The sequence below is a fragment of the Bartonella sp. AP1QHHD genome, from assembly GCF_042196265.1.
Taxonomy (GTDB): domain Bacteria; phylum Pseudomonadota; class Alphaproteobacteria; order Rhizobiales; family Rhizobiaceae; genus Bartonella.
In genome coordinates this window covers 1-115,343 of the sequence record NZ_JBHIPW010000016.1, presented here as the reverse complement: position 1 = coordinate 115,343, position 115,343 = coordinate 1, and the positions used below count along the sequence as shown (strand labels likewise).

Below are 115,343 nucleotides of genomic sequence, written 5' to 3'. Positions count from 1 at the left end.
TCTTCTAGCGCTTTGCCAGACCAAAATGTGCGTTCAAACTGCTTTATTTCACGCCGTATTCTCCGATACGTAAAAATTTTATCAAAAATAATTGCCCAACTCCAGATAGAAGCGAGCAGCAACCCAATCATAACACCTTTCACGATCCAACTCGCTTGCATAAACAAATGCAACATTCCAATTGTTTCTGGATTCGTTAGTTCTACATGCGGCATAATTTTTGTCCCTCTAAATGAAAGATGCATTTTTTTTAATTTTATAAAACAGATTATTTTATAGTTTCTAAATTTAAGTAAAGACTCTAGTTTCACATAAATCCATGCGCTAAAACAAGACTTGTTTCTTAAATTTCCTTAAAAAGTGATGACGAGAGACATCCCTCAATGCACGCCCCCCTCATTTCACAACAGCATTTATGAAAAATATAACGATAAGGACTTATCCATAAATACTATAAAAATAAAAGATATAAAAATGCATAATATTAAATCTATTATGCACCACCATCTTTACGTTTATAAAAAGAACGCTAAATCATCATACGCGTTTCTAGCTTAAAATGCTGCAATAAGTCTTAGCACTTGAAAAGATTCGTAAGAGGTATTTTATTCCTTTCTTAAGTGTTTTTGTATCCACTCACCAACTCCGCTTGTGACATGTAAGAAAATGTTTTTGATTAATTCGCGGCAATAGAGCTTGAAAAGAAAAAGTTTTACAAGTTTCAGAATTATCTGAAAGTGACAACGCAATGAATTATCATTGTAAATAAATATGTTATCATCATAAAAGATGACGCTTTGCCTCAGGCTATTATTTCTCTCATTTTCCATCGAATTGAATACGGGGTACACCATCGGGCACAAAAAACGACAATAAACCACCATAAAATGCCTCACAACAATGTGCCTCACCCATACACCCCTATTATAAGTCCTATATAATCTAGTGTAAGTCTCATGTAATCTCATTGTGTTGTGAATTTACCCCTTTCAATCCCTATCATCTCTCTGGCATCATGGTGTAACGTACAAGCTTCTGTGATATGAAAAAAGCCTTTTCACATCTTTACTTTATGAAAACCGGCTTCTTCGCTCTCTTTGCTCACTTGCGATATTTGATCGTTATTGCATTGAGAATGATCCATAAGGAACATTTTTACAATTTTTTTCAATAATTTATATTGCTCTCTTATGATGTGTAAGCAAATGATTTTAATTGTTTCAACATGAACAGATTTGAAATGAAAGTATTTTATTCTATTCCTCTATTAGGGTTTGTGCCCGTAAGAAGTGATAATTTATCTTTCTAAGTCAATATATTATATAGAATAATATGCTTTTGAAACTTTAAATGCAAGAATGCATTTCTGCTTTGCATACATTGATCTCTCACTCATTCACTACGTTTAGAAGCGCACATAAATCGCGCATTATAGCACATAAAGTCATGCATGATGGATAGAAATGGATGAAACACGCGCTTTTGTGATGCCAAATGATAATCCAGTAAAAAAACAAATCAAATTGCTTAAAAACACCCTTTAGGTGTTTTGAGACAATTTTCGACCTAATAGCTTATTATCACTTTATTGCAATATTGTGCTGAGTATGTGCATTTTTATAAAAATAAATCTTAATCCATTTTTATTTTTTTATATTTTGTACTTTTTCGCTGCTTTCTGATGCCAACAAACCTTTCTTCAAAAGAAAGAAAATATCTTGAGTTTATAGCAGAAAATGGATGAGGCGACATTGATTTTGAATCATAACATGGATGAGGTATGTTTAATTTTGTGGGATATCATCTTCAATTTATTGTAGTTATTGTAGCAGAGGTGCTTTCTTTTGCTGTATCGTGTAACCTTATTGGAAAACATTTAGGCTATGATAAATATGTATAATCTTAGATTGTAGATTACTTTATATCTGCTGATCTTTCCTGAAACTGCTAATTCAATGAAGAACACTTTTAACCAAGCATTTTTGCAAAAAGTTCTTTGGGTAAACGTCGCGGTTTTGCCTCCTCATTAATCAGAGCAATTTCAACTTTGGCTGTTACCAACGTGGTCATCTCATGCAAAATAGATTGCTCCATAAAAAAGCGGGCCCCTTGGATATGAGTAACACGTGTTTTAACGACTAAAAGATGATCAATTTTAGCTGGTCTTGAAAAATTAATTTCCATATGACGAACAACAAAAAACAGTTTTTCCCCCTCACCCCCTGCTGCTAACATCTTATTATTAAAACCGGTATCCCGTAAAAACTCTGAACGTCCTCGTTCAAAAAACTCAAGATAACGCGCATGATAAACTACACCGGAAAAATCTGTATCCGCAACATAAACGCGGACCTGAAAATTATGAAAAGCGTTTGTATGATTGCTCTTAAAAGGTGTTATTTCTGTCATCGACTTCATATCCCATAAAATCATCTAATATAGCAAATTATCTATCAATCAAAAGATTGAACACATTTTTGTGTTGAAGTTGTGAAAAGCAAAAGCAAAAAATCTTTAATAGTGCCAAACCTTTTTAGCCAGAATATGCTAAAAGAAGGCACGTCTCTTGTATTTTATGAACTTGCTATAAAATATTCACATAGTTTCTTTTAATAAAGAGAATGTCTTAGTCATCTTCCCCATCCCATAAAGATGTCTGAAGTGATGAATTCTCTTGAGCATCAGAAAGTTGAGAACGCCTTTGTATAGACGTTGTAGAGGCTGGAGCAGAAAGCCCTAAATGGCTCCAAGCCTTTTCAGTTAGAATACGTCCACGAGCAGTTCTTTGAATAAACCCTTGTTGGAGCAAATACGGTTCAACAATATCTTCAATGGCATCGCGTGGTTCTGATAAAGCAGCAGCAATTGTTTCAATCCCCACCGGTCCCCCTAAAAAAGTTTCCGCAATCAGGAGCAAGTAGCGACGATCAAGCGGATCAAGACCAAGATAATCGACCTCGAGGCGCGAAAGCGCTTCATCGGCGATTTTTTGGTCAATTTGTTTTGCTTGTTTAACCAAAGCAAAATCACAAACGCGCCGTAAAAGCCGTCCGGCAATACGAGGGGTTCCCCGTGCTCGGCGTGCAATTTCATGAGCTCCATCATCACTGATCTTGACGGAAAAAAGTCGTGCATTACGCTGCACAATATATTCCAATTCTTCTATAGTATAAAAATTGAGACGAATTGGGATGCCAAAACGGTCTCTCAGCGGCGTGGTCAAAAGCCCCAAACGTGTGGTTGCCGCTACCAAAGTAAATTTAGCCAGATCAATTTTCACCGAGCGTGCGGCCGGCCCCTCCCCAATGATCAAATCAAGTTGATAATCTTCCATGGCTGGATAAAGAATTTCCTCAATCGCCGGATTTAAGCGATGAATTTCATCAATAAACAAGACATCACGTTCTTCAAGATTGGTCAAAAGAGCGGCTAAATCCCCTGCTTTAGCGATGACCGGCCCTGAAGTAGAGCGAAAATTAACGCCTAATTCTTTTGCCATAATCTGTGAAAGCGTTGTTTTTCCTAACCCCGGTGGTCCTACAAACAAAACGTGATCCAGCGCTTCTTGCCGTGTTTTTGCTGCTTCAATAAATATTTTTAAATTAGCCCGTGCCGCTTCTTGACCAATAAAGTCATCGAGAACTTGTGGCCTCAAGGAACGATCTGGATCGTTAGGAAGGGGGGCGGAACCCAGAAGGCGTTTATCTTCATCTTTATGCATTGTTACCTTGATTTTAAGTAGGAGAAGAAAGCAATTTGAGACTATGGCGGATCAGCAGGGCAGAAGAAACAGTTTCCCCCTCAAGAGCATTCATCGCAAGAGCAAGAGCACGGGATGCATGTTCCCGTTCAAACCCTAGCTTCATCAACGCGGAAAGCGCATCATGCGCAGGTTGATTGGTCATCTCACGCTGAGGCACCGAAACAGTCTTGACCACTTGTTCAAAGGGGAGTGTTTTACTTTTCAGTTCACCCACAATTCTTTCACTGACTTTTTTACCAACGCCTGGCGCTCGACTAATCATCGCAACATCATTTAAAGCAATAGCCTGTGCAAGTTCATCTGGCGATAAAGTACCCAAGATTGCCAAAGCAACCTTTGCCCCTACTCCAGGAACATTTTGTAGAAGACAAAACCACTCCTGTTCAGCTCTTGTAGCAAAACCAAAAAGGCGGATTGCATCTTCCCGAACATGCGTTTCAATAAAAAGGCTTAACGCCTCCCCAACCGAGGGTAAAGAAGGACGCAGACGATTTGACACAAAAACAACATACCCCACACCGTGAACATCAAGAAGGATATGATCATCAAAGATATGTTCAAGGGTGCCCTTTAATTTGCCAATCATGCTTTCACCCCAATCATATCGCCATCCTTGCCTGATAAGATCGGTCAACACTCTTACGATGCATACTATGACAAAGAGCAAGAGCAAGAGCATCAGCTGCATCACTGCTATCAAATTCAGCCCGTGGGAGGAGAACTTTGACCATCATATGGATTTGTTCTTTAGCCCCATGTCCAACACCAATAACCGATTTTTTCACTTTGTTGGGCGCATATTCAAAAACAGGAAGAGTTGCTTGCGCAGGAACCAGCAATGCAATTGCACGCGCTTGCCCAAGTTTTAAAGTTGCTGTAGCATCTTTGTTGACAAACACATGTTCTACAGCAGCTTCATGGGGCATAAATTGATGCACAACCTCTGAAAGACCTTTGTGGATCTGACATAGCCTGGAAGCCAGCTCACACTGTACATCAGAAGAAACCGTCCCTGCTGCAATAAACTGAAGACGATTACCCACAACATCGATAACGCCCCACCCTGTACGCCGTAATCCGGGATCAATGCCTATAATACGAATCGTCTCTGCCATAAACTACAGTCTATACACTTTTCCCCCTTGTGAATAAAGACAAGACCACAAAGAAAACAGCAACCCAAGACAAAACCAGTAAAAAGATAATCATACCCCCAAATTTATACAATTATAACACGCAACGAACAGCATCTTTATAGAACACACTTTATGAAGCATAACTGAAATCAATCAAAACCATTCACACATTACAAGCAAGCACCCTCTAAAGCATAAAAATTCCCTTTCTATATCATATCTAATGCCATAACGGTTAAACATCGCAAGCGAGCAAATAGAGAGTGCTGGATTGTACATTCATTAAGTGTAAAGAGGCTATGCAATGGATGGTACACACTTTGCGAAAACTTTTTACATTATAGCATGACGCTACCATTATAAATCAACGCATTGATTTATAATGATAATTAATTATTTTGTATGTTGCATAAGAATCCCGAATATCCTAAGATTTTCTCATTACAAATCTGTTTATATTGAATCAATCAAAACCATTCGCTTACATATGAAACGTGGGATTGCCGTATAGAGTGAAACTGTACAAGAAAGGACTAAAAATGCCTCTAATGAATTGTCTCAAGAGCCAAGGGCTGTCACAACATTGAGGACTGGCAAATATTTTGCAAGCGTAAAAATGAGAGAGGCTCAACGGATGTGAATAAGAACTGAGAAGTGTTTTTGAATATACCCATCACACCACAATGACATTACGTAAAGAGGAACATTGCATAGAGAGGGACATTGCATGGGACACAGAGAATCCCTGAGGCATTCATTATATAGCACTTTATATGGCACTTTGATTTTGGATATTTTATTTTACGCGAGGGAAATAACTTCCATTCAAAACAAAAGAAGCCCCAAAACTGCAACAATGTGTATTATCCTCATTAACACACACTTTACAGCAGCTTTATAGGCATAAATTATAGAGCATAAATAAATTAATGTACAAGCCCCTGCTCTATCTAGCGTCTAATCATTATCATAGCCAAAACAAAATCACACGATAGATCAACAGAAAGTGTTCTAGCTGCAATCAACCAAAGTCGATTTCCCACAAAGACCAACCATACCCTATTCCATGCCATAATTCGAAATCAATACCTATCCCTCTCTCAGCTATAAACTCAAGATATTTCCTACGCTCAAATAGAAATTAGGCAGAAAAAAGCACTCTAAATTGGTTTTAGTTGTGACATTTTGGTCGTAAAAAATGGGTAGATTGCTCTAAATATCGCAAGAAAGAAGCAAGGAGCTATTTTTCTCAGAACGCCCAAAAGCTGTTTTCAGTAATTCGATTTATTTTCCCACTGGATTATCATCGTTCAAAATATAGCCGCCGCTTATTGACCAAAGCGCTTAAACTACAGCAGCATCTCTAAATGAAACAAAATGCACGCTTCTAAACGTAATGAATGAGAACAAATTGACGGAAAATTTCTGGCAATTCATGCCAATGAGGGGGTTCAAGTTCCAATGTCGGTGTATGAAGTGACACTTTTACAATTGCTTTTTTATTTGTTCTGATGACATTTCCCCTTCGCGCAAAGCAAGGGAATACCTCTAAGAACGCCCAAAGGCTGTTTTGAGCAATTCGATTTGTTTTCCTACAGGGTTATCATCTTCTAGAGCACAGGAGTCCGCAGTTTCCCACCCAGCACGCATATACTGTATCCGCGCTTCTAAACGCAATGAATGAGAAACAAATTGGCGAAAAATTTCTGGCAATTCATGCCAATGAGGGGTTTCAAGTTCCAATGTCGGTGTATGAAGTGACACTTTTACAATTTCTTTTTTTATTTGTTCTGATGACATTTCCCCTTCACGCTCTGCGCGAAGAAGAAGGAGTTGAGAAGCGATTTGCATAAGTCGTGTACTTAAATACATAGCCTCTTTCGCATAGACTGCAGAAACCTCTGCCGAAAGAGAGCGTGCCACTAATTTCCCTTCTGAGTCAATATACGCTGCGGTTTTTTCAATCAGCGCCATTGTTTCTTCGTAGAGACGATTAAAAGCATTTTCAAAAGCATTATGCTCAATCATGATAATAGGTTCATCATATGGACGTTTATGTACACTCACGCTTTTATACTCCAAGTATCAGCACAAAATCATACCCCTCAACGAACAGAGTATTAAAAAGTTTCTTTTGTTGCTGTATAGAACGCGTTTTTTTTAAAACTGCTACCTCTTTTAATTTTTTTGCGCAACGCACTTTTTATACTAAGGTTAACGTGCCCAACAAACACTATAGGAATGTTTTTTATAAACGGATCATTTTCCTTGAAAAGGACCACTGCCAAGATTGCCGTTTTTCACAATAATAAGCGACTCCAAATTGCAAAGCAATACCCGTTATTATTAAGAAGGTATCGGAAAAAACCGTTTCTGTCATCACTGTTTTTATAATTTGTCCAAACATCGCAAAAATGGTTCCCGTTACAAAGACCGGTAAACTATGTTTTCCTAAAATTGCTAAAGGATGTTTTGGAGAAACATAAAACCATTTATTGATGCGTGGCAAAGAAAGAATGAGAAAGGCTAATGCAAGAACATGGAGTAAACGTGGCAAGCTTAAAAAGGTTTTATTAAAGTTCACCAACGGGGAAGACCAGCCAAGCCACCCCAAAATGCCCCACCAGTTTAAGCGAACCCATAACAGCGCCAACAAGAGATACGCTGCCGCACAAACAATCCAAAAAGACTGAAAAGCGATTGTTTTTCCTTGTTTAAGCGCTAAAGTACTGGTCAATCCTATGACGAATAAGAATTGCCAAGACAAAGGGTTTAAAAACCACTTTCCTTCTAAAGGATAAGAAGGAGGAGCAATTTTATAAAATCCGCAGATAAGATACAGCGTAAACGAACCCAAAAGCAGCCACTTTGTCTGTTTACAACTCAAATAAAGGATAAAAGGCGCAAAAAACATCAAAACGATATAAAGAGGAAGAATATTATTATATCCCAATTGATGCCCAAAGCTTAAGGTACTCAAAAATGCGATACCAGGCTCTTTAAAAAAGAGTCTCATATTGTTCATTGATAAAAGTTTTTCTGTTCGCCATAATAAAAAGGCAGCAAAAAAAAGGCTTAACGTGACAAAAGTAGTAAAAAGATATGCGCCATAGAGCTGCAGAGCTCTGTACCACAGTTTTCGGATGATAAAAGCAAAGGATTTTTGCTGTAACCGTCCATGAAAGCTTAACCCAAGAGCAATCCCTGAAAGCAAAACAAACACTTCTGCACAATCAGAAAAACCGAAATTTCTATGAGTAAAAGACTCATAGATCGTTCTGGGAATATGGTTGATGAAAATCGTCAATAAGGCTAAAGAACGAAAAACATCAATACGTGTATCACGATGAGAAGGTTGAGTATTATGCTCAAGAATACCTTGGTATTTCATCAGTGGACTCCCACACGTTGCAACCCCCTTGAAGTCCCATAAAATGGTGCTTACCCTTATTGCCAACAAGCATGAACAGGATGAAATTTTAATTTTTAAGTATCAAGTTTCATTTTAAGCGTTTATTTTTTAAAAGGCAAAAGTTTTTTAAAGGCAAAAGAACGAAAAGCATCCATACGTGTATCACAGCAAAAAGGCGACATATTATGCTTAAAAACACTTTCATTTCTCATAAGCAGGCTCCCACACACCCACAAATCCTTTAAATTACGTGAAAATGGTAGTCACTTTCATCGCAAATAAGCATAATAGAATGAAACTTTAATTTTAAGTATTATTTTTCTCTAAGAAACAGGGATTTGACATGACAGAACAAAAAAATAAACCAATTGATCCACCTCTTTTCCCTCAGTTGATTTTAACACTCGATGTTCGGCGCAACACCCCACAAACATTTTTGCAGCAAATTTTGCAAACAAAGTCTTTTGCATGCGTCATCCTCTATGATTCTGAAAAGTTGAAAGATGATGGCTCTTTTTTACAACAACAAGCGCAAACTTACGCAGAAGATATTCAACATCATGACGCAGCCCTTCTCATCGCTGATGAAAGCCGCATTGCTGGGCGCATAAAGGCTGATGGATTGCACATAGAAGATGATCTTAACGCTCTTGAAAGCTTCAAAAATCAGCAAAAGGAACAAAAAATCATAGGCTTTGGCAATTTACGCAATCGCCATAGTGCTATGCTTGCAGCGGAAACAGGTGTTGATTACCTGTTCTTTGGAAAACTCGGGGCTGATAAAAAACCCCATGCGCACCCCCGCAATCTACAGTTAGCAACATGGTGGGCAGAAATTATGCAAACCCCCGCCATTATCCAAGCAGGAAGCGATTTTTCAACCTTTGATGAAGTCTTAAAGACTGGATGTGAATTCATTGCTGTAGAAGAAGTCATTTTGGGGAACGACAACCCCTTAATACTGCTTAAAACAATGCAAGAAAAATGTGAGAAAACCCCCTTGTAATATAGGAGGAGAATTTATAAATAAAACGTTAATAAAAATCCAAACACTCACCACTATATTACTTATATAGAACACACAATAACAGATAAAGAGGATACCTCGAAACTCAATAAAATTGCTTAATAATTCAATCAAATTGATGAAAAACCTATCGTCTTGTTTTCATATAATATATAGAAAAAAGGATCATAAAAACTTTCTCGTTCGATGTCTTATAAAGACAAAGCATTATGATTGGGGAAAATGGTCATTTTCAATATTGGTACTGAATACCAATAGCTGACGATACAAATATGCAGGGGACATAAAAATGCAATATAGCGGAACACTTGAAGATCTTACAAACATAATTTGCAAAGCTGGATATCAAATCATAGAAAGTAAATTACTAAAACATGATTCCCCTGAAATATATCAGATCAAAACCTCCGAAGGAGGCATTATTAATTGGTATAAAAGCACAGGAAAACTTCAAGTTCAAGGCAAAGAAAACATAAAACAAAAGTTAATAGAAGATTTAGCAAAGCATCTAGAAGAAACATCAACAATTCCTTCCTCAAAAACGGCCTCCAATACCTCAAATAAAAAAATCTTTATCGTTCATGGTCATGATTGTTATGCCTTAACGGAACTTGAAAATGCTCTTCTCAAGCTTGATCTCGAACCATACATTTTACAAAATACGAGTGGTAATGGTTTAACCATCATTCAAACTTTGAAAAAAGAAATTTGTAACGGTTCTATAAAATTTGGTATTGTACTCCTCACGCATGATGACATGGGTTATGCTATATCTCAAGATGAAGAAAAAATTCAACCCCGTGCACGACAAAAGGTTGAAGAAAAAATTCAACCCCGTGCACGACAAAACGTTATTTTCGAAATGGGTATGTTAGCTGCCGCGCTTCCTCTTGAGAGGATTGCTATTCTACAAAAAGAAGGCATTGAAATGCCTTCAGATGTTGGTGGAGTTTACTACCTTTCTTTTAAAGAGCAGGTAAAAGAAACATTTCCCAAACTTATTAAGCGCTTACAAGAAGCTGATTTCTCTTTTAATATAAATGAAATTACTCATGCATTAAATTAAATTTGAATAATGCTTCCCTTTAACTTTTAAAGCGCACGCCCAAAACCAAAAGACACCCCACCACATTCCACAGACACACACATCCTATAGGCTCAAAGAAACGATCCACCCCCCACCCTTCTTCAAACAGCAAGCGATTGTGCAAATTTTAGTGAAGAGACCGCGTGTGAATTCATTACCGTGGAAGAAATCATTTTAGTCTCTTTGATAAACGCGGGGCTGTTGTCATGATTTTGGTAATTGTTCCAGAAAGATTTAAGAGACAGATAGCCTCTGATTAGATTAAAGAAAAATAGGAAATTCACGTCAGGCATGTACTACAGCTACAATTTCGATTTGATGTGCAGCTACTCGATACAATATAAGGTAATTTGGATGCGCTACAATTTCTCGTAATCCTAATACCTTCTCACTCTGTCTGTATAAATATGGATGTTCAGCCAATGGCAGTAAGGATGCTTCCAAAAACCTTTTCATTCGGCGCGCAGCAGATGGATTTTCGCGAGCAATATAAGTTAAAATCTGACGCAAATTGTCGCGCGCCGAAGACAACCAAAACCGGAAGCATCACTTTTTCTGTTCAGCTTCAAGCTGACTGATTATAACTTCCATTTCAGCCATAACCTCATCATGCGGAATAGGAGGATATGGATTTGCAAGACTTCTCGCTACCTTATCGCGCAGCCATGCAGTGTAGCTGCTTTCCTGTTCAACGGTTTCGAACTCTGAAATTAGCGGAGAAAGGGTGGTCTTCATAATATATGTCCTTTCTATTCCTGAGTATTGAAGATAATTACTCTTGGCTATGTTGTCAATATTAGCGAATTGAAAATGTTTAACTTTTAAGCGTCCAAAGTTCTTTTGATCTTAAAACTTAAGGCTTTTTAACCCTCTCAAAAAACACGGGGGCTGATGTCATGATTTTGACAATCATTCCAGAGAGATTTAAGAAGCAGATAACCTCTCATAAAAAAACAAATTTTGTAAGTAAAAAACTATTTTTATTGTAAATTTTCTGAAATTACTTTATGAATTAAAAGATGTTTTGGTCGCATACGCAACGACCAAAAGGGGCCTTGAAAACCCTAAGTTCTAGCGTAAAGATGAATCCACTTTGTGGGTATCCCGGAATTCCGGGAGTTTTTGCTATGTCCAGGTGCTTTAAGCACTAAAAGCAAAAAAAGCTGATTAGATTTCAGTACTTTCAAGCTCCCGGAATACTCATGCGAGGGCGCTCGCAACCGGCGGGGAAAAATGCAATCTCAAAATCTTAATATTGATCTTTTTATTGGCAAAAAAATTCGTTTGAGACGAAAAATGCTAAAAATGTCTCAAACAACTTTAGGGCACGCTTTAGGCGTCAGCTTCCAACAAATTCAAAAATATGAAAAAGGCTTAAATCGTGTCAGCGCAGGGCGTTTAATGGAAACTTCTGATATTTTGAATGTTCCCATTGCCTTTTTTTATGCCGATATCATTACAAAACACCAGCCCCCGTATCATCATGATGAAATCGCATCAAGCACAGAGGAATACCTGCTGCTCAAAAGATTTAGAGTTCTAACAACGGTAAAAAAGAAAGCCTTTTTACAGCTGATCTCTGATGAGAATGCAAGCTAACATCACGCGATAGTGTGTGCTATTCAAAGTCCCCTTTGTGAACACTTTATTGCTTGAATGCAAAACATGCCACCCCTCCATTTTAAGAAACGACACGTTAAGAGACACTATTTTAATTTTTATTGTAAATTTCCTAAAATTACTTTATGAATTAGAAGATGTTTTGGTCGCATACGCAACGATCAATAGGGCCTTGAAAACCCGAAAACTCAAACATGAATTTATCCCACTTTGTGGGTATCCCGGAATTCCGGGAGTTTTTGCTATGTCCAGGTGCTTTAAGCACTAAAAGCAAAAAGGCTGATTTGAGTTCAGTATTTTCAAGCTCCCGGAATACTCATGCGAGGGCGCTCGCAACCGGCGGGGAAAAATGCAATCTCAAAATCTTAATATTGATCTTTTTATTGGCAAAAAAATTCGTTTGAGACGAAAAATGCTAAAAATGTCTCAAACAACTTTAGGGCACGCTTTAGGCGTAAGCTTCCAACAAATTCAAAAATATGAAAACGGCTTAAATCGTGTCAGCGCAGGGCGTTTAATGGAAATTTCTGATATTTTGAATGTTCCCATTGCCTTTTTTTATGCCGATATCATTACAAAACACCAGCCCCCATACCACCATGAAGAAATTGCATCAAGCACAGAGGAATACCTGCTGCTCAAAAGATTTAGAGTTCTAACAACGGTAAAAAAGAAAGCCTTTTTACAGCTGATCTCTGATGAGAATGCAAGCTAACATCACACGGATAGCGTGCGCTATTCATAAGCATTCATACGTATTTTAAAAAGCAACCTCCATTGTAAGCATTTTTTCATTTTATGGGGATAAGCCATTGATATAATAGAAGATAAGCATCTTTACATACGATAACCCCTCATCATTATTATTTTTAACAGGACTGTATTATTTTTAACAGAACTGTTTTAAACAGTCTGTCTCTCGTCGACATTTATGCTACTTTTTTAACTTACCCAATCCTACCTTGAACCAAGACGAAAAACTGAGAGATAAAAAGTAATATAGAAATGAAATTCTTATACGGCTTGTAATGATGAAAAAAAAATGTGAAAATTCTGATCGGTAATGAGGAGAAAACACCATGATCAAGAGAAGCGTGAAGCTGCTCATCTTAGGCGTGATTGGGCTTGCAAGTTCTGCTGTAAGTTCAGCGGGAAACACTGAAGAAATCTCAAATTCTGAAAGCTCTTTCAATACGATTCAAGAAGCTTCAAACACTCAAGAACCCTTTCAGCCCTTAAAAGCTGGAGACTATGACCAAGCCTATGACTATTACATCCAAGGTTATTATTTAAAAGCTTTTCGTGAAGCACTCCGACGTGCTGAAAAAAATGATCCTTTTGCACAAACTCTTCTTGCCCGAATTTATATGGAAGGATGTGCTGTTCCTATTGACGGTGCGCGTGCTGCTTTATGGTTTGAACGCGCTGCAAAACAGGGGGAACCCCAAGCACAACTACGCTATGGACTTATGTTGTTCGATGGTAACTTTATAAAACAAAATCAAGAACTTGGTGCGCAATTCATTCAAAAAGCTGTCAAAGCAGGCGTCAAGGAAGCCTATTTTTATTATGGACAACTGCTTCTTTATAAAGCCTCACAGGAAAAACAAGCTCTCCCCGGTGTTTCTTCCCAAAGTCGTGAAAATGAAGCAATAGAGCAAGCCTTAAAATGGTACTTAAAAGGTGCTGCTCTTGGGGATGCTGAAGCGGCTTTTTCTGCTGCAAAAATTCTTTCCTTAGGCACATTAAAGCGACCAAAGGATGATCGCAATGCCCGCAAGCTCATGGAGGTAGCGGCTCAAAACAACCACTTAAAAGCTCAACTTCATTTAGCACAATGGCTTGTACAGGGGCGTGGAGGAGAAACAGATTTTCAGCGTGCTTTTCATTTACTTCAAAGAAATGCTATCAACATGGTAGCACCAGCACAGATTTCCCTTGCAAGGCTTTATCGAGATGGCACAGGAACAAAAGGCGATATAATAATGGCAGCGGCATGGTATATGCTCGCAAAGGAGGCAAAAATGCAAGCTCCTGATCTTGAAATAATGCTCCAAGGCATGGATAAGGCACAACTAGAAAAAGCGCACAAAGAAGCAATAAAGCTCCTTCCTGTTTTTTAAAATACTCCTCTCTGCATCAAAAAGATAAAATTTATAGAAATTCCGGGAGATTTTGCTCTGTCTAGGTGCTTTAAGCACTAAAAGCAAAAAGGCTGATTCGGATTCAGTATTTTCAAACTCTCGGAATACCAACGCGAGGGCGCTCGCAACCGGCGGGGGCTTTAAAATGCGAGCCAAAAATCTTGATAACGACATTTTCATTGGCAAAAAAATTCGTTTGAGACGAAAAATGCTAAAAATGTCTCAAAAAACATTAGGTCAACATTTAGGTGTTACTTTCCAACAAATCCAGAAATATGAAAACGGCTTAAATCGTGTCAGCGCAGGGCGTTTAAAAGAAATTGCCGATATCTTAAATGTTCCACTTGTCTTTTTCTATGCGGATATCTTAACAAAACAACAGCCCCCGTACTCTCATGATGAAATCGCATCAAGTACAGAGGAATACCTACTGCTCAAAAGATTTAGAGTTCTAACCTCGATAAAACAAAGAGCCATTTTACAATTACTCTCTGATCAAAATGAAAGCTTTTAACATCATAATATAGGGCGCTACACTCTCTGTTCTTGACTTGCCTCCCACCCCTCAAAGGACAGAAGCCCCTTCCCTATCCGGTTGGGAAACAATCCGTCTTCTCAGAACAGAACTCTTTTAGCTTCCCATTTTATGTGGTTCATTTCACAAAATTATCCGGACAAGCTCCCCCCTCAAATATTCACCACACACTCTCATAAAAACATCACATGTGCAAAGTTTTATGTCTTATAGCACCACACCTCAAACGACAGTATTTTACAGCAAACAGAATAAGCATTCATACGTATTAAAAAAAAGATAGCCCTCAAAAAGCAATGCTTGAAAATTTTTTTGATCGATCTGGAACAGAACCTAACGCATCATTTTATAGATAGAGGACATGATCTTAACATGCAAACGCAAAAAATTGCTTTTTTATCATAATCACTAAAAGCAGCAGTTTATTAAAATATACGCCACCAGAAGCACTTCAAGCAGCCTTTACAGCTGAAACCATTATTCATTGATTAATTAACCGATTGATTAGATACCGATATGTTGTTAATGTGCTATAAGTAAAGTTGCTCTTATTTCTGGAAGAGGAGCTTCGCAAATAAAGAGCAACAATAAGTAAGGGGAATTAAAGATGTTAAAATATTTATTGCTGTCACCGGTTGTGTTGGTGGCTGGTTGCGCATCTGTAGGCAATTATTCATCAAATTATGTTGATCAAAGTCTTACAAAGCGTCAGGCACAATTAGTTGCTAACAAATTTATTAGCGGTAACAAAGGGTTTTTACCACCAGCTACAACCACACTTCTTATAAAGAAAAATAATACAGCAGACAGCTTTACTCCTTTATTTATCAATCTGTTGCGACGGAATGGATATAATGTGATCTATACAGATCAACCTCAAAAGCAACAAAACATGGGTGTGAATTTGAGTTATAGAATAAGATTAAATAGTAGCACTATAGTGTCTCTTTTTCAGTATAACGTGAACGGAGAGCCGCGTTCTTATATAAATACTCAGCCCAGATGAACCCGCTATTTAATGTAAACATACTCTATATTTTACACGTAAAGACTTAAAAGCTCTTGCGAAAGGCAAAGAGATTTGCACCTCAATAAAAAACCTCATTTTTAGCCAGAGTGGATAAATTTTATTATAGATTGTGACAATACAAAATAGTGTAAATTATAGCTTTGAGATTTAAGAAAAGAAGAATACTAAAAATAATGAAAATGCCCCACACCCTAGTGAATTGTTACGCGAAGATGTAAATGCAAAACTTGGACTATCTGTGATTGAAGCAGCTGAAGAGTTTTCTATATCCCGTGTAGCATTTTCTAGGGTTTTGGTAAAAATCCTTATAACGACATTTTCAGCGGCAAATTCATTGGCAAAAAAATTCGTTTGAGACGAAAAATGTTGAAGATGTCTCAAAAAACATTAGGTCAACATTTAGGTGTTACTTTCCAACAAATCCAGAAATATGAAAACGGCTTAAATCGTGTCAGCGCAGAGCGTTTAAAAGAAATAGCCGATATCCTAAATGCTCCACTTGTCTTTTTCTATGCTGATATCTTAACAAAACAACAGCCCCCGTACTCTCATGATGAAATCGCATCAAGTACAGAAAAATACCTGCTTTTAAAAAAATTTAGAGTCCTGACCTCGATAAAACAGAAAGCCTTTTTACAGCTGATCTCTGATAAGAATACAAACGAACACCCCGCGATAACACACACCACGCTCTATCCCATGAGACACTCATAATAAACTCCGTATTCACATATTCTTAATTAAAAACACCTCATGGTTTTAGGGAACTTATATCATTACCATCAATTATATCATTGCCATCAATGATGATATTTTACGACACAACGGGATAAATTTCCCCAAAAATTCTAAAAAATTTTTGTGCAAATTTTTAAAAAGCTTGCGTCTGAGCGCTTTTTATGGTCTTGCAAAGAACTGAAAAGCAAAAATACATAAAGGTCCTTTTTTACTTAAGCTTTTCTCTTTGCAAAAAGCAGGAGAAAGCCCATAAAGAGCACACAGGACCATGAGAGAGCCGCAAGGTTAATAAAAGGGATTTTAGCCCGAAAATAACAAAAGAGCTTGACTGTTAAAGGCAGCAAAGAAAAGCGCCATAAAAACAACAAGAGAGTTCTTTTTGCAAGAATAGAATTGGATAGAAACGATGAAAATTAATGGCAATGAAATTCGCCCTGGTAATGTGATCGAACATCAAGGAAGCTTATGGGTTGCTGTTAAATGCAACGCTGTAAAACCAGGAAAAGGTGGTGCATTTAACCAAGTTGAAATGAAAAATTTGATTGATGGTACAAAACTTAATGAGCGATTTCGCGCTGCTGAGACAGTCGAACGCGTGCGCCTTGAACAAAAAGATTTCACCTTTCTTTATCAACAAGGGGATGCTTTGGTCTTTATGGATTCAGAATCTTATGAACAACTAGAACTTCAAAAGGATTTTGTTGGTGAACGTGCTGCTTTTCTCCAAGATGGGATGACAGTTACAGTTGAACTTTATCAAGAAAAGCCTATTGGCATCTCACTTCCTGATCAAGTTGCTGTCACGATTGCAGAAGCCGACCCTGCCATCAAAGGACAAACGGTTACCTCCTCTTATAAACCCGCCATTCTTGAAAACGGGATTCGTATTCTTGTTCCCCCCTTTATGAATGCTGGTGAACGTATCATTGTAGACACCAATGAGTTGATTTATTTGCGTCGTGCAAATGAAAAAGATAAATAAAGGAATAAACAATGGCCCATTCTGCAGTCATGAATGTCATGGTGCAAGCTGCAATGAAAGCAGGACGCTCGTTGGTACGTGATTACGGTGAAGTGCAAAATTTGCAAGTGTCTTTGAAAGGACCTGCAGATTATGTCAGCCAAGCAGATCGCAAAGCGGAAAAAATTATTTTCAATGAACTAAGCAAGGCGCGCCCCAAATTTGGTTTTCTGATGGAAGAGTCTGAAGAAATCATTGGAGAAGATTCACAACACCGTTTTATTGTTGACCCTTTAGATGGCACTACAAATTTTCTCCATGGCATTCCTTTTTTTGCTGTTTCCATTGCCTTAGAAAGCCAAGGAAAAATCGTTGGTGGTGTCATTTACAATCCCGTGAGTGATGAACTCTTCACCGCAGAACGCGGGTGTGGTGCTTTTTTTAATGACCGCCGCTGTCGCGTTTCTGCTCGACGCAGACTAGAAGATTGTGTCATTGCCACAGGAATGCCTCATTTTGGTCGCCCAAATCATGGAACCTACCTTATTGAATTACGTAATGTGATGGCAGAGGTTGCCGGACTTCGCCGTTTTGGTGCTGCTGCTCTTGATTTAGCTTATGTGGCTGCTGGAAGAACCGATGGCTTTTGGGAAGATAACCTGCAAATTTGGGATATGGCTGCTGGAATACTGATTGTTCGTGAAGCCGGTGGTTTTGTCACCGATAAAGAAGGCGGCAACAATATATTTCGCAAAAAAAATATCATTGCCGGCAATGAACACATTCGCCTAAAATTAGAAAGAGTTCTCAAAAAAGGCATTTAGACCTCATAGTAAGCTCTCAAAAGGACATCTTTTTAAAAGACAATACGAGTCCCTCTGAATACTCCTCATCACGCAACCTATCTCATCAAATTACACAATATGATGAAAAAATTCAGAAAATTGTGATGAGAGAGCTTATAAAACTTCGCTTATCTTAGCGCTGCCACTCTTGATTTAGCTTATCCGTTAGTCGAGCCGAGAGCTTTTGGAAAAACAATCTAAAAATTTGCAACAGAACACCCCGTATACAAAGGTTCACAAAACCATCACCAACGATCAAGCCCCCAAAAAAACCTAAAAATACAATTACAGTCTAGCCAATATTATTGACACTGTTGTTTCCTCAATTCCTCTGCAAACAAACCAGAAAACAAAAAGAACCATAAAAACAAAACGCTCTCAAAAACAACAAATACACCTGCTGCAAAAACCTCCCCTACTCTTCTTAAGAAATCACCCTTACACAACGCAAAAAGATTGGCTCCCAAAGCCTGCCCTCTCCTCTCCCATAAGAACTGTCACTATGCCTCTCAAGAGTTTTTACCACTGCATAGCAACAGAAATTTCAGCAAATCCACTGCACTCCACCCTCCCCCTTCATTTAATCGTTATCCAAAATGCCGATGAAATTCGCACGAAATTTGTAGTAACAAAAATCCTTTTTCTCAAAAATCGCCGCCTGCATTTCCCTCTTTAACTGTTCTTGATTATCTTTAACTACCTCTTCTAGGGCATTTACCTTCTCCTCATCAAAGATAATCTTTAATTTTTTTGTGAATCTCCTATTCCAACGAGCTGCTCCCCAAAAATCAACCGGTTATCACATTTCTCATTTGATGATTTCAACCATCTTCTAGCACCTGATGCGTAAGCCTTTTTAAACGTTAGAGTCCCTTCAACAATGGAAGAATCTGGTCCCATACTTGCATCATTATCTTTACACGTATTGATTGTATCTTTAACTATGGTATAAGAGCACCCCTTATCAAAAGCCATATAGCCCTTTTTTACTGTTTTAATGAGCTTCTTATAGTAAATAAAAGTCTCTCTCACCTTTTTATAACCATCGGAAATATCACACAATAACAACAGCACATCCTTTTTACAACATAGTAACGGTGCACATTGATCAGACAAAAAATTCCTGTGCTCTAACATTTTCTCTATCTCTTTATGTCTGGAATTATAGATATGTTGTCCCACAAAGTATCTGCAAATTTTTGCTTTTCATTCTTCTTTTTAGATAGTTTTTCTTTTTGCTGTTTGCATTCAGCTATAATCACATCATCAAGAACGTACAACAACCAATGAAGCAATAACATTGTAGGTTTATAATATTCTTTATTTGTATGAGTATTAACAAATCCTTTCAGAGAAATTCCATTCTCTTCCATGAATTTTCCTGCTTTTACATAATATTGCTCAAAAAGTGTTGTATTCAAAAGATTATATATTTTTTCAATCTGCTCATCAGTCAGTTCTGTTTCGAGTGCCTCCTTATACAATAAAGACAATTCTCTCTCCCCTTGCGCACAAATATTCTTTACCAATGAAGGTCTGTTCCCATGAGCTTTCATGCCTGCTCTAGGATTTTTTATCTCTAGTATATCCCTTTCCCATTGCCTTACTCCCTCATCCCATTGCTCAACCCACTCCTTTGATATTTTTTGCGTTTTTTCAAAAAGCCTTTGTTCCCCTTCTGCAATAATCTTTTCATATATCTCGCACCCTCGAACTTTCTGTTCAAATTGTTCAGTTAATTGCTTGTTACGATAATTTACAAATGCCAGCATTACAGCCACCCCACAAAGCACTATTACCATTGCTACAATTAAAAAAGCCTCCTTTGAAAATCCCCAAAAAACCACAGCTGCTTCAAGGTGTATACAAGCATAAAGATGAATCCTACAATCTTCACCGCCCATTTAAAAATGAACTTGATGGTGACTATCATTCGGGAGTTATTAGTTTCTTCCTTTATCGGATTATCAATTACCTCTTTTATTTCTTCATCCATTATTTCCCTCTTTTTGTTTGTGTAACCTTCCCATCGACTTCTCGGTATTGTGTCATTATGTGTATATGCGATTCACGGGATACCACATATTATGTTTTAACAAAATTAGTATACAAAATATAGATAGTTGTATTGATAAATGCAAACGATTTGTATTTTATTATACTGCTATTGTGTTTTATACGCTTTAAAGAAAAGCCTTTTAAAACCTCACAATGCATGATCTATGAAATATGGGAAAAAATACTAAAAATCTTAACACAGCAAAACATAGCTGCGTGCCCTCTTAGCTCTGTTTTGTAAAATCGATAAAAAACATCTCTCAGCCCATTTATCGGCTCTTTTTCCATAAGCCGGCACCATCACACATTTTGCCACCCTCTAATATTGCTACAGCCCTTAAAACTTGAGAGGATTCATAAGAAGCATTGTTCTTTCTCAAGTGTTTTACACCATACAGACTTCCCCGCTTGATATATGTAAGAGACATGATTTTATTGGTTCATCATACATAGGTTTGAAATAAGAAAATTTATAATTTTAGAAGCTCTCATCCAACGTGCAAAACAATGAATTATCCTTATAAATCAACGTGACAGTGCTGTTATGAAGAGAACTCCTTGCTCATCTTAATAGTCCATAGCGATTTAACTGGATATCGTTTTATATTTTGTACACAGATGAAGTATTTTTATAAAAATGCTTCATCTTGCGCAGAAAAAAGAACAGCCCGTTAAAAAAGAAAAGCATCTCAATGCTTGCCTTTCTTTCTTCCATGAGAGTTTCAAATTGATAAGCCTGTCTGAAAAGAGTGCTGTTTACGCCCTTAAAGATACTGCTCTTGTATCAAGATTACTTACTCAGATGAGAATTGCAGTTTAGCCAAATGCGCATAAACATTATTTTTTATAATGAATTGTGTGTTCCTTCTTCCACAAAAGCGCCTTTATCCATCACGAGAATACGATCAGCTTTTAAAATTGTTGCCAAACGATGTGCAATGACCAGGATTTAGGATTTTGTATCAATCCTTCTAAGATATCTTGCACCAACTTTTCACTGTTTGCATCTAAAGCAAATGTTATTTCATCAAGTAGCAACATTTTGATTTATAATAATAATTCATTGTTTTATATGTTGAATGAGAATCCCGAATACCGTAGGATTCTCTCATTTCAAACCATGTTTCATGGTGAACCAATCAAAACCATGCCTTTTGCACTTTACAAGTGGGGAGAGCCCGCGTGCATAAAAAACTATTAAGAAAGAACTTAAAATGCCTATAATAAATTATCTCAAGTGCCAAGGGCTGTAGCAACATCCACGAGTTGGCAAATATAATGATGGTGCCGGCTTGCAACAAGAGGGCTGCATTCCTTAAAATCGCCAGTGCAATACCAATGCGTTGTTTTTGCCCCCCAGAAAGCATGGTACCACGTTCTTCTACTTGCGTATTCAAGCCATCTGGTAAAGCTTGAATAAATTCAAATGCATTGGCAGCTTTAGAAGCGGCCAAAATTTCCTCTCCATGGGTATGTTCAGTTCCAAAAAAAGAAGAAAAGTTTACAATTATTTTATTTCAAGTCTTTATACTCTAGGGAAGAAAGGATTTATGCATATATTCAAAATGATTTTTGAATTTAAAAACGCAACCACAATGATTTATAAGTGTTTAAGACCCATCTGTTTATGTCGGATGCGTTTTTGAATTAATATTTAAAGTGCACTCTTTGATAGGATAAAAAATCCATCCATTTGCAATCGATTTGTTTAAAACCTTTGTACCCCATAAAAAGGAGGCTTTTACATGCCAATATTACCAAAACGATTTTTGAATTTAGAAAGACGACCACCGCGATCTACGAGTGTTTGGGAGCCACCTGTCCATGCCGGATGCGTTCTTGGATCAATATCTAGATTAAGAGTATCTCCTTCTTTTCCCCAAGTAGAGCGCGTCGTATATTGGGTTCCATCCGTCATAACAACGGTAATTTTATGATAATTGGGGTGAATATTCGCTTTCATGCGTCAAACCTTTTGCGTTTATAGAATGAAATAGCACTTATTTGTTTTTTTAAGTGCACTTCCTTTGTCTTTTTGATACATTGATTAAAGTATTTATTCCTATAACTGAGCACGCATCAAAAAACAAGTGTTCAAGATACATCATTGTATCAAGTGTTACAAATCCAATACAGTGAGCAAAATTTTATGACATTACGTTCTCGTTCAGAAAAATCGACAAAGTCTTACCCTAAGAAATCTTCATTCTCTTCGCTTGCAATTTTTTTTCCCTATATTTTGCGCTATCGTTGGTTGTTTATCTTTGCTTTTCTAGCGTTATCTGTTGCTGCTCTTGTCACATTAGCTTTGCCTGTGGCTATCCGCCAAATGTTTGATCATGGGTTTTCTACTTCAAGCCATGGACATATCAATTTTTACTTTGGAATTTTGTTTATCTTAGCCTTGTTTCTCGCATTTGCTTCAGCAGCCCGTTATTACTGTGTTATCACCTTAGGAGAACGGATTGTTGCCGATTTACGGCGTGATGTGTTTGTCCATATTATGAAACTTTCTCCTGCTTTTTTTGATCGGTCACATTCAGGAGAGATTGTTTCAAGGCTTCTAACAGATACCACACAAATAAAATTAGCTGTGGGCTCTACCGCCTCTACCGCCTTGCGTCAGCTGATTATCGTGATCGGAGCCGTCGTAATGATGGTGATCACCAATGCTAAATTGTCTTTGTTGGTTTTAGCGGCTATTCCTGTTGTGGCCATTCCCTTGGTAGTCTTTGGACGTAAAGTTCGCTCTCGCACCCGCGCGGCGCAAGATCGTCTCGCAGATGCCAATGCTGTTGCTACAGAGCAGGTAAGTGCTATTCGCACTGTGCAAGCTTTTACCGCTGAAAAACTCGTTACAATACGTTTTTCACAATTGATAGAACGTGCTTTTCAAACAGCACGTGCTTCTGTAATCTTGCGCTCCTTTTTTACGGGGTTTGCAATTTTTTTGGTTTTTAGCAGTGTGGTTGCTGTTTTATGGATTGGATCGCGTGATGTTTTGAATGGAACGATGACAGGGGGAACCTTAGGGCAATTTGTCCTTTATGCGGTTTTTGGAGCTTCTACTTTTGCGCAATTATCGGAACTGGGAGCAGAATTAATCCAAGCAGCAGGCGCTGCTGAACGGCTTGCCGAATTGTTACAAGAACAACCTACTATTGTAGCTCCTAAAAATGCTTTATCATTGGCGCAACCTGTTCGAGGTGAACTTGTTTTTGATCAGGTTGATTTTACCTATCCTTCTAGACCACAAGAGAAAGTTTTACGCTCGCTTTCATTTTCTGTAAAAGCAGGCGAAACGGTTGCTTTTGTTGGGGCTTCCGGAGCAGGAAAAAGCAGTATTTTTTCTTTGATCCTTCGTTTTTATGATCCAATAAGTGGAACAATTCGGTTGGATGGCATGGAAATTAATCGCCTTTCTTTACAAGATTTACGCAGTGCAATTTCCTATGTTCCACAAGATGTCGCCATTTTTGATGGAACATTGCGTGATAATATTATTTTTGGAACTGAAAATACCCATGAAGAGGAAATCCTTGTTGCCGCTAAAGCGGCTAATGCACTTGAATTTATTCAAGCTTTACCAGATGGCTTGAATACGCAAGTAGGAGAACGCGGTACCATGCTTTCTGGGGGACAAAAACAACGCATTGGTATTGCGCGGGCAATTTTAAGAAATGCACCCCTCTTGCTGCTTGATGAAGCAACATCTGCTTTAGATGCAAACAGTGAAAAGTTGGTGCAAGACGCTTTAGAAGGATTGATGCAAAATCGTACAACCTTGGTCATTGCACATCGTTTAGCAACAATTTTAAAAGCAGATCGTATTCTTGTGATGGATAAAGGCGCCCTTGTTGAAGAAGGAACGCATGCTGAACTTGTGGCAAAAAATGGCGTTTACGCTTACCTCGCAAAACTCCAATTTTCACCTGAGTAAGTGATCATGATACAAGAGCCGTATCTTTAAAGGCATAAACAGCACTTTTTTCAGACAGGCTTATCAATTTAAATCTCTCATGGAAAAAAGAAAGGCAAGCATTGAGATGTTTTTCTTTTTTCTGCGCAAGATAGAGCATTTTTATAAAGACACTTCTGTGTACAGAATGTAAAATGATACCAAGTTAATCTCTATGGACTATTAAGATGAGCAAGGAGTTCTCTTCATAACAGCGCCATAACGGTGATTTATAAGGATAATTCATTGTTTTTCATGAAAGATCATAAATACCATAGGATTTTCTCATGTCAAACCCTCATAGTAAGTCAAACAAAATCTCTTGCTTGCTCATCACAAGCAGAGTTGGCGTGTGAAGTGAAACGGTACAAGAAAGGAATAAAATACCTCTCTTGCCCCTTACGTTCTAAGGGCTGTCAAAACATTGGGGCGCTGACAAAAGAGTATACGCTGGCAAAAAGTATAATAGGTGCTCGCTTGCTTGAGACCCTTATGCGGCTCACACTTGATAGGGTTCTAGGGACACAAGCTCTATCCTAAAGACTGACCACACTCTTTAAAAAAACTAAATATTAAAAATTTGCCCTCTCTCACCGCTCTAAACAATAGTGTTTACCGAAAATCATGACAAATTGTAATTCACAAATACACTTCTCTATTGCAAGAGTATCCTTTTATTCTCTTTCAAAAACACGAACACTTTTTGAATATTGTTTACAGATCCGTCTTATTGAAAAAGAGCAAAGATTTTTTTAGCACTTTTGGGCTTCTTATAACTTTTGTGTGAGAGCACATGAGAAACAGCGTTTATAATAAACTGGCTTTTGGCAAAATCGTAAAATTTTATCAAATTTATTGTTTGTAAATATCACCACGACCACTGTTCTGCTCTTGCAGACACGCAACCTCAAAACGACGTTCTCTTTACTCACAAATCGTCTCTCCAGCTCTCTCTTTCAGTCATAGCCCATAAAAATAAGGATAGAGTACTTCGATTAAACACCATCTTCTCACCCCCTCCAAGCCCCATATATTTTACAGCTCTCAATTTTATAGCACCCCCTGTCGTGCTTTAAGAAGGCATTTTAACGATGATAAGAACATGTACAAAGAGGATATATCTTTAGGGTCTTTATGTTTTAAAGCTTGCACTAAATCATAATTTTTTTGTATAGCGAGCTAAGCGTATGCAGAACTGACACCCTAACCATTTCAAACCATTCAGCTGTTTCAGGAACAGATAAGCCAAGTTTTACGATTATATCTTCAACCACGAATTCACCGAAGTACGGAGGATTTTCATCATTTTTTAGCGCTCCCTCTTCAGTGATCCTCTAGATAATTAACTCATTCAGCATCTATACCAGAAAAGCGAAATATTACATGCTAATTTTCCTTTACATTCATTAGCCAAGCCCCCTCAAAATAACCTTTTAGTGAATAGAGCTAAAAGGATAAGTCTTCAAAACCATTTGGTGATATAGCTATATCAAGAGCACCTAAAATACGACTTAGTTGCTCAATATAGGCGATTTTCCCCTTTTTATCGTATCAGTCTTGTAGAAGACTTTAAGTCTTTTATGCTTAAATCAAAAAATTATAATTGGATTATATTGCATAAAGATGCTTTTTCTCATTTTTCCATTTAACACACGATAAGTTACCATTTAGGCACGATGAGAAGCTTGCCCTTTATATCATGATTTCAGAACCGCATGAGAAGAATAAAAGATGATGTGGCTTAATAAGAGAGTTTGTTCATAAGCCGTTTGGGTATCTTAAGGTCAAGGATGCCGATAGGCGCAACTTGTAAAGGGTTGCCTTGAGGCTTAAGGACCCAAGGCTTGTTAGTCCCTTCATTAAAAGCGGGTCTGATGTCATTATTTTGGAGAGCGATTATTAAGAATTTGAGAGGCAGACAGCCTCTCATTTTGATTTGTATGCAAACAAAGTGCACTCTATTTATTCAGGAAGAATAAGAATATACCCAGGAGGTGCTAAACGGAATAAGAGAGCGTCGTAACCCCACGCAGCAGACAGGAAGCAAATAGAAGAAACGCCTTCAAGAATTGTTAAGAATAATGCGTACGATATAGCGGCTTCATCTGCTGCTTCGCGGCGTTCTATAAGATATCCGAAAAAAAATAAAAAGCACCCTATTCCACTCACCGACCCAAAGACTTTTAATGCGGTATGAACCGGCCCACGTATGTTGAGCAAGATAATAAAAATTATGAAAGTAAATACTGTAAAGATCCCTTCGAATACCCCACGCACCATATTGCACAATTTTCGCATCATAATTGCAGAAAAGCTCTGTTCTGCGTATCGATTTTTTCTTTTGATGCTTGTATTCTTAGAAGATATACTGTTATTCTTAGAAGATATACCGTCCACAACTCCCCCCGTTTTAAGCCAAGATGCTATGAAGTTAGTTACTTTCAATTATATCATCAAAAAATACAAGAAAAATTTATCCATTTTAACGAAAAAATAGGTGTTTTATTGAGGTGCAAATCTATTTTCTTTCGCAAGAGTTATTCAATTCGTTCGCCAATAGAAAACTACCCCCATTGAAGAGGAAGCTATCCTGACGCAGAAAAGCTTCATAAGCTGTATTCCAATCCGCTCAGAAATCGCAACTTTCTAATCTACCCGCTTAATCCACCTTTGAAACTGCAATCAAATAAATTCTGCCGATGACAAGTAATGATAACATGAAAAAGAAAAAATATCATAATATCAAACTCTTCAATACAGTATGAGCTTTATGATTTTCACTCAAGAAGTAAGTGCCCACCCATGAACGACACCATACTAAAGTGCTGTGCATTCACAAATTTCCTAGCATTATCTCCCCTTCTCGAAATTGCACCTCTCCCGCAATCTTATCTCTCGATAGCACCCATTAAAGACTTTTAAAAGGTCCAAGGAAAAAACTCTCTGAGAAAGCTTTCAAGCCTAAAATGCCCCCGCCATTCTTATCATGATGAGGGCGCAAAAAATCACGCAGAAACATGAAAAATCTCTCCGCATTTAAAAACAGAGCTTGTCCTTCAAGCGCACGCTTTTTCTTGTTCTTTTGTCCATTGTCCCAAAGCCGCAAGATGGTTCATCCGAGCGCGATGACGAAATGCCTTCTGTGCAACAGCAATATTTTCATCTTTTCCTGCCCATGCTTTTAAGGCAGCTGCTTGCAATGCTCGTCCATAGGAAAAGGTCAATTTCCAAGGCAATACGCCCAAAGAATTCATAGCAGATAAATGCGCCGTTGCTTCCTGATCAGACTGCCCTCCAGAAAGAAAAGCAATTCCTGGAACAGCGGCAGGAACAGTCTGTTTAAGCACTTGGACGGTCTTTTCAGCAACTTCTTCAACAGAAGCCTTGCGAGCATCCTTTCCATCAATCACCATATTGGGCTTTAAAATCATCCCCTCCAAAAGAACACGAGCTTCAAACAATTCTTTAAAGACAGCCTGCAAAACAGTGCGTGTCACCTCAAAGCAGCGTGTAATTGAATGCCCACACGATGGTCCATCCATCAACACTTCCGGCTCAACAATGGGCACAATATTGAACTCCTGACATAAGGCAGCATAGCGCGCAAGAGCTTGTGCATTTTGTCTTATGGCGCCTCTTGTTGGCAAAGTGTGTTCATCAATAGCAATTACCGCACGCCATTTAGCAAAACGTGCTCCCAAAGCATAATAATCTTTTAGCCGCTCACGAAGACCATCCAACCCTTCGGTAATTGTCTCTTGGGGAAAAGCAGCCAAGGGTTTTGCACCGGTATCAACTTTAATCCCTGACAAAGCGCCTGAATCCCGAATAAGATCCGTCAACATTTTCCCAGTTGATGCTTTTTGCCGAATGGTTTCATCAAATAAAATAACCCCAGAGATAGCGTTTTCCATCGCTTCTTTTGTACTAAAAAGCATTTCACGATAAGCACGGCGCTTATCTTCATTGGATTCAACACCAATGCTTTCAAAACGCTTTCCAATGGTCGCCGTACTTTCATCTGCCGCCAAAATACCTTTACCCGCATGCACCAAAGCAAGTGCAATATCTTCAAGCCGTTCATTCATAAAAAATTCCTCTTTATTTTGTCTTAATTTCTAAAAATGCGCAACACTATCAAAACACTCTACACGACCGTATAGTTTTTCTTTAACCTTCCCCTCCAAAGAAGCCCTTTAAGCCTGCATAAGGGAAAGAATACCAGGAAGAACCTTACCTTCCATCCATTCCAAAAAAGCTCCTCCAGCAGTCGAAAGATAAGTAAAATCATTGGCAACACCGGCATGATTAAGGGCAAAAACCGTATCGCCCCCTCCCGCAATTGAAACCAACTTTCCCGTCAAACTACGTTCTGCTGCATGGCGTGCAACGGCAATGGTTCCCTTATCAAAGGGAGGCATCTCAAAAACACCAAGGGGTCCATTCCACACAAGAGTAGCAGCTTCATCTATCGCAGCATTGATATGCGCAATAGAGCGCGTCCCAATATCCAATATCATGCCATCTTGTGGAATATCTTCAATGTCATAAAGACGATGCGGTGCATCTTTTTCAAAACGAAATCCAACGACAGCATCCTGAGGGAGCAAAAGCGTACAGTGACACTCTTGCGCTTTTTTAATGATTTTTTTTATCGTTTCCATCAATGCATGTTCACACAGTGATTTCCCTACATGGATACCTTGCGCTGCTAAAAAACTGTTAGCCATCCCCCCACCAATAATTAAGGAGTCAACTTTTTCCACCAAATGATTGAGCACAAAAAGCTTACTAGAAACCTTTGCTCCTCCCACAAGGGCAACCACAGGACGTGCTGGATTGCCAAGTCCTTTTTCTAATGCCTGCAATTCACCTTGCAAAGAGCGTCCTGCATAAGAAGGCAACAAATGCGTTATTCCCTCCACCGAAGCATGGGCACGATGAGAAACTGAAAAAGCATCATTAACATAGAGATCTCCATTATGAGCCAAAGCTTCTGCAAAAGAACAATCATTCTTTTCTTCACCAGCATAAAAACGAACATTTTCAAGCAGTAAAACACCACCATTTTGTAATGACTCAACTGCAACCTGCACCGCCGAACCGATACAGTCCGGAGCAAAAGCAACCGGCTGATTAATGATCTTTTCCAACACTTGCACAACAGGACGGAGTGAAAACTCTTGCTCTACCTTTCCTTTGGGGCGACCACAATGAGAAAGCAGAATAAGTTTAGCACCACACTTTTGCAGCTCAACGAGTGTCTCTTTATGCCGCTCTAAGCGTGTCGTATCACAGACCTTACCCTGCGCCATTGGCACATTAAAATCCACCCGCACAAGAACACGTTTTCCAGTGACATCAACATCATCAAGTGTACGAAACCTCATCACTGCTTCCTCTTCACTTTCCATTGTTTCAAATAAAAACGCATCCAACAACCCTGCCCACTTTTCTTTCCACTTATCCCCTCTTTGCTTTTACAAGAGATCCACGACAGCCTATCTCTCACCCTTTGTTTGAAAAGCCAAAGCTTTTATCGTCAAATGTACAAAAGCCCACCATTGCTCTTAATCTTCATATTCCATTGTGGCAAACAAATGTATTGGCTCAATTTGATCTCTATTAAAGCTTCCTTTTACTTCTAGGCAAAAGAGTTTACATCTCCTGTTTCCTAACATTTTCTCAAAAGGTATCTCGTTCAGATCTTACTTTTTCAAAGTTTACTCTTTCATTCATCTTTTAAAACCACGTATTGACCCAGTATTAAAACAAAATACATCATCAATGTTTCAATAGCCTCTTCTCTCTAGCGCATGAGAACAACAGCCTCTATCTGTTTTTCTCAAAATTGCACAAAAATGAGACTTTTCCCTATAAAAAGAGGACCCTGAGGTCCTCTTATATTGTCTTAGCAAAAGCCACTGCCGTATCACTCATACGGTTAGAAAAGCCCCATTCATTATCATACCAAACCAGAACGCGACAGAGCTTACCATCAATCACTTTGGTTTGATCATTGTGGAAAATAGCTGAATGAGGATTATGATTAAAATCACAACTCACAAGTTTCTCTTCTGTATAATCCAAAATGCCCTTCAAAGGACCTTGTGCAGCAATAGCAATGGCTGTATTAATTTCTTCGATTGTTGTGGAACGCTTAGCGATAAATGTCAAATCAACCACAGAAACATTAGGGGTTGGAACACGAATCGATACACCATCAAGCAATCCCTTTAATTCTGGCAAGACCAATCCCACAGCTTTTGCCGCTCCTGTTGAGGTAGGAATCATAGAAAGAGCTGCCGCACGTGCACGATAAAGGTCCCGATGCATTGTATCCAACACAGGTTGATCACCCGTATAAGAATGGATTGTTGTCATAAAGCCCTTTTCAATGCCCACTGTGTTGTGTAAAACTTGTGCAACAGGCGCCAAACAATTGGTTGTACAAGAAGCATTTGAAACAACGCGATGCTCGCTGCTTAAAGATTGATGATTAACCCCATAGACGACCGTAAGATCTGCTCCTTCAGAAGGCGCAGAAATAAGAACACGCTTTGCCCCCGCATCTAAATGAGCACTTGCTTTATCACGCGCAGTAAAAATACCCGTACATTCCAAAGCAATATCGATATCCAAATCTTTCCAAGGCAATTGAGCAGGATCACGCTCTGCGCATACCTTTATTAAACCACCTCCCACATCAATAGCATCCCCTATCACCTTAACGATACCAGGAAAACGCCCATGAACTGAATCATAGCGTAATAAATGGGCATTTGTTTCCACCGATCCCAAATCATTAATTGCAACCACTTCAATATCTTGTCGTCCACTTTCCACAAGTGCACGTAAAATATTGCGACCAATACGACCAAACCCATTAATTGCAACACGAACTGTCATTTCACATGTTTCCTCATAAATTTTTTAAGCACAACATTTAAAACACAATAAATGGGTATTTCACCAATCCCAAATCATTAATTCCCACATTGTCAATATCTTGATCACTCACTCACTTATCCACAATAATGCACAAAATATGATGCCCTAAAACCACCCCATTCATGACAACACAAGCTGTCACTTTGTCTTTTCTTCTTTGATCTTTTCCAGCTCTTTTTCAACGGTGGCAACGACATTTTCCCAAGTAATACCAAAATGCGCATAAAGGGCATCAATTGTTCCACTTGCCCCAAAGCCCTCCATACCAATAAACACACCATCACAGCCAATAAAACGGTCCCATCCTTGGGCGACGGCAGCTTCAATGGCAACTTTAATCGGTGCATCTCCAATGAGAGCACGCTGATAGGAGAGAGATTGTTGAGAAAAAAGTTCAAAACAAGGCACAGAAACCACACGCGTTGGGATGCCTTTTTCTTCTAACACCGCATGTGCCTCCACTGCAATTTGCAATTCTGAACCAGAAGCAAACAGCGTCACTTGTGCATCATCGCTAGCTGTTAGGAATTCATAAGCACCAAGCATACAGAGATTTTCTTCTTCATACTCCTGACGCAAAAGCGGTAGATTTTGTCGACTCAAAGCCAAGGTAGAAGGTGTCCCGCGTGCTTTCAAAGCCAATTGCCAACACTCGACTGTCTCCATAGCATCGGCAGGACGGAACACAAAATGATTAGGCATTGCACGCAGGCAAGCCAAATGCTCTACGGGTTGATGGGTCGGACCATCCTCACCAAGACCAATAGAATCATGAGTCATGACATAAATCACCCGCAACCCCATGAGAGAAGACAAACGCATAGCAGGACGCATATAGTCAGAAAAGCATAAAAAGGTTCCCCCATAAGGAATAAAGCCGCCATAAAGGGCAAGACCATTCATCACAGCTCCCATTGCATGTTCGCGAATTCCATAATGCAGATAGCGCCCTGAAAAATCTTCAGCAGAGATACTTTTCATCTGGCTGCTTTTTGTATTATTAGATCCGGTTAAATCAGCCGAACCACCAATAGTTTCAGTAACGACTTCATTAATCACTTCAAGAGCCATTTCCGAAGCTTTACGCGTAGCAACAACAGGGCGCTCTTCAACGAGTTTTTGTTTATAAGTATCAATAGCGCCATCAAATCCGCCCACGAGATCACCCCGCATCAATCTTTCGAACTCCACACGCTCTGAGACAGGAAGATCAGCAAATTTTTCTTCCCATTTTTGGCGTTTTTTAGCAGCATTGAGACTAGCCAAGCGCCAATTATCGAGAATATCGGCTGGAATAACGAAAGGCTCAGCATCCCACCCTAACGCGATACGGGTTTCAGTGATTTCTCGTGCGCCCAAAGGGGCTCCGTGAACTTTATTGGTACCCGCTTTATTGGGTGCTCCAAAACCAATTGTTGTTTTACAAGCGATCAAAGTTGGTTTATCGGAATTTTGTGCCGCCTCAATAGCCCGCGCAATTGCTGCTTGATCATGCCCATTGACTTTATGTGTCTCCCAACCAGATGCCTTAAAACGCGCAATCTGATCTGTACTGTCAGCAAGGGAAATCTCTCCATCGATAGAAATATTATTATCGTCCCACAACACAATAAGCTTATTGAGTTTCAAATGACCAGCAAGGGAAATCGCTTCTTGAGATATCCCTTCCATAAGGCATCCATCGCCCACCAACGCATAAGTGTAATGATTGATGAGATCACCAAAACGGGCATTTTGCAAACGCTCTCCAAGAGCCATCCCCACGGCATTAGCCAACCCTTGTCCAAGAGGACCAGTCGTTGTTTCGATTCCTGCCACATGCCCATATTCTGGATGCCCAGCAAGCTTTGCTCCTAATTGGCGAAAATTTTTGAGATCTTCAAGAGAGAGATCCTCATAACCAGAAAGATACAAGAGAGCATAAAGCAACATAGACCCATGTCCTGCTGATAACACAAAACGATCACGGTTAGGCCAGCGAGGTTTTTTGGGGTCATGAGCAAGGAATCTTGTATAAAGAACCGTAGCAATATCGGCTGCTCCCATTGGCAAGCCCGGATGACCAGAATTTGCTTTTTCAATCGCATCAATAGCAAGAAAACGGATAGCATTGGCCATCTGATTCTGTTGGTGGGTGTTTGTCATGAATAATCGACCATTTCGTTAAATACGTTATTCTGTTGCTTTTTCCGTATTCTCTTAAAATTCTCAAGAAATACTATTTTCTAACCATTAGCGTGAGACTTTTTGCCACCACTTCAATAATATTAATAACATTCCCCTCACGCATCCTGTATATCCATGTCATTTATGCCAATACGCGCAAAAAATCCAGCTTTTAATTTATATCTATCCCCTGCTTTGCTTGCTAAAATATCCTACATACTTAAAAATAAAATGCACACAACACAAGAGTGAAAGTGATTCGTTTTTGCATAACACATTGATAAAGGATACAATTACCCAAAGGATAAAGGCAATGAACCAAGAGACTACAGTTCTACAAGATGCTTTAGAGCACCTAGAAAAGGCACTTAGAACTTTAGAGATCACCATAATAAACCGCAATGCCGTTATTGATAAAAATAACGAATGGGAAGAAGAAATCCAACGAATGAATGCTGACCGCAGCCATCTTGCCCAAGCGCTTGACAAAGCTGAAGCCCAAATTGAACGCTTAGAGTCCGTAAACAAAGAAGTTTCCAAACGTCTTATTAAAGCAATGGAAACAATTCGTGTTGTCATTGATAGATAAAGGTTTGAATGTATGGAAACTGTTTCCGTTACCATTGATGGTAAAGTTTATCGCATGGCTTGTGACAAAGGACAAGAACGTCGTCTTATTGCGCTTGCTGCTCAATTGGATCAATATATCACACATTTAAAGAACAATTTTGGTGAAATTGGCGACCATCGTTTATCGGTTATGGCTGGCATAATGATTATCGATGAAATGGAAGAAATAAAACGAGAAAATAAAAAATTACAAGAAGACTACAATACTCTTTTACGACTCCACAACGAAAGAGACCGCACCATGGGGAAAATTATGCGTGACACCACACAACGCATTGAAAATCTCACCAACCAATTGCTCAAAGATGATCAAAACTGCACAAACATTCAAGAACAAGAACAGGAAGATTTCTAAAAAGTACATCAGCGCGTAATAAACCAGAGGTTTGACTTGTCCGCCACATCTCACAGGATAAAAATTCTTAAACCCACACCAATGTGTAAACAGTCTGGTTTTTTATAGGAAGGATTCCAGCTACTCACGACTTATGGGATTAACTTAAACCTCAACGAGAAAGCCCTACCCTGAATATTTCACCTCCGCACAAACACTTCCTATATCAAGGAAGCTGCCTTATATCACCACATTTCAAATGAGATGTCTTTTAACCGCGCAATAAGATAACAAAACCAACATCATTGTAAAAAAATCATATAAATGACAACAGCAACAAACAAATAAAGCACCCTTCGAAAAAAAGAGCTATATTCATGTTCCCTATGAATGCATGCCAAAAAATTCTTTCCCCTAGATAATATCAAGCAGATTCAATATATATTAAAAAATAACCTTATCTATTATACTGTAAAACACCGCTATTTGATACTATAAGCACCATGGAGTCTTTGCACCTGAGATGTCCATCCGATGAAACCCACCGAAAAGAACCGTATCATTTATAAACCAGCGTGAATTAAGTATTTTCATCCTTTAGAGCAAGAAAAAAGTCAAACCCGAAGAGTATGTTAATCTCATACAACCTCAAACATTATAAACAACAATAATAGCTCTTGAAAATATCCTCTACCGCTATTTTTATCCTTATAACAAATAATCCATATTTCTCTCCCCACCCCTCAAAATCTCCAAGCTTAATAAAAGAAAGAGCAAGTCGGTATCATCATTATAGTCAGCCCTCAATATTACGATAGCCCCCTTGGCTCGTAAAACGATTCATAAGAGGCATTTTTGTACAGTTTTTACCCACATGTCCCACCCGCTTATGACGTACAAGCAAAGAGTTATGATTAACAAAACATAAATAAATTTAAGAGAATCTTACGGAATTCGGGGTTCTAATTCAAGTTTAATAACGATAAATTATCATTATAAATCAACATGTTGCAAATGCTCCGACAAAGCATATTTTAAAAACACATTCACCCATCACTTTTTCTCATAACATACCAGTACGATTTTTTAGGCACATAATTTTAACTTTATTCAATTCTGTTTGCAAAAGTTTAAAATGAGACAAATTTCAAGGCTCTCATTCAAAAAGCAAAAGAATGAACTCTCATTATCAATGAACATCTTTCTCGTATAAACATCAATAAAGCATCCCCAATATGCTTCAATGAAATAAAAGGAGGGGCTCCCATTAAATGCCTTCCGTAAAAGCAGCTTCCTCAGAACTAAAACAAAATCAACAGACAACATCACCGCATCTGCTCCCATCCCCAAACTGGACGACCTAATGCAACACCTTGCTATCTTACGATAGGAGATAAAAGAATAATGGGTCTATGGAGGCATTCACAAGAAGCGCACACCCGTTGTTTTTAAAGCCTGTTCAAAGGCGCATAAAAAAACACCATGCGTAAACGGCTCAAATCCCTTTCGTTCCATCTTGAGAGACAGAAGCAATACGCAAGAGATTTGTCGCACCCGGCGTTCCAAGGGGAACACCAGCTGTCACAAGGAAGCGATCTCCCCCTTTGCAAAAACCTTCCTGAAATGCAATGGCTGCTGCACGATCAACCATATCCTCTAAACTCCGTGCATCTTGCGTGACCACACAATGAAGCCCCCAAACTAAAGCCAAACGCCGTGCTGTTTCCACAATGGGCGATAAAGCAATAATGGGTCTATTAGGGCGTTCACGAGAGGCGCGCACCCCCGTTGTTCCTGAAGCCGTATAGGCAACGATAGCGGATAGTGCAAGTGTTTCAGCAATCTGACGCGCAGCAAGAGAAATCGCATCCGTTCCTGTTGATTCTGGTGCTGGATGTTGTGCCCCAACCTGAGCGGCATAAGTATGATCTTGTTCGATTTGCCGCGCGATTCGATCCATCATAAGCACAGCTTCTTCAGGATAGCGACCAGAAGCAGATTCAGCAGACAACATCACCGCATCTGTTCCTGCATAAACTGCTGTAGCAACATCCGACACTTCTGCGCGTGTCGGAACAGGAGATGTAATCATTGATTCAAGCATCTGTGTTGCCACCACAACAGGCTTTCCTGCTAAACGACAAGCTTTTATGAGCTCCATCTGAAGTGCAGGGACTTTTTCCAAAGGCATTTCCACTCCGAGATCACCCCGTGCAATCATAATACCATCGGATACCTCAATAATTTTCTCTATATGCTCCAAGGCTTGAGGCTTTTCGATTTTAGCCATCAAAGACACCTTGCTTTTCGTCAACTGACGCACCGCTATAATATCTTCTGGACGTTGAATAAAAGACAGAGCAACCCAGTCAACAGGCTGCTGTAAAAGAGCCTGAAGATCCTCCTTATCTTTTGACGTCATCGAATCAAAAGGCAAAATTGTATCGGGAAAACTGACACCTTTTCGATCAGAAATACGGGTTCCAGCAACCACGCAACACTGTACAGAATGACCATCACAAACTTGCGCACGCAATTCCAGTTTTCCATCATCAATCAACAACCGATCCCCTGGTTTAACAGCCGAAAATACATCCTCATGAGGAAAAAAAACACGCTGTGAATCACCAAGAACATCGCGATTATCTAACGTAAAGCTTTGCCCAACACGCAAATCTTCTTTACCCTTAGTAAAACGACCCACACGCAGTTTTGGCCCCTGAAGATCCACTAAAATACCAATGGGTCGCCGAACTGTTTTTTCAACTTCTCGTATAGACTTAACCAAATCACCCATCATATCACGATCAGTATGGCTCATATTAAGACGAAAAACGTCTGCTCCTGCCCTAAAAAGCTTCTCAATCATTTCACTAGAAAAAGAAGAAGGACCAAGAGTCGCAATAATTTTCACTTTACGTGCACGTTTCACGGTGGAGAATTTCCTGAAAGAGAAGGGACAACAGAATTGTTTAACAAGGACTCATCCGTCAACTGGATCATCCAACTGGTTTGATTTCCGGTATCGATTTCTTTAAATTCAGCCTTTTGATATCCTCGAGGGAAACAATCATGAACCCCTTGAATGGTAAATTGGCTATCTTGCACACACATGGTTACAGAGCCTGCCCAGTTCCCTTTTTTTTGTGCCCCTTCCGCATAAAAATAATAAAACCGTGAAGCAAGAGGCCCCTCAATTAAGGTTTTACACTCCGTCACGGGTACCGTCCACCAGCCTTCGCTCACCCACCCTGAAAATGTACGATATCCAAGAGCAACCCCTACAGACTGTTGGGTTGTATTACAAACCCTAAAATCAGCTTTTGCAAAAACAACAAGGGGAAACAAGAGCAAAATGCTCAAGAAAAAAACCTTAAATCCTTTCTGAAACACCCAATATCGTTTTTTTAAAATCACAAAACTTCCTCTATAATGCCAAATTCTCAAAACAAATTACACATTTCTTTTTTTAAAGCTTTTCAAATCTAAAACGTATATTTTTATATTTTTCTTTTTATAGCCCTTTTATCAATGCATATATCTTAAAAATTTTACAAAATATTTAAAGTCAATTTGTAAAAAAGCTGTGTAGCTTGATTTACTTTTTGTTTTCAAGCTTTTTTAACATAAATTCGTCGTCGAAAAACAACTTAAAATATATAACTTGGAGAAAAATACAATGAACGATACAGTAACCGATCAAACACACGCTATATCCGTAAACCAATTACGCTCTTTTATCGAACGTATTGAACGACTAGAAGAAGAGAAAAAAACCATTTCTGATGATATTAAAGACGTTTACACTGAACTTAAAGGCTCTGGTTTTGATAGTAAAGCTGTTCGAAGCATTATACGGCTGCGTAAAAAAGAAGAGCATGAAAGAATGGAAGAAGAAGCAATCATTGAACTTTATAAAAATGCGCTTGGTATGAATTAAAACCATTGATAACATTGGAAATTTTCTTAAGAAAAGAAAATACAAAAAACAAATGGCAAAAAACAAATGAATGTATAAAAATTTCACCCAAACAATAAGCCGTTTGTGTAACTTGTAACGAGACTATCGATCACAGAATACACAATATTGCAACAGCCCTCACATTTAAAAGGATTTATACAGAGAATTTTTATTCTTGTTCTTCAATCATTTTTACCCACATAAACCCTCACTTGTATGCCAACCTATGCCAACCCAGTTTGTGATGTGCAAAAGAGGTGTTTTTATGATTAAACATCAATAAATTTGAAATGAGAAAGTCTTCCGATATTGAGGACTCTCTTCAAATTGAACAAAATGAATTATGATGATAAATCAATTCATTATCTACGAAAAGAAACATATGAAAGCGGTCAGCAGTTGAAATCCGCTAAACGAGAGTCTGAACTGTTTACAAAAGAAGAGGTGGTTAAGGATCTTTATCTTTTAGGATAAGGAAAAGTGCAGCATATTTACACATTTGATAAAAAGACCCTTAACAAAACTTTATTCGAATCTATTAACGGACTCATAAAGATCATTGATTCGAGAGGTTAGAATGTGATCTCTCCATTTTCCAGAAATCATCAAATAGTCTTTGGCATAGCCTTCTTTTTCAAAATGAAGGCGTTTTAATAAACGTTCGCTTTTTATGTTCTCAGGTCTATAATTTGCCATCACTCTATGCAGATGATAAACATGAAAGATATGGCGTATTAGAGCCGATAAACTCTCAAACATAAGACCTTTACCTTGTTGTTTTTCATCAAGAGAAAAACCAAGATGACAGGCTTGAAAAACACCCCGAACCACATTTGTAAAATTCACAACACCAGTAATTGTGTTTTCATTTTTTAATCGTACAGCATATCGGTATGCTTGTCCCTTTGCACTTTCACAAGCAAATGCATTGGCTCGTGTTTCCCAAGCTGTTAGGCTGTGGTAACCATCAGATCTAACAGGTTCAAAAGGACGCAGATGATTCGCATTACGGAGGGAATAAGAAGACAGTTCAGCTGCATCTTCTAAACCGATCAATGTAGAAATTGTTCGCTTTGTTTTAATTGCTATCATTTTCTCCTCCTAGAAATGTTACAATAACACGTTGATTTATCCTAACAAATCATCATTTTTAAACTTAAATCATAACGTCGAATACAGTAAGCTTCCCTCATCACAACACTTCTCACGTTAGAATCAATGAAGATCATTTGCTTTTCCGTCATAAGCAAGGTTGGTGTATTTAGGATATAAGGTAAAGATAAGGGAATGTTTCTTATGAATGCTCTCAAGTTCCAAGGGGGCTGTAGCAACATTGGGGACTGGCAAAGTATGCAATGGAACTGGCGTGCTTCCCTATACGCAATTTTGAAAAAACTCACGGCAAAAATAGTTTTGTTTCTTTGCCTTGTAAGCTCAGAGCATACTTGTTTTGCGCTATCATATCACTGCACCCGCATACAAAACCCAATGACCATCGCCTTGAAAAGCTACATGTTACAGTGCGATCTAAAAAGTCTCTGCCATAACTCGTCAACAGCACTGTTCCCGCTAAATCAGCCACAAACTCTTGTAACAAATCCAAGAAAAGCGATGATGCAATACAAATCTTTTAAAATGTCTTAGACATTACCGTGAACACGCTTCCATTTCTTCGCGTAAAATTTCAAGTTCTAACCATTCTCCTTCTTTTTGTGTGCAAGTATTTTTCTTTTTTTCCAACGTTGTTGATAAACGCTCAAAACGCTCTTTATCACTGCGATAAAGGGCTGGATCAGAGAGCTCTTGTTCAATTTTTTTGATTTCATTTTGCAAAACAGCAATTTCTTCAGGCAATCTTTTCAATGCATAAACCTGCTTATAAGACAATTTACCTCGTGTTTTTTTCTCCCGCACTATCAAGCTATGATCTGTTGATGAATCCTGCTTTGAAAGCTCTCCCACATGAGATTTTAAAGGTTCTTTACGCTGCGATAATTCTGTTCTTTTGCGTTGTAAGCGAAGAGCATGCTGGTTTTGCGCCATCATATCACTATAGCCGCCCGCATACAAAACCCAATGACCATCACCTTGAGGTGCCAACATATGCGTTACAGTACGATCTAAAAAGTCTCTGTCATGGCTGACCAACAATACTGTTCCCGCAAAATCAGCAATAAATTCTTGCAACAAATCCAAAGTTTCCATATCCAAATCATTGGTCGGTTCATCAAGAATCAAAAAGTTTGCAGGACGTGAAAGAAGTCGTGCAAGCATGAGGCGTGCTCTTTCTCCCCCTGAAAATTCTTTAAGGGGAGTGCGAGCTTGTTCCGGTAAAAATAAAAAGTCTTTCATATAAGAAACGACATGCCGCTCCAGCCCATTGATCACAAGAGTATCACCTCTTCCTCCCGTTAAATAATGCGCTAAAGTTTCTTCTTCATTTAAAATACGTTGCTGATCAAGCAATGCCATAGAGAGGTTATAGCCATGCCTCACCGTTCCACCATCCACGGCTTCTTGCCCAATTAATACAGAAAGGAGCGTTGTCTTTCCGATACCATTGGGTCCTACCAACCCGATTCGATCACCACGCTGAATGCGCAAAGAGAAATCTTTCACGATAATGCGATCACCATAGGATTTTGAAATTTTCTTTGCTTCAAGCACCAATTGCCCAGACTCATGACTTTTCGCTGCTGTCAAAAGTGCATTTCCAGGCTGCCCTTTATAGGTTTGATGACGCTGTCTTAAGTTGTTTAATTCGCCTAAACGCCGTACGTTACGCTTACGCCGTGCACTTACGCCATAACGTAACCATTGCTCTTCACGAGCAATTTGGCGCCCCAATTTATGCTGCTCAATGGCTTCTTCTTGCAACGCCTTATCACGCCAACTTTCAAATTCTGAAAAACGCTTTTCCAGTCTTTTGGTTGTGCCACGATCAAGCCATACCGTTGACCGCGTAACATTTTCTAAAAATCGCCGATCATGGGAAATCACCACAATCGCTGAACGCAAAGAAGATAAAACAGCTTCCAGCCATTCAATGGTTGGTAAATCAAGATGATTGGTTGGTTCATCTAAGAACAAAATATCGGGTTTTGCAGCAATGGCCTGTAACAATGAAACACGCCGCTTTTCGCCTCCCGAAAGCGTTTCCAATTTTTCCGCCCCCGAAAACCCTAAATTTGTGCGAAGCGTATTGATCCACTGGACATCAGATATATCGTCCAGCCCCGCTTCCATATAAGTGTTAATATCTTCAAATCCTGAACAATCCGGATTTTGTGAAACATAACGGAGCGTCACTCGCGGGTGGCGAAAAATTTCGCCACCATGAGGCTCTAATATTCCTGCGGCAATTTTTAACAGAGTTGATTTTCCACAACCATTACGGCCGACCAGCGCAATACGCGCCCCTTGCTCAACCGATAAACAAGCTTGATTGAGCAAAGGCGTTTTTCCAAAATTTAAGAAAATGCGGTCAAGCCGCAGAAGCGGCACCGCCATTAACGAACGCGGTGCGGACAAGGTGCTTTATACATCCCCCCTCTTGCATCACGGTAAGCACACAATTGCCGTACAGGAACTCTCTGTCCACAAGGTGCTTGGTAAACATGCCCTCTACGACCGCGATACGTGCACAATTGTGATGCCTGTCTTTGTTGTTTTCTTTGATTTGCAGCTGCACCTGTTACTGTTCCAGCCAAAGCACCAAATGCTGCACCGGTAAGTGCTGCTCCAGGCGTACTTCCAGCAATAGCAGTTCCAGCCAAAGCACCGATTGCTGCTCCTCCTACGCCGTAACGTGCAACGCGTTCATCGTTTGTGGTACAAGCAACTGAACTGAAACCAATGGCTGAAACAACTGCCACTTTAAAAATTGATTTTAACATATCAAAACCTTTCCTTCTCAAGATCAATACATAATATATCGTTTATGTCGGCACTTATAATCACTAGTCCTCCCCCTGCCTTATTCAAAATATATTGGAAGAGCTTTATGGAATAGGCACAGACGCTAACAATATAGCTTTTCCAGAACCTAAATGGCAAGAAAAGGTTCCACAAATACGGTTAGAAAGTGTTAAAGAAGAGCCAAATGACACATTTTTGTCACAAACTGGCCATTTTACCCCTTTAAGAGTTAAACCTTTTAAATCAGAAAAACCGATAATACTAAACAAACATCCCTTAGGCAAATCATACGAACAAGGTTTTGACAAAACCGGCCAACCTTCTTCCAAACCGCTTGTCAACAACACTGAAATACCCCTTTCAGCCATCATCAACGCTTGCGTCATATGAGAAAGGCTATGATCACTTCGCTCCCCTCCCAAAGCACCGCACAAAATAAGCTTTTTAGCGCCATTTTGCAACGCTCTTTCACATGCCAGAGCACTATCTGTCATATCTTTATCAGAGGGAAAAACTTCACGCGGAACATGACTATATTGACGTATTAAGTTCTCATCTGATGAATCAAAGTCCCCTAACCACAACTCAGGCGTCACATTAAGCGCTGCCGCATGACGCATACCACCATCAGCAGCAATTACCCGACTGTTTTGAATTTGATTAAGCAAACGATCAGTGATATGAACATCCCCATTTAATAATATCGTAAATGTTGTCATGCCATACTTTGCCTTTCACAAAATTTTCTTTACAGTGCATCTTTTTATAAGTGAGAGTCATTTTTTATAAACAAAAAGCGTGATATAGCCAAACGAATCCTTATCCTTAATGCCTTTCTTAAAGAAACATACGATATAAAGATACAAATGCAATTTGCCAAATTACTCCGCAGAAATAATGTGCACCATGGTCCAACGCACCCCATTTTTCACCGCAATTTTCTTTTTCGCTCTTGCCTGTATAAAGCAACTTTCATAAGTTTAACGTTTCTCCTTTCAGCTTGTCATACACCCTTTTCTCAAAATGATAGGTTTTCTTCCACTTCTTCTAAAACGATCAAACGTACCAACAACCACAATATCTATGTCACATTAAGCGCTCTGCAACACCCACGTATTTTGCAAATGTATGGTGGCGCTTATCATGATGCAAAACTTGAACACCTTTTAGCAAAGACTGTCCGTAAACTGGCAGTTGCATCACATAGTTCTCATCAAAGCTATTCTGTAACAATTTTAAACTCAGAAACTATCAACGCTTTTGCGCTCCCCAACGGCTCGATCTACATCACTCGTGGTATGCTGGCATTAGCCAATGATTCTTCAGAAGTTGCAGCCATTTTAGCCCATGAGATAGCACATATCAGAGCCAATCATGGCATTTTACGCCTGCAAAAAGAAGCCCAATTAAAGATGACAAATCACATGTCTTCACGTCTTCTTTCTTCTATTGGCAAAAAACTTCATAACCCTATGCAAAACAAGCAACAACTCGCGCAATTTTCCCGCAATCAAGAGCTGGAAGCTGATTCCATTGCGCTCGAAATGCTCCAACAATCAGGATATGATCCTTTTGCTTCACCACGCTTTCTTCAAACAATGGAAGCCTATAGTGCTTTTCGTAATATCTCTGGCTCCCAAAATGCCTCTCTAGATTTTCTAGCCTCTCACCCAACTACCCCTCAACGCATTCGGCTTGCGATAAAAAAAGCGGGTAAAATCAGTAAAGGGAATAGTAAAATATCCGATCACGATTCTTTTCTCAAAAGCATTGATGGCATAATTTTTGGAGGAGGCTTTTATACAGGTTTTGTACGAGGCAACCAATTTATTCACCCACAATTGCGCATAGCTTTTTCTGTTCCAAACAATTTTACAATAGAACATTCAGCACATACTGTTTGGGCCAGTGGACCAGATAAAATTGCGATTCGTTTTGACGCTATTCCACATCCTGCTGAAATATCTGCGAGTGATTATTTGAAAAGTGGCTGGATTATCGGTCTAGACCAATCATCTATCCGCCCCATCACAATTCAAGGGCTCCCCAATCAAGAATTTATGCGTCAAGAATCCCAAAGCCAAAATTTACTTGGAGCAAGGGCCCATGCTACCAATGATCAATGGCAATTTGATGTGGTTGTCATTCCATTCAACAACCACATCTTTCGTTTTTTGACGGCCGCTCCACATAATTCTCGAAATTTTGCAGAGGTTGCCCAAAAAACGCTACAAAGCTTTCATTCTCTTTCATCTTCACAGTTAAAAAAATTGCAGCCCTTAAAAATCCGTGTTGTCCGTGTTAAACAAGGAGAAACCGTTGCAAATCTTGCAGATAAAATGCAATACACACCATATAAAGAAAAACTCTTTCGCATCCTCAACGCCCTCTCACCAACGCAAACTTTACCGGCAGGTACAAAAGTGAAAATTATTACAGAATAAGCCTTTCTTCTCATCTGTTACAGTTTTGATTCTTTTCTGTCTGTATCACGCCCTCCCCCTTAAAGCATATTCGAAAATAAAGAGGAACACTTTAAAATCCAACTTCATCATACCTTTATAGGTCTCCGTTTGATATATATTTCCTCCAACTAACAGCCCCCTATCTTCCTCTGTAGTAGCGCTCCCAAGGAGGCATATTTCTAAACAAATCCGGACATCCCCTAAAACTGACTTTATGATATTCTCATATGCCCCCACTTAATATATTCTCTTTCCCCCCCAAAAAGCCTTTCACTGCTTATATATCGTAAGCATCTTCTGAATGAATCGTAAGGAGAGCAGAACGCAATTTTTGCAAAGCCCTAGCTTCAATTTGACGCACGCGCTCTTTCGAGATTCCTAACTTTTCACCCAAAACTTCGAGAGTCGCACCCTCTTCATTTAAGCGACGAAAGCGAATAATTTCCAACTCCCGTTCGTTGAGAATTTGCAACGCATCGTAAAGCCATTGTGTACGCCGTTGACCATCAATGACTTGCTCAATTAAAGCATCAGGAAGAGGACTATCATCCACCAAAACATCCATCTTAGCAATGGGATTATCACTGTTCTCAGAAACAGAAACACTCAAGGAATTATCAGAACTGGAAAAACGAAAATCCATCGTTTCAACATCGCGCACGGAAACACCGAGTTTTTCAGCGATTGTGCGAAAAATATCCTGTTTTGACAAAGCACTATCATCTTGTATCAGTTTTGCACGCAAACGCCGAAGATTAAAGAAAAGTGCTTTTTGCGAAGAACTCGTTCCCCCTCGAACGATTGACCAATTTCGCAAAATATAATCTTGAATAGAAGCGCGTATCCACCACGTTGCATATGTTGAAAAACGCACTTCCCGATCAGGTTCAAAACGTGCAGCTGCTTCCAATAGTCCCACATACCCTTCTTGTACCAAATCCCCCAATGGCATTTTGAAACGTTTAAAGCGATTAGCAATAGCAATCACTAAACGCATATGAGCCGCTGCAATTTGATGCATGGCGTCATCATCACGTTTGTCTTTCCACCGCAGAGCCAAATCATGCTCTTTTTGTCGTTCAAGATAAGGTGCTTGCATAGCAGAACGCATCATATTACGTCCTAAGCTTTTGTCTGCATCGCTATAATTTTTGCTGCTTTTATAAACAGCATTTGAAAGATTACCCATAATAACCCCTTGCGATTAAAATTATCAAAATTGATTTGGCAACGACATCATTGTTCTTCGCTTAAAAAGAACGCAAAAGTTGTTAACTTCTGTGACCACTACTTTAACGTGTAATTTTATAATCGCAATTGTTTTTTTTACTGTCATGGTAAAACTTCTTGTCATAAGACACAATTTCACCTGCAAAATGCCTTTACAATATGCCTTTTAGCCTATGAAATATTTGAAAAAACTTTCTCTTCACTTTTCATGACAAAACAGCAAAAAAATTAAAGTGATCATGCAAAAGAAATGCCGTTTTTTGATAATCGGTTCCGTTTCCTTTTAAATCGAAGAATTTATTTATGCTTTTAGCTTTACAATACAACTAATAAGTGTAATTTGCAAATATAAAGCATCCAAACTGAATGAAAACTGAATGAAAAAAGAATCATTCAAGTTTTAAAGGCGCAAAGAAACAGCAAAAAATGACAAGAGTGATTGAAGCAAACGCAACAAACGTGTTAAAGAAAGAGCACCATTATGAAATTGTCGCAAAAAGCTTTTGACCAGTGTCACACTGAGAAAGAAAATGATCATGGATAGCAAGATTGTTCAACAGAATGAGATTCTTCAAGATGATATTCTCATTGAAAAACACGGAAGGGGTAAATTTGAAGGTTTTCGTTTTTATGCCAACAAAAACAGTACCGATCAAATAGCTGAGAAGCAAATTTCAACAGAGAATGAGAATTTGATTCTTGCTTTTTCCAAACGCGCGACACGTTTTTGTGCTTGTGCAAATGGAGATTTTACCCTCAGTTCTGATGGAATTGTGCGCTGGATTGGTCAACCCGTAGGACAACTTGTAGCAACAGAAGATTTTTTCAAACCAAAACTGATTGTTTTAGCAGATGAACAACTCACGGAAGAATCCCGCAATAACGTTGTGAAACGATTAGAACGCTTTGTCACCTTTCATTTTGAAACGACTTTAAAACCCCTGTTTGATTTGCGCAATGCTGATAATTTAACAGATTCAACAAACAGTCTTGCTTTACAACTTTTTAACTCTTTAGGGATTTTACCACGCCGCGAAGTCTTAGACATTGTCAAAAACCTTGCGCAAGAATCACGTGCCGTTCTTCGGCGTCTAGGCGTGCGTTTTGGCGCTTTTCATATCTATGTTGCCGGAATGCTTAAACCTGCTCCGGTTCAAGCCATTACTCTCCTGTGGAATCTTCAAAATGCGGGACAAGATCAAACTGGTTTGGGTGAAATTTTTTCAGCATTATCTGCTGGTCGAACCTCTTTGATGGTTGACTCTACCTATAACCGCCAATTTTATCAATTAGCCGGCTACCGAATCTTAGGACAACGTGCTGTACGGATTGATATTTTAGAACGTCTTGCCAATCTCATCCGTCCCGCACTTCATTGGAAACAAGGAAGTGATCCCAAACCAGATGGCGCCTATGATGGAAAAAGTTTTTTTGTTACACCAGCCATGATGTCCATTCTTGGGGCCAATGGAAATGATATGGAAGAAATCCTCAAAGGACTTGGTTATCAATCGTACAGCATAAGCAATACTGTTTTTGAACAAAATCTCCTTGCACACCAAGCCTCTTCCCCTGTCAATGAGACAATGCAAGATGTTCCCGCAGCAGAATGCGTTGGAAGTCAATGGCAAACAATAAGCGATTTAGAAACAACACGAGAAGAAAAAAATATCTCATACCCAAACATTTCATCCTCTGGTATTGAAAAACATCTCCATAAAACCAATCGTTTACCAGAAGCTGAACCTATTGGGAATTTTGCCAAATCCCCTCGCTCTACAGAAGAAGATAAAGTTATTTTATTATGGCATTATAAGCATCAATTTCCCCACCATGCACAAAAAAAACGTGATAAATTAGGAAATAAATGGCAAAATAAATCGAAGAACGCTGTAAAAAAAGCGGAATACAAAAATGAAAATTCCCCTCAAAAAGCACCATCACAAGCAAAACGCTCTCATAAGTTCCACAAATCCCAAGGAAAACATGCAAATCATAAGCCCTTTCAAAAAGAAAAGCGCCTTAATCCTGATTCACCTTTTGCGAAACTAGCTGTACTACGCGATCAACTCACCAATCATAAAAACACGCACACACTTTCCTCTAAAGAGAATTAAAGTAACAAATGGAGTTCGATCTTGACCCACGTAGTAACCGACAACTGCATTCACTGCAAATATACGGATTGCGTTGAAGTCTGCCCAGTTGATTGTTTTTATGAAGGGGAAAATATGCTTGTTATTCACCCCGATGAATGCATCGATTGTGGTGTTTGCGTGCCAGAATGCCCAGCAGAAGCGATTTTACCTGATACAGAACCAGGGTTAGAAAAGTGGTTAGAACTCAATCTTCATTATGCAAACAAATGGCCTAATCTAACCACCCGAAAAGATCCTCTTCCTCAAGCAAAAGAAATGGATGGCGTTCCAAATAAATTAGAAAAGTATTTTTCAGAAAATCCAGGAAGTGGCGAAGAGTAATGATAAAGTGTACACTCTCCTCCTTCAACGATTGAAAGACTTCTCTTGTAAAAATAAAAAATCCTTAAGCGAAATGATTGATTCTTTTAAATTTTGATGTTAATGTTATTTTAACATGATCATCTTTCTAAGTATTTTTCTTTGCTTGTTATAGTAAAGCGGTGTATTTTTTTTTGATTTAAAAGTACTCGGCTTTTATGCTCACTTAATTGGTACAATATACTTGGTTAAAGAAAACTCAACCCTCAGGTTTATAACCTGTTTTCCGATACATTTGTTGATCATAAGGGAGTAAACTAAAATATGGCATCCCAACATGGAACGTCTTCCAAGACCAAAGAATTTGCAACCTCTGAATATATCGTCTACCCTACGCATGGAGTAGGACAAATTATAGCGATTGAAGATCAAGAAGTTGCAGGACATAAATTAAAACTTTTTGTCATTCATTTCGCGAAAGATAAGATGGATGTCAAAGTCCCCATTGCAAAAGCCCTTTCCGTTGGAATGCGTAAATTATCTGCTAGTGATTCTGTCGAACGTGCCTTAAAAGTTTTACGCGGAAAAGCACGCGTTAAACGGACCATGTGGTCACGTCGTGCACAAGAATATGATGCTAAAATCAACTCAGGAGATCTTATTTGTATCGCCGAAGTGGTCCGTGATCTTTTCCGCTCTAATCTACAGCCTGAACAATCTTACTCTGAGCGCCAACTTTATACAGCTGCTCTTGAAAGAATGGCCCGCGAAATTGCGGTTATTAATAGTCTTTCTGAAACAGAAGCTATCAATCTCATAGAGATGCATCTCTCCAACAAGCCGGAACGCGAGTTTAAAACTGAGAGAGAAGAAACAGATGAAAACAGTAAAGCTGTCTACGCTGCATAATACACTCTTTCATCATAATGATGATATTTCGATAAAACCAGCGAAAAGCTGGTTTTATTTTTTAACATCCTCTCTACCCTTAAGGACAAAGTTTCTTAACCAGCGCCAATCTATAAACAATCTAACTTTTCGACAAATTCCTCCTCCTTATTTTCTTTCTTCATAGATAACAAACTGATTAATCATCATAATCTAGCATTATTCATATTAAATTAGAATCTTGAATATGGTAAGATTTCTCATTTCAAATTTCTCTCATGTTGAATTAATCAAATCACTTGCTTGTCAACCACAAGCGGAGCTGATCTGTGGGTAAAAACTGTACAAAAAGAGCGAGACACTGTCTCAAGCACCAAAGGATATACCAACATTGGAATCTGGCAAGATGTGTAAGGGCGGGGCTTTCTTTTTTATTTAAGCGTAAAGATCATAGTGCCGTTTATACACTACACCGAAACTTTACCATTTATCCCCTTCTACAAAACCATTGTAACATTCAAAAACACCGTCATAAAATGGATGCCACAAATATTGAAAAATATTGCTTAAAAAAAATGCGTGACGGTACAACATAAGATATTTTGTCTTGGGCGCTCTATTTTGCATGAGAAGCATTCCCCATTAAAGAACGCGATAAAAAAAGCATGAACTAAAACCATCATCTCCATTCTGTAAAAGGCATTCCAAATACTTTTGAAAGCTGTAAAACTAACTTAAAAAATCACAATAAAAATGAACGTTGGCATTGCCCTTCCAATTTCATATTTTTCCCAAATGAGGTTTCTTATTTCAGAGGAGATATACGCAATATTCTTACTCCAATCGAACACAAAAAATCTAGAATGATTCATAGAACTCTTAAAAGTCTTAATCTCTGTTTCAAACAGACTGCTAAAGATTGGATATTCTCAGCAGGAATTGTCCAGTTATCATCTTCAATCTGATCTTCACGAATATGACGCAAAGGATTAGTACGAACGCCTATCAGGACAAGCAAACGCAAAGCCAGTTATGTTATGTTTTACAGAGTAACTGATAAAAGGCAAAAACATCTCTCCAATCCATTGCTGGTCTATGAGTGGTTTTATGACGTTGTTTGCCTAAGAGCGCGCGTACTTTTGCACTGCTTGTAAATCAACATCCACACCCAATGCAACCGCATGTTTAAGACAAAGATTAAGACGCTTCAGTGCTGTCTGAGCTGTTCCAGCTTTTGCATGCCAAATAGAGGCAAGGGTATTGCGTATCTCTGTTTGCGTAATCTCTGAAACAGGCAGACAGCCTAATTTGGGGAGAATATAAAGGTGTAAGGGTGAAAACCAATCACAAGCCTCACCATCATTTTTTAATTCAGCTTTACGGCTTTCAAAAGCATCCAACACGATATCTTTTAAATAATGGAGATTGCGCATTGCCTCACGCTTTTGTTTCTCACGTTCTTTAATAGGGTCACGCCCTTCACGTAAAACAGCCCGCCACCCAGTTGCCAATTCACGGGCTTGTTTTAAAGAGACATCTCTTAAAGCACCCAAGCCCATTTCACGGCGCCGACCATGAATGGTATAACGATAAAGCCATTGAGCACCACCATCTTTACGTTTGTGAAGAAGCAAGCCGGCACCATCATTATATTTGCTAGCCCCCAATGTTGCGACACCCCTTGGCTCTTAAGACTCTTCATAAGAACCATTTTTAGTTCTTTCTTATACAAATTTTATCCACACACTCATCCCACTTGTGACGTGCAAACGAGTGGTTTGGATTGATTCTAGATAGAGAGATTTGAAATGAGTGAATCTTACGTTATTCGGGGTTCTAATTCAATATGAAAAACAATGAATTATATATATAAATCAATATGTTGTCTAGTGATGAACAGATAACAAAAGAAAATCATAAACTTAGGTAAGCAACACTATAAAATCATTCATAAACCAGCTATGAACTGGAGAATCGTACCGGCTTTGATAAAATACTTTGCTCACCCCCACACATAACATATCTGGTTTTAAGTTTACTTATTTTTACAAGCTGTTCGCAACAAATCCCTTATATTCACAAAAATAAGAAAAATATATAGACAATTCTTAGTTCAAAAACATGAAAATACAGCGTGATATTCATAGAAAAGTCTCATGCACTTTTATCATAAAAAGCACTAAAGATTATTGAATGTGTACACCTTCTGTCTTGTAACGGTTTTCTCTTTTCTGCTCATAAGAAAGCGCGCTGGCATCAGCATACACTTAACCCCAATGTTACAACAATTCTTACATTTGAAAATATTCATTATAAACATTTTTCCTTTTTTATAGAGTTTTCACCCACATGCCAGCCCCACTTGTGACCGAAAAGCAAGTGATTATCATTGATTCAACATAGGGAAAAATTTGAAATGAGAAAATCCTACGATAGACCTTCCATTCAAGGCGCAAAACAACAAATGATCTTTATAAATCAATGTGATGTCGATCTCTATTTTTTTTAAGGAGAATCACATGTCACAATATAAGCCTATAGACAAACCATTGCCTTAAATATTCTCATAAAAAACACCGGAAAACACCGATATGCTTAAATCCTTACATAGATCAACCGCCTTAAACGATGATATTTTACGGTCTAATAGGATTCTCTCTATAGTCAATAAAGATTAAGTGCGATACAAAATGATTCTATTACTAAGCTAACTTATATCAATACCCAAGCTCTTAACGAAGACATCATAAAAGACACTGATACAAGTAGCCCTTTATAGCCTCTCAAAAAAAAACAAGAAAATCATCTCCCACAATAGAATCATTTCTCTACAGCAAAACTTTATCCCACACATGTTCTCAAGAAAAAGTGAAAAATGCATCTTACTCAATGCATTCACTAATGAAACAAAAGAAGCTCACCACTGGAAAAGAAAGAAAACGCTAAAGTTTTAACCTCTAAAACGGAACGCCCACGATACATTCCCTGTTCCACATCGATAGAAGACGATGCAAGAGAACCTCAACATTCATCTTAAAGCGAAAATGCACGCCCCAAGCGTGCATTGATCGATGCAATAAAAGAAGTTCACCTCTGGAAAAGAAAGAAAACGCTCAGTCTTTAACCACTAAAACGGAACGCCCACGATACATTCCCGTTTTCAAATCAATGTGATGAGGACGACGTAATTCACCAGAATTTTTATCTTCGATATAAGTCGGCGCCTTCAGAGCATCAGCCGAACGGCGCATGCCCCTCTTCGCTGGAGAGGTTTTTCGTTTAGGTACAGCCATAAAAAGACACTCCAAATCCATTAAAACAGAAAAAGCAATGTCAAAAATGACAATGCTTCATTTAAAACACCATAAAATTTGAGGATATTATACACTGATAAAAAAGAAGAGGCAATGTCAAAATGATCCTCCTCTTACTAAAAATGACCTTCTTGTTATCAAAAATGGTGTCACAATAATCAAATGAATATCAAAAACATTGCAAAATTTGACAATTTTATACACCAATGAAAGCTTTTTTATAAGACCTTCATTCAATTTTTATTTGGTTTAAAAAGGGATTTGCGCATACAGTAGAGATACAGATAAAAAGAGAAGTTGATTTTTAATAAAAAACGACGCCAATTTATGAAAACAAGAAAAAGCGACAACCTTTCTCTTTAAACTTCATAATTTCATTTTTGTAAAAACAAAGGAAGCAAGAATGCACGAATTTACCACCCTTCTTGCAAAACATGGACATACCGTTGAAAAGCGGCTTGATACCCTGTTAAGTGATCAAATCCAAAATGGTGAAATTTCACGCCCTAAAAATTTAATCAAAGCCATGCGCTATGGTGTGCTGAACGGTGGAAAACGCTTGCGTCCTTTTCTTGTAATTCAAAGTGCTGCACTTTTTGATGTCCCTGTAGAACATTCTCTTGATGTTGCGTGTGCCTTAGAATGTATCCATTGTTATTCGCTCATTCATGATGATCTTCCCGCTATGGATAACGATATACTCCGGCGTGGAAAACCCACCGTCCATATAGCATTTGACGAAGCAACAGCAATTCTAGCAGGCAATGCCCTCTTAACATTTGCCTTTGAAATCATTGCCCATAAAGCTAGTACTTTATCTGCAGATATTAGAATCAAGCTAATCACGTCTCTTGCACAATCGGCAGGACTTGGCGGTATGTTAGGTGGACAAATGCTGGACCTTGAAGCTGAAAAAAGACCGCAAAAAAGTACTGACATTATCACTCTACAACACATGAAAACAGCAGCCCTGATAAGCTTTGCTTGCCAAGCAGGTGCCATCATTGGCAATGCATCTAAAGAATTAACTGAAAAACTTACTGATTTTGGTACCTATCTTGGTTTAGCCTTTCAATTAACCGATGACCTTCTTGATGTCACCGCCAACACGCAAACCCTAGGAAAAACGGCTGGGAAAGATGAAACGGCACAAAAAGCCACTTTTGTTCACCTTTACGGCATTAAAGAAACCCAAAAAAAGCGAGATACACTCATCAGTAAAGCAGAAGCATTCTTACATCCTTTTGGCGCTAAAGCACTCCCCCTCCAACAAGCAGCACACTTTAGTGCAATACGCCAAAATTAAACTTCATCCACCCTGTTGTACATAGTGTACACCGTCATATTTATTGAATGCATAATAGACTTTTTAAAGAAACGTTACCATTAATCTCCATTATAGTCCTTATCATGAAATGGGTGCGACAAATCTTGAGAGAAATTTCATTAAAACAAGCCGCGTGAATTTAAAATATCAGAAAAAAATGAACATAATGGCTATTTTGATTTTTATGCCACCCTCAAAGAACAAAGTCTTTTAATCCAATCTGCTTTGTAAACAGTCTAGTGTCCTACCGAGTAGGTTTCTCTCGCTTTCCACACATGCGATTCACTTAAACTAAAGACGCGATAAGCAAGACTTAAGAATATTCACCATGTACTTCTTAAAATACTTAATGTATCAAACAAGATACCTTCACCACCCCTCAAATGACAGTATGTTACGGCATAACAGGATAAATAAAACCACTAATTTCAATAGAACGAAAGACCAAAGCAGTATTATTACTGATCTCTCTTTTCTTAAGCTGGAAAGATATAACACATTGATTTATAATGATAATTCGCGGTTGTTCAACTTGAATAAGAACCCTGAATACCGTAAGATTCTTTCATTTCAAATCTGTGTATATTGAATCAATAAAAATCACTTGCTTGCACCTCAAAAACAGAGAGAGCCGCGTAGGGCAAAACATCAAAGAAAAGACTAAAAAAATGCCTCTTATGAACCGTCTTAAAAGCCAAGGGCTGTCGCAACATTAGGGGTTAGCAAAGTGAATGATTGTGTCGGCATGCTCCTTCAAAAGCAGAAACATTTTTATTTACAAAAGTGTGTAATAACTTCAATTTAATAATAATCATGATCACTGTACAACTTTAATTCATCACGCCCTTTATCTCGTTTATTCAATTATCACATAAAAAGAGAATTGATAAGATTAAACAGAGAATGATCTTTGCAACAGAAAGATAAAAAAGTCCTTATTATTATATATAATAGCGCAATCTAATTTGTGATAAGTCGTTTTTTCAATCCAAGTGCAAATTTCCTCCTTTAAGTGCAATTTTCTTATTAAGATGAAAAGCATCATTGTAAGTGAACCTATGCCTGTTGCCAACGCTGGAAAATATGGCCACCTTTTGAAGCCATAATAAAAAAACAAGCAACATGGCCAAGAAAATGCCGCAATTATCAAGAGTATTATAGCCATTTAATACCCTTCGAGAGAATTTTTCTCATTATCCATTCAATGTCATTTGTAAATTCTTCTTGGTTTCATCATGTCATATATCGTGTTTAGCTCTATGCAAAAACGCGCTATTTGTTTAACATTTTCATCATCACCGGTCCTCATACTCGACACGAGATCAATCATTTGTGTTTTGAAACTCATGCCATTTTCACTTGAAGAATTAAGAAACTTTTTCGCGTAATCAATCATGGGGTCGGTAGAATTCATAGACATATTATAGGCCCAAATAAAATCGCTTTCTCTCCAGTTATAGTCATTACGCAAACTGCTTATGACATTGAGTAACATATCTGCTGATATCCATTCATTATAATCACCACGCAATAAATTAACAAAACGTCCACATAAAACAATCAGTATGTGACGATGCCGTATAATGTCAAACTTTGGTACGATATTCTGATAGCCATGGCTGTATACAAATTTTTTTGCTTGTTCATGCTTTTGAAAATGTTCAAAAGCGCCGTAATTTTCACTGATATATTTTTCGTAAAGTCTATCGTACTGTTCTAGACTATCCACGCGCGTACATCCCACCAATACAAATACAGAAAAAAGAGTTATAAATGTTACAACACACGTTATGGATAACGATTTCATCGCTTTACCTTTATAATAACCATAATTTGTACGGCTTAACAGATTCCTATCAAATATATCAATATGTGCTGGTTTCTTGTGGCTTATTTGTAGCAAATTGTACTCAACAATATTTCTGTACTTGGTTTTATTCCCTCTCAAAGAGGGGGATGTCATTCAAAGTTTCCATAGATAAGTTTATTATCTGGATCAGAAATTTTCTAACATCAGAAAATACAGAGCTAACGCCACAATCAAAGAGAAAATACTCAAAAATGAGAATGTACAACGTAAAAAATTATCTCAACAAGATAATTGATATTTTAAAGAAAACAGCAATAAAACGCGTTAAATATATCAACAATAAAATCAGTCATGAGGAAAGCCTATTTGAACAGGCTATAAATTGTCCGACTGCTTAAATTAGCTCTAATGAGATAAAGTGTTACCAGTAAGGAACCAATGAAAATGAGAAAACTGCTCCATCACCATTCCTTAATAAGTATATAATCCGGCACAATCATGTTCTTTATCAGCGTCCAATCTTGTCAGCAACCCTTTGTGTAATATTCATGAGCAGCATTTTTATTTCTTTTGTAATGATTGTTATGCCATTTTAATGATTATTATGCCAAGCCCACTTATAACGTACAAGCAGATGACTTTGATTGCTTCAACATACATAGATTTTAAATAAGAATAACTGACACTATTCAGCTTTCTCATTCAACATGCAAAAACAACGATGCGCCTTAATAAATCAAAGCCTTGCCCCACTATGAAACCCTATAAAACACGTATCGTAATAAGTTAATATTTTCACTGAACTTTTTTGAGAGTTCCTTCTAAAAAAAGTACTGCCAACAAGTAAATCAATAAATAAATAGCAAAAATATAAACGAGTGAGAAAAAGCCAAATATATTGACCATATACGCACTCATGTAAAAAAATACCAATAAGCTAAATCTCCCAACGGTTGACAAGAAAGATTCATATGTAGCCCTGAAATGATCACTAATACTATCATGCAAAACAACTTCTACACGAAGATATGTATACTTAATGAGATAAAAAATCATACAGACTAAAATGACAGCCATTTCTTTTCTTGGTTCAAAGAAAGCAACGGTAAAAATCAGTGAAGCCGAAAGAAACAACAGTAAAATAAAATTCACTCTTTCACTTAGTTTTGTAAAGAGAAAACTAGCCAAAAGCTGAGAAAACAATATAAGTGAAAATGTCACACCAAGATCAAAATAAGTGACATTAATATTATGATCTTTAAATATCCACTGCCAATACTGCGAGAATATATTGAAAAAGATCAATGAAAAATAAAAGCATAAAGAGATATAAGGAACTTTAATAAAAATAGACAACATCTCCTTAGCTTCACAAATGAGAGAATTCGCTTTATTTGGTTTTTTCTCCCCCTTCAAGTCATCAAGAAAAAACAAACCAAATAGTGTCGTCATAAACATTAAAAACGCCGCGATATACCATATATATTGGCTAGAATAATCAGCAAAATATGCGCCGATTAAACTGAATATAAACATGCCGATGTAATTATATTGAGAACTCGATCCCAGCACCTTTTTAGTGGATGTCAATTTTGCTTTTGCATATTGAACAAGTAAAGCATTATAGGCTCCAGCAATTAATGTCAGCGATAAGGCATTAAAAGTTTCTGCCAAAAGAAAACCATAAAAGCTTGTAGAAAATCCCATGAGAAAGAGCCATGTGGCAGCAAAAGCCGCTGCCAAAACGATCGATATTTTATAACTTTTTCGATCGGAAAAATATCCCAAAGGAATATCGGTAACCATCATAATAAAAGCCTGAAATGACTTAATGATCCCAATATCAATAAGCGTTAAGCCTTTTTCAAGCATATAAAAGACAATAAAGGCGCCGGTTAAAATCCTTATACCGTTAAATAAAAAGCCAAACGCTAATATACTTGTCATGCACTCCCCCAATAACGCCAAAAAAGGCACCCGTATACATCATTTTATATCAATATAAAAGCTTACATTTTACGACAAATAGGACTATAATCGCTATAAGGATTTCCAATCCTATCAATTTGATACCCCAAAAAATGCTGGGAAAATGCCTGAAAAATCAATAAACAATGTTCTTTCTATAATTTGATATTTGAAGAATCCGTTAAATATTTTACTGTCTCAAGAGCAGCCAAAAAACCAGCAACAACATTTACGGATCTATTAAAGTATTCATATCGTTTTGCTTAATAGTCTTAACACACTCAAACTCATTAATATCTTTCATAAGCTTCTGATTCTAAAACAGGCATATCATCTGGTTTTACCTAAAATAATAAGCAACCAACAACAGTATTGACCATAGCTAAAGCAGCAGCATACAACAGCGCCATCTTCACATTGAAGACAGCTTGTTAAAAAAACGACACACCATTTTTACTTCAACCTTATGCGATTTTTACCTCAACCTTGCCCAAAGCGTGTATGAATATAATCACTCAAAAGTGCTTCAAATTCTTCAGCAATGTGATCACCCCGCAAAGTTTTTACCTTTTGTCCCTCAATAAAAACAGGTGCCGCAGGACTTTCCCCCACTCCAGGCAAAGATATTCCAATATCCGCATGCTTTGATTCCCCCGGTCCATTGACGATACATCCCATCACAGCAACCTTCAAACTTTCAACGCCAGGGTATTTTTTACGCCAAACAGGCATATTTTTGTATAAATCTGCTTCAATTTTTTGCGCCAATTGTTGAAAGACCGTTGAGGTTGTGCGCCCACAACCAGGACAAGCCGCAACAACAGGCAAAAATTGCCGAAACCCCATCACTTGCAAAAGTTCTTGCCCCACCTTTACTTCTCGTGTCCGATCACCACCAGGTTTTGGTGTTAAGGAAATTCGTATCGTATCGCCAATCCCTTGCTGTAATAAAATACCCAAAGCCACCGAAGAAGCAACAATGCCCTTTGTTCCCATCCCAGCTTCCGTTAATCCCAAATGAAGAGCATAATCACAACGCGCCGCCAAGGTGGTATAAACAGCAATAAGATCTTGGACATCACTCACTTTAGCAGAAAGAATAATTTTATCACGCCCCAACCCTAACTCTTCTGCTAAAGTAGCCGAAAGCAAAGCCGACTGCACAACAGTTTCCCGCATCACTTCAGCAACCGATAAAGGATTTTCTTGCTGTGCATTTTCATTCATAAGCCGTGTTAACAACGCATTATCAAGAGAGCCCCAATTCACGCCAATGCGAATAGGTTTATGATACCGACAAGCAATCTCAATAATTTCTGCAAATTGACGATCTTTTTTTGCGCCAAAACCAACATTTCCAGGATTGATGCGATATTTTGCAAGCGCTTCAGCACACGCAGGATGCTCAGATAAAAGCTTATGACCAATATAATGAAAATCCCCAACCAATGGTACAAAAAATCCTAACCTCTCCAATCGCTCCCGTATTTTTGGTACAGCCGCCGCCGCTTCATCGCGATCAACAGTAATTCGAACCAATTGTGAGCCAGCTTGCCAAAGAGCAGCTACTTGAGAAACAGTTGCATCAACATCAGCGGTATCTGTATTGGTCATCGACTGTACAACTATCGGGCTCTGCCCCCCAATGATCACATCACCAACAGCAACACCAACAGATCGACGACGCTCAAGTGGTTTAGATAAAAAATAGGTCGTACTCATCAAGTCCTCAAATTTTTAAAACCTGCGCTATCAATCATTATTTACATTGATTTCCTCCGCGCTTCAAAGGACGAAAATTACACCGCCCACCAATCTTAACAGATTGCTCTCAAAAGGTTCGACCTACTAACACTGATGCAATACAACTCATAGGTGTATTCATTCTATAGACGTACCGGATAAGTTCTACTACTTCTGTTCAAGTTTATACTTCTACACTTGGTTGCTTCAAAAAGAAACTGAAACAAAACAGAGACAATACTGTATTTTTAAGTTGCATGCCGATACCTGACATCAATGTCATCACAAAACAGTGTTTTACAACACAACAAATAACACCCATCAAAGCGCCATTTTTAAAAATGCATGAAAGACATCGCCAAATTAATCCAATATATTGATTTATAATAATCTATTTTTTACAAATTTGAATGGAAAACCCAAATATCATAAGATTTCCTCATTTTAAATCTTCTTAATTGAATCAATCAATACCACTCCCTACAGCCACAAGAGAATAGGTAGATAAAAACTCCTTATAAACTATTTCAAGTGCCAAAAGCTATCCCAACACTTTAAACAAACAAAAAAATGAAGACATCGCCCACCATTTTTATGAATGAATCTTACACCATTTTGTAAAAATTTTTACCTTACATCCTTAACAAACACCATCACGAAATGAACTCGAGTACATTAAGAAATGCCTCATTAAACCCAAACTCTTAACTCTCATCTCACCCACGCACGGCATTATCAATGCAACCTTTCAATTTTCAAGCCGTTATAGCAAAACCCCAAACACAATTCCAACTGTCACACAACAATTTAACACATGAAGGAGTCAATAAATGTGTCTATTTTCACCCCATAGAAAAAATGCTAAAATTAAAAAACGTATAGCACAATTAAAAAGAGAGCTGGTCCCCGTAAATCATTGGAGTTTTCAAAATGATAGCTTTGAAAACATTTCTGAGCTGTTTAACACATGGAAACAAAAAGGCCGTCACGCACTTTATCACCTCAACGAACATGCTACAGAATTAAAGAAAAAAGCGAAAGAAAATCCTAAAAAAACCCTCGCATTAGCAGCAGGAGTCGTTTTAGTAAGCTTCTTGCTGATCCGTAAAAATTAATAACACAACCAATAACCTTCCCTTTTAATGCCCGACTCAAAGCGGGCATTTTTTATGGTTTACAAAATATAAACTTTACGTCTTCCTCCTAACTTTATGCCCTCTCCCAACAGGATAAGTTTCCCACCCATCCGAGCAGTCTATAATCCAGTTTTTTATCTGGCATCCCCTACCCCCATCTTCCAAACATGCGGTGACACCACACCTCAAAGGACAGTGTTGTGCAAAACCACAGGCAAAGCTTCCAATACTCCATCCCCCTACTGAGTTAGTTCAAAAGAAATGGAAGTGAGTAAAGATGCATGCGCTTTAATATTCTAAGGAACATTATTTTACATCATGACATAAAAGTATAAGAAGCCTAAGAGCTTTAAAACATGTAGTATAGCAAACCAAACGAAATCTTCCAACGTAAACAACCACTTGCTATAAGTAAATGACGCAAAAATTAAACTGAAAAAACCCAAAATTTCATCCTCCAGAATCGACTCGCTGCGAAGTATCTACATAGGTAACCACGGACATGCCAGGAATGAGTTTTTCAATCCCTTCCTGCCCAGGATCTAAAGCAATCCGTACTGAAATACGTTGCGCAATTTTGATAAAATTACCAATTGTCGTATCCGTTTTTAACAATGAAAATTCTGAGCCTGTAGCAGGTGCAAAACGAACCACACGCCCTGTTAACTTTTTGTTGTTCAATGCATCAACAGAAAAAACAACCGGTTGTCCCACACGCATCTGAGAAAGTTGCGTTTCCTTATAATTAGCAATAATCCAAATATCATCAGAAATAACAGAGACCAATTGTGTCCCTGGCATAACATATTGCCCTACCCTAGCGCCAACCAATCCAACATAGCCTGTTCTAGGAGATAAAATCTTTGTATGATCGAGATTAAGTTTTGCCAACTCAACACTCACCTTCGCTCCCGAAACTTCTGACTGTAAACTTTGCCGTTCAAGATTTAATTGTTTTTGCAATTGTCGTTTTGTTTCTAGGGCTGCCAAGAGTTGTGAAAGAGGGCGAGAAACAGAAACTGCCGCATCACCAAAGCCTAACTTTTTACTATCAGAAACAACATTAGAGAATGCTCGTGAACGCGCTAATTCCGCTTCTGCAGCATTAACTTCTCCCTGTAAAATCTGAGCTTGCAATTCAATACTTGCCAGTTTTGCATTTTTTGAATCGAGAACAGCCTGTGCCCGTGCAAGCTGCTGACGAAAAAGAGAATCATCAAGCTCAAAGAGCAGCATTCCTTTTTCAACACGTTGATAATCTTGCACATAAATCCGTGCAATCACCCCAGAGATCTGTGAACTCACCAGAGTAACATTACCCTTAATGGAAGCATTATCCGTTATTTGAATGTTATTTACAAAAGGAGGAAGTCTCCAAGCCCACAAAATTAGCAAAACACCCGTAATGCCCGATAGGAATGCAACAATCGTAGCTTTTGACCGTAATGCTTTTATCATTTTTTGCACCCCTCTTCTATAACATCACTCTACTTTTCTAACGCACGCAAAGAGCATGACTTAACAACCATTGTAACAAGAAAAACAACGAATACAGCCATTGAAATATAAAAATAAAGCCGAAAAACGTCATCATAAGCAAAAATATTTGCTGTTAACTTAAATTTCTCTATCAACAGAGAAGTCGCCTGCTCACTTCCAAAGCCATGGGGAACAGAAGCACCATAAGAAGGCGAAAATAAAGTATTTATCTCACCAGAAATAAGCGGATCCGTCACAACAATATTTTGTGTTAAAGACTCAAAGTTCTTATGAGCAAAATAAAACTGTAGAGTGCCAAAAAAAGCCGATCCCATCAATCCCCCTGTCACTTGCGTTAGCAAAAAAACAGCAATAAAACTCAAAACATAACGCGGCCCTCGCTCACCAGCAATCACAAACCCTTTGAAAAGAGCAGGAGGCAAAAAAAGTGCATAACTAAAACTCACCAATCCTTGGCTCAACATCATATCTTTCGGACGCGTTAAATGATTGACACGACTATCTAAATAAGCGCCAAGTGCCAAACAACCCAAAGATAACAAATAAAAATAATCTTCACGCCCCGCCCGTAAAAAAAAGACACAAACAGCCCCCCCTAACAGAATCCCTAATGTCACCGCAAGATACATGGGCGCCATTTCACGATTGAGCAAACCAAAAAGATTAAAAAAACCGACGGGCAAATTGGATCGCTCCAACAAAAAAACATGAAAAATCAATAAAATAAAAACAGATTGTATCATTTCTTTACTGAAAATCCAACGGAGATCAATCAACGGTTTTTCTCTATTAAGCTCAATAATAATAGCAACAGCCAAAGAGAAAATAGCAAGTGCGAGCCCCCAACCAATCCATGGCGCTTCATACCACCAATACAATATACCAACAGACATGATCACAGCATTTAATCCAAGACCAAGAGCAATCAAACCATAGCTTATCCAATCTAATTTTTGAATAACCTTACTACGCACAACAGGAGTAAGAGGTAAAGTATAGATACAGACCAAGCTGATAAGAACCAACCCCATTTCCAGAGCGGAAAGGCTGGAAAAACCACCATTTTCCAGCAAATCAGGAGAAATCAAACGTGATAAAGGTGCTGCTAAAGCTGCATTCATATAATTCAAACTCAGAGCAACAGTAAACTTCTTTGCTGGAGCAAAAGCCTCCATCATATAAAGCAGCGCAAGCGAAGCCAAAGGCGCAGCAGCAATCCCAGCAAAAAAGCGAATAATTAGCGCAGAACGCAAATCCGTAACAAAGAGCTGCAACACACAAACCAAAACAAAGCCAAGGATTGACAGTTCAGCAAAAGCGCGCAGCCCAAATTGATAGCGGATTTTGATCAACATAATCGCTACACTCACATTTGGCGCCATATAAGCCGCTACCAGCCATGTCGTCTCGGCCAAAGTTGCATGAAAATCACCCGTAAGATGGACAATGTTAGACTGAACAATATTAGCCCCTAAACCATAAGCCCATTGCAAAATAAGAGAAGCAAAAATATAAACAAAGCACTTTGGCAAAGGTCCCGCAAAGACACGACCAGGATGAGGAAAAGGTTTTGCACTCCTTTTAGCAGACACAACCGTACTCTTTTTTCCGCTCATGTCATCTTTTCCTGTATACTCTGCTACGCTTCTATCAACACAGCACCATCAGCTGACAACTGCTGGAAAAAAGCCTCTATTTTATGATTGTCCTCATCACTTGTCCCTCCTTCTAACGTCGCTTGAATCTGCAAAATCTGCTGTTCTAATACATCAAAAGAAAGATTCTCTACAGCCACAACGTGCTCTACCAATAAAGAGCAACCTGAAAAGGTAATATTTGCAACGCCCCCGCATACAACAAATAATTTTTCACCCAAAGAGGTGCGAACACGAACACTGCCCAACACAATACTTGCCACCAATGGCGCATGATGCGCCATAACTGTCAAATAACCTGAGGCTGAAGGAAGAACAACAGACACTACCTGCTCTGAAAACACAATTTTTTCAGGCGATACAAGCTCAAATAAAAAATGCTCTTCTCTATTGTTTTCCACAAAAGTCTCCACAATACCCGATATAAGGACTCTCCGTTTTCTCCAACGACTCGTCCTTTTTAACGAAAAATACCCATGACAGTTTTCTCTTGAATAAGAAACTTCTTACTAAGAAGCCTCTGCCATGAGACGCTTTCCTTTTTCAAGTGCTTCATCAATCGAACCAACCATATAAAAAGCAGCTTCTGGCAAATCATCGTAATCGCCAGCACAAAGCCCCTTAAAGCCTTTGATTGTCTCTTCCAAAGGAACGAGTTTCCCCGGCGAACCAGTAAAGGCTTCCGCAACATGGAAAGGTTGCGAAAGGAAACGTTCAATTTTACGCGCCCGCCCCACCAGCAATTTGTCATCTTCAGAAAGTTCATCCATTCCAAGAATAGCAATAATATCCTGAAGCGCTCTATAACGTTGTAAAATGGTTTGCACTTGACAAGCAACAGTGTAATGCTCTTCCCCCACAATCAATGGATCCAACATACGCGAGAAAGAATCAAGCGGATCAACCGCTGGATAAATCCCCTTTTCCGCAATAGAGCGCGAAAGAACAGTTGTTGCATCCAAATGAGCAAAAGACGCTGCCGGCGCCGGATCCGTCAAGTCATCTGCCGGAACATAAATTGCCTGAACGGAAGTAATAGAGCCTGTTTTTGTACTGGTAATACGTTCTTGCAACGCCCCCATATCCGTTGCCAAGGTAGGCTGATACCCAACAGCAGAAGGAATACGCCCTAAAAGAGCAGATACCTCAGCTCCTGCTTGCGTGAAACGGAAAATATTATCCACAAAGAAGAGAACATCTTGTCCTTCATCACGGAAACTTTCCGCAATTGTCAATCCTGAAAGAGCCACACGCGCACGCGCTCCTGGTGGTTCATTCATTTGCCCGTAAACAAGGGCACACTTTGACCCTTCCGTTGAACCATTATTCTCTTTTGGATTCACATTCACGCGGCTTTCGATCATTTCATAATAAAGATCATTTCCTTCACGTGTACGTTCTCCCACACCAGCAAATACAGAATAGCCACCATGTGCCTTTGCAATATTGTTTATAAGCTCCATAATGAGAACGGTTTTTCCAACACCAGCACCACCAAACAAGCCAATTTTACCCCCTTTAGAATAAGGGGCTAACAAATCCACGACTTTAATACCGGTTACGAGAATTTCCGAAACAGTCGATTGCTCAACATATTCAGGTGCCTCTTGGTGAATAGAACGTGTTTTGGTTGAAGCGATTGGTCCCACATTATCCACCGGTTCCCCAATCACATTCATAATACGTCCCAACGTTGCTTCTCCTACAGGAACGCTAATTTGTGTGCCTGTATCCACAACCTTTTGGCCCCGCATCAAACCATCAGTCGTATCCATAGCAATCGTACGCACGGTATTTTCACCCAAATGCTGCGCAACTTCTAATACCAAGCGATTGCCTAAATTCTCTGTTTCCAAAGCGTTGAGAATATTTGGCAATTCACCTTCAAATTGCACATCAACGACAGCACCAATAATCTGCTTGATTTCACCAACAGCGCCTTTTGCATGCTCTTCTTTTTTTGCGGATGTATCTTTTTTTACAGGTGTATCTTTAGCTGCATCACGCGCAGGTACAGAGGAAGCCTTTACATCCACTTGAGATTTCGAAGCGGCTTTTTTCACGCCGGAACGAGCAGCTGGTTTCTTTTTTTCACCTTTTTCTGTTCCTTTGCTTGAGGTTACTGCTTTTACCATCAATCCTTACCTTCTCCATTTAAAGCGCTTCAGCGCCCGCAATAATTTCGATCAATTCTGTCGTAATCTGTGCTTGACGTTGACGATTATAAGCCACCGTCAATTTACTAATCATTTCACCCGCATTGCGCGATGCATTATCCATAGCTGTCATCTTGGCGCCCATTTCACCAGCAACATTTTCTAGCAAAGCCCGAAAGATTTGCACCGAAAGATTACGTGGTACAAGAGCCTCTAAAAGAGACGCAGCATCAGGTTCATATTCATAAACAATCGATTGTGAACCTTTGTTATGATCGGTTTGCTCCACAATATCTATTGCCCCAACAGCTGCTTTTGGAGCAACCATTGGAATCAAATCCAAAGCTGTTGGACGCTGATTAATTACGGAAACAAATTCAGAATAAAACAGCGTACAAACATCAAAAGCACCTTCATTGAATAAATCAACAATCCGTTGACTAATCATCACTGCCTCTGCAAAACCAATTCGCTTTACAGCATGCAAATCGATATGATCAATTATCAAGCCTTTGTAATCACGCGATAAAATATCCGCGCCTTTTTTACCCACAGTGATAATTTTTACTATTTTATCAGCTGCCAACAATGCCTTAATCTGTTCACGTGCACGACGAGCAATTTGCACGTTAAAAGCACCACACAAACCGCGCTCAGCAGTACACACCACCAAAAGATGCACATCATCGCGCCCCGTACCACGCATAAGAGTAGGCGCATCAACACCATCTACATCAGCAGCAACACTGGTCAAAATATCAGCCATTCTCTTCGCATAAGGGCGTGCAGACTGCGCTGCCTCTTGAGCACGATGCAACCTTGCCGCTGCAACCATTTGCATAGCTTTGGTAATCTTTTGTGTTGCTTTAACCGAAGCGATACGGTCTCTAAGATCTTTTAGTGAAGCCATTCAAGCATTCCATCAATTCATCACGAGAAATTTTTCGCATAAGTATTAAGAACAGTTATCAACTTATCTTTCAGCTCATCTGTTATTTGCTTTTGCTCAGCAATTGCCTTTAAGAGATCTTGATAATCACTACGCAAAAGCACCAAAAGTCCCTGCTCAAACCGCGCAACATCAGAAACCGCCAAAGCATCAAGATAGCCATTCACACCCGCGAAAATAACCACCACCTGTTCTTCTGTTTTGAGTGGAGAAAATTGCGGCTGCTTCAACAGCTCTGTCAAGCGCGCACCCCGATTTAACAGACGCTGGGTTGACGCATCCAAATCAGAGCCAAACTGCGCAAAAGCTGCCATTTCACGATATTGCGCCAATTCACCTTTAATCGAGCCAGCAACTTGCTTCATCGCTTTAATTTGTGCGGCAGAACCAACACGCGACACAGAAAGACCAACATTTACAGCAGGACGAATTCCTTGATAAAATAAATTAGTCTCTAGAAAAATTTGCCCATCAGTAATCGAAATCACATTTGTAGGAATATAGGCAGAAACATCATTTGCTTGCGTTTCAATAACCGGCAAAGCTGTCAATGACCCAGATCCATTTTCCGCATTCAACTTCGCAGCCCGCTCTAAAAGACGCGAATGAAGATAGAAAACATCTCCCGGATAAGCTTCACGACCTGGAGGACGACGCAATAAAAGAGACATTTGACGATACGCCACCGCCTGTTTTGACAAGTCATCATAACCAATCAAAGCATGTTGCCCATTATCACGGAAATACTCACCCATAGCACACCCAGCAAGAGGTGCAATAAATTGCAGTGGTGCTGGATCAGAAGCGGTCGCTGCAACAATAATAGAATATTCCAGCGCTCCACGTTCTTCTAAAACTTTAACGAATTGTGCCACCGTCGAACGTTTTTGACCGATAGCCACATAAATACAATAAACTTTGTCTTGCTCTCGTCCAGCCCCTTTTTCATGAAAAGGTTTTTGATTTAAAAATGTATCGAGCAAAATTGCTGTTTTTCCTGTTTGGCGATCACCAATCACCAATTCACGCTGCCCCCGTCCAATAGGAATAAGTGCGTCAATCGCTTTCAATCCGGTCGACATCGGTTCATGCACTGACTGACGCGGAATAATCCCTGGCGCCTTAACATCAACACGACGACGCTCCGTTGCTTTAATGGGACCCTTCCCATCTATAGGGTTTCCCAACGCATCAACCACACGTCCCAGCAAAGCGGGGCCCACAGGAACATCGACGATAGCGCCTAACCGCTTTACACAATCACCTTCACGAATATCACGATCTGAGCCAAAAATGACCACACCAACATTATCAACTTCCAAATTGAGTGCCATACCACGCACACCGTTTGGAAAGGCGACCATTTCCCCTGCTTGGACATTATCCAAACCATAAACGCGAGCAATACCATCCCCTACAGAGAGAACCCAACCAATTTCTGAAACCTCAGCCTTTTGGTCAAAGTTTTTGATTTGCTCTTTTAGAATTTTTGAAATTTCAGATGGTCTAATATCCATCAGCTGACCTCTTTTTTCAATGCAAGCTTAAGTGAAGACAATTTTGTGAGAAGAGACGTATCAATTTGAGACGACCCCACACGAACGATTAATCCACCAAGAATTGTTGGATCCACAATGATGTACAGCAAGACTTTTCCTCCAACAACACCTTCCAAAGCCTCACACAACTCTTGTCTTTGTTGAGAACTTAAGGGGCGCGCAGAAACAATTTGCGCAGTAACCTGCCTACGAGCGCGTGCAACACAATGCTGGAAAGCACGTAAAATACCAAATACGGCACTAAGCCTACGGTTTGTTGCAATAACGCGTAAAAAATTACCAATGACCTGCCCTGCGTTTTTATCAGCAAATTTGATGTTTGCACAAACAGATTGCATCACCTTAATTTGCTCTTTAACTGAAAAGAATGGACTAAGCACAAAGCGTTTTAAATCCTTATGCTCCAAAACGAGCAAAAGATCATCTACTGCCTTTTCAACCTTTTCAACGTTTCCAGCTTCTTGAACGCAATCAAAAAGCGCTTGCGCATAGCGTTGATCTACCAACGGCAGCGGTATGAGAGAAAATGAATCCGACACGAAATACCGCCTCTTTCCCTTGAGCGACTCTCTGATAGTTATCAGATGAAATGAAACAGACATTCTCAATCTTAAGAATCTTTTTCTTAAAACCTAGAACAAAAATCACTTGGTTTCTAGCATAGACATAGCCGACTCGCAACACCACAAATCGCTGCTTTTTAAAAATTTTAATAAAATATTCAAAATATTTTTGAAAAGCATTTTTTTTAGATATACAGGATGGCATCACAGTTTTTTTATGCCTCTTTTTGACATACTCTGAGCGATTTTTTCACTCTCTTTGATTTTTCTTCAAATGCCCTTGCCACCATAATAAAACACTTCTTCTCTAAAAAACACTCCCTTTATCACCACAAGACCTTTAATGAGATGCAGCTGCGATTGAAAAAGTCTATTATTTCAAACTGATAAGAAAGAAAAAAACAATGAATATCCTCCTAAAAATTAAAGAAAACATTGATCTTTTTTCTTCAAATACCCACTCCTTTTAAAAAATTTCACCAAGTAATATTTTCTTGTAAGCACACTCTTTAAATATACAAAACATTGATTTATAATGATAATATATCATTTTTCATACCGGATAAGCTTCAAATATCGACAAATTCTCTCTTTTCAAATTTTTTTATCAAAATCACGCCCTTCATTAAGCCCGCGTAGCTTCACTTTATATGGCACTATATTGCACTGATTTTAGAAGAAGCATAGATCAATATTAATTTGAACCCGAATAGAATTGGATACTTTTGGTGTACAGCTAAGCATTTTCAGCCCTTATAAAAAGAATCCGCCTATCAAAAGAATACTGTCCCTAACACAAAAAAGGAGTAAAAGCCGAAATGATAGCGCCCTCGAAGAAGAGAGGCGCTTCTGCTGGTTCTATCACAAAGATATTTTTTCCCGTGGCTCTACTTAATGCAATGTACATATATCATATTTTGCTGCTTGGATGCTTATTCTGAATAATACTAAGAGTTCAAGTAAAGCACCTTAAGCAAAGAGATCTTTACTTTATGCGATACTGGTTTTAGAAAAAACTTTGCGGATCAATATCAATTTGAACCCGAACGGAACTGGGCATTTTGGGTGTACCGCTAAGCATTGCATGTATAAACCCTTGTATATCAAAAGAACGCTGTCCCTGCAACAAAAGCCGAAAACGATAACGCCCCCGAACCAAAGCCAAAGGCGCTTCTGCTGGTCCCATAACCGAGATATTTTTTTCCCGTGGCGCTGCCTGACGCAATGCGCGCGCATAATGTTCTGCTGCTTGGCGCTGTTGTGCAGAAACAATCAAAGAGGCAAGCCGCCCATAGGGGGGCAAGTGATAATGCTGACGTGCTGCAATCTCACGTGTGTAAAAATCTTCTGGCTGGCATGCAAGTAAGGCTTTGATGACCGGATGATCTGGTTGATAAGTTTGCAATAATCCTAAACTTTTCAATCCCACACGCCCTGCTCTTCCGGTAACTTGAGAAAGCAGCTGATAGGTACGTTCACTTGCGCGTAAATCGCCATTGGCAAGACCAAGATCAGCATCAATAACACCAACCAGAGAGAGCTTGGGAAAATGATGTCCTTTAGCAACCAACTGTGTTCCAATAATAATGTCCACATCGCCATTGGCAATGGCTTGTAATTCGCTTCGCAACTGCCCAATCCCTCCTTTGAGATCCGTTGAAAGGATCAATGATCGCGCTTGAGGAAAAAGCATTTGTGTTTCTTCTGCAATTCTTTCCACACCCGGTCCACAAGCTACGAGATGATCTAATGTCCCGCATTCAGGACAGGCTTGAGGAAGTGGTTCATGATATCCACAATGATGACATTTCAGTTGCCCTTGCGCACGATGTTCTACCAACCAACTTGAACAATCAGTACAATGAAAACGATGTCCGCAAATTCGGCATAAAGTTAAAGGTGCATAACCACGACGATTAAGAAAAAGAAGAACTTGTTCGCCCTTATCAAGCGTTTGTTTTAAAGCCCTTTCAAGAGCAAAGGAAATAAAGCGCCCCTTTTGCACCCCTCCTTGGCGCATATCAACCACCCGCAACTGTGGAAGTGCTACTTCTTTAAAACGGGAAGGTAAATGTACCTTTTGATAACGCCCTCTTAAAACATTGGCTTGGCTTTCAATCGACGGTGTTGCTGAAGATAAGATAACAGGAAAACGCTCAAAAGAGCCCCGTGCAACAGCCATATCACGCGCATGGTAAAAAATGCGCTCTTCTTGTTTATAAGCGCTATCATGTTCTTCATCGACAACAATCAAGCCAAGCTCATGAAAGGGAAGAAAAAGCGCTGAACGAGCCCCCGCAACGACACGCACCCGCCCTTCTGCAACTTGCCGCCAAACGCGCTCTCTACGACGTGGCGTCAAATCAGAATGCCATTCCGCTGCCGCAGCTCCAAAGCGTGCATAAAAACGATCTAAAAACTGCTGTGTTAAAGCAATTTCCGGCAATAAAATTAAAACCTGCTTGCCCCCTTTGAAGGCTTGAGCGACCGCTTCAAAATAAACCTCTGTCTTTCCTGATCCCGTAACACCATCAAGCAAAAAAACTTGAAACTGAGAAGATAAAACACCTTCCCGCAACATTGTTGCTGCTTCATTTTGCGCTCCCTGCAACTGAGGGGAACAAAAATCAGGATCAGGCATGCCCACAAGATCAGGAGCAGGAACCTTAACATCTTCAAAAATTCCTAGCGCTTTTAAACCTTCAACAACAGAAACCGAAGTTCCAGCCGCATGTGCCAGACCAGAACGTGTCCATATCTTCTCACTGCGCACCAATTCCAAAACCCGTGACCGCGCTGGTGTGAGACGTTCTACATTTCCACCACAATATCGCAAACCCAGCATCTGCGCTTCCGGCTCTAAAGCAGCCGGTACAGACAAAACCAATCGTGCAACAAGACCAAAAGGCGCCATTGTATAGCGACTAACAAAACGCAAAAATGTGATCATTTCTGCCTTTAATGGGGGGCAATCAAAAACATGAAGCAGAGAGCGTAATTTTTCACGCGCCACCAAACCAGACCTTTGCCCATCTGCTGTCTTCTCTCCAACATCCACAACAAAACCGCAAAGCTCACGCCCCATCACCGGAACCCGAACAAAGGAACCAACGTTCACCTCCATAGAAGAGGGAACTTTATAACTATAAGCGTGAGCAACAGGAAGAGGAACCAATACAGATACAATCTCTTCCTCTATCACGTTTGAATGCATCTTTTAAACCAATCTACGACCTCTTGAGCACCAACAGGTCTACACCTTATCTTTAAACACTCTTATAAAATTCATTGCAGGATTCAATCTCTCCCCCCTATCACAACATTTTTCTCACAAAAATTCTTTTTAATACTCATTTCATCACCAAAGTGCCAATAAAAAAACCAATCTCATCGTCTATAATAAAAAACTCTATAGCAAAAAAAACAGCGCCATTCTTCTGTGCAAATAAAGCTCATCACTATAAGCATTCAACATGATATTGTAAGTGCGCTCTTCAACAAAGCTATCCCATAGTGTAACTTCTTCCCAACACACACGTTTATTTTTTACCGCCTCATATCTCAATTTATCTTCAACAAACTGATTTATAAAGATACAATCATCATTTTACCTATTGTAATAAAACCCTCAATACGATGAATTTTTCTCATTTCAACCCCATCGAGGAACATTTTTAAATCCTTATTAATGAGAGAGTCTCCCATGATTTTAATTACAGGGAGAATAATATCGCAAATGGAACCGTTACAATATTCACCTTGGCTTTGTGCCAAAACGTGGAAACACATGCGTACATCTTTCAGCTTGATTGAGAATCAAGCAACAATACAAGTAGCACAAAAGCGTATTGTTGAAGAATGGGTAACACAGAATAAATCAATGTATTGACCATAAAAAAACACTTCATGTGTAAAATTTACATGCCTTCTTCAATGGTGTTTTACGATAAAATAAATCCATTCGCTTCTATCAAAAATGAGGTTAAATGTCCCCCCCTGAAAAAGGGAGGTATCTTATGATGCTCTCTCAAATATCAAGAGCAATCGCAAATAGGAAATGAGCAAAGTGTTTGATAATGCTAGCTTATTTCCATAAATATAAAAACACCGCTACGCAAAGATGCCAATACGCAAAAATGTTGATACGCAATGAATTCTATGCCTTATCACGAGTAACACTATGAAATGGGTGTGGAAACGATAAATCATATTTCTTTACCGAAAACGGGTACATGATTAACACCATAGCATTCTTGTTCTTTACACAGATATTAATTCTTTCTCTTGCTTTTACAGTCAACAATAGCGCATAACAAAAAATAAGATAAAAGCTAAAAAGAAGAGGTTAGATATGAAGTTTTTTGTGGATAGCGCCAATATCGAAGAAATTCAAGAGTTACAGAATTTAAGCCTTGTTGATGGTGTTACCACCAATCCCTCTCTTATCCTAAAATCAGGACGCAATATTCTTGATGTTACAAAAGAAATTTGTGCTCTCGTTAGCGGACCTGTTTCTGCTGAAGTTGCAGCAACGGAATTTGAAAGCATCATGAAAGAAGCAGCTGTTTTAGCAAAGGTTGCCGACAATATTTGTATCAAGCTTCCTTTAACACTCGATGGATTAAAAGCCTGTAAAGCCCTCACAGCAGCAGGACTAAAAACAAATCTCACACTTTGTTTTTCTGCCAATCAAGCCTTATTAGCCGCCAAAGCAGGTGCAACATTCGTTTCACCTTTTATTGGTAGACTTGATGATTGTGGAAATGATGGAAGTGAACTGCTTCATGAAATTCGCACAATTTATGATAACTATAACTTTAAAACACAAATCTTGGCCGCTTCAATCCGCACCGTTAATCATGTCAAAGAAGCAGCACTCAGAGGTGCTGACGTTGCAACAGTTCCACCAACAATCTTAAAAGCACTGGTCAAACACCCTCTCACCGACAAAGGGTTGCAAATATTCCTCGACGACTGGAAAAAAACAGGACAAAATATTGCTTAATATCTAGAATTTTTATTGGAAAAATCTTTTGAAAGTAACAAAAAGATCTGTTCAGCCAACTCTTCCGCAACACGTTTTTTTGCATCTTCTTCTGCTTGCAGCGTTGCATATTCTTGACGAAGTCGCTCAAAAGATGCATTCATCATTGCTGTTCCTTTTGCAACAAGAGTATTTTTCATATCCTGCAAAGTATAAGAAGCTCTGCTCATAACAGTTCCAACAGAAGGTCGTCCCTTTCTCTTTTTCTCGAAATCAACCTCTATCTGCATCGATTCTCTTGTAAAGACGGATATCTGCAATGCCAATCGATAAGCAGGTAGAGAAGGTTTACCACCATTTCCATACAAAAGAAACAGCAGATGATTGCGCACCATTTGACCAAAACGATCCGAAGGTTCTTCCACAACAATAGAAGCAAGCTTTTGCGCTAACCCCAAAGAAAATTGTTCAGAAGAGTGCCCAGAAGCAGAATTCATTGTCATTGCACTCTGCAACTCTTGACGGTAAAGCGGTTCAACTTTGCATCCACACAACAGTGTAAAGACACAAGCTAAAACAACAAGCAGAAAACTTTTAAAGAACGACATTCACAATCCTTTTTGGAACAACAATGATTTTTTTCATAGGCTTTTCAAGCAGCTGCGCCTTTACAAAGTCTAAAACCAAAACTGCTTCTTTAATCATCGCCTCATCGGCAGTTGCAGCAATAGTTACCTCACCACGTTTTTTACCATTAATTTGTACCGGCAAAGTATAGCATTCTTCAACAGTTAACGTGGGATCATAAACAGGCCAAGCAAGCGCAGATATTAATTTTTTCCCCCCTAAAGCAGCATGACATTCTTCTGCTAAATGGGGCATCATTGGTGCAATCATAGCAAGAAAAAAATCCATGGCTTGACGTAAAGAAGCTTTCATTTCATCGTCAACACTTTCTATCCTATTTAACAACGGCGCCATAATATTCAAGAATTCATAAAGGCGTGCAATAGCCCGATTAAAAGCGAATTTTTCCAAATCATCTTCTACAGCGCAAAGCGTGCGATGTGCAACCTTTGAGAGTTCCAAAGCTGCTCCCTGATGCCCTGCACAAGGCGCCACATCCTTTAAAATAGAAGCACTCACAGCTACATGGCGCCAAACACGCTGTACAAAGCGATGTGCACCTTCAACACCAGATTCTGTCCAAATGACATCCCGCTCGGGGGGAGAATCTGACAACACAAACCAGCGCACAGTATCAGCGCCATAGGATGCGATAATATCATCAGGATCAACGACATTCTTTTTTGATTTTGACATTTTCTCAATCGAACCAATTGTCACTTCACTTTGATCGGTTAATTTATAAGCACACCGCTTTCCATCTTTTTCAACAATGGAAATATCCGCTGGAGAAACCCACCCTTGATCATCTCGATAGGTTTCATGCACCACCATCCCTTGGGTAAAAAGCCCCTTAAAAGGCTCATCTACCGTCACATGACCGACCAATTTCATAGCACGCATAAAAAAGCGCGCATAAAGAAGATGCAAAATCGCGTGCTCAATTCCACCAATATATTGTTGCACAGGCAACCATTCAGCTGTTGCTTGTTTATCAACAGGTTCCTGCGCAAAAGGAGCCGTAAAGCGTGCATAATACCAAGAAGAGTCAACAAATGTGTCCATGGTATCGGTTTCGCGTTTGGCCGGTTGACCACAGGAAGGACAAGTAACATTTTGCCATGTTTCATGCCGTGCAAGAGGATTTCCTGGTTGATCAAAAGTAACATCATCAGGCAACACAACCGGTAAATTAGCACGTGGAACAGGGACAACCCCACAAGTTGTACAATGGATCATCGGAATGGGGCACCCCCAATAACGTTGACGTGAAATCCCCCAATCACGCAAACGAAATTGCACTGTTTTCTTCCCTTGCGGTTGCCCATTGAGCATTTGTTTTTCAAGCTTTTTAGCAGCTTCTTCAAAAGCTTGTTGGGGTGTTAAACCATCCAAAAAGCTGGAGTTGATCATCACCCCATCACCCGTATAAGGTGTTTCAGTAATAACAAAATCTTCTGCTTGCTCTCCTTTTGGCAAAACCACTGGTTTTATTGGAAGATCATATTTGCGCGCAAAATCGAAATCTCTCTGATCATGAGCCGGACAACCAAAAACAACCCCTGTTCCATAATCCATAAGCACAAAATTCGCGATATAAACAGGAATATGTACTGTTGAATCAAAAGGATGAACTGCCAAAAGGGGCGTGAGAAATCCTTGTTTTTCAGCTGTTTCAAGTGCTGCCGTTGTCGTTCCACCACACCGACAGTTTTCGATAAAAGCACTCAACGCTTTATCTTTCTTTGCCAAAGCTTGTGCAATGGGATGGTCAACAGACAGAGCTAAAAAAGAAGCGCCAAAAAGTGTATCAGGACGTGTTGAATAACAAAAAACCTCATCAAATGTCTCACAAACATCATCAACACCACTTGTTGCCTTTAAAGCCCAACGAATCAGTAAACCTTGCGATTTTCCAATCCAATTTTTTTGCATAGTGCGAACTTTTTCAGGCCACTGCTCCAGCTCTTCAAGCCCAGCCAAGAGCTCTTCACTAAAGTCGCTAATTTTGAAAAACCACTGCGTCAATTCACGCTGTTCCACCAACGCACCAGAACGCCATCCCCGCCCATCAACAACCTGCTCATTTGCCAAAACGGTGTGGTCAACAGGATCCCAATTCACCTTAGCCACTTTACGCGCAACCAAACCCTTTTGATAGAAATCAAGGAACAACATTTGTTGACGATGGTAATATTCCACATCACAAGTCGCAAATTCACGTGTCCAATCTAGTGAGAGCCCTAATTGCTTTAATTGCCCACGCATCACAGCAATATTCTGATAGGTCCAAGTTTTAGGATGCACTTTACTTTGCAGAGCAGCATTTTCAGCCGGCATACCAAAAGCATCCCAGCCCATAGGATGAAGCACATTAAAACCCTTTGCCCTTTTATAGCGTGCCACCACATCCCCCATGGCATAATTGCGCACATGCCCCATGTGAATACGGCCAGAAGGATAAGGAAACATTTCTAAAACATAATATTTTTCACGAGCATCTTCTTGAAGAGTCTGAAAAATTTTCTTTTCATCCCAAATTTCTTGCCATTTTTTTTCTCTCGCACGTGGATTATAGCGTTCGCCTATATTATAATGTTCAATCGTCATTCCCATTATACTCTTTTAATAAAACAGAACCAAAAACTTGTTTTATTATGCTTGACCATGGATTAACCTCATCGTCAACATTTTCGTGAAATATTTCCCTAAGTATTTTATAAAACTTTTAAAAAAACGACCAACTCTTGAACAAAAACGGTAAAGCACAAAAACATGAATACACAAACGCCCCTCGATACCCCTTCCATTGAAGCATGGCAAAACCTTCAAAAAGACATTGCAGCAATATGCCAAGAGTTACAACGCCCTGTAGAAGAAATTGAACTTATCGCTGTTTCAAAAACTGTTTCTGCCGCTGATATACGTCCCCTTTTGCAAGCAGGACAATCTTTGTTTGCAGAAAACCGCGTACAAGAAGCGGCACAAAAATGGACTGCTTTACGTCAACAATTTGAAAATATTAAACTTCATCTCATCGGTCCCCTACAATCAAATAAAGCCGCCGAAGCTATCAAAATTTTTGATGTCATTCAAACGGTTGATCGTGAAAAAATAGCCAAAATTTTATCCGAAGAAATGCAAAAACAAAAAAGGCATCTTCCTTGCTATGTTCAGGTTAACATTGGCTTAGAACCGCAAAAAAGTGGTATCTCACCGCAAGAAGCGACATCTTTTGTCAACCAATGCAAAAACAACTATGGACTTGATATCATCGGTCTTATGGGCATCCCCCCTGTCGATGAAAACCCCGGACCCTATTTCGCGCTCTTAGCAAAATTAGCAAAACAAGCAGGTCTTTCAAAGCTTTCCATGGGTATGTCCAGTGACTTCAAAACCGCTCTACAGTTTGGCTCTAACGTCCTTCGCATTGGCTCTGCTTTATTTGGAAAACGCCCTGTGTAAATTCATTCCCCCCTTCATATAAATTCCCATTGAAGATTCTACGAACAAGCCAAAAACAGCAGAAATGAGAAAAAATATTTCCTTCAATATCAATAAAAGAGCAATTCTAGCAAAAAAGATTTCAGTCCCTCTTTCATCCTGTTAGCAAAATAAGCAAAAAAGCTGGTCTTCTCAAAATTCTCACCGGCACATCCACAACACGTACAATAGCTTCAAAAGAGCATTACAATTTGGCTCTCATATTCTCGCACATTGGTTCTACTTCACCTCCCCTCTGACCGCCTCTCCAGCAAAAGCAACGTAAAAAATAAATCCTTATATAAAGGCAAAATGATAAGAGAGGCGTTGCACATGAATGAAAAAACTATCGCGAAATAAATAATTGCAAAAGAATATTCAATACGATTATCGCAATGATTTCCATTAAAAATCATGAATTCTCTTAAACTTCTCTAACACGCGTAAACAATTTCCCCACATGCAAATGGCGTAAAGCAGGCAAAAAGAGGCTTATGGCTGCATAATACAGTAACAAAACTCTTTCATGTAAGCCACTTGAGCAAAATAAACATCTTAAATGCTCAATAGAGCACCAAGAACCGCGCTAAACAACATGAATAGCAATCTATAAAGTCCAACGATAGCATAAAGGCTTTCTATGCTCTACAAAGCGTAACATACGATCAATATTCGCCTGAAACATAAAAGAACAAATCCCAAGCATATGCGCATAATACATGCAGGCAAAACAATGGCAATAAGATAGATCCCGATAACGATATTTCTTTATCGTTCTCGTAAACAAAGAGAAAAACTTCAACTTTTCATATACGCAATTTTTCTAAATTTAAAATTTAATTAAGAAAAAATATGGTTTAATTTCTTATATTTTAAAATATTAAAATTAATATTATTATCTTTTTAAGAAAAAAACTTCATATATACATAATATAGTTATTATTTATAAAGTATTTTTATTGTTATTTTTAAAGTTTATCTTTGACATTTTTCTAAAAATACGTGATACCAATTTGAAATGTATCATTATGATACTATTTTTAATGTAGATAATTAATATGTTTGGTTCATTCAACACATTCGGTCATATGGCGACAAAGCCTTCTTTTGGTCATTCGCACAATTCAAGACCTTTTCATGGAATATCAAAACATACTCATGGAAATGCATGTAGCTTTAATGGTTTTGCTAATAACATGATTTCACACGCCTCTACACTAGGAGCTCAGGGAGGGCTAACAGGAGCAGCAGGGGGAGCTCTGTTTGGAGGACTAGGAGGTGCTCTTACAGGTGGAACTGTAGGTTTGGGAGGGGGGCTCATTGGAGGTGCTATTTATGGCTTTGGACAGTCAGCTTGGAATTGTTGGTTCTAATTTATAAAAAGTAGCTACAAAGATATCTCTGAAGATAAATAATTCTGTAAATATATTCGAAAGAATATACCAAAATTAAATATCTACATCTGTGGATAAAATAGTTTTCGGAGATATCTATTGTGAATCACATCTTATAATCAGGATTTTGTTATAATGAATATTCTTTATGAAATCATAAGACTGTTTTGCATTCTCATTGTATTCATCCCTATATATGCTATTGGTTTAAAAAAAATTGGTGGCTACAGTTGGAAACTATCTATAAAATCAACATTATATACAGTAATTCTGTTCATTATTTCTGATAGTTTATGTAGATACTTCGGTTTATATTAATTATTTATCGGATGAGTTTCGAGTATACTGAACAAATTTTTTTCATAATTATTTATTAATCTCATTACTATAATTAGGATTTTGTTATAATGGATATTCATTATGAAGTTGTAAGAATGTTTTGCATGTTAATTATAATTACTCCTATAATTGCCATTTCTTTTAAAATATTCAATGGCGTAGGTTGGAGATTGTCTATTATAATGGCATTATCGTCATTTATTATGTTCTTTATTTCTAATTTTTTGCGTAGATATTTTAGTTTATATTAATCTTTATTTGATGAGTTCCAAGTACACTGAATAAAGTAGCGATGGTGCTATTAATGAGTGATTATGAGTTACAATGACAGATTTTACTCATAAAATTATTGAATCGCTTATAGCAACGTTTTTTTCTGGTTTAATATATATTTTTTATTATAAGTTTATTTATTATAGTTGGAAAGATTCTCTAAAAAAATCATTATTAATAAGCTCAATATTCTTTCTTGTTAGTCTTTTATTTAACGATATTGGTTTATATCAACTTTTGAGAAATATTTTATAATAGACATTTTTTAAATGTCTTAGTGTGTTTATAAAGAGCTCTATACCGCAATAGGTTTTGCTATATTTGAGTATCCTAAAAACATAGAATACCCTCTTTAATATCATCACATCAGATTTAAAAATTGACTATTCTAATCTTTGTCATTTAGTCTAACCTCATAATGAAAAGCTTTTGGGAAAACTCTGCCACAAATATAACCATACAAAAATACAGAGGCAGATTTTTCCAAACAATAAAAAGAGGGAAACATGACTGAAAAAATTTATCCAATATCAGAAGAGATCAAAAAAAATACTTTACTCGATGAGGAAACTTATCAACAATGGTATCGAGAAAGCATTAATGATCCAGAAAGCTTCTGGGCAAAACATGGTCAACGCATTGAATGGTTTAAACCTTTTACAAAAGTAAAAAACACTTCTTTTAACGGAGATGTCTCCATTCAATGGTACGAAGATGGGATAACAAATGTTACCTATAATTGCATTGATCGCCACCTGAAAACCCATGGAGACAAAATCGCGCTCATTTGGGAAGGAGATAATCCTTATCATGATAAAAAAATAACCTATAACGAACTTTATGAACATGTTTGTCGTTTTGCCAATCTTTTGAAAAGTCGTGGCATTAAGAAAGGCGATAAAGTAACCATTTATCTTCCTATGATTCCCGAAGCAGCCTATGCTATGCTCGCCTGCGCCCGCATTGGTGCTGTTCATTCGGTTATTTTTGCTGGCTTTTCTGCTGAGGCAATAGCAGGACGCCTTGTCGATTGTGAATCAACCTTCATTATTACCGCTGATCACGGCTTGCGTGGCAGCAAACGGATCAACTTAAAAGACAATGTTGATCATGCTATTGAGATAGCAGCGCGCCAAAACGTGCATGTGGACCAAGTCATGGTTATACGGCGGACTTGTGGACCCATTCAATGGATAGAGGGACGTGATTTTTGGTACCACGAAGAGATAGCTCATGCCAAAACAGCTTGTCCACCAGAACCAATGAACGCTGAAGATCCGCTTTTTATTCTTTATACTTCAGGCTCAACCGGCAAACCTAAAGGTGTTTTGCATACCACAGCAGGCTATCTTGTTTTTGCCTCGATGACTCACCAATATGTTTTTGATTACCACCCCGATGAAGTTTACTGGTGTACGGCTGATATTGGTTGGATAACCGGTCATTCTTACTTGGTTTATGGACCTTTATGCAATGGTGCGACCACTTTAATGTTTGAAGGCACACCAACCTTTCCTGACAAAGGAAGATTTTGGGAAATTGTCAACAAGCATCAAGTCAATACACTCTATACCGCACCAACAGCTATCCGCGCCTTAATGGGAGCTGGAAATTCGTTTGTTGAACGCTCAGACAGGACATCGTTGCGCCTTTTAGGAACAGTAGGAGAACCTATTAACCCAGAAGCATGGGAATGGTTTTATCATACAGTTGGAAATGACCGTTGTCCGATTCTCGATACATGGTGGCAAACGGAAACAGGAGGGCATATGATCACGCCCTTGCCTGGTGCAACCCCCCTCAAAGCAGGATCAGCCACACGTCCTTTTTTTGGTGTTCAACCCCAAATTGTTGATGCCCAAGGCAATATTTTAGAAGGTGAAGCAGAAGGCAATCTTTGTATCAGTGATTCATGGCCAGGACAAATGCGCACGCTTTATAAAGATCATGAGCGCTTTATTCAAACTTATTTTTCCTCCTATAAAGGAAGATATTTTACAGGCGATGGTTGTAGGCGCGATAGTGACGGCTATTACTGGATTACAGGGCGGGTTGATGACATTCTCAATGTCTCGGGACACAGGTTAGGAACTGCTGAAATTGAATCAGCCCTTGTTTCTCATCCCGCTGTATCAGAAGCAGCTATTGTGGGTTACCCGCATCCCATTAAAGGACAAGGAATTTATAGTTTTATCACCTTAATGGAAGGGACAGCGCCGAGTGAAGAGTTACAAAAAGAGCTTATTAAACATGTAAGACAAGAAATAGGTTCTATTGCCATATTGGATAAAATTCAATTTGCCCCACAGCTTCCCAAAACGCGATCAGGAAAAATTATGAGACGTATTTTACGAAAAATCGCCGAAAACGATTTTGATACTCTCGGAGATATCTCAACTCTTGCCGAACCACAAGTTGTTGAAGATCTGATTGCTAACCGACAAAATTAAAGAACCCACGAAGAAATATAACATACGGTGGTTTTTGTTTTTTTTTGCTAAAATTATCTCAGCATTATTACGAAAACCACCGAGGAGAATAAAAAACAAAACAATTCATGAAAAGCTCAATCATTCTAACAACAAACGCTTTTCTTCATGAGAGGTAAGAAATAATTTAAGCAAAAACCTCAGGATTGGGATACGAACAAGAATAAGAAAGTAAGATAAAAAGAGCAACATAGCTTTTTAAAATCACCTAATGTCCACTCAATGCAAAAAAAGCTTCTGAGTAAGAAGGAAAAATAGTTCTGATGTTTATGCTAGAATCCCTTTGAAATTCCTGCTAAAATCATAAATAAGGCTAAAAAAAGAAAGTATAAGTGATAATATTCTTGAGCAAAAATATTTATCTATAACGAGGGTGTATAAAAAATATTGAAAACCATGAAATCTAAAATAAACAAGCTTACAACAAAAATCTAAAGCAATGAAAGTAAGAGTTATTAGAATAAATGATGCAATATAAAATCAGGAGTAATAATAAAAAGTGATTCATTTTGAAAATGTCGGCCTACGCTATGGAATGGGCCCTGAGGTCCTTCGTGATATTAGCTTTCATATTCCTCCTGGATCATTTCAATTTCTCACAGGTGCCTCTGGAGCAGGGAAAACGTCGCTGATGCGTCTTATGTTTTTAGCACTCAAACCCACCCGCGGTCATATTGATCTCTTTGGAACAGACACAGCATTACTCAAACGACAAGAGCTCCCTGCGCTGCGACAACGTATCGGGGTGGTTTTTCAAGATTTTCGTTTACTCGACCACATGACCACTTATGAAAATGTTTCCTTACCTTTACGCATTAAAGGACAAGAAGAAGCAACCTATCGCAGTGAAGTGGAAGATCTTCTCTGTTGGGTAGGTCTTGGAGATCATATTCATGTTTTACCACCGGTTCTTTCCGGTGGGGAAAAACAAAGGGTAGCCATTGCACGCGCACTCATTGATCAACCTGAAATTCTACTTGCCGATGAACCCACCGGAAATGTCGATCCGCCCTTGGCAAAACGCCTCCTCCGTTTGTTTATTGAATTAAACCGTTTTGGAACGGCTGTTATCATTGCCACCCATGATATTGCCTTAATGGAACAAGTTGCAGCACGGCGTATGCTTCTCCATAACGGACGGATGACGATTCATGAATAAATTTTTCTCCGTTTTTACCAGCAATAAAAAAAATACAACAGCGATTATTCCCAGTGGTAATATTTCTGGAAAAGCATTGGTTGCCGTGATTGCTATTATGACATTTCTTTCAAGCCTCACCTTAATCGGAGTTGATTTGGTCCAACGTGCCGCCGAAAATTGGAGTAATCAGATTAGCTATGAAGCAACAATACAGATACGCCCCATTGACAATGTTGATATCAACAAAGCACTCCGTGATGCCGTACAATTGGTTAAAACATTTTCTGGTGTACAAGATGCAAAAATTGTTGACCAAAAAGCTACAGAAAAGTTACTGGAGCCATGGCTTGGAACAGGCTTCAATGTCAATGAACTACCCCTTCCCCGCCTCATCATTGTGACCCTGAAGAGAGATGAAAAAATCAATTTTGCAGCCATTAATCACGCCATTAAAACCCAAATTCCAGGAGGTCAATTTGATGATCACCGTGTTTGGGTTCATCGTTTTGCGACCATGGCACACACCACTGTTTTCATTGGTTTTTCAATTTTAGCATTGGTTTTAGGCTCTCTTATCCTCACCATCATTTTTGCCACCCGCAATGCATTGGCAGAAAATACACATATTATCAATGTCTTATATTTCCTTGGTACTGAAACTCTTTTCATTGCTCGCCAATTTGACTGGCATTTTTTTAAAACTGCGCTGCGTGGTGCTTTATATGGTGGTCTCACAAGCATATTTCTATTTTCAGCCTTTTGTCTCTGGACGAATTATAACTTGGGAAGAGTAGAAGCTAGCCAAGTAACAGCTTTGTTTGGACATCTTTCCATAAGTTCCATCCCCTACGGAAAAATCATTTTTCTTATTATTTTCGTTTCTTTTCTTACCACCCTTACAAACCGCATGACTATTTTAGCGCAACTGAAAAAAATCGATCAATGTGAAAACGGTTTATTTTAATTTTATGACTCACAATACTTTCAACTCATTGACGCAAAACAATTTAGAACGTCCTCTTCCAAAACGGACCCACTATAATAGTTGGTCTCCCTGCTTTTTATTTCGCTATTTTCCACCGACAACCCTTACTCTTTCAATCATTGTTTTAATTTTCTGGGGCGGTTTTATTATTTTTTCTGAAAAAACTGAACGACTTTCTCCCCCAACACCTCTCCCCAAAGCGGATGCCATTATCGTGCTTACAGGCGGAGAAAACCGAATAGAGACAGGACTTAATCTCTTACAAAGGGGGCTTGGTTCACGTCTCCTCATCAGTGGCGTAAACACCACAACCAATCTGAAAAGTCTCATGCACAACATGCATATTACCCCACGGCTTATCTCCTGTTGTATTGACATCGGGCATCAAGCGATTAACACCAGAGGGAACGCCGAAGAAAGTGCTGCTTGGATCAAAAAACACCACTATAAAACCCTTTATATCGTCACCCATGATTACCATGTGTGGCGCTCAATGCGAGAACTTAAATATTTAATGCCTGATATCCATTTCATTGCCTATCCTGTTAAAAAGAACAATGCTGAAAGCGCAATACAACAGATCAATCAAATCCGCATTCTTATATTCCAATATATTAAAACGCTCCAAGTCTATATCAGAACCGCATTCTAATCTTTATCCTTCTGACTTTTTAAAAACCTTGCCACCCACGAACCGCTTCATACCTTTCTTTCATACCCTTCCACACGAGTTGCCTCTATAAAAACTCGACAGAGCTTACCCTCATACAACGCAGAACATCCCAATGCACGTGTCACTGTATTTGCACGTTCACCTAAAACATCTCTTACATCCCAAACATATCTCACAGCGCGGATCTGTACATGCCATCCCAATATATAAGCTCTTGTAAATAGAGCCCCCAGACAGCCATAAGATCTCCAGACTTGTCATAAAAATCTATTTACACCACTGTCTTACCCTTCATAAAAAATGCAAACCGCCCCACCCTATATTTTGCCACCCCCCAAGTATTACGATAGCTCTTACGCCACTTGGGATGATTGGTAAGAGAAATGCTTTACGCCTTTCTTAAACACGCACATACCAACCTCATATGACATGCAAAGAAGTAATTTTAATAGATTTAAAATAAGAAAATTTATAATACTTAGATTTCTCATTTAACAGAGAGAACATTAAACTATCATTATAAATCAATATATTAGTAACTACTTCTTCATTCTACAAAGCATCTTCATAAGAGCATTTTAGATCACAGATAGGAATAAGCTCAAAACGCACACCGCGACAAATACCCTACATTTTTTATCGCAATCTTTTTTGAAATCATTTCGCTCTCTAAGATCACTTTTTGTCTGGTTTCCTCCCCAAAAAAGAACGAAAATTTTTAAACTCTATTGATCTGTAAACAATAATAACTCAGCTTCTTGTCTAACGCGTTCTCCCTGCTCACTTCAATATCAGAACACCTCAAAGGACAGATTTCATGAGAATTGTGATTTCCTCTCAACATCTCAAAGGACGATGATTCCTATCAGCAACGATTTGTAAACAATCCACTTTCTCTGGACAAGTTCCTCTCAGCTTCCCCATTTATATGGTTTACTCACATAAAGCTCGACAAGAAAACCCTGCCTGAGAATATTCATCACTGCCGCTAAAGCTCATGCGTCATAATTTTAGATTTTAGCGACCTCACTGCCTAAGGTGCTTTATCACATACAATATATTGATTTATAATGAAATTTATTACGCTTCAACTTGAATGAGAGCTCTCAATATCATCAGATTCTCTCATTTCAAATCTGCTCTCTATTGAATCAATCAAAACCATTTTCTTGCACATCACATAGGACTTGCACATCACAAAGGAAGAGAGCCTGCGCAGCGTAAAACTGTACAAGAAAGACATGCCTCTTATGGACTTGTCTCAAGTGCCAAGGGCTGTCGCAATACCCACGAGCTGGCAAGGTGTGTGATAGTGCCAGTTTGTTACGACACAGCGCTGTTTTACCGCACAATGGATAACTTAACCTTTTCAGTTTCTCTCACTTCCAATTTTGGCAGGTTGCGCACAATTTTCATTGTTTCCAAGCTTACAGTAATAACCCGCTGAAACAATTCCAATGGATAAGCTGGATTACCCACCGTTTCAACAGCATAGCAATTGGCATCATTCACAATCCCACTCGCTTTATCCGTTTTGACAACCTGCCGCTCCATAACCCATTCAAGAGCAGGCCTGCCATTGATCACATACTCATAAGCTTCAAGAGGAATATTCTGCATCGTGATATTCGCATTATAAACCACGGTAGTTTTGTCAATAGCACCACGCTTACCAGCAAATTTCATTGCTTCAACACGATAAAAACTCTTCTCATCAGAAATCACCCAAGTTCTTGGATCACCCTGTTTATAGGTAACGGGATAGGGTTCAACCTCTTCATAATTCATATGCAAATCACCAAGCTTGCGCCCCGCTGTAACAAAAGCCCAAAAATCCTCTACCTTTTTAACTGTTGGAATACGCGGCAATTGTTTAGATAAATTATGCGCATAGCGAGCACGATAATCTTCAGAATGCAAAATCCCGTAAACATAATAAAACAAATCATCCTTTGTTATCATTTCACCAGGATAAGCTGCCTTAAAATAAGCCAACCCTTCATCCGTAAGAGCATCACGCCGCTCTAAACCAGTTTCTTTGCTTTCCTCTGCAAAATTTGCAAACAAATGAACCTGATCCCCCTCCTTATTTTTCAAGGACACAGCATCTTCATAAACATACCGTGGAAAACATTGACCAGTATCCATTGCATGAAGATTAGATAAATTCTTAGTCATCAGAACAGAAAAGCCACTGCTTGCTCCAATTCCCGTAACTTGTATCACCTTATTTTCAGCCGCTTGTTCCAGAGGAAAAATACGTGGCATTTGTAAAACTCTATGGTTAAAAACACGATTGTAATAGAGCCACTGTTGTGTAAAAGGACGATAAAGGCTCTGGGTAATATACGTATCTTTAAATTTAAAAGCTTTCCCCCTTATTAATTCTTCTTTAAGGCTACTACTCCAACTAATCTTTCTAGAATCTGTATTGACAAAATCGTTCACAGCATTTGCACGTGCTTTGCGATCAGAATGTAGATACGCAGCATTAAAACGCTCTACTTCACTGTTATAAAAAGCAATCATATTGCTCATATTCTTTGCTAAAGCTTCACGACTTGAGTTATATGTCCAAGCATCACGACTAGTTTGTATACCGCCAGAAAAATTTTCAAAAAGCTTTTTATCACTGCCCTTCTTATCACCTAAGGCTAAAAAATTTTCAAAATCACTGTTGCGCTGATCCAGCCAATCACCATGCTCATCAGGTGTAATCATCTGCCAGCTGTGTTCACGCTTGATACCACCAATACTCCCCAACCTCTGAAGTTCACGGAGCTTTTCTTTTGCTGTGAGATAATCTCCAATATCACGAAAATATATTTTCCCATGCTGTTGTGCATCCGGATTTTTAACCAAAATGGAAATCGCAATAGGTGCGCGAGACCCAGAACCAAAAATCTTTCCCCCCTCCTTTCGAGAGAGTTCTCCAGAAGTTCGTTGATTCCCCCGCAAATGGAAAATATAAAGGCTGCTAAATTCCTCGATTAAACATTTTCGTAAACCATCCGTAGAGTAACTACTGATAAAACCTGCATTTGTCACAAAACCAATAACACCACAGTCTTTTATACGGTCACTTGCCCAACGAATGGCACGAATATAACTGTCATAAAGTCCATTAACATTGCTTGCTTTAGATTGAGCGGCATAGGTTTCACGAATGCGACGATCCAATTTAGGATAGCCAATATTCTGCGCATTGTCGTTTTCACTTTTTTGTCCAGAAGAATAAGGGGGGTTGCCAACAATAACACGAATATCCAGTTCCTTCTGGTGCGCCCGACGTGTACTGTTATCCACCAGCAAATCACTGATCAGGTCTTTTTCTTGCTCATAAAGCTGGAATGTATCGGTCAAACAAATTCCCTCAAACGGAACATAATCGCCCCCCATCAGACCATGATAGGTCGTCTCAATATTAATGGCTGCAATATAATAGGCTAAAAGCACGATTTCATTGGCATGAATTTCACGACAAAATTTGTGTTTCACTTCTTCTGGCTTTATCAGACCCGATTGTAAAAGCCGCGTGATAAAAGTACCCGTTCCAGTAAAAGGATCCATGATGTGCACACCCGGTGAGCCAAGCGTTTGCCCAAATTCTTGCTCTAAGACATCATTGACAGAGTGCAAAATAAAATCCACAACCTCGACGGGGGTATAAACAATGCCTAGTTTTTCTACAGTGCGTGGAAAAGCATAACGAAAAAACTTATCATAAAGCTCTACAATCAACCTCTGTTTTGCTTTTGGATCCGTAATGCCACTGGCTCGTAATTTTACACTTGCGTAAAATTTTTCCAGATCTTTGGATTCCTTATCAAGATTTGCCTCATCAAGCACATCAAGCATACGCTGCATAGCACGCGAGACAGGATTCTCACGTGTGAACTGATAGCCTTCAAACAACACCTGAAAGACAGGACGCGTGATAATATGCTGTGCCAACATCTCAATCGCATCAGCTTCTGTAACAGCATCATTTAAATCATCACGCAGTTCTGCCACAAACCTGTCAAAGGCTTGACGCGCCTCAGTATCTGGCTCTGCCAGAATACCTGTTAAACGCGTGATATGATTCTTAGCAATTTCAGCAATGTTGCTCGCCCAATCTTCCCAATAATCACGTGTCCCACATTTCTTAACAATCTTTGCCAAAATCGCACGAGAAAGTTCATCCACGCAGAAAGAAAGCTGCCCTTGTATTTTCTCTGTACGAATTAAATCATATTCCGGTGTTCCAATTCCCGCTCGTGCAGGCTGTGAACGTAGTGGAAGATTGTCTACAACAGCTGTAACAGCCTGTAACTCAGTGCTCTGTGTGACGCCAATAATCTCAATCACATTGCTAATATCTTGGCTCAACGATGCCTTATTAATCGTCGCATCAAAACGATCATCATGCGCACGCAAAGCATTTAAAATTTGCCAAACAACCCGATATTTATCATTGTTGTTCAAAGCCTGTTCCACTGGAATCCCAGAGGGAATACCAATTGGCAAAATGACATACCCCATCTTTTTGCCCTCAGACCGACGCATCACCCGCCCAACCGCTTGCACAACATCAATCTGGCTCTTGCGTGGATTTAAAAACATGATCGCATCAAGAGCCGGAACATCCACCCCCTCAGACAAACACCGTGCATTGGTCAAAATACGACAAACATCCTCACCACTATCAGCTTTCAGCCAATCAAGTAATGCACCACGATCCTTCGCATTGAAAGTGCCATCAACATGCTCAATTTCACACTTCAGAAAATGCTCTTTTTCCGTACCCTCTTTCGTATAATCAAGATATTCTCTAACAACCGCAGAAAATTCATCACGCACCAGTTCAGAACTTTTAATAGTCTTACAAAACGCTAAAGCACGACGCATGGGGTGTGGATCCGCACCAACATCAGCCTTCAGATCTTGTTTTGTGAGCGCCTTATAACAACCAATAATCTTCGTTGCATCATCAAGAACAAGCTCAGACTGGTCATCACTAAGACGCTTCTGAACAGCGGAACTGACCAATTTTTCGTCCACTGCTAAGACAATAACCTTATAATCCGTTAAAAGATCATTTTGTACTGCCCAAGAAAACCCCCGATAAAAAAGTGTTTTACCAAAAAGCTTTTCATCATCCATCGAAGCAAGAACGGCATTAACTTCATTCGCGCGACTTTTTGCGTTATCACCAAAAATGCGTGGTGTCGCTGTCATATAAAGGCGCTTCTTGGCGCAAATAACATCATTAGAATGCACCTTAACAAAATTGGATTCACCCCTCGCCCACCAGCGTTGCCCCTGTTGTACGGTGCGCTTCATCACAAATGATAAGATCAAATGTTGGCAAACCATAGTTTTTCTGAGCATCAGCAATCACCTGAATAGATTGATAGGTTGCAAACACCACGGTCATCTTATCTGCAACACTCTTCGCCACCTGTTCTGCAAGTTTAGCAGCATCGGTTGTCGCCGGAAAAGCAAGATCAAACACATCAATTTCAGCAACATCATCACTATTTTTACGACGCTTTCCCACTTGTGTATCTGAACAGACAGCAAAGGATCTCAATCCGATTTCTGCATCCGTTGTCCATTCACGGACCGTCTGTGACATCAGTGCCAAGGAAGGAACAAGAAACAAAACAAACTTGCCTTCACCAGCCAAATCCTCAGCAATTTTAAGACTGGTAAATGTCTTACCAGTCCCACAAGCCATAATAAGCTTCCCCCGATCTGCTTGAGCAAGCCCAGCACGCACATCACGCAATGCTTCCAATTGATGTGGACGCAACTTCTTTTTATCCTCCAAAACAACTTTGCCCTGGGCTGCAAAAGTTTCCCAACGGATCGGACTTTGTTGTATATCGGAAAGATTAATCCGTATAACAGGAATATCCTGCCCCCGTATCATTGTTTCAGCGTTATCACTCCAAGCACTTTCAGTACTATCTATAATAACACGCCGCTTGAATGGAGCTTTCCCTGATGCCGAAATAAAACTATCAATATCTGCTTTTTTAATTCGATAGGCTGCATCATAAAATTTACATTGGATTGCCGCAAAACCCCCTCCATCACGAAGCTTTGCAACAAGATCGATACCAGTATCATGACCATCCCAATCATTTTCATGAGCCCAATCTTTAAAGGTTTGAACCTTTTCATAATACCCAGACTGAAGAGGATCATGTGTTAGATAAGCAAGAGCAAAACGCTCAAAATATGTACCTTTATCTCGTTCGGTACGCGCTTCATCACGATATGTCTGTAAAAGCGATTGCAGCGTCATGCTTCCCCCCCAATGAAAAATACCTTCAACTATCGAATCTAAACCAATTCGTCAATGCTCATTGTTCTACCCAAAAAACTTAAAAAAAGCTTAAGATTGCTTGATTTTAAGATATTTCTTCTATGCTTAATTAAATCAACAAGAGAGAATCTTTTGATCCTTTTGAGCATCCCTCAAATCATATGATGTATTTATTGATGTCTATATCCCTATGGAAATAAACGGTAAGGCGTGATGATTTTGAAAATATTTTTTGCCTTTTGTTAAGAATACAAAATAAAGCGCGCAATAATTTTAGGATTTAGCTTAGGAATGAGAGGGGGGAAAATGGATACGACACCTGCGAACACACAAGACACCAAGGAAGAAACTCCACACACAAAACAGCGCATTTTACGAACGATCATGCATATAATTTCACTATAATACGCAAAATATTAATCGTGATATTCAAAATATTGATTTTTAAAATATTTCTTTATCTTTTGTTCTTTCGTAGACTAATTATTCGCTTCTTATACTTTATAGCGGGTGGCTTTAGAATTCTTTTTTATCTGTATCGGACTTGTAGCAGGAGGGAGAATACCATACCAACTAGACATACCATTGCTCATCACTAGCGCCATTATGTTCTTTAGCAGCATAACTGCAGCTTGGTATTACGATGTTCTCTTACTTCATCTCACACCTGCTGAATATGAGCTTATTCTTTTTCAATGAATGAAAACCCTTTTCATTCATACATCATTCAAAATAAGAAGCGATCCGCCTCTCAAACTTTTTGTCGTCCTCACCAAACTCATGAAATCAAACCCGCATCTCACGGTATTAGTTCTTAAGATCGCGCCCCCTACCGAGTATCTGACGGCATCCTTACCCTAGAAACTCAAATGGCTTGTTTATCCTTCAGCTCCAAAATCATGAGATAAGGCAGAAAAAAGCGATGCCTTAAACAAAATATTCTAAAGAAGCTACGTTACTCAAATAAAGGAACAGAAAATGACAGTGTCTTAGGTCACATTTTAAAACTTGAGCAAGATCATAATTTTATTTGCATAAACCTAAACACCTATAATTTGCACCACCCTCTGCAAAACCAAAAGTGAGAAATCCACATAACCTCTTTTCCGAAAATCTTAAAAAGACTAAACGAAACCTCTTAAACTGCTCAGCTATCTCGATACCAGTTCATTTTTTTGGAAGAACGGAGGTTTAAGCTGTTTTTGGCATCAACCTTCTTTTTTGTTCTTTTGTTTGTTAGCAGATATACTATTCACTACCCCGCCTCTTTTTAAATTAAATCTTAAGAATCGTCGCGCAATATATTTCATTTGTCCTCCTCTTCATATCTCAGAAGACGAAGATTTTTAACAAAATTCAGTCTGCAAGCAATCTCATTCTAACGGGTTCCATTTAACTTCTCCTTAATAGGATTTACGTCCATAAGACTTGACAAGAAAGATTTAAAAATATTCATCATGCATTCTCAAAACATTTAATGCCTCAAGAAGGCTTATATGCCTACCACATCTCACATGATGTGGTGCGCTATAAGAAACGTTCACCTCTAGTGGTACGCTCCACTTAACGAACAAAGCGTTTTCTAAAATAGAGCAGCAAATAATGCTAAACTTTTCCCATTCATGTTTTGCTTCATAAACGCTTCATCCAAGTGGAAAGCATCACGAACAAACATGCCCAAATTGATAAAGTCTAATCGCGTGAAAGAGCGACAACAGGGTCAAGCCGTGAAGCTTGCCGCGCTGGAGAAAAGCCAAAACATATTCCTATGAGGGTTGAAAAAGTAAGAGACATAATGATCGATTCAATGGTATAGATAAGATGGATAGGTGCCTTAAACAGAAGGAACAAGCCACCGATAGAAAGCCCAAGCAAGATCCCCAAACCACCACCAATGACACAAACCAACACCGCTTCAATGAGAAACTGCTGCAAAATATCACTTTGGCGTGCACCAACTGCCATACGCACACCAATTTCATTGATCCGCTCAGAAACGGTGACCAGCATAATATTCATCACCCCAATACCACCTACAATCAGGGAAATCGCTGCAATTGAAGAAATTAAAAGTGTTAAGATATGTGTACTCTCCATGATACGTTCACGAAAGAATTCTGAATTTCTAATGAAAAAATCTTCTCCACCATGCCGCATAATGAGAAAACGTTTCACCATGTTTTCCGCTAAATGTGAATCGACATCATCAGCAATCCTAACAGTAATTGCACGAACTTCTGTTGTACCAAGAAAACGCGTTTGCACTGTTGTATAGGGCAAATAAAGCTGTAATGTATTTGATGTGTTTCCATTTGCGTGATTTTGCGAATCAACAACACCAATAATACGCGCTGGAACATTACCCACATGCACCACTTTGCCAAGAGGGCTTTCATGGCTATGGGGAAAAAGAACAGACAATGCTTCTTTTTCAATCACGAGATCAACCGCCCGATCATGCACACTTTTTTGATCAAAAAACTGTCCTTTGAAAACTTTAAGCCCCTGTGTCTGAAAGAATTGTTCTCCCACCCCCACAATGACAGCATTGACTTCAACTGCACCAAAACGCACTTTTGAGCTTGTTGAAATCTGAGGTGTTACACCAGAAACATAAGGTAACCCAGACAAGGCTTCTGCATCAGCTTCAACCAAACTGGTTATTTTTTCTGCTTGTGGATCAGAAAAACTTTTGCCAGGAAAAATGGTTAATGTATTAGCACCCAAACTTTTAAAATTTTCCAGAATTTTCTCTCGTGTACCATTCCCTAAAGCCACCATAGCAATAATCGCCCCAATACCGATAATCACCCCAAGCATTGTTAGAAAAGTCCGCATGCGATGTGCATTCATTGCCAACAGAGCCATCACAAACGCCTCACGGAATCGCTCAACAAAAGAACGAAAAAAGCCCAGTTTTTGTTGGCCTTTTAGATTTTGTTGTTCCTGAAGAGATTTTCCACCAACTTTTGTTTTTGCAACCCTTGACCGCTTATCAGCAATAATTTCCCCATCACTGATTTCGATAATACGCTCTGCTCTTTCAGCCACCTGCATATCATGGGTTACAATGATAATAGTACGTCCCTCTTGATGAAGTTCATCCAAAATATGCAATACTTCTTGCCCACTCTTTTTGTCCAATGCACCAGTTGGTTCATCTGCAAGAATGACCTCCGCATTATTCATGAGCGCCCGAGCAATAGAAACACGTTGTTGCTGACCACCGGACAGCTGATTTGGACGATGATTTATCCGATCACCCATGCCCAAACGTGTTAAAAGATCCTGTGCCCGCTTTTTCCTTGCTTCCACGGCACTTCCCGCATAAATAGCCGGAATTTCAACATTACCAAGAGCTGTCAATTCATTCAACAAATGGTAACGCTGAAAAATAAAACCAAAATGATTACGTCGCAAAGCCGACAATTCATCCGCAGAAAGGGAAGCTATTTCTTTACCAGAGATCCAATAACGGCCAGAAGTTGGACGGTCAAGACAGCCTAAAATATTCATCAAGGTAGATTTACCTGAACCGGAAGCACCTACAATTGCCACCATTTCACCACGTTTAATGGTAAGATTGATGTTTTTCAAAACGGTAACAAACGCTTCGCCCGCAGGAAATTTGCGCACAATATTTTCCAAGACGAAGACAGCATCTGCTTGATTTGTGCTCATGCTTTAACTCTCGTCTTCGCTATGCATGTTAGAAGACTCGGGCATCACTCCATCAGACGAACTGGTGACGACGACATCACCCTCGTTAAGTCCTGAAATAATCTCTGCCATAACCTTATTATTCAACCCAACGCTCACCTGTTTAGTAACCAACTTATTTTCCCCCACCAAAACAGAAACCCATGCTTTACGCTCTCTTGTCTCATCGCGTAAAGCATTACTTGGAACCAACAAGACATTCTGTGCGCGCCCTAAGATAATATGAACTTGAGCAGTCATATAGGTTCGCAAAAAATTGTCCGCATTATCAACATGTAGAATTCCGTTATAATAAATAGCCGATGAGATTAAAGCACTAGAACCACTCACCATACCAGGATTAATACTCACATCAGCACGAATTGTTTCAGGAGCCGGCTCTACTTTTTCTAAAACGCCTTCATAACGACGCTGTGAATTACCTAGAACTGTAAAATAAAGTGGTTGTCCAGCTCGGACTTTAAGAACATCTGCTTCTGAGATTTGCGCCTTGATCGTCATCTTTGATAAATCACCCAAAATAACAATTGTTGGCGCCGACTGAACCGCATTCACATTCTGCCCTTCTTCCACAACTGTTGCCAAAACCGTTCCCGCTGAAGGGGCAGTGATGCGTGTATAACCTAAATTAACCTCTGCACTCTCCACATCAATTTGTGCTTGCACAATCTGCTGACGAAGTTGTTCAATTTGCGCCTCGCGTATTTTCACCTGTGTCGTAGCCTCATCGAGGTTCGCACGTGAAACCGCACGTGTTTCAATCATTTTTTTCTGACGCTCTAAATTTTTCTGTGCAAGAGAAAGATAGGCTTCTTGTTCTACCAAACTCGCATAATAATGCGATAATGCTGCTTTTTTTCTTTTTAAATCATTTTCCTGATCTGTAGGATCAATTTCTGCTAAGAGATCGCCTTCTTTCACAACACTCCCAGGGGAAACATGCATTGACACCACACGCCCTGTTGCTCGCGCACCAACAGCCACCAACCGGTAAGGACGTACAAGACCAGAAGCTAAAACACTTTCCTCAATATCCCCACGCTTCACCACCGCTGTTATATAAGTTGGAGTAGATGTTCCAAAAAAAACAGAACGCAACCATAAAAACAAGAGAATGAGAAATATAGCAGTTAAAAAGAAGGAAAGTTTTTTGTGTTTTGTAATGAAATTTTTGAGTAAGTTTTTTTTCATTTCCCTACCTTTGCACGCGAACGAGGTGCACCATCAACGACTTCCGGACGTGATACATCAACAACGCCATCCCAGCCCCCCCCAATGCTTTCATCAACGTGATATATTGTGTAACCAAAGAAACACGGCTATCTTTAAGTGCCATTTGTGCAGAATAATAAGAGCGATCAGCATTTAACAATTCAAGAAAACTGGTATTTCCATTCTCAAAAAGACTCCGTGAAAGTTTTAAGGAATGAAGAGAAGCTTTATTCGCAATGATTAGCTTTTCTAAGCGTTGATGTTCTTTAGTTAATCTTACCAACGCATTTTCTACATCTTCTAAAGCTCCCAAAACAGCAGCCCGATAATTAATAAAAGCTTGATCACGCTGTGCACGCGCGACAGCAATAGAAGCCTCAACCTGACCTCCATTAAAAAAAGGAAAACGCAGACCAGGTCCAAAAGACCAGCCAATCGTTGAATTTTTCCATAACTGATCTATCGCCGTTGCGGCTGTCGAAATATTACCTGTTAAAGTAAGTGATGGATAGCGATCTGCTTCACGTTGACCAATCCGCGCTGTCGCTTGCGCATATTGACGCTCTGCCCGTCGTAAATCCGGACGTGTTAACAAAATATCAGCTGGAATTCCTGCTGGTATCGGCCAGCGCGGTTGTGGAATCTTTGCATACTTAGCATTTTTTTGTAAAAGAGCCTTCAATGCCGTAGGCACACGACCAATTAAGACAGAAAGGCGATGAACGCTCATTGCTAAATTCGCTTCCATCTGTGATATATCTGCTTCTGTATTTGCCATTTGTGCTTGCGCATTTGAAACATCGAGCTCAGAAACATCACCAGCTGTTAATCTAGCACGCATCAATTCATAGGTTTTACGTTGTGATACAGCAATTTGACGCACAATCAACAATTTCTGTTGCCAACCACGCATTTGTACATAATTTGTTGCCACATCTCCTAACAATGTCACCATGGTAGCACGCATATCTTCCACAGCCGCATCAAGACCATAACGCGCTGCTTCAACCGCTCGTTTATGCCCACCAAAAAAATCAAGCTCCCAGCTTGCATCAAAACCACTACGGTATTGGTTTAACAATGCATCAGACTGTGCAGAATGACTACGGGTTCCTGAAATTGAATTGGATACATTTGGCAAAAGAGTTCCCACAACCTGTCCTAAACTCGCACGCGCCTCACGTACCCGAGCTTTGGCAACAGCAACATTATTATTTCCAGAAATCGCATAATCCATTAATGCATCTAGAACAGGGTCATTCAAACGCCGCCACCATCCGGCAAGCGCAACTGGCTGTCCAGCAGTCTGTGCAGATTTTTCTCCCCAAACTGCTGGAACACGAAAAGATGTTTTCTGGTAATTGGGACCAACCATACATCCTGACAAAAGCAACCACAACAAGACAATAGAAAGTAATCCACGAGAAGCGCCCCTTTTGAGATTTCTGATATACATCTAGTCTCCCGCATTCTTTCAGAATCATTATTTAATATTAATACTTTATTTACCTCTTATTTCAAACTTGACGTGAAAAATCAAATACAGTTTGCACAGGAATATGATCTGAAGGGCGTTCCCATCCGCGCGCATCACGAAAAATCGAAAGATCTACAACAAAAGGTGCTAAATCAGGAGAAGACCAAACATGATCAAGCCGCCGCCCATAATCGGTAAATGCCCAATCGCGTGCACGATAACTCCACCATGTATAAAGCTTGGTAGGAGCAGGAATATGCAACCGCATCAGATCAACCCATCCACCTTGACAACACAAATCCTGTAAACGCTCGGTTTCAATAGGAGTATGGCTTACAACCTTCAACAATTGCTGATGAGACCAAACATCCTCTGCCAAAGGAGCAATATTTAAATCGCCCACCAAAAGAGAAGAAAGACCATCTCCTTGATCCGCACGTATGGAAGACATTTCTTCTAAAAAATCAAGCTTATGACGAAATTTTTCATTCACATCAGCATCTGGAATATCTCCCCCAGCAGGAACATAAAAATTATGAATCCGCAAGCTTCTCCCATGGGCTTCCACAATAACTGAGATATAGCGACAATCTTGGTTTTGGCAAAAGAAACGCTTTTCTACCTTTTTAAAAGGCAAACGAGAAACAATAGCCACCCCGTTATAAGATTTTTGTCCACTCAATGCGATATGCTTATAACCCGCTGCTTCAAAAGCCTCCACTGGAAATAAAGCATCTGGACATTTTGTTTCCTGTAGACACAAAACATCTACGGAAAAGAGATCCAAATACTGAAAAACCTGTGCAAGACGCAAACGAATAGAATTAATATTCCAAGTTGCAATACGAAAGAACATTTGTTTTAATCCCAATGACGTAACACTCTTTCTTCATTTCTTCGAAGGAAGTGTGAACATCCCATTAGCGAACCGGACGTCTGTCCGCACATTCATAATCTGCACAGTAGTTTCCAAATTTTGTTGGTCAACAATTGTCCACTGTCGCAAAGCAGAGCCTTTAGAATCAAAAACCATCCTTATTTGCCCTGCCCCAATCGTTTTATCACGCAGAACAATCGTTACAGCCCCTGGATCTTCGCGAAATGCGAACAAGCGCCCAGAAGATACATCAATTTTATCATCCAACAAAAATTTCATTGGCGTTTGCGAAAGTTGTGAAAAGTTCCAAGTATTCAAAGCCCGATTGTTAATACCTACAAATTGGCCATCTGAAATAATCTGTAAAGGCATTTTTTTGTAAATGAAACGAATTTTCCCTGGGCGCTCTAAATAAAATGTCCCCTGAGACATTTTTCCCTTTGGACTAAACTGAATAAAATCACCTGTCATTGTTTTGATTGCCGCAAAGTGATTCACAACATTTTGCGCCTTTATCACTTTATTAGATGCTTGCGAAAAAACAGGAACAGTTAAACACCAAAAGATAATAATTCCCACCAACCCAAAGACTCTTCTTTGCGGTAAAAAAGACGTTTTCATAAAAAATGCTCCCAAGCAATACTTAATTGACTTTATAATTCATAACTTAAGTGATCAACGACGAATAAATACCCTTCTTTATAAGATAAAGATATTGTTTGAAAAAAATATCAAAAGATTTTTAAAAGTATTCTTCTTCGACAATCTCCAACACTTTTCGCTTACCCATATCATTAGCTGGACTAATGATGCCTTCTTCTTCTATCCTTTCGATCAATGTGGCGGCACGGTTATAACCAATGCCTAAACGACATTGAATATAAGAAGTTGAAGCCTTACGATCACGAAGCATAATAGCAACAGCTTGACAATAGGAATCATCTGCTAAAGAAAAAGCTAAAGAAACATCCTTTTTTATTTTTTGCGGTATCGTTTACAAATAATCAGTCTGCGTTTAAGTTTCCGAAAGCATCCAAATTTCCTGCTTTTCTAAACGCATAATATATTCTTTTCCACCCCTAATCTATGAAGCAACATAAATTATAGTCAAGACATAATGGATTAAGGACTAAACATATTACTCGCAAACCTGAAAGCTCTTTTAAGTATCAAAAATACTTTTTTGACTTCCTTCTCACCCAAAAGAATAAAAATTTTCACCACAACCGCTCTGTAAACAGTTTGGAGTTTAGCAAATTTCACTTAGCTTCCCACCCCATATAATTCATTTATATTAAGACTCGACAGATCAGCCTTGCCCTAAATATTTAGAGCGCACTTAAAAAGACACTTAAATATCAAGTCTTACATGCTTTTACACCCCTACATTCGCAATAACATTATTTTATACCAAGATATTGATTTATAATAATTTATCTTTTTAACTTAAATCATAACGCCAAATACAATAAGATTCTTTCATCACATACTCTCTCATATTGAATCAACTCAAATCATTTGCTTGCACATTACAAGCAAGGTTGGTGTGTGGATAAAAGTTATATAAGATAAAGAATCCCCTTATAAAGAGTTCCAAGTGCCAAGGAGCTATCGCAAATCGAGAACTGGTGTATGAAAATGCAGACTTTCTACGATACAGTAAACAAACACTTGTTTTATAAGATATTATAAAAAACAACTATAAAGATTTTTCAAAAGCGCTCTTCTTCAGCAGGCACTAAAATTTCTCGTTTCCCTGCGTGATTTGCTGGACTAATGATACCTTCTTCTTCCATCCTCTCAATCAGTGTCGCAGCACGATTATAACCAATGCCTAAACGGCGTTGAATATAAGAAGTCGAAGCCTTACGATCACGAAGCACAATAGCAACAGCTTGACTATAGGGATCATCTTCTGAAGGAGAAGCCAAAGAAACATCAGCACCATCCTCTTCAACTTCTTGCGTAATTGTTTCCAAATAATCAGGTCGTGCTTGCGCTTTGAGATGCGCAACAACCTGCTCCACTTCATCATCCGCAACAAAAGGACCATGCACACGTTGAATACGTCCTCCTCCCATCATAAAGAGCATATCTCCTTGTCCCAATAATTGCTCGGCCCCCTGTTCACCTAAAATTGTTCGGCTATCAATTTTTGAACTCACAGAAAAAGAAATACGTGTAGGAAAATTGGCTTTGATCGTCCCAGTAATAACATCGACGGAAGGACGCTGTGTCGCCATAATCACGTGGATACCGGCAGCACGTGCCATTTGTGCCAAGCGTTGAACCGCGCCTTCAATGTCTTTACCAGCAACCATCATCAAATCAGCCATTTCATCAATAATGACAACAATATAGGGCATAGGACTAAAATCAAGTGTTTCCGTTTCATAAAGAGGCTCACCGGTCTCGCGATCAAATCCAACTTGAATTGTCCGCACCATTGTCTCTCCCTGACTTGCAGCTTCCCTAAGACGTGCATTAAACCCATCAATATTACGAACGCCTAGTTTTGACATTTTACTATAGCGTTCTTCCATTTCACGAACAGCCCACTTTAAAGCAATCACGGCTTTTTTAGAATCTGTCACCACGGGTGTTAATAAATGGGGAATGCCATCATAAACCGAAAGCTCAAGCATTTTCGGGTCCACCATAATGAGACGACATTGTTCAGGTGTCATACGATAAAGCAATGATAAAATCATTGTATTGATAGCAACAGACTTTCCCGATCCTGTTGTACCAGCAACCAAAAGATGGGGCATTTTTGCTAAATCTGCAACAACAGCTTCCCCCCCGATTGTCTTACCCAAAGCAAGTCCTAGCTTGGCTTTGCTGTCAATAAATTCTTGCGCCTGCAACATTTCTCGTAAATAAACCATCTCACGCTTTGCATTAGGCAATTCTATTCCAATAACATTACGTCCTGGAACCACCGCAACACGCGCCGAAATCGCACGCATCGAGCGTGCAATATCATCTGCCAAACCAATGATACGGGAAGACTTAATGCCTGCAGCCGGTTCAAATTCATACAAAGTTACCACCGGTCCAGGACAAGCATCTATAATTTTTCCTTTGACCCCAAAATCTAACAAAACCCCTTCAAGCTCCTGAGAATTTGCTCTTAAAACAGCAGGAGAAAGCTTTGCATCCCTAACAGACGGTGGTGGAACCGAAAGATAATCTACAAGTGGAAGAACAAAACCACCATTTGAAGAAGCTGTTAAAGACTTTCGATTTTTAACAGGAGAAACATAGGCTTTATTTTGATTTTCCTCACACTTTACTTTTTCACCTAAAAAAGTTGGCTCAATCCGATCAAATGGCTTTCCTTGCCCTTTACTCTGAAAACGCCTTTTGAAACAGAATAAACGAAAAAAACGTGCTTGTAAAAAATAAAAAAGATGCAAAAGAGCGCCACACGTTGTCGCAAAAAAACCATGATTTTCACGATCCTCCTCTGCGGCATATTCCGTATCTTCTTCCAACTCAAAGACTGGATTAACGATTTCGTCTTTTGGAATGCTTTTTTCTTTTCTTTTCTTTGTTCGACGCCGCCATATCACATTACCAGCAAAAGCAGCGGTGAAAAAACCTAAAAGAATAAAAACAACACTGAAAAACACCGTGTAAGGAGGAGAAAGAAAAAGAGGAAAGACTGAAGAAGCAACACTTAAAACTTTATCTCCTAAAACCCCTCCCAATCCCATTGGCAATGGCCAATAAGTAAAAGAAGCAACAGGTGACATAAGGGCAAAAGCAATTAAAAAACAAATCGTTGATAGCACCCATAAAAAAAAGCGCAAAGTCAAATTGTAGATATTCTTTTGCGCCAACAAGAGAAAAGACCAAAATAATGGCGGCAACAAAACAGCAAGACTTGCCAAGCCAAAAAACTGCATAATAAAATCTGAAAAAATTGCCCCCATCCACCCCATAAGGTTTGTAACCTCATTTGTACTTGCATGGGTTAAAGATGGGTCCGCAACATTCCACGTCGCCAAAGCAAACACACAAAAAATAATAAAGCCCAAAAGCCCGAGCCCAATAAATACTCCTATCTGACGTAAAAACATCTCAATAAGACGCGAACCTTGAGAATTTCGCACTTCTAATGAATCATAAGGAGAAGAACTTCGGTGCATCTATCAATTCCAAATACAAAACTTTCATATTTTAAAGAGTTATAACTCCCTCTCTTAAAAAAGGATGAAGCTTAAACTCTGTGCTGATTTGTAAACAAATAGCCTGTAAACAATCCGACTTCTTATCTAACGCGTTCTACCTTCTAACCACTTCATATCATTCATATACCACCACCCTAAGAGATAATCCTTCATAAGGCGCACAAAAAGCTCTCCCTGAATATTTATCACACGATCAACCAAAAAACACCTCATGTGTAAAGTGTTACATGGGTGCTATAGGCACCTTCCTAAACAAATAATATTTTTACGCTACATCATGATAACGGCAAAATATGAATACTGTTTTAACCATCACGAATGACCACAATTTTTTATCTATCATACTAACGAAATGGCCCCTTTCAGGACAAGCATACTGAAGTAACTCACACAACTTAAAAAATACACGACCATCTTTGTTTATTTTTAGTTTTCTTTTTTATCAACCAAGTGTAAAAAGAATTGAAGAAGATATTTAAAAAAGCTTATCCGATAAATCTGTAAGATGAATCACATAAATGATTAAGCAGAAAAACTCTGAAAAACCAATCCGTCATCAGATTGGCGCCAAAAAGAAACCTCGTTCTTGTAAAGCAGAGAGAAAAGTAAAAGTTAAGATATTTTAGGCAATGTAAAAAGATATTCTTTTTAAAAGAAAGCAAACTATAAACAATGGAAGAAGTATTGTGTGTTCTAATCGCAATAAAAACGTACAACCCAATAAAAAAATTAAATCTCATAAAACTAAACAATGTGATCTGCTCATTGCAGGGGGGGCAGCTGTCGGTTTAACCCTAGCGACAGCACTCAAGCAAACAGCCCCTAATCTGAAAATAAAAATCGTTGATGCTGCTCCACAAGGAGATACCCCTGCTTCTAACATACGAACCATTGCCCTTGCTGCTGCTTCTATTCGTATGTTAAAACAATTACAATGTTGGGAATCTATAAAACCCTATGCGCAACCCATTCATTCAATGATCATCACAGATACAAGCACAAATGATCCTGTCAAACCCACTCTTTTAACCTTTGAAGGCGACATTAATCCCGGCGAGCCCTTTGCTGCTATGGTAGAGCATAGAGAACTCATCAACACTTTAAAAAAACGTGTCAAAGATCTCAATATCCCTGTTATTACAAACACCCGTGTCATTGATTTTCATCAAGAAGACCAACATACAACCGTCACTTTAAATAATGAAGAGGTTTGGCAAACAAAATTGCTTATTGCAGCTGACGGAGCCCATTCGAAATTACGCCAAAAAGCAGATCTTAAAAACTTTTCTCATCCCTATAAACAAACAGCAATCATCTGCACAGTTGAACATGAAAAACCCCATAATGGTCAAGCAATTCAACATTTTTTACCTGCCGGTCCTTTTGCTCTTCTCCCTCTCAAAGGCAACCGATCCGCCATTGTGTGGAATGAAGATCATAAAACTGCGCAATATTATCTCAAAGCTGATGCACTTATTTTTGAAACAGAACTCGAAAGACGCATTGGCCATCGATTAGGCAAACTCTCTTGGGATGGCGAACGTCAAGCTTTTCCTTTGAGTCTTTCTTTAACACGTCAATGCGTTAAACCACGTTTTGCTCTCGTTGGCGATGCCGCCCATACCATCCACCCCATTGCAGGACAAGGACTCAATTTAGGATTACGCGATAGCGCTGCCCTCGCTGAAGTGATTATTGAAACAGCACGACTAGGTCTTGACATTGGCTCCCTCACGGCTTTAGAGCGCTATCAAAGCTGGAGACGTTTTGAAATTGTCCGTATGGCTTTAAGCAATGATTGGCTTAATAAACTCTTTTCTAATGATAGCCTTCTTTTACGGATGCTCCGCGATACCGGACTTGGAATCATTAATCAAGCACCAAAAATAAAAAAATACTTCATTCAAGAAGCTGCCGGACTCTCTCCAAATGCCCCACGTCTTCTACACGGCTTCCCACTTTAAGCAAAAATTCATACTATTTCACTTTTTTTACAACCTTTGCCTTCCTCCTCCCATATTTCACTTAACATAAAACTCGACAAGCAAGCTACATTCTAAGAATATTCACCATGCACTGAAAAAACGTTTAATGTCTCAAAGAGGTTACCTTATATCACCACACCTTAAAAGAAGCCATTTCACGGCATAACAAAATAAACAAGACTTTTTAGCACACAACACTTTATTTACAATAATAAGTTCATTGTTCTCATATTGAGTGAGAAATCTAAAGATCATAAAATACCCTTATTTCAAATCTCTCTCACGTTGAAGCAATCAAAATCATTCGCTTGTACATCACAAGTGAGAGTGTCGTATAAATAAAAACAATTAAACAAAGCAACAAAAAGTCTCCCCCTCTCAAGAACTAAGGACTTTAGCAACATTGTAGGCGAGTAAAGTATATAATGGCGCCGGCTTATACTTTTTATTGAAGTAAAAATGGTGGTGTACAATGGATTTTATATGCTCATAGGGACTTTTACGTTATACTATTCACGAAAAGCGCTATAAAATAAGCTTAGTTGCATTGAAAAATTTTTCTTTTAAAAAAGCGCGTAAATTGAAAACATAAATGTATTCCGTTTGGGGCATTCTGCTTCTCAGACAAACTCTTTAACTTATTGTGGAATACCACACGACTTTAGAAAAAATATTCCAATATATAACAAAGTGTTCCGTACTCTATACCATCACACACAATTGTAAAACCGCATATCATCCCTCTATTTCACACCATAAAAGAAGATAAACTGCAATAGAAATGATCCAATCCTTTTATTTTCAAATACGCTCTTTATTCATTATTCATAAACGCTCATAAATGAATTTTAATCACAAACGCTCAGAAATATGTCATAAATTCTATAAAACCCATAACAGCCATAGAAATTTTCCATTTTTCTATATACTCACTCATCTCAACTAAACGAACGATAAATAAAGTAAATGCCTCGTATATAATCTTACAGAAAAAAGACCAAACAAAACCTATAACATCAGGCTTGTTCTACAGAACAGTATTTCAAAAATATAAGTATGCTAATTTATTAACATATTAATTGATAAAATTATCATTTTACATATTGAGTTAAAATCCCTATGCAATAAATTATTCTCATTTCGACCATTTTTGTAAATAATCAATAAAACTCTTTATTTACATAGACTAAAAAGAGCAACGTTAATGAAACGATAAAAAGAAGTAAAATATCCCCCTCTCTCAAATGCCAAAAGCAATTACAATATTCCAATCTGGCATCATCATTATGCTTGCCAGATTATAACAACAAGACCTTTTGCATTTAAATAAACTTTTTCATGCTCCCTATCATTGTATTTGGTAACTCAATACTTTAATATATTCGTTCAGTATATTTATACAATTAAATTACCCAAAAGAGCATACTTCTTGCATTTACATTCCTTGGTATTCCCTTATCTTGTAAAGATCGCACACGTGTTACGTTACTTCGAGTTCATCAAGTGTATACCCATTCTCCAACCACTCTTTAATCCACTTAGGTCTACGTCCACGCCCATTCCATAATTCCCATTGGTTATTGGGATTTCTATAATGGCGCTCTTTGCTCACAAGATCAGCGATGTCAATTCCATGGGCATTAGCAATTTCAAGAATTTTTCGTCGCGCATTTTGTTTTTCCTTTGCTTGCCGTTTTTTTAATTCCACATCGATTTGTGTACGCATCTCTTGTAGTTCATCAAAATTCATATTTTTGAGATCATTCACCTTAATTACTCCCCTTGCAAAAAAGAATTTCTTTTTGCCATATTTTAAACACAATTATAGACAATTTCTGTCTATTTATTATCGAAATTAAAATTACGATGCATATATCACTTTGACGGAGATGTGCTTTGGACCACAAAGAACTGTTTATTGGTACATCAATTACCATCACTGCATCTTTTTTCAGCTCAATCGCTGGAACTGCTAAATGCAGTGCTCAAACACCATCACACCTCTCTGACTCTCATGAATCAGTAGTCAAAAGTAAATATAAATCGTCACTCTATAAGTTATGGCAATACGCAACAAAGAACAAGCCCTCTCTGTATATTGATGGTGTAGTTCATTATGACAAGAAAACCTCCCCTCATACACAACGGCTTTTTACTTCGTATAAATTTTTTTTGAAAAGATTTTTGCAACTAGAGAATTATATAAAACAAGCAGCTTCAATACAGTATCAAAGATTATTATTTTTTAAAAGCAGCGCCTTTCTTCGTGATTCCAATAATATTGGTTGGCGTAATGTACTATATTTTATTCCACACTTTTATCTTGTTGGTTGGATATTCGCATATATTAGAAATATTCTTAGAAGAGAACAAAGCAATAATCACAAGGAATATTCTAAGCTAAACAATCTCATTCTACAAATTTATAAAATCAAAAGACAACGAGAAAAAGCACAACACAGAATTAGCATTTGTATTAATAAAATTCTTCATAATAAGGTGTATTGCTAATGATTGTTCCAGATTTCACATTTTTTGCTGCTGCATACATATCCAATATGCCTCCCATGACATTTTCAGTTGTTGCCGAACAAGAAACGCGGGACAATGTCTATGTAACAGATGATAAAGATAACTTGTTCTATCAATCATCTCAGTTTAAAGAAACAATCGCAACAGCTAAACAGAGTGAACATAATTTTAACATAATTTTAGGGCAAATTAATGTTGGAAATGTGAAATTGTTTTCTCTTTTGGATGCGTTTGATTTTTGCAGAAATATTACAGCTGTACAAAGCGCTTTAACTTACTGCTATGAACAAACAACATCAAAGTGCATCTTTGAAAAAGCGACTTTGCAGTCTGTGCTGAATTTTTACAATGCAGAAAACTCAAACCACACCCGTATGCAAAAAATTACTTCATATATTGGAGTAAAAGCTGCTGTACGAGGAAATGAAGACTTGCAGGAGCCTGTAAAGCTTAAAAAAGAAGAACCAGAACAGACAACTAAAGTAGATTCTCTTCCTCTCTCTTCAAAAGGAGAGGAAGATGCATTTACACATAAAGAAAGTAGCGCCCACGATGCTTTTTCAGCTGAAGATTTTTCTTCATCGAGAAAATCGCTAGAGTGATGATTGATATTTTCACGAAAACCCAGAATTTTGATAGGATATTATAATGAAAGGTAGATAAGAAAATGTTAAAGCTCTAATTAGTAAGATTGAAAAAAATCTCTTCTAATTGAGGGCAAAGATAATGAAAATGATAGAACAAAACAGCGTTGATATGGCATTTAGTCAAAAAGCAGCACGTGAGATTACAGTCGTGATGCTTTCAGAAAGGGAATGGTATTTCACGTTTATTTCCGATGATCCAATCACCGGAAAACCAAATAAATATACGTTACTTACACAAAGAGGAAAACTAAGAACTTGGGCTGATCCAAAATATCTTTTTAAGTTTCTTCATGAACGAGGGGTCATTTGTGGGAGTTTTAATCTTAATCAGGATAAAGAACATGAAACAATTAAATATTCTTCACACAACAGCTCGTAATAAAATTGCTGCATTTTCTGCAGCTTTAACCGTATTTTTTACGGCACATCCCATATGCGCTCAAGCACAAGTTTTGGGCAAGGCAAAGACAGCTTTAGATGCCCTGAAAACAGATCTTATTGGACACATTATCCCTGTTGCTGCTGCCGTTATACTTTTATGCCTAGCAATTGGTTATGCAGGGCGCTATATCGGAAAAGATACATTCGTACGCTGGGCAATCGGGGTCGTTATCGCTGGTTCAGCAGCTGAGCTTGTCAAAATGCTATTTGGAACAGCTCCATAAATTATATGTAAGTATAATTTTAACAAAATAGATTTTACTTATTAATTTTAGATAAATTAGTAATAATCTCAATGATGTTGAAAATAACGATAAAACTCTTAAGAGAATAGAAAATGAAACAATTAAGTAAATCGAAATCAAAAAATAATCGAATTATTGCATTTTCTGCAGCTTTAACCGTATTTTTTACGGCACATCCCATATGCGCTCAAGCGCAAGTTTTGGGCAAGGCAAAGACAGCTTTAGGTGATCTGAAAACAGATCTTATTGACAATATTATCCCTGTTGCTGCTGCCGTTATCCTCTTGTGCTTAGCAATTGGTTATGCAGGACGCTATATTGAAAAAGAAACATTTGTACGCTGGGCAATTGGTGTTGTCATCGCTGGTTCAGCAGCTCAACTTGTTGGAATGCTATTTGGAACAGCTCCATGAATTATACGTAAGGATAATTTTAACAAAATAGATTTTACTTATTAATTTTAGATAAATTAGTAATAATCTCAATGATGTTGAAAATAACGATAAAACTCTTAAGAGAATAGAAAATGAAACAATTAAGTAAATCGAAATCAAAAAATAATCGAATTATTGCATTTTCTGCAGTTTTAACCGTATCTTTTATGGCACATCCCATATGCACTCAAGCGCAAGTTTTGAACAAAGCAACGACAGCTTTAGGTGCTTTGAAAACAGATCTTATTGACCATATTATCCCTGTTGCCGCTGCTGTTATCCTCTTGTGCTTAGCAATTGGTTATGCAGGACGCTACATCGGAAAGGATACGTTTGTACGTTGGGCAATTGGTGTTGTCATTGCTGGTTCAGCAACTGAACTTGTCTCAATGCTGTTAAAACCGTAATGAATTATACGCAAGTATAATTTTAACAAAATAGGTTTTATTTATCTATTGTAGATACACTGATAATAGTATTATTTAATGTAAAATAATAACACATAGCATTCATAAATGTTTATTGAAAGAATAAAAAATGAGAAAATTAAATAATTTCAAATCACAAAATAACAACAGAATCATAGCAATTTCTGCAGCTATAACGACATTTTTTATGACTCATCCTATATGTGCTCAAGCACAAGTTTTGAGTCCAGCAAACAAGGCTTTAAAAAGTTTACAAGATGATCTTGTTAAATACATTATCCCTGTTGCTGCTGCCGTTATCCTCTTGTGCTTGGCAATTGGTTATGCAGGACGCTACATCGGAAAGGATACGTTTGTACGTTGGGCAATTGGTGTTGTCATTGCTGGTTCAGCAACTGAACTTGTTGGGATGCTGTTTACTAAGTAATAATAAATTTAAATATAATTATTGGTTAAAAAAATGAAGAAATTGAATAATTTAAAGTCAAAAAATAATCGAACCATTCCAGCTTCTGTAGCTATAACCGCGTTTTTTATGACTCATCCTATATATGCTCAAGCACAAGTTTTGAGTCCAGCAAACAAGGCTTTAACAGCTCTACAAAAAGATCTTATTGACAATATTATTCCTGTTGCTGCTGCTGTTATACTTTTGTGCTTAGCAATTGGTTATGCGGGACGCTACATCGGAAAAGATACATTTGTACGATGGGCAATTGGTGTTGTTATCGCAGGCTCAGCAACTCAACTTGTTGGAATGCTGTTTAAAGCATAATGAATTATATATAAGGATAATTTTAACAAAATAGATTTTATTTATCTATCGTATATACACTGATGATAGTGTTATTTAATGTAAAATAATAACACATAGCATTCATAAATGCTTTCTGAAAGGATAAAAAATGAGAAAATTAAATAATTTCAAATCACAAAATAACAACAGAATCATAGCAATTTCTGCAGCTATAACAACATTTATTACGGCTCATCCTGTACATTCCCAAGCGCAAGTTTTAAAAGCTAAAGATGCTTTAACAGCTCTACAAACAGATCTTACTACCCATATTATTCCTGTTGCTGCTGCTGTTATACTTTTGTGCTTAGCAATTGGTTATGCAGGACGCTACATCGGAAAAGACACTTTTGTACGCTGGGCAATCGGTGTTGTCATCGCTGGTTCAGCAACTCAACTTGTCTCAATGTTGTTTAAAACATCGTAAAGTTAACGATAAATAAAGTTAATAACAAAACGAGTAGTAGCTGTATACCAGTAGTAATATCGCTCATACTACGAAAAAAGGAATATTATTTAGAGCAATTTTAATTAAAAGGGGATAAAAGATATGAAGCAATTAAACACACTTCAGGTAAAAATATATAAGATTAGTGTTATTGTTATCACTTCAGTTATGTTATTAATAACTCAATCTGCATATGCTCAGACGGAAACAAAGAGTTTAGATGTTTTCATAGGGATGCAATATGGATTAAGTATAATTATTCCTATCGTTGCTGCTATCATTCTTTTATTACTTTTGCTTATTTATATATTTCGCATTATCGCAAGAGCTACATTTATGCGATGGGCATTCAGTGTCATTATTGCTGGTGCAGCTTTTTATATTAGCCACATATTATTTCACCTCCAGTGACGAGAACATTCCATGAAATCGCAAGAAAAAAAAGAATTCCCCCTATTCAAGGGAGCAACACGTGTTCCAACGATATGGGGTGTTCCCATGATGCCATTTATCGTTATGGTTATGGGGGTTGCTGTTATTGCTATGACAGTAAGTATCTTTTTGTGGATTATAGCACCTCCATTATGGTTTATTATGGTGCAAATTACTAAAAACGATGATAAGGCGTTTCGTATCTGGTGGTTATGGATCGATACTAAATTTCGCAATCGCAATAAAGGTTTTTGGGGCGCATCAAGTTATAGTCCCTCTGATTATAGTAAAAGGAGATAAACATGACAGCTGTTGAAAGCAGCAAACGCCTTGCATCAGAGACACCTGTAAGCCTGTTTCTGCCTTATTCACATCATATTACAGATACAATTATTTCTACTAAAAATGCGGAATATTTATCAATTTGGAAAATTGACGGGCGTTCGCATCAAAGCGCTTCAGAAGAAGATATTTTTCAATGGATAAAAGAGCTTAACAATACTCTACGGGGTCTTGCATCAGCCAATTTATCATTTTGGACGCATATTGTGCGCCGCCGTGTTTATGAATATCCTGATTCAACATTTGATCAAATGTTTTGCTATCAACTTGATGAAAAATATCGACAAAGCTTTACTGGTTATAATTTGATGGTCAATGATTTATATCTGACTGTCATTTTTCAACCGATAGCGGATAAAATTATGTCGTTCTTTTCTAAACATGAACGTGAAACGCTTGATCAAAAAAAGATGCGACAAGACACATGTATCAAAGAACTCAATGACATCAATCGTACTTTAGGCCAATCTTTAAACCGTTACGGTGCAGAACTTCTTGGTGCTTATGAAAAAAATGGGCATGTTTATTCTTCTGCACTTGAATTCCTTGGAATGCTTGTCAATGGTGAATATCGCCCTATGCCAATTTGCCATGACCGTTTTGCTGACTATATGTCTGTCAATCGACCTTTTTTCTCAAAATGGGGCGCTCTTGGTGAACTGCGAACAACCAGTGGAATGCGTCGATTTGGAATGCTGGAAATTAAAGAATATGATGCAACAACCAAACCAGGACAATTGAATGTTTTGTTGGAAAGTGACTTCGAGTTCGTATTGACGCAGAGCTTTTCGGTGCTCTCCCGACATGCTGCTAAAGATTATTTACAACGGCATCAGCGTAATCTGATTGATGCACGAGATGTGGCAACGAGCCAAATTGAACAAATTGACGAAGCACTAAACCAGCTTATCAGTGGGCATTTTGTCATGGGAGAACATCACTGCACATTAACGATCTATGGTGATACAATTCAACAAGTTCGCGACCATATGGCCAAAGCAAGTGCAGCATTACTAGACGTTGCGGTACTGCCCAAACCTGTAGACTTAGCAATAGAGGCTGGCTATTGGGCACAACTTCCTGGCAATTGGAAATGGAGACCGCGTCCTGCTCCGATTACATCATTGAACTTTTTATCATTTTCATCTTTTCATAACTTTATGTCAGGAAAACCCACTGGCAACCCATGGGGACCAGCCGTCACAATTCTTAAAACAACCAGTAAAACGCCGCTTTATTTCAATTTTCATGCCTCCAAACTTGAAGAGGACTCGACAGATAAACGTTTACTTGGTAATACCGCGCTTATCGGACAATCTGGTTCGGGTAAAACCGTTTTACTCGGCTTTTTGTTAGCACAAGCACAAAAATTTAAGCCGACAACTGTTGTTTTTGATAAAGATCGTGGTATGGAAATTGCCATTCGGGCGATGGGTGGAAAATATTTAACATTCAAGCCAGGCAGAAAAAGTGGTTTCAATCCTTTCCAACTCCCACCCACACAAGAAAATCTTATTTTTTTGAAACAATTTGTTAAAAAATTGGCAGAAGCTGGTGGTGAAGTCACGCACCACGACGACGAAGAAATTAACAAAGCAGTTATGTCTGTTATGAGTGCTAACATTGACCGATCACTCCGTCGTTTGTCCTTTCTAGTACAATTTTTACCAAATCCACGTTTAAGTGATTATAATGCTCATCCATCTGTTCATGCTCGCTTACTAAAATGGTGTGAAGGTGGTGATTATGGGTGGTTGTTTGATAATCCCCATGATGCTCTTGATCTCTCAACACATCAAATTTACGGCTTTGATATCACGGAATTTTTAGATAATTTTGAAACTCGCACTCCAGTGATGATGTATTTGCTTTACCGCACAGAAGGCATGATTAGCGGACAGCGATTTATGTATATCTTTGACGAGTTTTGGAAGCCTTTGCAAGATCCGTACTTTGAAGATTTAGCGAAAAATAAACAAAAGACTATCCGTAAACAAAATGGTATTTTTGTTTATGCAACACAAGAACCTAGCGATGCCTTGGAAAGTAATATTGCCAAAACACTCATTCAACAGTGTGCAACTTACATTTTTCTAGCCAATCCCAAAGCAAATTATGAAGATTATACAAAAGGCTTTAAACTAACAGATGCCGAATTTGAACTCGTTAAAGGACTTGGTGAATTTAGTCGCCAATTCCTCATTAAGCAGGGTGATCAATCTGCGCTTGCAGAACTGAATCTTGGTAAATTCCATCTGACACGCGATGGAAAAACCATCGAACACGACTTTAGTGACGAGCTCTTAGTGTTATCAGGAACGCCTGATAACGCAGAGTTAGCTGAAAGCATTATCGCAGAAGTTGGTGATGATCCGGCAATATGGTTACCAATTTTCTTACAGCACGCAAAAAATGACAGGAGGGAAACATGAAAAAAAAGGTCATTTCAATAGTAGTTGTAATAACTTTAGGGATTTCAAACCCAGCGATGGCTTGGGTTTGGGGCGCTGGGGCGGCGGATTTGTCGGCATCCGTTCCAACGAAGTGGCCCAATTTTTTTGGAAGTTCATCTTCAAATACATCAAAGTCTAAAAAAACTCCACAGCAAAAGAAAGCGCCACCTGATGCCCAACTTCTCGATATGCTAAAAAAACACCTTGAGGAAGTAAAAAAGATACACGAATCTATAACGGGAAGCCAAAAATTCGATACTAAAAAACTTAAAAATGTACAAACAGATCACAGTAGCTTTTTTCTCAAAAATCCAGAGAATCTCTACAATAGAAATAAAACTTCTGCTCTATCTACATCATTTGAAAATATTTTAAAAGAAGAAGAAATTCCTGTCACTATCCATGAATCTAGCAGTTTTATCAACAAGCGCATCCAATATGCAGCCATCACTGATAAAGCCGTAAGTTTAAAAACTTTTCAAGAAGCAAACAATCGTTTTCAGCAAATTGAAGAACTATTAAACGAAATCACGACAACAAAAGATCTAAAAAGTATTGCCGAGTTACAAGCACATATAATTGGAATGCTTGCTATGCTACAAAATGAAACAGCAAAACTACAAATGGTTACACATTTACGCAACGCTGAACATACACTTATCAAACAACAGAAAGATAAGCATAACATAAAAATTTTGAATAGTAAAAACACGAAAATGCCTACCATAAGATTTATTAGGTAAAGCTTTTATAATAACATTTTGTATATTATTTTCCTGTATGCTCGTAAAAAGAAAAAGTTAATGCGTAATACTCAATTCTCTCTCATAGATCGAAAAGGTCTACGAAGTTTCATTTTATCCTTAAAAAATTCAACGAAAAATGCTTAAAAATCATATAAAAAGTTGAAAATTCGTTAAAGAGGAATGCCATGAACTTCACTATGTTCACGCAACTTTTCGATAAAATTAACCAGGT

Annotated in this window: 87 protein-coding genes and 6 pseudogenes (1 of these 93 running past the window's edge); 42 read left to right on the top strand and 51 right to left on the bottom strand. The window is 38.7% G+C overall.

Annotated features, from left to right (window positions below):
• The 8 genes and pseudogenes from tolQ to ACFIME_RS02525 form a co-directional block, all read right to left on the bottom strand.
• Nucleotides 1–215 carry the 5' portion of a protein TolQ gene (gene tolQ / locus ACFIME_RS02560; protein WP_375617873.1) on the bottom strand. 499 nt of this gene lie to the left of the window's left edge, so 215 of the gene's 714 nt are visible here — the first part of the coding sequence; the start codon lies at nt 213–215; the stop codon falls past the left edge of the window.
• 1,753 nt (nt 216–1,968) lie between these two features.
• Nucleotides 1,969–2,409, bottom strand: a complete 441-nt coding sequence (gene ybgC, locus ACFIME_RS02555) for a tol-pal system-associated acyl-CoA thioesterase (RefSeq protein ID WP_375611759.1) — start codon at nt 2,407–2,409, stop codon at nt 1,969–1,971.
• 217 nt (nt 2,410–2,626) lie between these two features.
• Complete coding sequence (gene ruvB, locus ACFIME_RS02550) at nt 2,627–3,721, bottom strand: Holliday junction branch migration DNA helicase RuvB (RefSeq protein WP_375642892.1); 1,095 nt, start codon at nt 3,719–3,721, stop codon at nt 2,627–2,629.
• Between the two features lie 13 nt (nt 3,722–3,734).
• Nucleotides 3,735–4,349 carry a Holliday junction branch migration protein RuvA gene (gene ruvA, locus ACFIME_RS02545; protein ID WP_375636471.1) on the bottom strand — a complete coding sequence of 205 codons (615 nt, stop codon included), beginning with the start codon at nt 4,347–4,349 and terminating at the stop codon, nt 3,735–3,737.
• Nucleotides 4,350–4,362: 13 nt separating this feature from the next.
• Nucleotides 4,363–4,878: a crossover junction endodeoxyribonuclease RuvC gene (ruvC, locus tag ACFIME_RS02540; RefSeq protein ID WP_375633424.1), complete on the bottom strand. Its 516-nt coding sequence runs from the start codon at nt 4,876–4,878 to the stop codon at nt 4,363–4,365.
• A 1,305-nt stretch (nt 4,879–6,183) separates the two neighbouring features.
• A pseudogene (locus tag ACFIME_RS02535) lies at nt 6,184–6,435 on the bottom strand (DUF1465 family protein); the annotation flags it as partial.
• Nucleotides 6,436–6,447: 12 nt separating this feature from the next.
• A complete protein-coding gene (locus ACFIME_RS02530) occupies nt 6,448–6,966 on the bottom strand; it encodes a DUF1465 family protein (protein ID WP_375662506.1) in 519 nt (172 codons plus the stop codon).
• A gap of 181 nt (nt 6,967–7,147) precedes the next feature.
• Nucleotides 7,148–8,290: an OpgC family protein gene (locus ACFIME_RS02525; protein ID WP_375684430.1), complete on the bottom strand. Its 1,143-nt coding sequence runs from the start codon at nt 8,288–8,290 to the stop codon at nt 7,148–7,150.
• A 364-nt stretch (nt 8,291–8,654) separates the two neighbouring features.
• Between ACFIME_RS02525 and ACFIME_RS02520 the strand changes: the two genes are divergently transcribed.
• The gene (locus tag ACFIME_RS02520) at nt 8,655–9,317 is read left to right on the top strand and encodes a thiamine phosphate synthase (protein ID WP_375684429.1); all 663 of its coding nucleotides are present in this window, start codon (nt 8,655–8,657) and stop codon (nt 9,315–9,317) included.
• 310 nt (nt 9,318–9,627) lie between these two features.
• On the top strand, nt 9,628–10,404 hold the full coding sequence (locus ACFIME_RS02515) for a TIR domain-containing protein (RefSeq protein ID WP_375684428.1): 777 nt from the start codon (nt 9,628–9,630) through the stop codon (nt 10,402–10,404).
• A gap of 306 nt (nt 10,405–10,710) precedes the next feature.
• On the opposite strand, the gene ACFIME_RS02510 is transcribed toward ACFIME_RS02515, so the two are convergent.
• Complete coding sequence (locus ACFIME_RS02510; RefSeq protein ID WP_375684427.1) at nt 10,711–10,956, bottom strand: type II toxin-antitoxin system RelE/ParE family toxin; 246 nt, start codon at nt 10,954–10,956, stop codon at nt 10,711–10,713.
• A gap of 15 nt (nt 10,957–10,971) precedes the next feature.
• The gene (locus tag ACFIME_RS02505) at nt 10,972–11,160 is read right to left on the bottom strand and encodes an antitoxin (RefSeq protein WP_375609414.1); all 189 of its coding nucleotides are present in this window, start codon (nt 11,158–11,160) and stop codon (nt 10,972–10,974) included.
• A 498-nt stretch (nt 11,161–11,658) separates the two neighbouring features.
• On the opposite strand from ACFIME_RS02505, the gene ACFIME_RS02500 reads away from it, so the two are divergent.
• The 8 genes from ACFIME_RS02500 to ACFIME_RS02465 all read left to right on the top strand — a co-directional run bounded on the left by ACFIME_RS02500 (nt 11,659) and on the right by ACFIME_RS02465 (nt 18,277).
• On the top strand, nt 11,659–12,024 hold the full coding sequence (locus ACFIME_RS02500; protein WP_375684426.1) for a helix-turn-helix domain-containing protein: 366 nt from the start codon (nt 11,659–11,661) through the stop codon (nt 12,022–12,024).
• Between the two features lie 370 nt (nt 12,025–12,394).
• Nucleotides 12,395–12,760 carry a helix-turn-helix domain-containing protein gene (locus ACFIME_RS02495; RefSeq protein WP_375649886.1) on the top strand — a complete coding sequence of 122 codons (366 nt, stop codon included), beginning with the start codon at nt 12,395–12,397 and terminating at the stop codon, nt 12,758–12,760.
• Between the two features lie 364 nt (nt 12,761–13,124).
• Complete coding sequence (locus ACFIME_RS02490; protein WP_375611748.1) at nt 13,125–14,168, top strand: tetratricopeptide repeat protein; 1,044 nt, start codon at nt 13,125–13,127, stop codon at nt 14,166–14,168.
• A gap of 166 nt (nt 14,169–14,334) precedes the next feature.
• On the top strand, nt 14,335–14,703 hold the full coding sequence (locus ACFIME_RS02485) for a helix-turn-helix domain-containing protein (RefSeq protein WP_375638272.1): 369 nt from the start codon (nt 14,335–14,337) through the stop codon (nt 14,701–14,703).
• A gap of 628 nt (nt 14,704–15,331) precedes the next feature.
• Nucleotides 15,332–15,730, top strand: a complete 399-nt coding sequence (locus ACFIME_RS02480; RefSeq protein ID WP_375611747.1) for a hypothetical protein — start codon at nt 15,332–15,334, stop codon at nt 15,728–15,730.
• 339 nt (nt 15,731–16,069) lie between these two features.
• Entirely contained in the window at nt 16,070–16,468 is a 399-nt protein-coding gene (locus tag ACFIME_RS02475; RefSeq protein WP_375611779.1) for a helix-turn-helix domain-containing protein, read from the top strand.
• Nucleotides 16,469–16,898: 430 nt separating this feature from the next.
• Nucleotides 16,899–17,474, top strand: coding sequence for an elongation factor P (efp, locus tag ACFIME_RS02470; protein ID WP_015856958.1), 576 nt, complete (start codon nt 16,899–16,901; stop codon nt 17,472–17,474).
• 11 nt (nt 17,475–17,485) lie between these two features.
• Entirely contained in the window at nt 17,486–18,277 is a 792-nt protein-coding gene (locus ACFIME_RS02465; protein WP_375676983.1) for an inositol monophosphatase family protein, read from the top strand.
• A gap of 762 nt (nt 18,278–19,039) precedes the next feature.
• Here ACFIME_RS02465 and ACFIME_RS02460 read toward each other — a convergent pair.
• From ACFIME_RS02460 to rpmE, 5 genes and pseudogenes are all read right to left on the bottom strand, one after another.
• Entirely contained in the window at nt 19,040–19,414 is a 375-nt protein-coding gene (locus tag ACFIME_RS02460; protein WP_375633436.1) for a hypothetical protein, read from the bottom strand.
• 26 nt (nt 19,415–19,440) lie between these two features.
• Nucleotides 19,441–20,202 (bottom strand): hypothetical protein, encoded by a 762-nt coding sequence (locus ACFIME_RS02455; RefSeq protein WP_375633437.1) that lies wholly within the window; start codon nt 20,200–20,202, stop codon nt 19,441–19,443.
• A gap of 948 nt (nt 20,203–21,150) precedes the next feature.
• Nucleotides 21,151–21,397, bottom strand: a pseudogene (locus ACFIME_RS02450) (ABC transporter); the annotation flags it as partial.
• A 98-nt stretch (nt 21,398–21,495) separates the two neighbouring features.
• Nucleotides 21,496–21,810 (bottom strand): ATP-binding cassette domain-containing protein, encoded by a 315-nt coding sequence (locus ACFIME_RS02445; RefSeq protein WP_375633438.1) that lies wholly within the window; start codon nt 21,808–21,810, stop codon nt 21,496–21,498.
• 287 nt (nt 21,811–22,097) lie between these two features.
• Complete coding sequence (gene rpmE / locus ACFIME_RS02440) at nt 22,098–22,319, bottom strand: 50S ribosomal protein L31 (RefSeq protein ID WP_005774581.1); 222 nt, start codon at nt 22,317–22,319, stop codon at nt 22,098–22,100.
• Nucleotides 22,320–22,505: 186 nt separating this feature from the next.
• On the opposite strand from rpmE, the gene ACFIME_RS02435 reads away from it, so the two are divergent.
• Entirely contained in the window at nt 22,506–24,296 is a 1,791-nt protein-coding gene (locus ACFIME_RS02435; protein WP_375684425.1) for an ABC transporter transmembrane domain-containing protein, read from the top strand.
• A gap of 1,980 nt (nt 24,297–26,276) precedes the next feature.
• On the opposite strand, the gene ACFIME_RS02430 is transcribed toward ACFIME_RS02435, so the two are convergent.
• The 5 genes from ACFIME_RS02430 to tkt all read right to left on the bottom strand — a co-directional run bounded on the left by ACFIME_RS02430 (nt 26,277) and on the right by tkt (nt 33,410).
• Complete coding sequence (locus tag ACFIME_RS02430; RefSeq protein WP_375636490.1) at nt 26,277–26,615, bottom strand: hypothetical protein; 339 nt, start codon at nt 26,613–26,615, stop codon at nt 26,277–26,279.
• 755 nt (nt 26,616–27,370) lie between these two features.
• Complete coding sequence (locus ACFIME_RS02425; RefSeq protein ID WP_375684424.1) at nt 27,371–28,402, bottom strand: class I fructose-bisphosphate aldolase; 1,032 nt, start codon at nt 28,400–28,402, stop codon at nt 27,371–27,373.
• Nucleotides 28,403–28,510: 108 nt separating this feature from the next.
• Complete coding sequence (locus tag ACFIME_RS02420; RefSeq protein WP_375684433.1) at nt 28,511–29,704, bottom strand: phosphoglycerate kinase; 1,194 nt, start codon at nt 29,702–29,704, stop codon at nt 28,511–28,513.
• Between the two features lie 511 nt (nt 29,705–30,215).
• Nucleotides 30,216–31,223: a type I glyceraldehyde-3-phosphate dehydrogenase gene (gene gap / locus ACFIME_RS02415; RefSeq protein ID WP_375617854.1), complete on the bottom strand. Its 1,008-nt coding sequence runs from the start codon at nt 31,221–31,223 to the stop codon at nt 30,216–30,218.
• 180 nt (nt 31,224–31,403) lie between these two features.
• Nucleotides 31,404–33,410: a transketolase gene (gene tkt / locus ACFIME_RS02410; RefSeq protein WP_375662195.1), complete on the bottom strand. Its 2,007-nt coding sequence runs from the start codon at nt 33,408–33,410 to the stop codon at nt 31,404–31,406.
• 334 nt (nt 33,411–33,744) lie between these two features.
• On the opposite strand from tkt, the gene ACFIME_RS02405 reads away from it, so the two are divergent.
• A complete protein-coding gene (locus ACFIME_RS02405; protein ID WP_005774573.1) occupies nt 33,745–34,020 on the top strand; it encodes a DUF4164 domain-containing protein in 276 nt (91 codons plus the stop codon).
• Nucleotides 34,021–34,032: 12 nt separating this feature from the next.
• Nucleotides 34,033–34,416, top strand: a complete 384-nt coding sequence (locus ACFIME_RS02400) for a cell division protein ZapA (RefSeq protein WP_375636496.1) — start codon at nt 34,033–34,035, stop codon at nt 34,414–34,416.
• A gap of 1,474 nt (nt 34,417–35,890) precedes the next feature.
• Here the strand turns inward: ACFIME_RS02400 and pyk are convergent.
• Nucleotides 35,891–37,327 carry a pyruvate kinase gene (pyk, locus tag ACFIME_RS02395; protein ID WP_375662194.1) on the bottom strand — a complete coding sequence of 479 codons (1,437 nt, stop codon included), beginning with the start codon at nt 37,325–37,327 and terminating at the stop codon, nt 35,891–35,893.
• Nucleotides 37,324–37,812 carry a DUF1036 domain-containing protein gene (locus tag ACFIME_RS02390; RefSeq protein ID WP_375662193.1) on the bottom strand — a complete coding sequence of 163 codons (489 nt, stop codon included), beginning with the start codon at nt 37,810–37,812 and terminating at the stop codon, nt 37,324–37,326. Before ACFIME_RS02390 ends, pyk begins: the two co-directional genes overlap by 4 nt.
• A gap of 262 nt (nt 37,813–38,074) precedes the next feature.
• Between ACFIME_RS02390 and ACFIME_RS02385 the strand changes: the two genes are divergently transcribed.
• On the top strand, nt 38,075–38,335 hold the full coding sequence (locus ACFIME_RS02385; RefSeq protein ID WP_005774567.1) for a DUF2312 domain-containing protein: 261 nt from the start codon (nt 38,075–38,077) through the stop codon (nt 38,333–38,335).
• Nucleotides 38,336–38,881: 546 nt separating this feature from the next.
• Here ACFIME_RS02385 and rimJ read toward each other — a convergent pair.
• The 4 genes from rimJ to ACFIME_RS02365 form a co-directional block, all read right to left on the bottom strand.
• Nucleotides 38,882–39,448, bottom strand: a complete 567-nt coding sequence (rimJ, locus tag ACFIME_RS02380) for a ribosomal protein S5-alanine N-acetyltransferase (protein ID WP_375662192.1) — start codon at nt 39,446–39,448, stop codon at nt 38,882–38,884.
• Nucleotides 39,449–40,003: 555 nt separating this feature from the next.
• A complete protein-coding gene (locus ACFIME_RS02375; protein WP_375684432.1) occupies nt 40,004–41,866 on the bottom strand; it encodes an ABC-F family ATP-binding cassette domain-containing protein in 1,863 nt (620 codons plus the stop codon).
• Nucleotides 41,866–42,252: a hypothetical protein gene (locus ACFIME_RS02370; RefSeq protein WP_375662191.1), complete on the bottom strand. Its 387-nt coding sequence runs from the start codon at nt 42,250–42,252 to the stop codon at nt 41,866–41,868. Before ACFIME_RS02370 ends, ACFIME_RS02375 begins: the two co-directional genes overlap by 1 nt.
• A gap of 105 nt (nt 42,253–42,357) precedes the next feature.
• Complete coding sequence (locus tag ACFIME_RS02365; protein ID WP_375617849.1) at nt 42,358–42,993, bottom strand: thiamine diphosphokinase; 636 nt, start codon at nt 42,991–42,993, stop codon at nt 42,358–42,360.
• 147 nt (nt 42,994–43,140) lie between these two features.
• On the opposite strand from ACFIME_RS02365, the gene ACFIME_RS02360 reads away from it, so the two are divergent.
• The gene (locus ACFIME_RS02360) at nt 43,141–44,718 is read left to right on the top strand and encodes a M48 family metalloprotease (RefSeq protein ID WP_375684423.1); all 1,578 of its coding nucleotides are present in this window, start codon (nt 43,141–43,143) and stop codon (nt 44,716–44,718) included.
• 298 nt (nt 44,719–45,016) lie between these two features.
• On the opposite strand, the gene ACFIME_RS02355 is transcribed toward ACFIME_RS02360, so the two are convergent.
• Nucleotides 45,017–45,928, bottom strand: a complete 912-nt coding sequence (locus ACFIME_RS02355) for an RNA polymerase factor sigma-32 (RefSeq protein ID WP_375613183.1) — start codon at nt 45,926–45,928, stop codon at nt 45,017–45,019.
• Nucleotides 45,929–46,505: 577 nt separating this feature from the next.
• Between ACFIME_RS02355 and ACFIME_RS02350 the strand changes: the two genes are divergently transcribed.
• From ACFIME_RS02350 to ACFIME_RS02340, 3 genes are all read left to right on the top strand, one after another.
• A complete protein-coding gene (locus tag ACFIME_RS02350) occupies nt 46,506–48,086 on the top strand; it encodes a hypothetical protein (protein WP_375633450.1) in 1,581 nt (526 codons plus the stop codon).
• 21 nt (nt 48,087–48,107) lie between these two features.
• Nucleotides 48,108–48,449 carry a ferredoxin FdxA gene (gene fdxA, locus ACFIME_RS02345; protein ID WP_375617846.1) on the top strand — a complete coding sequence of 114 codons (342 nt, stop codon included), beginning with the start codon at nt 48,108–48,110 and terminating at the stop codon, nt 48,447–48,449.
• Nucleotides 48,450–48,752: 303 nt separating this feature from the next.
• Nucleotides 48,753–49,337, top strand: coding sequence for a CarD family transcriptional regulator (locus ACFIME_RS02340; protein WP_273790499.1), 585 nt, complete (start codon nt 48,753–48,755; stop codon nt 49,335–49,337).
• An 898-nt stretch (nt 49,338–50,235) separates the two neighbouring features.
• Here ACFIME_RS02340 and ACFIME_RS02335 read toward each other — a convergent pair.
• Together ACFIME_RS02335 and rpmF are read right to left on the bottom strand one after the other, a co-directional pair.
• Nucleotides 50,236–51,027 (bottom strand): annotated as a pseudogene (locus ACFIME_RS02335) (tyrosine-type recombinase/integrase); the annotation flags it as partial.
• A gap of 1,402 nt (nt 51,028–52,429) precedes the next feature.
• Nucleotides 52,430–52,609, bottom strand: coding sequence for a 50S ribosomal protein L32 (rpmF, locus tag ACFIME_RS02330; protein WP_005774555.1), 180 nt, complete (start codon nt 52,607–52,609; stop codon nt 52,430–52,432).
• A 424-nt stretch (nt 52,610–53,033) separates the two neighbouring features.
• Between rpmF and ACFIME_RS02325 the strand changes: the two genes are divergently transcribed.
• Nucleotides 53,034–53,936 (top strand): polyprenyl synthetase family protein, encoded by a 903-nt coding sequence (locus tag ACFIME_RS02325; RefSeq protein WP_375662190.1) that lies wholly within the window; start codon nt 53,034–53,036, stop codon nt 53,934–53,936.
• 1,228 nt (nt 53,937–55,164) lie between these two features.
• Here ACFIME_RS02325 and ACFIME_RS02320 read toward each other — a convergent pair.
• From ACFIME_RS02320 to ispG, 3 genes are all read right to left on the bottom strand, one after another.
• Nucleotides 55,165–55,764: a hypothetical protein gene (locus ACFIME_RS02320; protein ID WP_375662189.1), complete on the bottom strand. Its 600-nt coding sequence runs from the start codon at nt 55,762–55,764 to the stop codon at nt 55,165–55,167.
• 798 nt (nt 55,765–56,562) lie between these two features.
• A complete protein-coding gene (locus ACFIME_RS02315; RefSeq protein ID WP_375662188.1) occupies nt 56,563–57,714 on the bottom strand; it encodes an MFS transporter in 1,152 nt (383 codons plus the stop codon).
• A gap of 501 nt (nt 57,715–58,215) precedes the next feature.
• Entirely contained in the window at nt 58,216–59,457 is a 1,242-nt protein-coding gene (ispG, locus tag ACFIME_RS02310; protein WP_375633454.1) for a flavodoxin-dependent (E)-4-hydroxy-3-methylbut-2-enyl-diphosphate synthase, read from the bottom strand.
• A gap of 851 nt (nt 59,458–60,308) precedes the next feature.
• Between ispG and ACFIME_RS02305 the strand changes: the two genes are divergently transcribed.
• Nucleotides 60,309–60,593, top strand: coding sequence for a hypothetical protein (locus tag ACFIME_RS02305; RefSeq protein WP_375611728.1), 285 nt, complete (start codon nt 60,309–60,311; stop codon nt 60,591–60,593).
• Between the two features lie 471 nt (nt 60,594–61,064).
• On the opposite strand, the gene ACFIME_RS02300 is transcribed toward ACFIME_RS02305, so the two are convergent.
• The 8 genes from ACFIME_RS02300 to ACFIME_RS02265 all read right to left on the bottom strand — a co-directional run bounded on the left by ACFIME_RS02300 (nt 61,065) and on the right by ACFIME_RS02265 (nt 72,210).
• Nucleotides 61,065–62,072 carry an HlyD family secretion protein gene (locus ACFIME_RS02300; protein ID WP_375617840.1) on the bottom strand — a complete coding sequence of 336 codons (1,008 nt, stop codon included), beginning with the start codon at nt 62,070–62,072 and terminating at the stop codon, nt 61,065–61,067.
• Nucleotides 62,073–62,101: 29 nt separating this feature from the next.
• Nucleotides 62,102–63,730, bottom strand: coding sequence for an MFS transporter (locus ACFIME_RS02295; RefSeq protein ID WP_375684422.1), 1,629 nt, complete (start codon nt 63,728–63,730; stop codon nt 62,102–62,104).
• Nucleotides 63,731–63,753: 23 nt separating this feature from the next.
• Nucleotides 63,754–64,170, bottom strand: a complete 417-nt coding sequence (gene atpC / locus ACFIME_RS02290; RefSeq protein WP_375655049.1) for an ATP synthase F1 subunit epsilon — start codon at nt 64,168–64,170, stop codon at nt 63,754–63,756.
• A gap of 108 nt (nt 64,171–64,278) precedes the next feature.
• The gene (gene atpD / locus ACFIME_RS02285; RefSeq protein WP_375638258.1) at nt 64,279–65,904 is read right to left on the bottom strand and encodes a F0F1 ATP synthase subunit beta; all 1,626 of its coding nucleotides are present in this window, start codon (nt 65,902–65,904) and stop codon (nt 64,279–64,281) included.
• A 19-nt stretch (nt 65,905–65,923) separates the two neighbouring features.
• Nucleotides 65,924–66,835 (bottom strand): F0F1 ATP synthase subunit gamma, encoded by a 912-nt coding sequence (locus ACFIME_RS02280; protein WP_375628700.1) that lies wholly within the window; start codon nt 66,833–66,835, stop codon nt 65,924–65,926.
• A 20-nt stretch (nt 66,836–66,855) separates the two neighbouring features.
• The gene (gene atpA, locus ACFIME_RS02275) at nt 66,856–68,391 is read right to left on the bottom strand and encodes a F0F1 ATP synthase subunit alpha (protein WP_026500438.1); all 1,536 of its coding nucleotides are present in this window, start codon (nt 68,389–68,391) and stop codon (nt 66,856–66,858) included.
• Complete coding sequence (gene atpH / locus ACFIME_RS02270; RefSeq protein WP_375684421.1) at nt 68,391–68,972, bottom strand: ATP synthase F1 subunit delta; 582 nt, start codon at nt 68,970–68,972, stop codon at nt 68,391–68,393. Before atpH ends, atpA begins: the two co-directional genes overlap by 1 nt.
• A gap of 1,030 nt (nt 68,973–70,002) precedes the next feature.
• Nucleotides 70,003–72,210 carry a primosomal protein N' gene (locus tag ACFIME_RS02265; RefSeq protein ID WP_375633459.1) on the bottom strand — a complete coding sequence of 736 codons (2,208 nt, stop codon included), beginning with the start codon at nt 72,208–72,210 and terminating at the stop codon, nt 70,003–70,005.
• A gap of 522 nt (nt 72,211–72,732) precedes the next feature.
• On the opposite strand from ACFIME_RS02265, the gene ACFIME_RS02260 reads away from it, so the two are divergent.
• A complete protein-coding gene (locus ACFIME_RS02260; protein WP_375683249.1) occupies nt 72,733–72,885 on the top strand; it encodes a hypothetical protein in 153 nt (50 codons plus the stop codon).
• 462 nt (nt 72,886–73,347) lie between these two features.
• On the top strand, nt 73,348–74,001 hold the full coding sequence (gene fsa, locus ACFIME_RS02255) for a fructose-6-phosphate aldolase (protein WP_375633461.1): 654 nt from the start codon (nt 73,348–73,350) through the stop codon (nt 73,999–74,001).
• Here fsa and lptE read toward each other — a convergent pair.
• Nucleotides 73,998–74,588 carry an LPS assembly lipoprotein LptE gene (gene lptE / locus ACFIME_RS02250; protein ID WP_375684420.1) on the bottom strand — a complete coding sequence of 197 codons (591 nt, stop codon included), beginning with the start codon at nt 74,586–74,588 and terminating at the stop codon, nt 73,998–74,000. The two genes, fsa and lptE, sit on opposite strands and share 4 nt — an antisense overlap.
• A complete protein-coding gene (gene leuS, locus ACFIME_RS02245) occupies nt 74,575–77,217 on the bottom strand; it encodes a leucine--tRNA ligase (RefSeq protein ID WP_375684419.1) in 2,643 nt (880 codons plus the stop codon). Before leuS ends, lptE begins: the two co-directional genes overlap by 14 nt.
• Nucleotides 77,218–77,382: 165 nt before the next feature.
• Between leuS and ACFIME_RS02240 the strand changes: the two genes are divergently transcribed.
• The 6 genes from ACFIME_RS02240 (at nt 77,383) to ACFIME_RS02215 (ending at nt 85,363) form a co-directional block, all read left to right on the top strand.
• The gene (locus tag ACFIME_RS02240; protein ID WP_375633464.1) at nt 77,383–78,072 is read left to right on the top strand and encodes a YggS family pyridoxal phosphate-dependent enzyme; all 690 of its coding nucleotides are present in this window, start codon (nt 77,383–77,385) and stop codon (nt 78,070–78,072) included.
• 1,076 nt (nt 78,073–79,148) lie between these two features.
• Nucleotides 79,149–79,463: a hypothetical protein gene (locus ACFIME_RS02235; protein ID WP_375633465.1), complete on the top strand. Its 315-nt coding sequence runs from the start codon at nt 79,149–79,151 to the stop codon at nt 79,461–79,463.
• A gap of 1,139 nt (nt 79,464–80,602) precedes the next feature.
• Nucleotides 80,603–82,546: an acetate--CoA ligase gene (gene acs, locus ACFIME_RS02230; protein ID WP_375684418.1), complete on the top strand. Its 1,944-nt coding sequence runs from the start codon at nt 80,603–80,605 to the stop codon at nt 82,544–82,546.
• A 538-nt stretch (nt 82,547–83,084) separates the two neighbouring features.
• Complete coding sequence (ftsE, locus tag ACFIME_RS02225) at nt 83,085–83,744, top strand: cell division ATP-binding protein FtsE (protein WP_273723097.1); 660 nt, start codon at nt 83,085–83,087, stop codon at nt 83,742–83,744.
• Nucleotides 83,737–84,690: a cell division protein FtsX gene (locus ACFIME_RS02220; RefSeq protein ID WP_375633467.1), complete on the top strand. Its 954-nt coding sequence runs from the start codon at nt 83,737–83,739 to the stop codon at nt 84,688–84,690. The genes ftsE and ACFIME_RS02220 overlap by 8 nt, the downstream gene beginning before the upstream one ends.
• A gap of 4 nt (nt 84,691–84,694) precedes the next feature.
• A complete protein-coding gene (locus tag ACFIME_RS02215) occupies nt 84,695–85,363 on the top strand; it encodes a YdcF family protein (protein WP_375684417.1) in 669 nt (222 codons plus the stop codon).
• Nucleotides 85,364–86,725: 1,362 nt separating this feature from the next.
• Here the strand turns inward: ACFIME_RS02215 and ACFIME_RS02210 are convergent.
• The 8 genes and pseudogenes from ACFIME_RS02210 to ACFIME_RS02175 all read right to left on the bottom strand — a co-directional run bounded on the left by ACFIME_RS02210 (nt 86,726) and on the right by ACFIME_RS02175 (nt 103,140).
• A pseudogene (locus tag ACFIME_RS02210) lies at nt 86,726–91,679 on the bottom strand (DEAD/DEAH box helicase).
• A 1,713-nt stretch (nt 91,680–93,392) separates the two neighbouring features.
• The gene (locus ACFIME_RS02205) at nt 93,393–95,381 is read right to left on the bottom strand and encodes a MacB family efflux pump subunit (RefSeq protein ID WP_375633470.1); all 1,989 of its coding nucleotides are present in this window, start codon (nt 95,379–95,381) and stop codon (nt 93,393–93,395) included.
• Nucleotides 95,382–95,384: 3 nt separating this feature from the next.
• Nucleotides 95,385–96,611 (bottom strand): efflux RND transporter periplasmic adaptor subunit, encoded by a 1,227-nt coding sequence (locus ACFIME_RS02200; protein WP_375633471.1) that lies wholly within the window; start codon nt 96,609–96,611, stop codon nt 95,385–95,387.
• Nucleotides 96,608–98,088: pseudogene (locus tag ACFIME_RS02195) on the bottom strand (efflux transporter outer membrane subunit). The gene ACFIME_RS02200 and the pseudogene ACFIME_RS02195 overlap by 4 nt, the downstream one beginning before the upstream one ends.
• A 61-nt stretch (nt 98,089–98,149) precedes the next feature.
• Nucleotides 98,150–98,965, bottom strand: coding sequence for an exodeoxyribonuclease III (locus ACFIME_RS02190; protein ID WP_375617894.1), 816 nt, complete (start codon nt 98,963–98,965; stop codon nt 98,150–98,152).
• A gap of 33 nt (nt 98,966–98,998) precedes the next feature.
• Nucleotides 98,999–99,607, bottom strand: a complete 609-nt coding sequence (locus ACFIME_RS02185; RefSeq protein WP_375617820.1) for an outer membrane lipoprotein carrier protein LolA — start codon at nt 99,605–99,607, stop codon at nt 98,999–99,001.
• A 121-nt stretch (nt 99,608–99,728) separates the two neighbouring features.
• Nucleotides 99,729–99,980, bottom strand: a pseudogene (locus ACFIME_RS02180) (DNA translocase FtsK); the annotation flags it as partial.
• A gap of 718 nt (nt 99,981–100,698) precedes the next feature.
• Entirely contained in the window at nt 100,699–103,140 is a 2,442-nt protein-coding gene (locus ACFIME_RS02175; RefSeq protein ID WP_375684416.1) for a DNA translocase FtsK 4TM domain-containing protein, read from the bottom strand.
• Between the two features lie 728 nt (nt 103,141–103,868).
• On the opposite strand from ACFIME_RS02175, the gene ACFIME_RS02170 reads away from it, so the two are divergent.
• A complete protein-coding gene (locus ACFIME_RS02170; protein WP_375633475.1) occupies nt 103,869–105,146 on the top strand; it encodes a ubiquinone biosynthesis hydroxylase in 1,278 nt (425 codons plus the stop codon).
• Between the two features lie 1,501 nt (nt 105,147–106,647).
• Here ACFIME_RS02170 and ACFIME_RS02165 read toward each other — a convergent pair.
• A complete protein-coding gene (locus tag ACFIME_RS02165) occupies nt 106,648–106,935 on the bottom strand; it encodes an H-NS family nucleoid-associated regulatory protein (RefSeq protein ID WP_015857007.1) in 288 nt (95 codons plus the stop codon).
• 128 nt (nt 106,936–107,063) lie between these two features.
• Between ACFIME_RS02165 and ACFIME_RS02160 the strand changes: the two genes are divergently transcribed.
• From ACFIME_RS02160 to ACFIME_RS02100, 13 genes are all read left to right on the top strand, one after another.
• A complete protein-coding gene (locus tag ACFIME_RS02160; protein WP_375684415.1) occupies nt 107,064–107,678 on the top strand; it encodes a hypothetical protein in 615 nt (204 codons plus the stop codon).
• Entirely contained in the window at nt 107,678–108,301 is a 624-nt protein-coding gene (locus tag ACFIME_RS02155) for a TrwN protein (RefSeq protein ID WP_375684414.1), read from the top strand. The genes ACFIME_RS02160 and ACFIME_RS02155 overlap by 1 nt, the downstream gene beginning before the upstream one ends.
• Nucleotides 108,302–108,425: 124 nt before the next feature.
• A complete protein-coding gene (gene korA / locus ACFIME_RS02150) occupies nt 108,426–108,725 on the top strand; it encodes a KorA family transcriptional regulator (RefSeq protein WP_375613158.1) in 300 nt (99 codons plus the stop codon).
• Nucleotides 108,688–109,011: a VirB2 family type IV secretion system major pilin TrwL gene (gene trwL, locus ACFIME_RS02145; RefSeq protein WP_375620008.1), complete on the top strand. Its 324-nt coding sequence runs from the start codon at nt 108,688–108,690 to the stop codon at nt 109,009–109,011. The genes korA and trwL (ACFIME_RS02145) overlap by 38 nt, the downstream gene beginning before the upstream one ends.
• 113 nt (nt 109,012–109,124) lie before the next feature.
• Nucleotides 109,125–109,445: a VirB2 family type IV secretion system major pilin TrwL gene (trwL, locus tag ACFIME_RS02140; RefSeq protein WP_375636529.1), complete on the top strand. Its 321-nt coding sequence runs from the start codon at nt 109,125–109,127 to the stop codon at nt 109,443–109,445.
• A gap of 113 nt (nt 109,446–109,558) precedes the next feature.
• The gene (gene trwL / locus ACFIME_RS02135; RefSeq protein WP_375655065.1) at nt 109,559–109,873 is read left to right on the top strand and encodes a VirB2 family type IV secretion system major pilin TrwL; all 315 of its coding nucleotides are present in this window, start codon (nt 109,559–109,561) and stop codon (nt 109,871–109,873) included.
• A gap of 130 nt (nt 109,874–110,003) precedes the next feature.
• Complete coding sequence (gene trwL / locus ACFIME_RS02130) at nt 110,004–110,321, top strand: VirB2 family type IV secretion system major pilin TrwL (RefSeq protein ID WP_375684413.1); 318 nt, start codon at nt 110,004–110,006, stop codon at nt 110,319–110,321.
• A 33-nt stretch (nt 110,322–110,354) separates the two neighbouring features.
• Entirely contained in the window at nt 110,355–110,669 is a 315-nt protein-coding gene (gene trwL / locus ACFIME_RS02125; protein WP_375633482.1) for a VirB2 family type IV secretion system major pilin TrwL, read from the top strand.
• 130 nt (nt 110,670–110,799) lie between these two features.
• On the top strand, nt 110,800–111,117 hold the full coding sequence (trwL, locus tag ACFIME_RS02120) for a VirB2 family type IV secretion system major pilin TrwL (RefSeq protein WP_375633483.1): 318 nt from the start codon (nt 110,800–110,802) through the stop codon (nt 111,115–111,117).
• Between the two features lie 123 nt (nt 111,118–111,240).
• Nucleotides 111,241–111,549 (top strand): conjugal transfer protein, encoded by a 309-nt coding sequence (locus ACFIME_RS02115; RefSeq protein WP_375633484.1) that lies wholly within the window; start codon nt 111,241–111,243, stop codon nt 111,547–111,549.
• Nucleotides 111,550–111,561: 12 nt separating this feature from the next.
• On the top strand, nt 111,562–111,870 hold the full coding sequence (locus tag ACFIME_RS02110) for a type IV secretion system protein VirB3 (protein ID WP_375613868.1): 309 nt from the start codon (nt 111,562–111,564) through the stop codon (nt 111,868–111,870).
• 2 nt (nt 111,871–111,872) lie between these two features.
• Nucleotides 111,873–114,344, top strand: a complete 2,472-nt coding sequence (locus tag ACFIME_RS02105; RefSeq protein WP_375684412.1) for a VirB4 family type IV secretion/conjugal transfer ATPase — start codon at nt 111,873–111,875, stop codon at nt 114,342–114,344.
• Nucleotides 114,341–115,108, top strand: a complete 768-nt coding sequence (locus ACFIME_RS02100; RefSeq protein WP_375633486.1) for a type IV secretion system protein — start codon at nt 114,341–114,343, stop codon at nt 115,106–115,108. The genes ACFIME_RS02105 and ACFIME_RS02100 overlap by 4 nt, the downstream gene beginning before the upstream one ends.
• The last annotated feature ends 235 nt before the right edge of the window (nt 115,109–115,343 follow it).

Coding starts and splice junctions, on each gene's coding strand:
- trwL (WP_375684413.1), top strand. CDS start 110,004: ATGAGAAAATTAAATAATTTCAAATCACAAAATAACAACAGAATCATA.
- ACFIME_RS02320 (WP_375662189.1), bottom strand. CDS start 55,764: ATGAAATCGTTATCCATAACGTGTGTTGTAACATTTATAACTCTTTTT.
- ACFIME_RS02355 (WP_375613183.1), bottom strand. CDS start 45,928: ATGGGTAATCTTTCAAATGCTGTTTATAAAAGCAGCAAAAATTATAGC.
- ruvC (WP_375633424.1), bottom strand. CDS start 4,878: ATGGCAGAGACGATTCGTATTATAGGCATTGATCCCGGATTACGGCGT.
- ACFIME_RS02465 (WP_375676983.1), top strand. CDS start 17,486: ATGGCCCATTCTGCAGTCATGAATGTCATGGTGCAAGCTGCAATGAAA.
- ACFIME_RS02110 (WP_375613868.1), top strand. CDS start 111,562: ATGAAATCGCAAGAAAAAAAAGAATTCCCCCTATTCAAGGGAGCAACA.
- trwL (WP_375633483.1), top strand. CDS start 110,800: ATGAGAAAATTAAATAATTTCAAATCACAAAATAACAACAGAATCATA.
- ACFIME_RS02200 (WP_375633471.1), bottom strand. CDS start 96,611: ATGAAAAAAAACTTACTCAAAAATTTCATTACAAAACACAAAAAACTT.
- ACFIME_RS02495 (WP_375649886.1), top strand. CDS start 12,395: ATGCAATCTCAAAATCTTAATATTGATCTTTTTATTGGCAAAAAAATT.
- efp (WP_015856958.1), top strand. CDS start 16,899: ATGAAAATTAATGGCAATGAAATTCGCCCTGGTAATGTGATCGAACAT.
- rpmE (WP_005774581.1), bottom strand. CDS start 22,319: ATGAAAGCGAATATTCACCCCAATTATCATAAAATTACCGTTGTTATG.
- ACFIME_RS02235 (WP_375633465.1), top strand. CDS start 79,149: ATGTTTGGTTCATTCAACACATTCGGTCATATGGCGACAAAGCCTTCT.
- ACFIME_RS02115 (WP_375633484.1), top strand. CDS start 111,241: ATGAAGCAATTAAACACACTTCAGGTAAAAATATATAAGATTAGTGTT.
- ACFIME_RS02420 (WP_375684433.1), bottom strand. CDS start 29,704: ATGAGGTTTCGTACACTTGATGATGTTGATGTCACTGGAAAACGTGTT.
- rimJ (WP_375662192.1), bottom strand. CDS start 39,448: ATGATAGCAATTAAAACAAAGCGAACAATTTCTACATTGATCGGTTTA.
- ACFIME_RS02405 (WP_005774573.1), top strand. CDS start 33,745: ATGAACCAAGAGACTACAGTTCTACAAGATGCTTTAGAGCACCTAGAA.
- fsa (WP_375633461.1), top strand. CDS start 73,348: ATGAAGTTTTTTGTGGATAGCGCCAATATCGAAGAAATTCAAGAGTTA.
- ACFIME_RS02360 (WP_375684423.1), top strand. CDS start 43,141: ATGCAATTTGCCAAATTACTCCGCAGAAATAATGTGCACCATGGTCCA.
- ACFIME_RS02425 (WP_375684424.1), bottom strand. CDS start 28,402: ATGAATGAACGGCTTGAAGATATTGCACTTGCTTTGGTGCATGCGGGT.
- ispG (WP_375633454.1), bottom strand. CDS start 59,457: ATGAGTACGACCTATTTTTTATCTAAACCACTTGAGCGTCGTCGATCT.
- ACFIME_RS02185 (WP_375617820.1), bottom strand. CDS start 99,607: ATGAAAACGTCTTTTTTACCGCAAAGAAGAGTCTTTGGGTTGGTGGGA.
- atpD (WP_375638258.1), bottom strand. CDS start 65,904: ATGGTAAAAGCAGTAACCTCAAGCAAAGGAACAGAAAAAGGTGAAAAA.
- ACFIME_RS02370 (WP_375662191.1), bottom strand. CDS start 42,252: ATGTTAAAATCAATTTTTAAAGTGGCAGTTGTTTCAGCCATTGGTTTC.
- ACFIME_RS02265 (WP_375633459.1), bottom strand. CDS start 72,210: ATGCATTCAAACGTGATAGAGGAAGAGATTGTATCTGTATTGGTTCCT.
- ACFIME_RS02305 (WP_375611728.1), top strand. CDS start 60,309: ATGTGTCTATTTTCACCCCATAGAAAAAATGCTAAAATTAAAAAACGT.
- ACFIME_RS02300 (WP_375617840.1), bottom strand. CDS start 62,072: ATGATAAAAGCATTACGGTCAAAAGCTACGATTGTTGCATTCCTATCG.
- ACFIME_RS02485 (WP_375638272.1), top strand. CDS start 14,335: ATGCGAGCCAAAAATCTTGATAACGACATTTTCATTGGCAAAAAAATT.
- ACFIME_RS02215 (WP_375684417.1), top strand. CDS start 84,695: ATGACTCACAATACTTTCAACTCATTGACGCAAAACAATTTAGAACGT.
- trwL (WP_375633482.1), top strand. CDS start 110,355: ATGAAGAAATTGAATAATTTAAAGTCAAAAAATAATCGAACCATTCCA.
- atpA (WP_026500438.1), bottom strand. CDS start 68,391: ATGGATATTAGACCATCTGAAATTTCAAAAATTCTAAAAGAGCAAATC.
- ACFIME_RS02490 (WP_375611748.1), top strand. CDS start 13,125: ATGATCAAGAGAAGCGTGAAGCTGCTCATCTTAGGCGTGATTGGGCTT.
- trwL (WP_375620008.1), top strand. CDS start 108,688: ATGAAACAATTAAATATTCTTCACACAACAGCTCGTAATAAAATTGCT.
- ACFIME_RS02375 (WP_375684432.1), bottom strand. CDS start 41,866: ATGGCGGTGCCGCTTCTGCGGCTTGACCGCATTTTCTTAAATTTTGGA.
- ACFIME_RS02365 (WP_375617849.1), bottom strand. CDS start 42,993: ATGACAACATTTACGATATTATTAAATGGGGATGTTCATATCACTGAT.
- gap (WP_375617854.1), bottom strand. CDS start 31,223: ATGACAGTTCGTGTTGCAATTAATGGGTTTGGTCGTATTGGTCGCAAT.
- ACFIME_RS02100 (WP_375633486.1), top strand. CDS start 114,341: ATGAAAAAAAAGGTCATTTCAATAGTAGTTGTAATAACTTTAGGGATT.
- ACFIME_RS02260 (WP_375683249.1), top strand. CDS start 72,733: ATGGAACCGTTACAATATTCACCTTGGCTTTGTGCCAAAACGTGGAAA.
- ACFIME_RS02435 (WP_375684425.1), top strand. CDS start 22,506: ATGACATTACGTTCTCGTTCAGAAAAATCGACAAAGTCTTACCCTAAG.
- ACFIME_RS02220 (WP_375633467.1), top strand. CDS start 83,737: ATGAATAAATTTTTCTCCGTTTTTACCAGCAATAAAAAAAATACAACA.
- ACFIME_RS02350 (WP_375633450.1), top strand. CDS start 46,506: ATGGATAGCAAGATTGTTCAACAGAATGAGATTCTTCAAGATGATATT.
- ACFIME_RS02240 (WP_375633464.1), top strand. CDS start 77,383: ATGAATACACAAACGCCCCTCGATACCCCTTCCATTGAAGCATGGCAA.
- ACFIME_RS02500 (WP_375684426.1), top strand. CDS start 11,659: ATGCAATCTCAAAATCTTAATATTGATCTTTTTATTGGCAAAAAAATT.
- ACFIME_RS02340 (WP_273790499.1), top strand. CDS start 48,753: ATGGCATCCCAACATGGAACGTCTTCCAAGACCAAAGAATTTGCAACC.
- rpmF (WP_005774555.1), bottom strand. CDS start 52,609: ATGGCTGTACCTAAACGAAAAACCTCTCCAGCGAAGAGGGGCATGCGC.
- ACFIME_RS02325 (WP_375662190.1), top strand. CDS start 53,034: ATGCACGAATTTACCACCCTTCTTGCAAAACATGGACATACCGTTGAA.
- trwL (WP_375655065.1), top strand. CDS start 109,559: ATGAAACAATTAAGTAAATCGAAATCAAAAAATAATCGAATTATTGCA.
- trwL (WP_375636529.1), top strand. CDS start 109,125: ATGAAACAATTAAGTAAATCGAAATCAAAAAATAATCGAATTATTGCA.
- ACFIME_RS02480 (WP_375611747.1), top strand. CDS start 15,332: ATGTTAAAATATTTATTGCTGTCACCGGTTGTGTTGGTGGCTGGTTGC.
- tkt (WP_375662195.1), bottom strand. CDS start 33,410: ATGACAAACACCCACCAACAGAATCAGATGGCCAATGCTATCCGTTTT.
- ACFIME_RS02455 (WP_375633437.1), bottom strand. CDS start 20,202: ATGGGCGGTGAAGATTGTAGGATTCATCTTTATGCTTGTATACACCTT.
- ACFIME_RS02525 (WP_375684430.1), bottom strand. CDS start 8,290: ATGAAATACCAAGGTATTCTTGAGCATAATACTCAACCTTCTCATCGT.
- ACFIME_RS02400 (WP_375636496.1), top strand. CDS start 34,033: ATGGAAACTGTTTCCGTTACCATTGATGGTAAAGTTTATCGCATGGCT.
- ACFIME_RS02315 (WP_375662188.1), bottom strand. CDS start 57,714: ATGACAAGTATATTAGCGTTTGGCTTTTTATTTAACGGTATAAGGATT.
- ACFIME_RS02295 (WP_375684422.1), bottom strand. CDS start 63,730: ATGAGCGGAAAAAAGAGTACGGTTGTGTCTGCTAAAAGGAGTGCAAAA.
- ACFIME_RS02105 (WP_375684412.1), top strand. CDS start 111,873: ATGACAGCTGTTGAAAGCAGCAAACGCCTTGCATCAGAGACACCTGTA.
- korA (WP_375613158.1), top strand. CDS start 108,426: ATGAAAATGATAGAACAAAACAGCGTTGATATGGCATTTAGTCAAAAA.
- lptE (WP_375684420.1), bottom strand. CDS start 74,588: ATGTCGTTCTTTAAAAGTTTTCTGCTTGTTGTTTTAGCTTGTGTCTTT.
- ACFIME_RS02205 (WP_375633470.1), bottom strand. CDS start 95,381: ATGAGCACAAATCAAGCAGATGCTGTCTTCGTCTTGGAAAATATTGTG.
- ACFIME_RS02280 (WP_375628700.1), bottom strand. CDS start 66,835: ATGGCTTCACTAAAAGATCTTAGAGACCGTATCGCTTCGGTTAAAGCA.
- ACFIME_RS02175 (WP_375684416.1), bottom strand. CDS start 103,140: ATGCACCGAAGTTCTTCTCCTTATGATTCATTAGAAGTGCGAAATTCT.
- ACFIME_RS02430 (WP_375636490.1), bottom strand. CDS start 26,615: ATGATGCGAAAATTGTGCAATATGGTGCGTGGGGTATTCGAAGGGATC.
- acs (WP_375684418.1), top strand. CDS start 80,603: ATGACTGAAAAAATTTATCCAATATCAGAAGAGATCAAAAAAAATACT.
- ruvB (WP_375642892.1), bottom strand. CDS start 3,721: ATGCATAAAGATGAAGATAAACGCCTTCTGGGTTCCGCCCCCCTTCCT.
- ybgC (WP_375611759.1), bottom strand. CDS start 2,409: ATGACAGAAATAACACCTTTTAAGAGCAATCATACAAACGCTTTTCAT.
- ACFIME_RS02190 (WP_375617894.1), bottom strand. CDS start 98,965: ATGTTCTTTCGTATTGCAACTTGGAATATTAATTCTATTCGTTTGCGT.
- ACFIME_RS02520 (WP_375684429.1), top strand. CDS start 8,655: ATGACAGAACAAAAAAATAAACCAATTGATCCACCTCTTTTCCCTCAG.
- leuS (WP_375684419.1), bottom strand. CDS start 77,217: ATGACGATTGAACATTATAATATAGGCGAACGCTATAATCCACGTGCG.
- ACFIME_RS02505 (WP_375609414.1), bottom strand. CDS start 11,160: ATGAAGACCACCCTTTCTCCGCTAATTTCAGAGTTCGAAACCGTTGAA.
- ruvA (WP_375636471.1), bottom strand. CDS start 4,349: ATGATTGGCAAATTAAAGGGCACCCTTGAACATATCTTTGATGATCAT.
- ACFIME_RS02155 (WP_375684414.1), top strand. CDS start 107,678: ATGATTGTTCCAGATTTCACATTTTTTGCTGCTGCATACATATCCAAT.
- ACFIME_RS02385 (WP_005774567.1), top strand. CDS start 38,075: ATGAACGATACAGTAACCGATCAAACACACGCTATATCCGTAAACCAA.
- ACFIME_RS02515 (WP_375684428.1), top strand. CDS start 9,628: ATGCAATATAGCGGAACACTTGAAGATCTTACAAACATAATTTGCAAA.